This is a genomic window from Halobacteriovorax sp. GB3 (assembly GCF_028649655.1).
Taxonomy (GTDB): domain Bacteria; phylum Bdellovibrionota; class Bacteriovoracia; order Bacteriovoracales; family Bacteriovoracaceae; genus BSW11-IV.
Window position 1 is genome coordinate 685,421 of record NZ_JAQSLN010000001.1, and the last position, 115,343, is coordinate 800,763.

Annotated in this window: 111 protein-coding genes (2 of these 111 running past the window's edge); 78 read left to right on the forward strand and 33 right to left on the reverse strand. The window is 36.4% G+C overall.

Translation table 11 applies throughout. The features are described from left to right. Positions 1-250 carry the 3' end of a hypothetical protein gene (locus tag HBN50_RS03385; RefSeq protein ID WP_273867938.1) on the forward strand. The gene continues 284 nt to the left of window position 1, outside the view, so 250 of the gene's 534 nt are visible here — the last part of the coding sequence; its start codon lies beyond the left edge, outside the window; its stop codon occupies positions 248-250. A gap of 201 nt (positions 251-451) precedes the next feature. Here the strand turns inward: HBN50_RS03385 and HBN50_RS03390 are convergent, their stop codons facing one another. After that, a complete protein-coding gene (locus tag HBN50_RS03390) occupies positions 452-727 on the reverse strand; it encodes a hypothetical protein (RefSeq protein WP_273867940.1) in 276 nt (91 codons plus the stop codon). A 186-nt stretch (positions 728-913) separates the two neighbouring features. On the opposite strand from HBN50_RS03390, the gene HBN50_RS03395 reads away from it, so the two are divergent. Then, entirely contained in the window at positions 914-1,888 is a 975-nt protein-coding gene (locus HBN50_RS03395) for a cupin domain-containing protein (protein WP_273867941.1), read from the forward strand. A 15-nt stretch (positions 1,889-1,903) separates the two neighbouring features. Here HBN50_RS03395 and HBN50_RS03400 read toward each other — a convergent pair whose 3' ends face one another. Next, positions 1,904-2,869 carry a tRNA-dihydrouridine synthase family protein gene (locus HBN50_RS03400; protein WP_273867942.1) on the reverse strand — a complete coding sequence of 322 codons (966 nt, stop codon included), beginning with the start codon at positions 2,867-2,869 and terminating at the stop codon, positions 1,904-1,906. A 7-nt stretch (positions 2,870-2,876) separates the two neighbouring features. Next, a complete protein-coding gene (locus HBN50_RS03405; RefSeq protein WP_273867944.1) occupies positions 2,877-4,046 on the reverse strand; it encodes a trypsin-like serine peptidase in 1,170 nt (389 codons plus the stop codon). Positions 4,047-4,258: 212 nt separating this feature from the next. On the opposite strand from HBN50_RS03405, the gene HBN50_RS03410 reads away from it, so the two are divergent. The 4 genes from HBN50_RS03410 (at position 4,259) to HBN50_RS03425 (ending at position 6,381) form a co-directional block, all read left to right on the forward strand. Next, a complete protein-coding gene (locus HBN50_RS03410) occupies positions 4,259-4,627 on the forward strand; it encodes a hypothetical protein (protein ID WP_273867946.1) in 369 nt (122 codons plus the stop codon). Positions 4,628-4,640: 13 nt separating this feature from the next. Then, the gene (locus tag HBN50_RS03415; RefSeq protein ID WP_273867947.1) at positions 4,641-5,117 is read left to right on the forward strand and encodes a hypothetical protein; all 477 of its coding nucleotides are present in this window, start codon (positions 4,641-4,643) and stop codon (positions 5,115-5,117) included. Between the two features lie 149 nt (positions 5,118-5,266). Continuing rightward, on the forward strand, positions 5,267-5,626 hold the full coding sequence (locus HBN50_RS03420; RefSeq protein WP_273867948.1) for a hypothetical protein: 360 nt from the start codon (positions 5,267-5,269) through the stop codon (positions 5,624-5,626). Between the two features lie 119 nt (positions 5,627-5,745). Further along, positions 5,746-6,381, forward strand: coding sequence for a hypothetical protein (locus tag HBN50_RS03425; RefSeq protein WP_273867950.1), 636 nt, complete (start codon positions 5,746-5,748; stop codon positions 6,379-6,381). A gap of 12 nt (positions 6,382-6,393) precedes the next feature. Here HBN50_RS03425 and HBN50_RS03430 read toward each other — a convergent pair whose 3' ends face one another. After that, positions 6,394-6,858 carry a hypothetical protein gene (locus tag HBN50_RS03430; RefSeq protein WP_273867951.1) on the reverse strand — a complete coding sequence of 155 codons (465 nt, stop codon included), beginning with the start codon at positions 6,856-6,858 and terminating at the stop codon, positions 6,394-6,396. A 189-nt stretch (positions 6,859-7,047) separates the two neighbouring features. On the opposite strand from HBN50_RS03430, the gene HBN50_RS03435 reads away from it, so the two are divergent. The 8 genes from HBN50_RS03435 (at position 7,048) to HBN50_RS03470 (ending at position 11,990) form a co-directional block, all read left to right on the forward strand. Then, positions 7,048-7,683 carry a hypothetical protein gene (locus HBN50_RS03435; protein WP_273867952.1) on the forward strand — a complete coding sequence of 212 codons (636 nt, stop codon included), beginning with the start codon at positions 7,048-7,050 and terminating at the stop codon, positions 7,681-7,683. 201 nt (positions 7,684-7,884) lie between these two features. Next, a complete protein-coding gene (locus HBN50_RS03440; protein ID WP_273867954.1) occupies positions 7,885-8,277 on the forward strand; it encodes a hypothetical protein in 393 nt (130 codons plus the stop codon). Between the two features lie 14 nt (positions 8,278-8,291). Then, positions 8,292-9,167: a hypothetical protein gene (locus HBN50_RS03445; RefSeq protein WP_273867955.1), complete on the forward strand. Its 876-nt coding sequence runs from the start codon at positions 8,292-8,294 to the stop codon at positions 9,165-9,167. A gap of 18 nt (positions 9,168-9,185) precedes the next feature. Then, positions 9,186-9,638 carry a hypothetical protein gene (locus tag HBN50_RS03450; RefSeq protein WP_273867957.1) on the forward strand — a complete coding sequence of 151 codons (453 nt, stop codon included), beginning with the start codon at positions 9,186-9,188 and terminating at the stop codon, positions 9,636-9,638. 9 nt (positions 9,639-9,647) lie between these two features. Then, a complete protein-coding gene (locus HBN50_RS03455) occupies positions 9,648-10,391 on the forward strand; it encodes a hypothetical protein (protein ID WP_273867959.1) in 744 nt (247 codons plus the stop codon). Between the two features lie 145 nt (positions 10,392-10,536). After that, on the forward strand, positions 10,537-10,824 hold the full coding sequence (locus HBN50_RS03460) for a hypothetical protein (protein WP_273867961.1): 288 nt from the start codon (positions 10,537-10,539) through the stop codon (positions 10,822-10,824). Between the two features lie 193 nt (positions 10,825-11,017). Further along, positions 11,018-11,464, forward strand: coding sequence for a hypothetical protein (locus HBN50_RS03465; RefSeq protein WP_273867962.1), 447 nt, complete (start codon positions 11,018-11,020; stop codon positions 11,462-11,464). Positions 11,465-11,480: 16 nt separating this feature from the next. Continuing rightward, the gene (locus tag HBN50_RS03470) at positions 11,481-11,990 is read left to right on the forward strand and encodes a hypothetical protein (protein ID WP_273867963.1); all 510 of its coding nucleotides are present in this window, start codon (positions 11,481-11,483) and stop codon (positions 11,988-11,990) included. 30 nt (positions 11,991-12,020) lie between these two features. Here the strand turns inward: HBN50_RS03470 and HBN50_RS03475 are convergent, their stop codons facing one another. Then, a complete protein-coding gene (locus tag HBN50_RS03475) occupies positions 12,021-12,704 on the reverse strand; it encodes a hypothetical protein (RefSeq protein ID WP_273867965.1) in 684 nt (227 codons plus the stop codon). A gap of 134 nt (positions 12,705-12,838) precedes the next feature. On the opposite strand from HBN50_RS03475, the gene HBN50_RS03480 reads away from it, so the two are divergent. Continuing rightward, positions 12,839-14,017 carry a DEAD/DEAH box helicase gene (locus HBN50_RS03480; protein ID WP_273867966.1) on the forward strand — a complete coding sequence of 393 codons (1,179 nt, stop codon included), beginning with the start codon at positions 12,839-12,841 and terminating at the stop codon, positions 14,015-14,017. A 93-nt stretch (positions 14,018-14,110) separates the two neighbouring features. Then, complete coding sequence (locus tag HBN50_RS03485; RefSeq protein ID WP_273867967.1) at positions 14,111-14,623, forward strand: hypothetical protein; 513 nt, start codon at positions 14,111-14,113, stop codon at positions 14,621-14,623. A 13-nt stretch (positions 14,624-14,636) separates the two neighbouring features. Here HBN50_RS03485 and HBN50_RS03490 read toward each other — a convergent pair whose 3' ends face one another. Both HBN50_RS03490 and HBN50_RS03495 read right to left on the reverse strand, forming a co-directional pair. After that, the gene (locus HBN50_RS03490; protein ID WP_273867968.1) at positions 14,637-15,683 is read right to left on the reverse strand and encodes an NAD(P)-dependent alcohol dehydrogenase; all 1,047 of its coding nucleotides are present in this window, start codon (positions 15,681-15,683) and stop codon (positions 14,637-14,639) included. 141 nt (positions 15,684-15,824) lie between these two features. After that, positions 15,825-16,724 carry a LysR family transcriptional regulator gene (locus HBN50_RS03495; RefSeq protein WP_273867970.1) on the reverse strand — a complete coding sequence of 300 codons (900 nt, stop codon included), beginning with the start codon at positions 16,722-16,724 and terminating at the stop codon, positions 15,825-15,827. A 103-nt stretch (positions 16,725-16,827) separates the two neighbouring features. Between HBN50_RS03495 and HBN50_RS03500 the strand changes: the two genes are divergently transcribed. Both HBN50_RS03500 and HBN50_RS03505 read left to right on the forward strand, forming a co-directional pair. Beyond that, positions 16,828-17,331 (forward strand): (R)-mandelonitrile lyase, encoded by a 504-nt coding sequence (locus HBN50_RS03500; protein ID WP_273867971.1) that lies wholly within the window; start codon positions 16,828-16,830, stop codon positions 17,329-17,331. Between the two features lie 17 nt (positions 17,332-17,348). Then, positions 17,349-17,777 (forward strand): cyclophilin-like fold protein, encoded by a 429-nt coding sequence (locus tag HBN50_RS03505; protein ID WP_273867972.1) that lies wholly within the window; start codon positions 17,349-17,351, stop codon positions 17,775-17,777. Here HBN50_RS03505 and HBN50_RS03510 read toward each other — a convergent pair. The 3 genes from HBN50_RS03510 to HBN50_RS03520 all read right to left on the reverse strand — a co-directional run bounded on the left by HBN50_RS03510 (position 17,753) and on the right by HBN50_RS03520 (position 23,243). Next, positions 17,753-18,688, reverse strand: a complete 936-nt coding sequence (locus tag HBN50_RS03510; protein WP_273867973.1) for a hypothetical protein — start codon at positions 18,686-18,688, stop codon at positions 17,753-17,755. The two genes, HBN50_RS03505 and HBN50_RS03510, sit on opposite strands and share 25 nt — an antisense overlap. 95 nt (positions 18,689-18,783) lie before the next feature. Next, the gene (locus tag HBN50_RS03515) at positions 18,784-20,136 is read right to left on the reverse strand and encodes a TolC family protein (protein WP_273867975.1); all 1,353 of its coding nucleotides are present in this window, start codon (positions 20,134-20,136) and stop codon (positions 18,784-18,786) included. After that, positions 20,121-23,243 (reverse strand): efflux RND transporter permease subunit, encoded by a 3,123-nt coding sequence (locus HBN50_RS03520; protein ID WP_273867977.1) that lies wholly within the window; start codon positions 23,241-23,243, stop codon positions 20,121-20,123. The genes HBN50_RS03515 and HBN50_RS03520 overlap by 16 nt, the downstream gene beginning before the upstream one ends. Before the next feature lie 215 nt (positions 23,244-23,458). On the opposite strand from HBN50_RS03520, the gene HBN50_RS03525 reads away from it, so the two are divergent. The 4 genes from HBN50_RS03525 (at position 23,459) to HBN50_RS03540 (ending at position 28,808) form a co-directional block, all read left to right on the forward strand. Beyond that, on the forward strand, positions 23,459-24,667 hold the full coding sequence (locus HBN50_RS03525) for a hypothetical protein (RefSeq protein WP_273867979.1): 1,209 nt from the start codon (positions 23,459-23,461) through the stop codon (positions 24,665-24,667). Positions 24,668-24,766: 99 nt separating this feature from the next. Further along, positions 24,767-27,172: an ATP-binding protein gene (locus HBN50_RS03530; protein WP_273867981.1), complete on the forward strand. Its 2,406-nt coding sequence runs from the start codon at positions 24,767-24,769 to the stop codon at positions 27,170-27,172. A gap of 68 nt (positions 27,173-27,240) precedes the next feature. Continuing rightward, the gene (locus tag HBN50_RS03535; RefSeq protein ID WP_273867983.1) at positions 27,241-27,720 is read left to right on the forward strand and encodes a hypothetical protein; all 480 of its coding nucleotides are present in this window, start codon (positions 27,241-27,243) and stop codon (positions 27,718-27,720) included. Further along, complete coding sequence (locus HBN50_RS03540) at positions 27,720-28,808, forward strand: putative zinc-binding metallopeptidase (RefSeq protein WP_273867984.1); 1,089 nt, start codon at positions 27,720-27,722, stop codon at positions 28,806-28,808. The genes HBN50_RS03535 and HBN50_RS03540 overlap by 1 nt, the downstream gene beginning before the upstream one ends. 6 nt (positions 28,809-28,814) lie before the next feature. Here HBN50_RS03540 and HBN50_RS03545 read toward each other — a convergent pair whose 3' ends face one another. Then, complete coding sequence (locus HBN50_RS03545) at positions 28,815-29,552, reverse strand: hypothetical protein (protein ID WP_273867986.1); 738 nt, start codon at positions 29,550-29,552, stop codon at positions 28,815-28,817. A gap of 172 nt (positions 29,553-29,724) precedes the next feature. Here HBN50_RS03545 and HBN50_RS03550 point away from each other — a divergent pair, with 172 nt between their 5' ends. From HBN50_RS03550 to HBN50_RS03565, 4 genes are all read left to right on the forward strand, one after another. After that, positions 29,725-30,930 (forward strand): hypothetical protein, encoded by a 1,206-nt coding sequence (locus HBN50_RS03550; protein ID WP_273867989.1) that lies wholly within the window; start codon positions 29,725-29,727, stop codon positions 30,928-30,930. Between the two features lie 21 nt (positions 30,931-30,951). Further along, positions 30,952-31,731, forward strand: coding sequence for a hypothetical protein (locus HBN50_RS03555; protein WP_273867990.1), 780 nt, complete (start codon positions 30,952-30,954; stop codon positions 31,729-31,731). A 116-nt stretch (positions 31,732-31,847) separates the two neighbouring features. Beyond that, positions 31,848-32,282: a hypothetical protein gene (locus HBN50_RS03560; RefSeq protein WP_273867992.1), complete on the forward strand. Its 435-nt coding sequence runs from the start codon at positions 31,848-31,850 to the stop codon at positions 32,280-32,282. Positions 32,283-32,403: 121 nt separating this feature from the next. Next, a complete protein-coding gene (locus HBN50_RS03565; RefSeq protein ID WP_273868347.1) occupies positions 32,404-33,270 on the forward strand; it encodes a M12 family metallopeptidase in 867 nt (288 codons plus the stop codon). Here the strand turns inward: HBN50_RS03565 and HBN50_RS03570 are convergent. From HBN50_RS03570 to HBN50_RS03585, 4 genes are all read right to left on the reverse strand, one after another. After that, complete coding sequence (locus HBN50_RS03570) at positions 33,267-35,207, reverse strand: methyl-accepting chemotaxis protein (RefSeq protein WP_273867995.1); 1,941 nt, start codon at positions 35,205-35,207, stop codon at positions 33,267-33,269. The genes HBN50_RS03565 and HBN50_RS03570 overlap by 4 nt on opposite strands. A 144-nt stretch (positions 35,208-35,351) precedes the next feature. Further along, the gene (locus HBN50_RS03575; RefSeq protein WP_273867996.1) at positions 35,352-37,547 is read right to left on the reverse strand and encodes an OsmC domain/YcaO domain-containing protein; all 2,196 of its coding nucleotides are present in this window, start codon (positions 37,545-37,547) and stop codon (positions 35,352-35,354) included. 98 nt (positions 37,548-37,645) lie between these two features. Further along, the gene (locus tag HBN50_RS03580; protein ID WP_273867999.1) at positions 37,646-38,170 is read right to left on the reverse strand and encodes a TrmH family RNA methyltransferase; all 525 of its coding nucleotides are present in this window, start codon (positions 38,168-38,170) and stop codon (positions 37,646-37,648) included. A gap of 38 nt (positions 38,171-38,208) precedes the next feature. After that, positions 38,209-39,075 carry an ImmA/IrrE family metallo-endopeptidase gene (locus tag HBN50_RS03585; protein WP_273868000.1) on the reverse strand — a complete coding sequence of 289 codons (867 nt, stop codon included), beginning with the start codon at positions 39,073-39,075 and terminating at the stop codon, positions 38,209-38,211. Between the two features lie 268 nt (positions 39,076-39,343). Between HBN50_RS03585 and HBN50_RS03590 the strand changes: the two genes are divergently transcribed. The 8 genes from HBN50_RS03590 (at position 39,344) to HBN50_RS03625 (ending at position 46,728) form a co-directional block, all read left to right on the forward strand. After that, positions 39,344-40,111 carry a hypothetical protein gene (locus tag HBN50_RS03590; protein WP_273868002.1) on the forward strand — a complete coding sequence of 256 codons (768 nt, stop codon included), beginning with the start codon at positions 39,344-39,346 and terminating at the stop codon, positions 40,109-40,111. Positions 40,112-40,136: 25 nt separating this feature from the next. After that, positions 40,137-40,901, forward strand: a complete 765-nt coding sequence (locus HBN50_RS03595; protein ID WP_273868005.1) for a hypothetical protein — start codon at positions 40,137-40,139, stop codon at positions 40,899-40,901. 81 nt (positions 40,902-40,982) lie between these two features. After that, positions 40,983-42,209, forward strand: coding sequence for a hypothetical protein (locus tag HBN50_RS03600; RefSeq protein ID WP_273868006.1), 1,227 nt, complete (start codon positions 40,983-40,985; stop codon positions 42,207-42,209). Positions 42,210-42,212: 3 nt separating this feature from the next. Beyond that, positions 42,213-43,412, forward strand: a complete 1,200-nt coding sequence (locus HBN50_RS03605) for a hypothetical protein (RefSeq protein WP_273868007.1) — start codon at positions 42,213-42,215, stop codon at positions 43,410-43,412. Continuing rightward, the gene (locus HBN50_RS03610; RefSeq protein WP_273868008.1) at positions 43,412-44,869 is read left to right on the forward strand and encodes a hypothetical protein; all 1,458 of its coding nucleotides are present in this window, start codon (positions 43,412-43,414) and stop codon (positions 44,867-44,869) included. Before HBN50_RS03605 ends, HBN50_RS03610 begins: the two co-directional genes overlap by 1 nt. Positions 44,870-44,992: 123 nt before the next feature. Then, entirely contained in the window at positions 44,993-45,547 is a 555-nt protein-coding gene (locus HBN50_RS03615) for a hypothetical protein (protein WP_273868011.1), read from the forward strand. A 12-nt stretch (positions 45,548-45,559) separates the two neighbouring features. After that, positions 45,560-46,237 carry a Fic family protein gene (locus HBN50_RS03620; protein WP_273868013.1) on the forward strand — a complete coding sequence of 226 codons (678 nt, stop codon included), beginning with the start codon at positions 45,560-45,562 and terminating at the stop codon, positions 46,235-46,237. A 95-nt stretch (positions 46,238-46,332) separates the two neighbouring features. Then, a complete protein-coding gene (locus HBN50_RS03625) occupies positions 46,333-46,728 on the forward strand; it encodes a hypothetical protein (protein ID WP_273868016.1) in 396 nt (131 codons plus the stop codon). A gap of 47 nt (positions 46,729-46,775) precedes the next feature. Here HBN50_RS03625 and HBN50_RS03630 read toward each other — a convergent pair whose 3' ends face one another. The 3 genes from HBN50_RS03630 to HBN50_RS03640 are packed head-to-tail and all read right to left on the reverse strand — an operon-like array spanning position 46,776 to position 50,102. Next, positions 46,776-47,888, reverse strand: coding sequence for a hypothetical protein (locus HBN50_RS03630; protein ID WP_273868018.1), 1,113 nt, complete (start codon positions 47,886-47,888; stop codon positions 46,776-46,778). Next, complete coding sequence (locus tag HBN50_RS03635; protein WP_273868019.1) at positions 47,885-48,757, reverse strand: metallophosphoesterase family protein; 873 nt, start codon at positions 48,755-48,757, stop codon at positions 47,885-47,887. The genes HBN50_RS03630 and HBN50_RS03635 overlap by 4 nt, the downstream gene beginning before the upstream one ends. Next, positions 48,744-50,102 carry a hypothetical protein gene (locus tag HBN50_RS03640; protein ID WP_273868020.1) on the reverse strand — a complete coding sequence of 453 codons (1,359 nt, stop codon included), beginning with the start codon at positions 50,100-50,102 and terminating at the stop codon, positions 48,744-48,746. The genes HBN50_RS03635 and HBN50_RS03640 overlap by 14 nt, the downstream gene beginning before the upstream one ends. A 156-nt stretch (positions 50,103-50,258) precedes the next feature. On the opposite strand from HBN50_RS03640, the gene HBN50_RS03645 reads away from it, so the two are divergent. From HBN50_RS03645 to HBN50_RS03655, 3 genes are all read left to right on the forward strand, one after another. After that, on the forward strand, positions 50,259-50,603 hold the full coding sequence (locus HBN50_RS03645) for a hypothetical protein (protein ID WP_273868021.1): 345 nt from the start codon (positions 50,259-50,261) through the stop codon (positions 50,601-50,603). 82 nt (positions 50,604-50,685) lie between these two features. Continuing rightward, a complete protein-coding gene (locus tag HBN50_RS03650) occupies positions 50,686-51,129 on the forward strand; it encodes a hypothetical protein (RefSeq protein ID WP_273868022.1) in 444 nt (147 codons plus the stop codon). Continuing rightward, entirely contained in the window at positions 51,126-52,940 is a 1,815-nt protein-coding gene (locus HBN50_RS03655; RefSeq protein WP_273868023.1) for a hypothetical protein, read from the forward strand. The genes HBN50_RS03650 and HBN50_RS03655 overlap by 4 nt, the downstream gene beginning before the upstream one ends. Before the next feature lie 36 nt (positions 52,941-52,976). On the opposite strand, the gene HBN50_RS03660 is transcribed toward HBN50_RS03655, so the two are convergent. Then, positions 52,977-53,663 carry a hypothetical protein gene (locus tag HBN50_RS03660; RefSeq protein ID WP_273868024.1) on the reverse strand — a complete coding sequence of 229 codons (687 nt, stop codon included), beginning with the start codon at positions 53,661-53,663 and terminating at the stop codon, positions 52,977-52,979. A gap of 173 nt (positions 53,664-53,836) precedes the next feature. On the opposite strand from HBN50_RS03660, the gene HBN50_RS03665 reads away from it, so the two are divergent. Continuing rightward, positions 53,837-54,736 carry an alpha/beta hydrolase gene (locus HBN50_RS03665; protein ID WP_273868025.1) on the forward strand — a complete coding sequence of 300 codons (900 nt, stop codon included), beginning with the start codon at positions 53,837-53,839 and terminating at the stop codon, positions 54,734-54,736. Further along, on the forward strand, positions 54,729-55,337 hold the full coding sequence (locus HBN50_RS03670; RefSeq protein ID WP_273868026.1) for a TetR/AcrR family transcriptional regulator: 609 nt from the start codon (positions 54,729-54,731) through the stop codon (positions 55,335-55,337). The genes HBN50_RS03665 and HBN50_RS03670 overlap by 8 nt, the downstream gene beginning before the upstream one ends. Here HBN50_RS03670 and HBN50_RS03675 read toward each other — a convergent pair. Continuing rightward, a complete protein-coding gene (locus tag HBN50_RS03675) occupies positions 55,306-56,796 on the reverse strand; it encodes a family 14 glycosylhydrolase (RefSeq protein ID WP_273868027.1) in 1,491 nt (496 codons plus the stop codon). The two genes, HBN50_RS03670 and HBN50_RS03675, sit on opposite strands and share 32 nt — an antisense overlap. 354 nt (positions 56,797-57,150) lie before the next feature. Here HBN50_RS03675 and proV point away from each other — a divergent pair, with 354 nt between their 5' ends. From proV to proX, 3 genes are read left to right on the forward strand one after another with little or no spacing between them, the layout of a single operon-like run. Then, complete coding sequence (gene proV / locus HBN50_RS03680; protein ID WP_273868028.1) at positions 57,151-58,359, forward strand: glycine betaine/L-proline ABC transporter ATP-binding protein ProV; 1,209 nt, start codon at positions 57,151-57,153, stop codon at positions 58,357-58,359. After that, entirely contained in the window at positions 58,352-59,416 is a 1,065-nt protein-coding gene (gene proW, locus HBN50_RS03685; RefSeq protein WP_273868030.1) for a glycine betaine/L-proline ABC transporter permease ProW, read from the forward strand. Before proV ends, proW begins: the two co-directional genes overlap by 8 nt. Before the next feature lie 13 nt (positions 59,417-59,429). After that, entirely contained in the window at positions 59,430-60,416 is a 987-nt protein-coding gene (proX, locus tag HBN50_RS03690; protein ID WP_273868031.1) for a glycine betaine/L-proline ABC transporter substrate-binding protein ProX, read from the forward strand. Positions 60,417-60,451: 35 nt separating this feature from the next. Here the strand turns inward: proX and HBN50_RS03695 are convergent, their stop codons facing one another. Beyond that, complete coding sequence (locus tag HBN50_RS03695) at positions 60,452-61,423, reverse strand: CNNM domain-containing protein (RefSeq protein ID WP_273868032.1); 972 nt, start codon at positions 61,421-61,423, stop codon at positions 60,452-60,454. Positions 61,424-61,585: 162 nt separating this feature from the next. Between HBN50_RS03695 and HBN50_RS03700 the strand changes: the two genes are divergently transcribed. From HBN50_RS03700 to HBN50_RS03710, 3 genes are all read left to right on the forward strand, one after another. After that, the gene (locus HBN50_RS03700) at positions 61,586-62,758 is read left to right on the forward strand and encodes a DEAD/DEAH box helicase (protein WP_273868033.1); all 1,173 of its coding nucleotides are present in this window, start codon (positions 61,586-61,588) and stop codon (positions 62,756-62,758) included. Between the two features lie 234 nt (positions 62,759-62,992). Next, a complete protein-coding gene (locus HBN50_RS03705) occupies positions 62,993-64,582 on the forward strand; it encodes a cache domain-containing protein (RefSeq protein WP_273868034.1) in 1,590 nt (529 codons plus the stop codon). A 93-nt stretch (positions 64,583-64,675) separates the two neighbouring features. Beyond that, positions 64,676-67,927 carry a hypothetical protein gene (locus tag HBN50_RS03710; protein ID WP_273868035.1) on the forward strand — a complete coding sequence of 1,084 codons (3,252 nt, stop codon included), beginning with the start codon at positions 64,676-64,678 and terminating at the stop codon, positions 67,925-67,927. A gap of 101 nt (positions 67,928-68,028) precedes the next feature. Here the strand turns inward: HBN50_RS03710 and HBN50_RS03715 are convergent, their stop codons facing one another. The 3 genes from HBN50_RS03715 to ylqF all read right to left on the reverse strand — a co-directional run bounded on the left by HBN50_RS03715 (position 68,029) and on the right by ylqF (position 70,598). Continuing rightward, on the reverse strand, positions 68,029-68,937 hold the full coding sequence (locus HBN50_RS03715; protein WP_273868036.1) for a hypothetical protein: 909 nt from the start codon (positions 68,935-68,937) through the stop codon (positions 68,029-68,031). Positions 68,938-69,185: 248 nt separating this feature from the next. Then, entirely contained in the window at positions 69,186-69,542 is a 357-nt protein-coding gene (locus tag HBN50_RS03720) for a hypothetical protein (RefSeq protein ID WP_273868037.1), read from the reverse strand. A 90-nt stretch (positions 69,543-69,632) separates the two neighbouring features. Continuing rightward, on the reverse strand, positions 69,633-70,598 hold the full coding sequence (gene ylqF / locus HBN50_RS03725; RefSeq protein ID WP_273868038.1) for a ribosome biogenesis GTPase YlqF: 966 nt from the start codon (positions 70,596-70,598) through the stop codon (positions 69,633-69,635). A gap of 111 nt (positions 70,599-70,709) precedes the next feature. Here ylqF and HBN50_RS03730 point away from each other — a divergent pair, with 111 nt between their 5' ends. The 4 genes from HBN50_RS03730 (at position 70,710) to HBN50_RS03745 (ending at position 74,825) form a co-directional block, all read left to right on the forward strand. Then, positions 70,710-71,093 carry a DUF423 domain-containing protein gene (locus tag HBN50_RS03730; RefSeq protein ID WP_273868040.1) on the forward strand — a complete coding sequence of 128 codons (384 nt, stop codon included), beginning with the start codon at positions 70,710-70,712 and terminating at the stop codon, positions 71,091-71,093. Between the two features lie 4 nt (positions 71,094-71,097). Next, a complete protein-coding gene (locus tag HBN50_RS03735; protein ID WP_273868042.1) occupies positions 71,098-71,499 on the forward strand; it encodes a hypothetical protein in 402 nt (133 codons plus the stop codon). Positions 71,500-71,631: 132 nt separating this feature from the next. After that, positions 71,632-73,710: a hypothetical protein gene (locus HBN50_RS03740; RefSeq protein WP_273868044.1), complete on the forward strand. Its 2,079-nt coding sequence runs from the start codon at positions 71,632-71,634 to the stop codon at positions 73,708-73,710. Positions 73,711-73,817: 107 nt separating this feature from the next. Continuing rightward, positions 73,818-74,825: an amino acid ABC transporter substrate-binding protein gene (locus HBN50_RS03745; protein WP_273868045.1), complete on the forward strand. Its 1,008-nt coding sequence runs from the start codon at positions 73,818-73,820 to the stop codon at positions 74,823-74,825. Between the two features lie 28 nt (positions 74,826-74,853). Here HBN50_RS03745 and HBN50_RS03750 read toward each other — a convergent pair whose 3' ends face one another. Next, entirely contained in the window at positions 74,854-75,273 is a 420-nt protein-coding gene (locus HBN50_RS03750) for a hypothetical protein (RefSeq protein WP_273868046.1), read from the reverse strand. Between the two features lie 214 nt (positions 75,274-75,487). Between HBN50_RS03750 and HBN50_RS03755 the strand changes: the two genes are divergently transcribed. The 3 genes from HBN50_RS03755 (at position 75,488) to HBN50_RS03765 (ending at position 77,897) form a co-directional block, all read left to right on the forward strand. Further along, positions 75,488-75,907 carry a VOC family protein gene (locus HBN50_RS03755; protein ID WP_273868047.1) on the forward strand — a complete coding sequence of 140 codons (420 nt, stop codon included), beginning with the start codon at positions 75,488-75,490 and terminating at the stop codon, positions 75,905-75,907. 233 nt (positions 75,908-76,140) lie between these two features. Then, positions 76,141-76,575, forward strand: a complete 435-nt coding sequence (locus HBN50_RS03760; RefSeq protein ID WP_273868051.1) for a hypothetical protein — start codon at positions 76,141-76,143, stop codon at positions 76,573-76,575. Positions 76,576-76,610: 35 nt separating this feature from the next. Then, positions 76,611-77,897, forward strand: coding sequence for a pseudouridine synthase (locus HBN50_RS03765; RefSeq protein ID WP_273868053.1), 1,287 nt, complete (start codon positions 76,611-76,613; stop codon positions 77,895-77,897). On the opposite strand, the gene HBN50_RS03770 is transcribed toward HBN50_RS03765, so the two are convergent. Beyond that, complete coding sequence (locus HBN50_RS03770; protein WP_273868055.1) at positions 77,886-78,716, reverse strand: MBL fold metallo-hydrolase; 831 nt, start codon at positions 78,714-78,716, stop codon at positions 77,886-77,888. The genes HBN50_RS03765 and HBN50_RS03770 overlap by 12 nt on opposite strands. Before the next feature lie 77 nt (positions 78,717-78,793). Here HBN50_RS03770 and HBN50_RS03775 point away from each other — a divergent pair, with 77 nt between their 5' ends. The 6 genes from HBN50_RS03775 to HBN50_RS03800 all read left to right on the forward strand — a co-directional run bounded on the left by HBN50_RS03775 (position 78,794) and on the right by HBN50_RS03800 (position 83,836). After that, the gene (locus HBN50_RS03775) at positions 78,794-80,176 is read left to right on the forward strand and encodes a M16 family metallopeptidase (protein WP_273868057.1); all 1,383 of its coding nucleotides are present in this window, start codon (positions 78,794-78,796) and stop codon (positions 80,174-80,176) included. Between the two features lie 11 nt (positions 80,177-80,187). Continuing rightward, positions 80,188-81,552, forward strand: coding sequence for a M16 family metallopeptidase (locus HBN50_RS03780; protein ID WP_273868059.1), 1,365 nt, complete (start codon positions 80,188-80,190; stop codon positions 81,550-81,552). A gap of 292 nt (positions 81,553-81,844) precedes the next feature. Further along, on the forward strand, positions 81,845-82,291 hold the full coding sequence (locus tag HBN50_RS03785) for a TraR/DksA family transcriptional regulator (protein WP_273868060.1): 447 nt from the start codon (positions 81,845-81,847) through the stop codon (positions 82,289-82,291). Positions 82,292-82,446: 155 nt separating this feature from the next. Beyond that, complete coding sequence (locus HBN50_RS03790; RefSeq protein ID WP_273868062.1) at positions 82,447-82,827, forward strand: hypothetical protein; 381 nt, start codon at positions 82,447-82,449, stop codon at positions 82,825-82,827. 8 nt (positions 82,828-82,835) lie between these two features. Continuing rightward, complete coding sequence (locus HBN50_RS03795; RefSeq protein ID WP_273868063.1) at positions 82,836-83,252, forward strand: hypothetical protein; 417 nt, start codon at positions 82,836-82,838, stop codon at positions 83,250-83,252. 164 nt (positions 83,253-83,416) lie between these two features. Next, positions 83,417-83,836, forward strand: coding sequence for a TraR/DksA family transcriptional regulator (locus HBN50_RS03800; RefSeq protein ID WP_273868066.1), 420 nt, complete (start codon positions 83,417-83,419; stop codon positions 83,834-83,836). A 188-nt stretch (positions 83,837-84,024) separates the two neighbouring features. On the opposite strand, the gene HBN50_RS03805 is transcribed toward HBN50_RS03800, so the two are convergent. Both HBN50_RS03805 and htpG read right to left on the reverse strand, forming a co-directional pair. After that, positions 84,025-84,834: a hypothetical protein gene (locus HBN50_RS03805; RefSeq protein ID WP_273868068.1), complete on the reverse strand. Its 810-nt coding sequence runs from the start codon at positions 84,832-84,834 to the stop codon at positions 84,025-84,027. A gap of 154 nt (positions 84,835-84,988) precedes the next feature. Further along, positions 84,989-86,920, reverse strand: coding sequence for a molecular chaperone HtpG (gene htpG / locus HBN50_RS03810; RefSeq protein ID WP_273868071.1), 1,932 nt, complete (start codon positions 86,918-86,920; stop codon positions 84,989-84,991). Between the two features lie 199 nt (positions 86,921-87,119). Here htpG and HBN50_RS03815 point away from each other — a divergent pair, with 199 nt between their 5' ends. The 7 genes from HBN50_RS03815 (at position 87,120) to HBN50_RS03845 (ending at position 92,192) form a co-directional block, all read left to right on the forward strand. After that, entirely contained in the window at positions 87,120-87,653 is a 534-nt protein-coding gene (locus HBN50_RS03815) for an asparaginase domain-containing protein (RefSeq protein ID WP_273868074.1), read from the forward strand. Positions 87,654-87,664: 11 nt separating this feature from the next. Beyond that, positions 87,665-88,291 (forward strand): hypothetical protein, encoded by a 627-nt coding sequence (locus HBN50_RS03820; RefSeq protein WP_273868075.1) that lies wholly within the window; start codon positions 87,665-87,667, stop codon positions 88,289-88,291. A 208-nt stretch (positions 88,292-88,499) separates the two neighbouring features. Beyond that, positions 88,500-90,446, forward strand: coding sequence for a hypothetical protein (locus HBN50_RS03825; protein WP_273868077.1), 1,947 nt, complete (start codon positions 88,500-88,502; stop codon positions 90,444-90,446). An 11-nt stretch (positions 90,447-90,457) separates the two neighbouring features. Then, positions 90,458-90,763, forward strand: coding sequence for a hypothetical protein (locus HBN50_RS03830; RefSeq protein ID WP_273868078.1), 306 nt, complete (start codon positions 90,458-90,460; stop codon positions 90,761-90,763). Positions 90,764-90,778: 15 nt separating this feature from the next. After that, positions 90,779-91,195 (forward strand): methylmalonyl-CoA epimerase, encoded by a 417-nt coding sequence (gene mce, locus HBN50_RS03835; protein ID WP_273868079.1) that lies wholly within the window; start codon positions 90,779-90,781, stop codon positions 91,193-91,195. Between the two features lie 8 nt (positions 91,196-91,203). Beyond that, positions 91,204-91,935: a rhomboid family intramembrane serine protease gene (locus tag HBN50_RS03840; RefSeq protein WP_273868082.1), complete on the forward strand. Its 732-nt coding sequence runs from the start codon at positions 91,204-91,206 to the stop codon at positions 91,933-91,935. 74 nt (positions 91,936-92,009) lie between these two features. Continuing rightward, complete coding sequence (locus HBN50_RS03845; protein ID WP_273868083.1) at positions 92,010-92,192, forward strand: hypothetical protein; 183 nt, start codon at positions 92,010-92,012, stop codon at positions 92,190-92,192. Positions 92,193-92,259: 67 nt separating this feature from the next. Here the strand turns inward: HBN50_RS03845 and HBN50_RS03850 are convergent, their stop codons facing one another. Beyond that, complete coding sequence (locus HBN50_RS03850; RefSeq protein ID WP_273868085.1) at positions 92,260-92,739, reverse strand: flagellar basal body-associated FliL family protein; 480 nt, start codon at positions 92,737-92,739, stop codon at positions 92,260-92,262. A gap of 109 nt (positions 92,740-92,848) precedes the next feature. On the opposite strand from HBN50_RS03850, the gene HBN50_RS03855 reads away from it, so the two are divergent. From HBN50_RS03855 to HBN50_RS03880, 6 genes are all read left to right on the forward strand, one after another. Further along, complete coding sequence (locus HBN50_RS03855) at positions 92,849-93,745, forward strand: trypsin-like serine peptidase (protein WP_273868086.1); 897 nt, start codon at positions 92,849-92,851, stop codon at positions 93,743-93,745. Then, positions 93,742-94,563, forward strand: coding sequence for a mechanosensitive ion channel family protein (locus HBN50_RS03860; protein ID WP_273868088.1), 822 nt, complete (start codon positions 93,742-93,744; stop codon positions 94,561-94,563). The genes HBN50_RS03855 and HBN50_RS03860 overlap by 4 nt, the downstream gene beginning before the upstream one ends. A 93-nt stretch (positions 94,564-94,656) precedes the next feature. Continuing rightward, on the forward strand, positions 94,657-96,555 hold the full coding sequence (gene acs, locus HBN50_RS03865; RefSeq protein ID WP_273868090.1) for an acetate--CoA ligase: 1,899 nt from the start codon (positions 94,657-94,659) through the stop codon (positions 96,553-96,555). 324 nt (positions 96,556-96,879) lie between these two features. After that, positions 96,880-98,037, forward strand: a complete 1,158-nt coding sequence (locus HBN50_RS03870) for a cation:proton antiporter (protein ID WP_273868092.1) — start codon at positions 96,880-96,882, stop codon at positions 98,035-98,037. A gap of 57 nt (positions 98,038-98,094) precedes the next feature. Next, the gene (locus HBN50_RS03875; RefSeq protein ID WP_273868093.1) at positions 98,095-99,897 is read left to right on the forward strand and encodes a hypothetical protein; all 1,803 of its coding nucleotides are present in this window, start codon (positions 98,095-98,097) and stop codon (positions 99,895-99,897) included. 17 nt (positions 99,898-99,914) lie between these two features. Next, positions 99,915-100,940: a hypothetical protein gene (locus HBN50_RS03880; protein WP_273868094.1), complete on the forward strand. Its 1,026-nt coding sequence runs from the start codon at positions 99,915-99,917 to the stop codon at positions 100,938-100,940. 31 nt (positions 100,941-100,971) lie between these two features. Here the strand turns inward: HBN50_RS03880 and ald are convergent, their stop codons facing one another. From ald to HBN50_RS03895, 3 genes are all read right to left on the reverse strand, one after another. Continuing rightward, positions 100,972-102,078 carry an alanine dehydrogenase gene (ald, locus tag HBN50_RS03885; RefSeq protein WP_273868096.1) on the reverse strand — a complete coding sequence of 369 codons (1,107 nt, stop codon included), beginning with the start codon at positions 102,076-102,078 and terminating at the stop codon, positions 100,972-100,974. Positions 102,079-102,249: 171 nt separating this feature from the next. After that, entirely contained in the window at positions 102,250-103,611 is a 1,362-nt protein-coding gene (locus tag HBN50_RS03890; protein ID WP_273868098.1) for a M14 family metallopeptidase, read from the reverse strand. A gap of 104 nt (positions 103,612-103,715) precedes the next feature. Next, positions 103,716-105,317, reverse strand: coding sequence for a methyl-accepting chemotaxis protein (locus HBN50_RS03895; RefSeq protein ID WP_273868100.1), 1,602 nt, complete (start codon positions 105,315-105,317; stop codon positions 103,716-103,718). Positions 105,318-105,447: 130 nt separating this feature from the next. Between HBN50_RS03895 and HBN50_RS03900 the strand changes: the two genes are divergently transcribed. From HBN50_RS03900 to HBN50_RS03930, 7 genes are all read left to right on the forward strand, one after another. Then, positions 105,448-106,077, forward strand: a complete 630-nt coding sequence (locus HBN50_RS03900; protein ID WP_273868101.1) for a hypothetical protein — start codon at positions 105,448-105,450, stop codon at positions 106,075-106,077. 48 nt (positions 106,078-106,125) lie between these two features. Further along, a complete protein-coding gene (locus HBN50_RS03905) occupies positions 106,126-109,140 on the forward strand; it encodes a hypothetical protein (RefSeq protein WP_273868102.1) in 3,015 nt (1,004 codons plus the stop codon). A 97-nt stretch (positions 109,141-109,237) separates the two neighbouring features. Next, positions 109,238-110,122 (forward strand): hypothetical protein, encoded by an 885-nt coding sequence (locus tag HBN50_RS03910; RefSeq protein WP_273868104.1) that lies wholly within the window; start codon positions 109,238-109,240, stop codon positions 110,120-110,122. Positions 110,123-110,133: 11 nt separating this feature from the next. Then, a complete protein-coding gene (locus HBN50_RS03915; RefSeq protein ID WP_273868106.1) occupies positions 110,134-111,039 on the forward strand; it encodes a hypothetical protein in 906 nt (301 codons plus the stop codon). 8 nt (positions 111,040-111,047) lie between these two features. Further along, positions 111,048-111,926 carry a hypothetical protein gene (locus HBN50_RS03920; RefSeq protein ID WP_273868107.1) on the forward strand — a complete coding sequence of 293 codons (879 nt, stop codon included), beginning with the start codon at positions 111,048-111,050 and terminating at the stop codon, positions 111,924-111,926. A gap of 137 nt (positions 111,927-112,063) precedes the next feature. Further along, positions 112,064-114,457, forward strand: coding sequence for a hypothetical protein (locus HBN50_RS03925; protein ID WP_273868108.1), 2,394 nt, complete (start codon positions 112,064-112,066; stop codon positions 114,455-114,457). A 71-nt stretch (positions 114,458-114,528) separates the two neighbouring features. Further along, on the forward strand, positions 114,529-115,017 hold the full coding sequence (locus tag HBN50_RS03930) for a hypothetical protein (RefSeq protein WP_273868109.1): 489 nt from the start codon (positions 114,529-114,531) through the stop codon (positions 115,015-115,017). 27 nt (positions 115,018-115,044) lie between these two features. Here HBN50_RS03930 and HBN50_RS03935 read toward each other — a convergent pair whose 3' ends face one another. After that, on the reverse strand, positions 115,045-115,343 hold the final stretch of the coding sequence (locus HBN50_RS03935; protein ID WP_273868110.1) for a lipoyl protein ligase domain-containing protein. 430 nt of this gene lie beyond the right edge of the window; 299 of the gene's 729 nt are visible here — the last part of the coding sequence; its start codon lies beyond the right edge, outside the window — the gene reads right to left on this strand; its stop codon occupies positions 115,045-115,047.

Sequence of the window (115,343 nt, forward strand, 5' to 3'; positions counted from 1 at the left end):
GTATAAAGGACACCAAGATGACATCCAAGCATTATTAGATGCTGGCCTTGATCCAAATTGGATTATTGAAGATACTCGTTATCGTAAAATGACGATGGTGGACTACTTGAATATTTTGTATGCAGAAGAAACAAATGATATCTACAAATATTTGATTAGAAAAAAGATACAAACCGTTAGGCGTGCGGGTGGTAGAACATGTGCTCGTTTGAATTATACTACTTGTGAATTTAATAAAAGTTATAAATAATTCAAAAGGGCCAGTATAATGGCCCTTTTTATTGGAATTCAATCTCGTTAATACTTATTGGCAATAAAACCTAACTTTTACTTTTTTCCCACCAAAAATTCTATTTCTGCAATTGTTAAAATCTAATCTAATAGCATTGTTGTAGCCTTTGGTATAACAAAGGTCATTGGCCTTTTCCTTTGTTTTTCTATCTTGTTATGATTAAAATTGGCACTTGGCCGTAGCAACCGCGTAGTATGATCTTGGTGCCCCTATATTGAGTAACCATCCGCTTTTGTAGTTCACATCTAAATCATAATCAAGAATATCGACTGAATGAGCTCCTACATGTGCGCAAACTCTTTTGGCCTCATTGGCCGCCGATTTCTTTGCTAATTTCTTTTTGACACTTTTTGAAGCACAATTTTGGCATTGTGGATCATGTGTGAAAGCCTTCGATCCACCAATTTCAAAAACCTCTCCGTTTTCTGCCAGCATTGTTACATTTGAAAATGAGCTAATAGATCCTAGTAGCAGTAATGCTGTAAAAAAAAATCATAACTTTTTCTCCTTTTTAATATTTTACAAAACTAAAAGAGGTTCTTATTTTTGACTATGAACAATTGTAGATAGGACTCGATTCTTGTAAAATTTAACAGCATAATCTGTATATAGAGGTGAATTTTGAATATTAAAGAGAACTCTCATTCAAGTCCAAGCAATCACTTTGTGAGCACAAGTGATATCCAAGAGCAATGGTTCAATGAATCCTTAAAGGTTGGAGGAGAGAATGCAAATTTTTCAAAACATTTTGGTTTAAAGAAAATCGCTGCCCATTATTTTAAAATCCCTTCAGGTTATAGAACTTCTGAGCCCCATGCGGAGAGTCTTGAAGAAGAATTTGTCTTTGTTATCTCTGGAGAAATTGATCTTTGGTTGAATGGTAAAATAAAAAAAATGACTAAAGGAGACTGTATCGGCTTTCCTGCTGGCACAGGTGTTGGTCATTGCTTTATCAATAATTATAGTGAGCCTTGTGAGATCTTCGTCTCAGGAGATCGAACAAAGTCAGAGAATCAATATCATTTTCACCTTGATCCAAGTTTAGAGAAGGAGTGTGGAAAAAAGTGGTGGAAAGATATGCCAGAGCAAGAACTTAGAGGCCATGATGGATGGCCCGGAGAATTTGATTCATCTTTCATTGATAACAACATAGAGACTATTAATGCCTTTGAAAATATTCCAAACAGTTCTTTTTCGTATCCAAACGATAAGGAAACTTTTTCAAACGGCGTTTGCCTGAGTCGCAGATTTAATATGACGAGTGTTGCTATTTGGTTAGAACAAATCCCTGTAGGGAAGAGAACATCTTGGCCTCATGCACACTCTGTAGAAGAAGAGTTTGTCTTTGTTTTAGAGGGGAGCCCTTTAACAAGTTTAAATGGGATTGAGTATATTACGAAGCCTTTTACTGCAATTGATTTTAAGGCCGGATCTGGTGTAGCTCATACAATGATTAATAGAAGTACTGATTATGTATACTATCTCTGTGTCGGTGAATGTGAACCCGTAAATGATAAAATTTACTATCCAGAGCACCCTGAGCGCAATGAAGAAATGAGAAAGAAAGGAGCTCTTTGGCTAGAGCATTGGCCTTGAAAATTTGAACTTTTTCTAGTCTATGAAATCTGGATTAATGTCTTGTTCAAAAATCCATTCAACAGCATCATTGTAGTGGTCAATTGACTTGGCCTTTTTAATTTTCTTGTAGACCTTATGTTCGTTCACAAAAATGTCTTTAAAATATAACCAATGGCCACGCATTTTTTGTAGATAGTCTGATTTAGCATTTTCCATCGAGAGATATTCTTGGCTTATGAGTTTGTGCATTTGAATGAATTTTGAAAGATAAGTTTGCTCGTTAAATTTTTGACCTTTTATCTGCGCCATGAGGGCAGGATTTGAAAGTCCTGCACGTCCAACCATCCAGCGTTTAACCATGGGAAACCTTGATTTATAGGCCATAATATCTTCTACTGAGTTTATATCACCGTTATAGCAAGGGGGATGATTTAAGAGAGTTAAGCATTGTTCGAAAGCATCGAGATCAACACCACCAACATAGATCTGCTTTCCGTAGCGAGCGTGAATGGTAAAGTCTTTTATGTCTAAATCATTGATCATGGGAATGATCTTTTTTATCTCAGAAACATCTTCACGCCCAAGGCGAATCTTAACAGTGAATTCGATTGGACATTTTTCTTTGATGCCAGTAAGAAGATTTTTTACTTTCTTAGGATGAAGAAGAAGGCCAGATCCTTTTGTTCGATTTGCAACCATCGGATAGGGACAGCCCATGTTTAAATTAACCTTTTTAACTCCTAGTTCTTTATAGATGTTGGCAACATATAGGAATTGATCAACTTCTTTTGTAAGAATTTGAGCCGTTGTAGAAAGAAGGTTTTTCTCAGGAAGAACATCGTGCAGCTGGCGCTTATTTAATTCATTTGTAGCCTTCGTCACAATATAAGGTGCGATGGCGCTATCTGCCCCAGAGAATGTTTGCTCCAAGGCATTGCGATATACGTAATTGGTTACTCCTCGAATAGGTGCGAGGACTAGGTGATCGTTAAAATTCATAGTTTATTTAGTCACAGCTTACTTGTCTGTAATGATCACCCCATCTAACATTTTCATTAGAGCGGCTAATCTGTTTTCTATAAAAATCACGATATTCACCAAAAGCTTTTTTTCTAACTCCGTCTACATTATCTCCCCACCACATTGAGCTTGATTGAGACTTTGCATAGTAATAGTAAATTGAATTTACCGAAGAAGCTATTTCGGTCGATCTCTCATCCTTTGAAATATTATATCTTTCATAAGTGGCCCATGTTTCATCTTCTTTTTGAATACGGATGGCAACTTTAATATCTTCATGACATTTGTTTTGGACATAGATATGAAATGATTTTTTTGTTTTAAAATTAACTTTTTCAAAGAGGATGTTTCTGTGCTCTTCGCCTCTTATAATATTAAGAATTTCATTGGTGATCTCTTCAGTGAATAGTGCCACTTTATTTTCTGTTTTTGACTCAGCCGAAAGAACACCGATGACTTGGCGATACTTCTTTCCTTCAGGTTTTATGGTAATGGCCGATCCACTTGCTCCTGGATAAACATCACAATTTGTTAGCCCAACATTATTGTAAAAACCCTTGAGGTAACAATTTTCGTGCCATAAAGTTCCATCTTTCTTATCTCCCGGATAAGAAGAAATTGAAATATCTAACAACTCTTCGTTCTTCAAACTATCTGGAGCCGATTTCGTTCCATACCAACCGTATAAAGCCCCAACATCATCTTGTTCAAAGTCACTATAGGCCCTTAAAATTGCGATATCATTTTGAATCATTGTATCGTTGATATTACGAAGAGTAGTATTCGGATTAAAAAGCATTTTTCTCAATTCTTTTGTATAGGTCTTTAAAACATGACCTTCTTGAATAAATATTCTACTTGGAGACCTTGTCGATGCATCTATATGTCGTGGAAAGTAAACAGCATTATCATAACGTTTTCCTGTTTTATGATTAATGATACAGTGAGCTGCCGTTACGATATGCTTTTTTGAAATAATCGAAGCTGTACATGTTGAGAATTGGGAATCATTATTATTCCACATTTTAAGTAGGCCAACCTTCTTGGCCCTAGCATCTTTCGGATCATGAACCTGTGTTCTCGATTCACCACGTATAATGATTGCTGAAGCGCTATTACTCATAATTAAGAATACTAAAAGTCCAAGAATCTTCATCTTCTCTCCATATAAATTTATTTATATCTACTTTTTATCCCAGAAATAGAGAAGTTGGAGCTAAATTGAAAGCTTTTCAGTTCTGTATAAAGTTTAGACAGAGTCTAAATACAATAAATTATGGATAATTTTTACAAAGAATCTATTTACACTTCTTTTTGTGAAATATTTTGTGCATCTTGTTGGTAATCAATACAAACAAAGGATAGTGTATGAAAAAAATTATGGCGGCCTGTATTTTAATGATGTCAGTCTCTTCATTTTCAAGTGATATCATCGGTGATCTTCAATACAAATGTATAAGATCAGTAATGAGTTACAATCACGACATCAAACCAATCCTTATTTTTAATGCTTCTACTTATTTTGATAAAAAGAAAGTCATCATTGTCGATGCTGGCTCACTTATTGAAACATCATATAAGAAAATTGAAGGTGGAATGGTTATAACTTATGACGCTGGTTATGAGAACGAAAATGAATTGACAGTATTATTTGGTGATAATTACAAAACACCATCACAACTAGTTCTTGGTGATAGAACTGTAAGAATGAATTGTTCATCTACAACAAGTCTTTAATAGTATGTTTAATATGAAGAAAATTATCTTATGTTTTACTTTTCTTAGCTCATTTTCATCATTAGCTCTAACCGTGAATAGTGGAATGTATGTTTCTAGAGAAGGATGTCGAGTTGAGGTTTTTGAAACAAACGATGGTGAGCATTTCGTAGAATACACTTCTCCAGAAGATAATGAAGTCTATACAAGTAGCTACACTGTATTCACTTCTGACTTCTTAGCAGTTAACAACGGCCCAGGTCTATGTGGTGATGAGGACGGTCTTCCTGTCGCTCAAGTTGAAATCAATGGGAATGAGCTTGAAGCCTCTTGTGGTGGGAAGCTAAGTATTCTTGATGTTTCATTGAAGCTTACAGTTAATGCGAATAATGACCTTTCTACACTTAAGTATAAGTCTAAAGTCGCTCTTCTTTCTGGTATTGGCTGGGGTCTGCCTCAACCAAAGAAAACGAAAGGCGATATGGAGTGTACTGGTTTTGTTAAAGAATAATTAGCTGATCTCTTATAGGTAAGGTCATCCATATGGCCTTAACCTTATTTATTGTAAATTCTTCTCTCTCTCATTAAATCTTATTTGCAAAATTCCTTTCTGTGCTAACTATTTTCAAAGACCAACCAAATCTTTTAAAGGAGTTTCACATGAAGAATCTATTATTTGCGGTTATCTTCTTAAGTTCATTCTCTGCATTTGCTAAATTAAGTCCTTTAGATATTGTAAAAAAACAAATCCAGCATTGTGTTCCACAAAAGGGACTCTATAGTTATATTCCTTCTTCTCATCACGCGACATACTTAGATGAAATTGCAACAAGATCGATGCATGATTTTTTTGAATGTATGTTTGAAGATTATGATCTTTATAAAAAAGATAATACTATGAGTCTTGCTCAGGCAGCAAGGGAGGGATCACATCTTATGATGGTTCATAATGTAAGCCTTGATTCCTTTGCGCGATATATGCAAAAGATTACTGATATTGTACCTAGAGAGACTAAGTAAATTCATACTAAATAATATTTTTCAATATATTAAAAGGGCCATACTTAGGCCCTTTTTCTTTTCTAGTATTACCTTTTCCTGTATCAACATCTTTGTTTTCAACTAACAAAGATTCATTAATGGTTAAAATTTGTCTTCTATTTTTTCTCATTTCCTATTCTATTTCTGCAAGCGAAGATCTTCATTTTGAGCCCTTTGCCATGACGAATAAACTCTTTATGTATGGTGGAACAGAGGGACGTTGTCATCGTTTTATCGACGAAAATGGTGATTATGGGCAGTGGGGTGAATTTGTTGTCGAAAGACTCAGAGATGAAGGCGTCGATTCTCTTTTTTATCGCGATGATCTTTTGGCGATGACATCAGTATGTCCGAATTGGGCAACATTTAATGAGTTTGAAAAAGAGCACTTTTGGGTTTGGGTAATCGCATCTATGGCGTGGGATGAGTCTAAGTGTGGAGAGCAGAGGTGGATGGACCATAGTGGCCTTGTAGGACTTCTCCAGATGGAAAAAGATGTTGAAGATAGAAAGTGGCGTGGTAAGAATTGTCGCGTTTCAGATCTTCTCGATCATAGAAATAATATTCGCTGTAGTTTTGATATTATGGCCGAGCTTCTTAAAGGAAAAGAGGGCATATACAAGTCAAATGGACTTCTCTATCAAAATAAGAACTCTTACTGGGAAAAGTTTCGACGAGAAGATGGGGGAACGATCGGGGCCCGTATGAGGGCCTATGAACGTTGTCACAACTAGAATATTTAGGTTTTAGTTGAAATAGATACAGTATCTTAATTGGTCATTGTGATTAATAAGCCTCGAGACTATGTATTTACCAGATTTACGAAAGATATTCTTTTTACCATCATCATAGGGAATATAGAGATCCTCTTCTATAATTACATCTTTAAAAGAAGTTGCATGAGAATTTAATAATTGAAATTCACTCATTGAATCAAAATATGTTTCATAGTTTGAAATGACTGTTAGCAATTCAAAATTAGCGTATAAGTCTTTTTGGCTAACATAGAGAATCGTGCCTAGCTTTTCATTAACAGCTTCTGGTTGATAACAACGTCCTGGCCACGGCCTATCCTTTATCTCATTTAGTTGGACAATTGTTGTTATGGCCTCGCCGCTATTGAACATTGACTTTACTTTGTCGAAGTCAAAATTTGCACTCACATTGTATGAAGTAAGAAGAGCTACAATAGTGAATAGTTCGATTTTCATTATTTTCTCCATGAATTAACTTTAAACACAAATAGCATATAAACGATGTGAATTTATAAAATTAAAGGAAATTTGCAGTTTTTATAGTTCTTACTTTCTGGTTTTGTAATATTATCCCTTTCTTTCCTATGCTCAATTCATTTGATTTTCTTTGTGATAGAAAATTATTTTTTACATTCAGGAGGTAAAATGAAATCAATTATATTTGGATTACTCTTTCTATCGGCGGGTCCAGCTTTTGCTAAGGTTTCAAAAGTTGTGTATGAGCAAAATTTCGAAGAACTCTCTCAGATCTATGATTATCACGAATCAAATTCGAAGTTAAAGTCTTCGTGGTATCAGTTAAATACAGAGTTGAGTAAAGAAAACACGATACTGACGACATCTTATACAAATAAAGAAGATGAAGTTGTAGAACTAGAGAGAAAGAATGACGGAAAAAAATCGGCCCTTCATCCAGATTTTCTTGGAATGACTGTTAATTCTATGCGCACATCGATGCAGTCGGTAGTTGTTAATTATGACTTCTCATGGCGTAAGTCTTCTGAGACTTTAACATTTCCAAAAAACAGTGGTTTCTCAATTTCTAGAGAGAATATGGAAAGTCTCTTTTTAGAGGCCCTCTTTGAAAAATTGTATCTTCAAGGGGAGAAGTTTTCTCATCAATACGGTTTATCTCGAATTTGTGGAGAGGTTGTCTTTAGTGAAATGGATTGCTTTGCGATGAATGAAAAGACCTTTTTATGTTCGATGGACTTTCTAACGACAAAAGTATTAGCGACAGATAAAAAGAGCTGTCCTAGCGCTATGATGCAATTGAATTAGCTCTATAGGGCCTTTGTTAGGCCCTTTTTTTGTCCATATATATTTACATTTGAACGAAAGTCTTTGTTTTAAGCGTTTTACAGATAATTTCGATCTTGTATTTTTTTCACTTATTTCTTTATTCAACTATCTCAAAAGTGATTCTTGAACAATTATACCAGGAAATAAATTTCATATATAACATTTCAAAGGAGACACCTTATGAAAAAGCTAGTTGTTCTTTTTGCTCTTGTTCTGAGTTCTTTTATATCTGTTCAGGCTAAAACCTACATTGGTCTTGATCGTGAGGGAAACTCTTGTGCTCTAAAAATTGAAAATGAAAAAATCTCTATTGAGACTTCTCACTATAGTGCCATTGTTTCTTCTAAAGAAACGCTAGATGGTCGCTTGATCTATCAATCTGAACAGATTGATTCTCGTCTCAATGTTACTTTTCGTTTCACAGATAGAGTTGAGATTGAGTTAGATGGTAATAAACCAATTCAATATATTGCTTCTCGAAAAACTGAAGCAAAACAAAACACTTGGTATGGTTTCTTCATGGAGACAAATCGTTTTGGTGGAAATCAAGAAATTAGATGTTCAATCAATTAATTTTTGGAGAAAATATGAATCATAGAATCTTCAATACGCTCGTTGTAACAGCGCTTATGTGTAGTTCTTTAACTGCTATTGCTAAAGAGAGAGTTATCCTTTTTGGTGATAATGAAGGCAAAAGTTGTCGCATCTCTTTAAGAGATATTGATTATAATAATAACGATCAAATGCAAGGTTTTGTCGCTTCCTTTGCTGGTAGTATGCCTCGTCAAGTCGGAAGTCGTCTTCCATTTCACTTCTATAATATGGTGAAAAGTGGAAGTGATTACATTTCTAAAGAAATGAGTGATGGTAAGCCTGTTGTAGAAATTAAAGCTTATGATGGTGAGTTTCTATCTTCATCATTTCAAAGTGACGGTGAAGGTTTTTCTTGCTCTGCTTTAACGACAAGAGATCCTAAAGTTGGAAATTGTGATTCATTATTTGAATCCGCCGAGTCAGGAACAAAACTCATTGAATGTCATGAAGTTGTATCAAGTGATGTGAATACATATTATTCAAGTACTGAAGATTTTAATGACTACGTCAATACGGCGAAAGTTTGTATTCGTGAAGATGGAATCAGTTATGATCCTCACACACTAAAGTATTCTGCTTCGATCACTCATAAGAGACAAGGTGTTAGCGCTACGCTCTCTTCATCACAAGTATCTATGAAAGAAAATAAAGAGTTCTTTACTCGTGATTCAGGTGTTGTGAAATTAAAAGAATATGGCAAAGACCCTAACCAAGAGCCTGATGATGCTTGGAGAGTGAAGTATGACAAAGATGAAAAGACTCTAGAGCTTTTTCATGGAACTAATAGCTACCTTAGCTTTGGTGGATTTAAATACGCCGCGCATGTAAAGATCAATTTTAAAAATTGCTCTGAATATACAAAGAACTAATTCCTTTTTGGAGATCTCATGAAAGTAATCACTTTATTGGCCAGTTTAATTTCGCTTTCTTCGATAGCTTCACAGTCGACTTTGACACGAGTGAAGCAATTAGAAGGTTCTTACTCTCTTTCAAGTGGGGATGAATCTTGTCCAATTCAATTAGATATTCATGTAGATAATCATCAAGTCACAACAAGCGTTGATCATACAGGTATTCTAATAAGAGATATCGAAGAGAGTCATTATCAAGTATCTCTTAATCAAGAATTATTAGAAAAATCTTGCTATAGAGCGCAGTTGAGTACGGATAAATTAAAGTTGACTGAAACTAAGGGAATTGGATCAATGACACTTCCCTGTGGTTCTTTTTCAAGATTGGTTAGAGAGTTTAAATATTTTCAAAAGCACAAAAAGTTAAAATATTATCTTGGCGATCAACAAACTCAAGAGAGCATGATCTGTTATTACTTGAAACAATAGGAATTAAAAATGAAATATTTTTTTATTGGCCTCGCTTTTATAGTGCCTTTCGTAACTACGGCCTCGGAATTTGAGAATAATCAAATTAATCTTAGATGTGCTAGTGTTGAAAAACGATCCATTCGAGAGAAAGAGTACTTACAAAAAGAGTTGGAAGAGTGTCTCGCTATAAATAATAATCAAATTTCCATGTGTCGTTATCAGGTAATTGATTTAGAAAATTATAATAAGTCTTATCAACATCTCTTGCCAATATTTTTACTAGATGAAAATGAAGTAACAGTAGCACTTAATATTGACTGTAAAGAGAAAACACTTGTTACTTCTATTTATGATTTTATTTCTCCGTTAATTTTAAAGAGAAATAGTAAAGTTAATTTCAAAGTCGAAGAAAAACGAATTGAATTCAATTTAGATGGGCGAGACGTTGTTATCGATTTGAATGTTCAAGATCTCGAGTTTGAAGAGGATACAAGAGAATATAATACTTACGGTGAAGTTATTGATGGCGAATTGAAAACGTTTGAATACGAGGATAAAGTCGTTTTCTTTCGTGATAATTTTAATGGTGTGTTAAGTATTCATATCGATGGTAAAAGTATTAGAGAAGATAATTATCGCCTTACTCTAAGTGATCTTCTTTATGAACAAGAGGATTATCTAACAAATATGAATGTTTTAAATCATAGAATTACTTATAAGGAACAACTTAGTTATAGAAGTCTGCTTAGCGAAATTAGTAAGATGCAGTAGATCTTGATTTTTTTTCTTAAAGTCTTTTAATGAATGTTATATATTATTAGTTTTTATCCATAAACTTATCTTTAAATTATATTGATAATTAGTTCAAAGTCATTCTATAGTCTCTCATCACTATCTATTTCTGATGAGAGGCTCTATGAAATTTTCAACTTCAATTCTTTTTTTACTTTTGTGTATGCAATCTTTCGCTGATTTTAATTGTCGTGAGACTTTTATTGAATCGAATCAATTAAATGAAATGAGAACTGTTTGTTTTTCGTCAGATAAAGTATGCACTTATTTTAACTTTCATAATACGGCCCCAACATTAACTTATGATTGTTGGTCTAGCTCAAAGAGTGATCCTCACGCATCTAAACGAATTGGTTGTTCTAATAGTGAAAGTGGATGGCCTGATTGCGCTGACGGATTTATTATCGACTAATATATTAATAACCTCTTAAGCCCTTCAATGAAGGGCTTAAAGACCTGTCCAGTATTACTTTGAATTTAGAGATTCATAAACAAAACCCTTCAATAATTACACACCTCCATAAAATTAAAATAATGTGAAACTTTTTGTGATACTACAATATCTCTTTAGAAATATTATTAATCATTCATAGGAGGATGGTGTTATGAAAAAAACATTATCGCTTTTTCTTTTGTGTACTTCAGTTTTATCTATCGCTAGTGAGTCAACAATTGAAGTTATTGCCATTGACCTCGAAACTTCTTCTGATATTACTTTGGAAGTAGAACTTGCTGATAGAACAGGTGTTATTTCTGCGGATAAGGGAGCACATGTTTACTGTGCAACTGATGAGACGACAGGAGTTAACAGAGAACGTATGGGTGGAAGTTTAGGGTTTTTATCGAAATTTCAAGTTGAAGGTAATCAGGAGACTGCTACGGCCCTTTGCAAAGAGATGGGCTATTCATCTGGAAAGACGAAGATCATCAATCATGCACCAAACTCCCTTCGTTATACGAACACTCTTCGTTATAACGAGGATAAAAATGAATTCCAACTCTACGGAGGAATCCAACGTTACCACATGTCTTGTATGCAATGTTTTAATTAAGAACCGGAAGATTAATATGAAAAAAATGTTATTAAGTGTTTTATTAGGTCTAACATTTCAAACACAAGCTGGTCTTGTTGCTGAAGTAGGGTCTTTCTTAAATACTCTTCAAGGTGAAACACTTTACTTTGATGGAAAAGTTCAAGGGACAGATGCGAACTGTCGTGTACTTCTAAAAGAGTACCAGACAGGAAGTATTATGTTTGAAATTGATGTAGAAGATCAAGATTCAGTTCTTGGTTCTGACTTTGAAGGGTCGTATTGTGGAAGTGGCTCTACGATGTGTCTTTGGCTTTTTGATAACGACAAGACAAAATTTAGCTCTGATGATCTAGAAATTAGTGGTGATCAATTAGAAGCAAAGTTTAAAACTTCGACGATGAATTTTGGTCTTAAGACACCATTTGAAATTCTTGCAACGAAATCATCGGCAGGCGAGCTAAGTTCTCTCACTCTTAAAACAAATAGACTTCTTCTTTCGAATGAGTCTGTTACTTGTGAGAATTTAGTACAATTTGAAAAATAAAATAAGGGCCTTTTTTAAGGCCCTTATTTTTTAGAAACGATTATTCCAGTAATCATCACTCCAATTTTTTAAATTTTCTTTAGGTACTTCCGTTTTCCCTTGGGAGCCTGAAACTGATACTTTAATTTTATCATTTGAAAAATCAATTTTGTCTGTAGTTGTGGTACATGAATTACCGCCGCTAGCATCACTGTATATTTCTTTTTTACATCTTAAAATTAAAGTGCGAATCCCTTCGATATTCTCGCCAATCAAGTGTGTTCCACCTCTTCCATAATTAGAAGTTCCGTCAATACTCACGTGGTGTGCAATTGTTTTCATATCATTAAAAAGTTTGTCGATTGTTTCACTGTATTGATTTTCAAGATTAATAATGAGTCCCATCGTGTACAAGTCATATCTTTGACCATTTTTTACAAATTTAAGATCTCTATATTCTGTAATTTTGATGGCATTGTTTTGGAATGTGTCTTTATTATGATTTCCAATATATGTTTCAGTATATCTTTTATATTGAGCGATAAAGAGTCCGTATTGTTTATGAAGATCAAAAACGACTTTTGAAAGCTGGTCTGATTGCTGCTCTTCATACATATGCATGGCCACACCGTTTACTCTCTCTTCTTTGTTAAAAAGATCAAAAAATCCCGCCTGTGTATGGATAGATAAAAGGGAAATTCCAATAGTTAAGCCTACGCTAATCAAATGATTCATATTCTCTCCTTTGTTAAAAAATTCGTATCACGATTGTCCCGCTCTATAGAGAAAACTTAATTGTGCTGAAAAAAATACTTAAATTATCTTTAGATTCGGTTTAGATATAGGGTATTATTTCTATTGAGGTCATCATGTCTAAATTTAAACAATTACAACTTCATAATCTTGTGGATAGTTTTATCCTGAAATCTGGTTATAAAGAGCCTACAGAGATTCAAGCTAATGCTATTCCTCTTCTTTTGGATGGATTGGATATTCTTGGTATTGCTAAAACTGGTTCCGGTAAGACCGCTGCCTTTTTATTTCCTCTTTTGAGTCGTCTATTGAATGATTTTGATCGTGGTGATCAGAGTAAATTACTTATACTTTCACCGACACGAGAGTTGGCCATTCAAACTCACGAAATCATCAATTCTATTCTCGAGTATTCATCTCTTTCTTCTAGCCTTATTATTGGAGGAGTTAGTAAGAGGGCACAGATCGATTCGCTTTCGAGTTATGGTCAAGTTATTGTGGCAACACCTGGACGTTTAGTAGATCTCATTAAAGATGGTCTTGTTAACTTTGATGATCTTTCTTATTTTGTTCTAGATGAAGCTGATATGATGCTTGATATGGGATTTAAAGATGATATCGACTTTATCGTTTCAAAACTACCTGTCAAAAGACAGACTGCTCTTATTTCGGCAACTATGCCAAAGGCGATAGAAAAAATTTCAAGTTCCATACAGATTGATCCTAAGAAAATTGAAATTGAACGAGAATCGACTGTAAACCAGAATATTGATCAGAGTGTTTATTTTTGTCTCGAAGAGAATAAAAATTATCTTCTTTTAAGTCTCCTTGAACAATTCTCTGATATGCAGGTCCTTATTTTCTGTAAGGCAAAATATGGTGTTCGTGAGGTTGTTGATTTATTAAAACGTTCGCAGATTGAAGCCTCAGAAATTCACAGTGATCTCACTCAGGCCCAAAGAAATGAGGCCATTCATTTCTACTCAAATAAAGAGGTGAGAGTTCTCGTTGCAACAGATATCGCCTCTCGTGGTATTGATATAGGTGGTATTGATCTTGTCATTAATTTTAATCTACCTGAGGATGCAACTTACTATGTCCATAGAATAGGTAGAACAGGAAGGGCGAACAACAATGGTCTAGCCCTTTCTCTTTGTAGTGACAAAGATATGCCTTTTCTTCGAAATATCCAAAAGCTCATTGGTGAAAATATCTCAGTTGTCCGTGATCAGCCATTCCATCATGAGTTTCAAATTCCTTCGAAGAAAAAGAAAAATCGAAGAAGAAGGCGCTAATTTATAGTAAATAAAAAGCATGTAAAAATGTAAGTATCTAGGACCCAGAGATAAATATCCCTTATTGTTCAAAATAAGACTTTGAGGAGTATTATGAAGTATTTATTATTACTGTCCTTTATTCTGATTCAAGCAAACTTGGCCCAGGCCAATGAGTACAACTTGCTCTTAGATCGCGTTGAAAGCTCATTTCAAGAACTTAATACTGTCATTATGAATCATGATTCTATTCGAAATACGATGCGTGAAAAAAAAGATTCTTCCAAAAGCTTTAAAAGAATAGAGGAGATAATTCATCTCGATTGCCGCTTGAAGGTATATTATCATTACTTTTTTAAGTCTTATAGTGATCATGGTTTAATTAAAACTGAGAGAACCTATAGCTATGATGAGACAATAGATTTTAAAAAGATAAATTGGAGTGATGTTGCTTTAATTAGAAGAGGTTCTGAAATTGTTCCCATTCATTTGTTTTCTGGGAAAACTCTTTTTTCTCTTGGGCTAGGAAAAGAGAATTTTAATGAAGATGATGCCACTCTTTTTTGGAATTCACTAAGAGAGTTTTCTGAATCTTGTCAGCAATTTAAAAAGGCCCTAGGGAACTAGGGCCAAGATAAATTTATGGATTTAAGCTCTTCATATCGATAACAAAACGGTGTGCTGGGTTACTCTGTTGTAATTTATCCCATGCTTCGTTGATTTGTTCTGGATTGATTATTTCACACTCTGGATGAATTCCATGTTCTGCACAGAAGTCCAGAACTTCTTGTGTTTCTTTAATTCCACCAATCAGTGACCCAGCAATTCTTCTTCTTCCAAAAATGAGAGGAGCAGTAAATGTTTCTTCCATTGGTCCAATTTGACCAACGACAACAAGTGTTCCATCGACATCGAGAAGTGGAGTGTAAGTATTGAAGTCGTGTTTAACTGGTACTGTATCAAGAATTAAATCAAAAGATGACTGTGCTTTGGCCATGGCATCTTGATCAGTTGAAGATAAGATTCCCTTGGCTCCAATTGCTTTTGCCTCTTCTTCTTTACTTGTTGAGCGGCTAATGACTGTAACTTCTGCGCCCATAGCGACAGCTAGTTTTACACCCATATGACCTAATCCACCAAGCCCAATAACACCAACTCTTGTTCCTTTTTTTACGTTCCATGTTTTAAGAGGCGAGAAAGTTGTAATCCCTGCACAAAGAATTGGGGCCGCTTTTGACAGATCGAGTTTATCGGAAACTTTAAGAACGAATTCCTCTCTAACAACAATGTGCTTTGAGTATCCACCTTGAGTTGTCTTTCCCGTTTCTTTTTCAACTCCACCGTATGTTGGTGTAAGACCATTTCTACAGTATTGTTCTTCGTGGTTATGGCATTGGTCACAAGTCTGGCAACTATCAACCATACAGCCGACACCAACACTGTCTCCAACTTTATAATCTTTTACCTTCGCTCCCACATCAATAACTTTTCCAATGATCTCATGACCTGGAATGAGTGGATAGGCCTGATCTCCCCAGTCTCCATGAACAGTGTGAAGGTCTGAGTGGCAGATTCCACTGAAAAGGATTTCAATAGCAACATCGTTATCTTGTAAATTTCTTCTTTCAAAATGAAAGGGTGCAAGTCCTGAGTCCTTAGACTGAGCAGCGTAACCAACAGTTTTCATAAATTCTCCTTTTTATGTGAATCTCATTATAAATGTTAATTGATATTTCGATACCTATGATAACTCAATTTAATTATAAAATTGTTAACTGAGGGTTAATGAATTGATAACTTTTGGTCTTGAGTAAATTTGTCGGAGAAACTACTTTCTTATCTCTTTAATATAATCGATAAAGGCCCTTAGAGTTGGAGAGACCTGTGATCGATTTGGATAGTAGAGAAAGTAACCAGACTCCTGTGCGTGATAATTCTTTAGTATAAGAATCAGCTTTCCTTGTTTAATATCTTTTTCTACATTTCCAAATTCTGTATAGGCAATACCAATACCTTGAAGGCATGCGTGTCGAATTGATTCTGATGTATTGAGAATTGTATTTCCCGATATTGTAACGGCAAATTCTTTTTTCTTGTCTTCAAACTCCCATTTCTCGTAAACACTATTACCACTGCCAAATCGATGCCTGATACAATTGTGTTCTAATAGATCTCTTGGGTGTTTAGGTGTTCCCATCTCTTTCAAGTACTCTGGAGAAGCGACTGTCACAAATTTTACGGGTCCAAAAAGTTTAAATGCCGTAAGGTCTTTAGCGATTATGTCTCCTGTTCTCACCCCTGCATCAAAACCTTTATCAAAAATATCCGAGGCCTGATCATCACTATAGAGGTCAACAGTGACATCGGGGTGCTTTTTCAAAAAACCTGGAATGATCTTTGCTAAGTAATAGGGAAAGAGAACACCTGGCATGTTTATCTTTAAAGTTCCTGAGGCAACTTTTGAAAAACTTTTAGCTCTATTTTGAGCATTCATAATTTGATCTATAGCAGGTCCAACTTCTTCCATAAAAAGTCGTCCAGCTTCAGAGAGACTGACGGTTCTCGTTGTTCTGGTAAAGAGAGTGACACCCATTTTCTTTTCTAGTTGGGAAATCATCTTACTGACTGCTGGAGGTGAGATTTGAAGTTTTTCAGCTGCACTAGTAAAGCTTCTCTCCTCTGAGACAACTTTAAAGGCGATAAGGCCGTCAAATTGGTCTTTATTCATTGTGAACCTCTAGTTAATAGATCTTTAATCATTATGCCATTAATAGAAAAAATGATCTATAGGATAATAGACCTAATCAACAACCAAATACTTAGGGGAGTTTGTGAAAGTAAATATCTTAATTACGACAATCATAGCGATGCAATTAGTTGGATGCTCCAGCTTTGCAGGCAAGAAAGAGTCAAGGAAGATGGTCATAACAAAGCAGTCTAAAGTTGCGCACTTTAATTCTACATCACCAGTATTTACGGGAAGTGTTGCTGTAAAAATGCTTTTTACAGAACAGGGAACTTCTAAACTTACTGGAGCAGATGTTACTTTTTCTAAGAAGGCGAGATCTGCTTGGCACACACATCCAAAAGGACAGCTTCTCGTTGTAACAAAGGGAAGTGGACTGGTTCAGCAGTGGGGCGAAAATGCACGTAAGCTTAAGGCCGGCGATGTTGTCTGGACACCTGCTGGAGTGAAGCACTGGCATGGGGCGGGAGTGAAGCATGAACTTACTCACACTGCTCTTCAAGAAAAAGATAACAATGGCAAAAATGTTAATTGGCTAGAAAAAGTTTCTGATGAACAATACGAAAAAGCTGTAAGCGAAGTAAAATAATTAGAGGGGGAGAGGAAATGAAATTACTTTTGATGAGCTGCTTATTTCTTCTCTCTACCTATGGCCTGTCAATTGAGCAAATGGGTAAAAAAACTATGAAGATTAAAATTTCAAATCAAACACAAGAACTAATCTTAGAATTAGAAATGAATAGCACTTCTAAGAGTCTAATTGAACAGCTTCCTCTTTCTATTGAGATTAAAGATTATGCTTCTATTGAAAAAATCTTTTATCCTCCAAAGAAGCTCTCTTTAAAAGGGGCACCTAACGGATATACTCCTAAAAAAGGGGATATTACTTACTATTCTCCTTGGGGAGATGTTGCTATGTTTTATAAGGACTTTTCCCACTCAGATGGACTGATCTACATGGGAAGAATAGTAAGTGGAAGTGTTGATTTAGATGAACTGAAGAGCGGAACTTATTTAATATCACTTCTCCATTGAGGGTGATTAAAATGAAGTCTGTGATCACAATTTTTACTTGAGACATTTTTAAAGAATTCAATTTTTCCAATTTTTTTGAAAACTTGTTTTTGATTGTGACCATTTTCAAGTTTACCGGCAACTTCAATATCAAAAGTCATGTGATTGTTGGCCTCGATGTAGCTAGCAAACTCATCTCTAAAGTCATAACTCCACAGACCCTTAGAGTTCTTATTTGCTCTTAATCTCATCCACATTGGAGTTTTAATATAATCGTTACCACTTTCTCCTAGTGATGAAATTTGCCATAGCTGGCGAATATTTGGGTTCTCATCGGCCTTTTTAAAAATCTTCGCGACAAATGCTGCCATTCTTAAAAGAAAGATCGATCCAAAATTCAATGAAATATCTGGTTCGTTAGTGAGGGCCGCTTTAGAAAATTGGCTTACTTTAGTACCTGCTAGATCGTCGATAGTAAAAAAGTTTGCCGGAACAAGATTTTCTTCATGATAGAAATCCGCTGTTGGATAGATTTTTCCCGCAAGGCCAAAACTACGATTTTTTCCTGACTCTGTATGAGAGAGAGCACTTGATGCTCTTGCGATAATAAGCCCTTTTGAATCTTTTTTAAAATAACCAGAGTATGCCGTTTCTTGTGTAATTGTCCATTCTCCCAGAAGACAAGTTCCATTAGCATGAACAAGTTTTTCAAAATAGGGAAGAATATCATTTCTATTGTCCAGAGTGCGCCTTGCTGATTGTGCGAGTTTTGATTTTCCCCATTTTGTAAGACGCTTCATATTTACTTTTGTCTGAGGTAGCATTTGATAGGGATTCTCCTCTAGAATGTTCCATACCTCTTCTACTTTAGAACCTGAATAGGATGCATTCGCTATATTGATTGTGAAAGATAAGAGAAGAAAGAATTTCATAGGGCCTCGCATTTGATGAATATGTGAAAATAGCCCTTATGCTAGGTGTTCGTCAATAATTCGTATCGAATTAAGTAAAAATAGGTCCCTTTTTACTAGTCTATAAGACGGTCTGTGGCCGAGAGAAATGTTACGACTAACTTATTGTAGGCCATTTGCTCACTTATATAGGCCTTTTTGTAAGTCGCTCTGTTATTTCTTGTTGTAATGAGCTCTTCTAGGGAGAGCCTTCCATTTTCATAACGTTTTGTATCTTCTTTAACGATACTCTCTGAGAGAATCGATTTTTCTTTTGCTATTTCTAACTTGCGTTTTTTATTGTTTAGTTCAATTTGTAATTGTGAAAGATTTGAAAGGAGTTCATTAATATAATTTTTCTTTTCTATTCTTGCTTTAATGTACTCGTAATTTGCCTTTTGATTGAGCGCTTTTTGGTTTGAGTCACCAAAAGGAATATCAACTCTTAGGCCAATGAGCATTTCTTCATTCTTAACTGTTGTTGAAAATCTCTTTGAGTCATCTAAACTCGCTCCGGCCACGATGCTTGCACTAAGACCACCATTGTTTTTTTCAATGTCTAAGCTTTCTTTGGCATTCTTTGTCGTCATATCCTTGATTTGATATGAGCGATATTCTTTTAATTCTTCTTCTCTAAGAGGGGCCTCTGTTAGACGCTTTGAAAAATCAAACTTAAATTCTGGTATGTCTTTTAATAGTGATTTACCAATATAAGTTGAAAGTGATTGAACTGTTTTTGTGTAGGCGGTTTGGCCTTCTAAGTACTCATCCTCTCTTACAAGCATTTGTAATTTAGCTCTCTTTACATCTGTTGTGCTTGCTATACTCTTTTTTCTCTTATTTAGAACTTCTTGATAGAGTTTTTTTGCTTCTTCAAAAATCTCTTTTGATGATTTTAGCTCAGTGTATAGTTGTCCTAATTCAAAATAAGCACTAAGTCTCTGTTCTATATAGTCTTCATAGCTCTCTTTGATTTGTAGATCGAGTATCTGAACTTCATTTTGAAGGACTTTCTTTTTTGCTCTTGTGTTACTTCCAAAACCGTCATTAATAATTTTTTGTTCAATCTCTACAGAAGAAACCGTTTCTTCTCGATCAGAAAGTTTATTCTGTGATCTTGAAACAGTGATCTCTGTTCCTGATTCAATTAAGGTTCTAGATAGCTCAACAGTTGTTTGATTTGTATTTTCACTGTCATCAAGAGCAAAACCATATTCAGTACTCGCACTTAGAAGAAATTCACGAGAGGGAAGACCCTGATCTACGAGATACTCCTTTTTTAGACGCTCATTAATGATCAATTCAAACTGAGGATCGTTCTTTTTTAGAAGTTCGATATATTCATTTACACCAAGTGTTGGTTTTTGTGCAAAACTTGAAGTGCTAATAACGAGTGTCGTTACTATTGTTCCAATTAGATTCTTTTCCATAACATCCTCAATTGTATGAAATATGAGTACAAGCACGGTACTAATAATAGTGTAATAAACATGGCAAAGAGAAGTCCCCATGCCATAGCAAGCATCATTTCAGCAAGCATCGAATCATAACCTCCAAGGCCATAGGCCGTAGGAAAAAGTCCCGTTACTGTTGTCAGTGTTGTTACAACGACTGCTCTAAGCCTTGTCGATGAGATCCTCGCAATTTGCTCAAAGAGATTTTTCTTGGAGTCGGTTGGTTCGAATTTTTCTTCTAATTTATCGATAAGAACAATGGAGTCGTTAATAACAATACCAATCATTCCCAAGGTCCCAACAACGGCAAAGAAACCAAATTGCATCATCCCATGAGCATAGAAACTGAAGATAACTCCTACCACTCCAAAAGGAATTATCGTTCCAATAAGAAGAGGAGTTAGCATAGAATTGAATAAGAAAATCAAAAGCACATAGATAAGTCCAAGGACGAGAAGAACTGATATTCCAAAGTCAGATTGCGCTTCCCTTGAATCCTCGATTTCTCCTCTAAACTTTAGAATTGTTGAAGGAGAGTGCTCTAATACAGATGGAAAGACTTCCTCTTCTAAAAGATCCGCGATTTCTAAAGGAGTAATTTTTTTTCCCTCAGCGATATCGGCATAGATGAAGTTTGCTCTTTTAAAATTCGTTCTTTGGATATTTGAAGGCTTTTTTCCTTTCACGGCATCAACAAGTTCTCTCAGTGGTACAAGATAATTACCTGAGTTTGAAATCTTCAGATCGAGAATAGTTTCAATGTCGCGCTTGTTTTCTTCTTGAGTTGTCAGTTTGACATCGATTTCTTCGTCACCTTTTCTAAGTGTATAAAGTGTTGATCCTTGAATATAGGCCCTAAGAGAACTTGAGAGCTGCTCGAAATCAACATTGAGCTGAGTGATAGCATCTTTTTTTGGAATCATGAGATACTCATCTTTTAGAAGAGGTCTTTCTATTTCAACGTTACTGAGATAGTCGATTTTTACTAATTTTTCTCTTAATTCGTTGAGTACTTGATTTCTAAGAACATCATCGTTCTCTTGAACTTGAATAGCAATTGGACTACCACTCCCTGAACCAAATCGACTCTTCAGTGCTCTGATCTCTTTATAACCCTTAAATTGATCTGTTTTACTTTTTAGTTCTTTTAAATATTTATTGAGCGAGATCTCTCGCTCAGATGGAGGGACAACCTCTACACGAAGAGTCGCTTCATTTTCTTTAACTTCTCCTCCACGTCGACTCTGTCCAATTGTCGTTCGAATCGAAGTGACGATTTTATAGGGATCATCGAGAATGAGCTTTTCTATTTCAGAAACTTTCTTTGCCATCTCAAGTCTCTTTAGGTTTTCTGTGGCAACAACTTTTAAAGTGAAATCACGTGATTCCTCTCTTGGAAACATAACGTAGCGTAGTTTTTCTTTGTATAAATAGCCAGAGAGCACTAGCATAAGAGCGAATGCACCGAAGATAATTGTTCTCCATGGCAGGAGCTTTATTAGAATTCTTTCAAATTTAATTTCCAAAACATGGATGTATTTTTCTCTGAAGATTGATACGTAGTTCTTTTTAAAGAATTTTTTATAGAGATCTTCTCCTGGAAGTTTATGAATCATGTGTGAAGGTAGAATGAAAGAAGATTCAATTAAACTTGCAAAGAGCATAAGAAAGATAACGGCCGGAATATATTTAACAAAGAGACTAAAGCGTCCTTCGAAAAAATAAAGAGGAACAAAGGCTGCACAAGTTGTTAAGACACTAGCAATAATTGGAAGAATAACTCTTGTTGTACCTTCAACCGCAGATTTTCCTGGGGAGTTTCCGTGGTGTTCTTCTCTTGATATATTTTCAGCAACAATAATGGCATCATCGACAACAATCCCAAGTACGATAATAATCGCTGCGAGGGTCATATTATTGATTGTATAGCCCATTAAGTAACAACTGATAAGCGTAAAGGCCAATGAGAAAGGTATCCCCATTCCTACCCATACACCGGCCCTGAAATCTAAAAAGATAAAGAGAATAATAACAATAAGAATGAAACCGATAATTCCGTTGGCCCCAATCAATTCGAGTCTATTTCTTACATCATAAGATTCGTCATCAATGAGAACTAAACCTACAGGGGATTTTGGATTTTGTTTTTTGTATGTCGCGAGAAATTTAACGATGGCCTTTTGTGCTGAAATGATATCTGAAGAATTACTCTTTTTTACATTGAGCTTAATTCCTTCTCGTCCTTGAATCTTTGTGATGGAATTTGACTTAGCAAAGGCCCTCTCAATAGTGGCGACATCTTTTAGATAAATTTTCTTAGCACTAAAGCTATTACTAATGATGACATTCTCTAAGTCTTCAACAGTATCCAGCTCGGCCTTCAATGTAATCTCTGTTTCAGACTTGTCTTCCATGCTTCCGATTGGGGAGCGAATATGCTGTTTTGAGATCTGTTGCTTCACTTCAGAGAGAGAGATTTCTAATTCTTTTAATTTGTTAGGAAGAATTTTAATGTGAATTTCTGGCTCTCTATAGCCACTTTCATCGACATTGCTGATTTCTGGTAAATTGATCAGTCTATTTTTTATGGCCAGCGCATGTTTTTGCAGTAGGGCCCTCGATTTTACTGTATGTATTTCTGTATCTTTTAAGTACAGACCTATATCGATGATGGCCTTTTCTGAAGTTTTAAATTGACGATAAACTGGTTGCTCTACATCGCTAGGAAGATCAACTTTTTCAACAGCATCTTTTACTTCTTGTACCTTTTCAGCGAGGTTTTCTACTGTAGGTTCAAAAGAAATTGAGAATGTTGCTGATCCATAAGATCCCGTTGCTGTGACTTCATCTAGTCCACTAAGTCCTTTAAGTTCCTCTTCTACTGGGCGAATAATGAAGTGTTCCACATCTTCAGCAGCAGCTCCTGGGTAAGAGATGGAAACTCTAATTGAGTTAAATGTGAACTCTGGCATTTCCTCTTTACCTATGCGAAACCAGAAAAAGACAGAACTGATAACCAGTCCAAACATGAGTATATTGGCATAGAGAGGTCTGTGAGCAAAAAATGAGATTAGTTTTTTCATTGTTCTTCCTTGCTTAATTCAAGCACTCTTGAATTATGGCACAGAGAATAGTTCTAAAGTTCTATAATTACATAAATTTTACAAAACGTTACAAATTGATACAAAAGAAAAGTGACTAGAGTTTAGACATCTTTAGTAGAAAATTCAAAAGGCCTTATTTAGAACAAGCTCTATTGAGATTTTTGATACCTTAAAGGTATCAAGTTAATTTAAACATGGGCACAATGATGAGACACACGACTTACTATGCAATTCTCTTTTCACTTTCTCTGAGTATTTCTCCTATGGCCATGGCCAGTGAGAGTTCGAATTGCACTTCACTATTAAGTAAGTTTCAGTCCTTTGCTAATTTATCTCTAACACATCTAAAAATTAAAAGAAGTTCGATTGCTCGATCAACGAACTTACCTGATCGCGATAGTCGATTTTTTAAGTTCTCTGGTGCAGTTGACCAATTCGGTTGGACAAAGAGAGATGATAAGATTCTCGACACATTTGAAAAGTATCACGCTCAAATGGATATTGATGATGCAATTGAGTTCAGTAAGCTATCTCCAAAATATGGTTATTACTTTCTAGAAAGTTATATTTTAGATAAGAAGCTAAAGGGTGATTTGACGTATTTACAAGCGAAGAAAGTTGCCAATGCCATTGATCGAACTATTCAATTACAAAATCAGTATACATTTCGCTACGCTTTAGAGCTCGAAGATTTTTTCACTGATTATATGCTTAATTTTATGGAATCTTACCAAGTTTCTATGGAGTTACATCACATACAGGACATGCTCTCTAGAACGAGTGATAAAATAGCATGGGCCCGTCTTATGTCTCTTGCAACTGATTATGAAACCGTTGCGATTGAGAATCTTTCACAAAAGAGCATTGATACCTACAAAGAGTTAAAACTTAGTAGTGCTGTTCTAAAGAAGATAGAAGAGATCGAGTTTATTCCTATTTATAAACTGACAAAAACTACGAATGTAAGAAACGATCCATATTTTGGAAAGATCGATGCAAATAAATTAATCTCTTGGACAACTCGTGATGAACTTATTTTGAAATCTCTCTACGATCTAGGGGCAGAGCTTAATGCAAAGGAAATTATCGCTCTTGCGGGAACATCAAGTTCATATGGGAAACGATTTATTGAGGCATATGTGGCCATGTATCGTGATGTACGAAACTTCAGCGAGAGAGAAATTGCCTATCTTGCTAATGCCCTTAATTTCTCAATTCGCCTCAATGGTCATCCGAATGTGAGCCCTCTCATTCGTAGTGATTTTAGCGGGGATAACTTCATTGATCGTTATATTAACGCTGAGGACGTTGAATTGACGAGAGAGGGTCTTTTAGAGCTCTCAAAGTCAGCTAAAAAACAAGGATATAAGCAGATCCTTGTGGAGATGGCCGAGTTATTTTAAACTTTTCTTTAGGTTGAAATTAGCAAATCTTGATAGAATATTTCTTGTTAATAATTTTTTAAGATCTGATTATTTTAGACTTAACGAAAGAATCAAGAAATGAAAGAAGCACCAATTCCTAAGGACGAAAAAGAGCGTATCTTAAAGCTTAAGTCCTACCATATTCTAGATACTGACCAAGAAGCAATTTTCGATGAAATTACTTGTAGTGTTGCGGCCATTTGTGAAGCAAAGATCGCTTTGGTAAGCCTCATTGATACAGATAGGCAATGGTTTAAGTCACGCCATGGATTAGAGGCCAGTGAAACCCCTCGAAATGTTTCTTACTGCGGTCATGCCATTATGTCTGATCAACTTTTTATTGTTCCTGATGCAACAAAAGATGATCGCTTTTGCGACAACCCACTTCTTACTGGAGAGCCTCATGTTCGCTTCTATGCAGGTGCTCCTCTTGTTACCCCGGATGGATTTAAAATTGGTACCCTTTGTGTCATCGACGATAAACCTAAAGAGTTAACTGATGCTCAAAAAATTGCGCTGACATCACTTTCTAAGCAAGTTGTTTGCTATTTAGAAATGCAAAAACTAGCTAAAACTCTTGAAAATCAAAATTATAAATTCAATAAGATTATTAATAATGTCATGGATGGTCTTGTCATCCAAAATGAATCTGGGAAGATGATTGACTTTAATGATAGGGCCCTTGAAATTCTTAATATTAGCGAAGACGAATTACTTGGTAGTGATAATCATGATCCCAAGTGGAAGACAATTAAAGAAAATGGTGAGCCTTTTCAACCAGACGATCATCCATCTAATCGTGTTTTAAAAGAGAAGAAGGCCATTTCTGAAACAGTCATGGGTCTAGAAGTTAATGGTTTAAACCGATGGATTAATATCAATTCCCTTCCTCTTGAAATTGAAGATCAATTTGTTGCCGTCACAACTTTTTCAGATATTACTGATCAGAAAAATTATGAAAAGAAACTTCAAGAAATTAATGAACGCTTAGACCTTGCGCTTGAAGGGGCTGGACTTGGTATTTGGGATTGGGATCTCGTCACAAATGATGTCTGTTTTGATAAGCGATGGGCCGAGATGTTAGGGCTTGATATCGAAACTCTTCCAATGGAGCTTTCTACTTGGCAAGATCGAGTCCACCCAGATGATTTAGAAAATTGTTACACTGATATTAAACGCTACATGGACGGTGAAACTGATCGTTACGAAAATATTCATCGCATGAAACATGTTGATGGTCATTGGGTTTATATCTTAGACCGAGGAAGAATCTCTGGCCGTGATAGTGAGGGAAAGCCGATTCGTTTTACTGGGACACATTTCGATATAACCGATCTTAAAATGGCACAAGAAAAAGCAAAGGCCGCAGAGGTTGCTAAGTCTAACTTTCTTGCCAATATGTCTCACGAAATTAGAACTCCAATGAATGGAATTATTGGAATGATCTCGCTTCTGAATGAAACCGATCTTACCGATGATCAACGTGATATGACGTCTACTGTTAAGTCTTCAGGCGAGACACTTTTAAAAATTATCAACGATATCTTAGATGTCTCTAAGATCGATGCTGGAAAACTTATCTTAGAAGAACATCCTTTTCATTTGCAAAATACACTTGATGAAGTGTCCCATTTGATGGGACAGATTTCGAAAGAAAAAGATATTTCGATTAACACTCATCTTGACAATTCTTTACCGTCTCTTTTTCTTGGAGACGTCATTCGTATTAAACAAGTCATTATGAATTTGCTAAGTAATGCAATTAAGTTCTCTCCAATAAAAGAAAATGTCTACGTCACGATCGATGGTAAAAAATCTAGTGATGATCAATTTCTATTAAAAATCGAAGTTTTAGATCGTGGAATTGGAATTAGTGAGCAAGATCAAAAAGAACTCTTCAAAGACTTTCATCAAGTCGATGCCAGTACGACACGTCAATTTGGTGGTACAGGACTTGGGCTCTCTATTAGCTTAAAGCTTGCTAAAATGATGGGAGGAGATATTTCTGTTAAAAGTGAAAAGGACAAGGGAGCGTGCTTTACTTTTACACTACCATTGAAAGTTCCAGATAAAAGCTCTTTAATTAAAGTCGATACAAAAGAGGAGTTGGAGAATTTTTCAAAGAAATATCCACAATCGATTCTCGTTGTTGAAGACAATCTCATAAACCAAAAACTTGCTAAGAGAATGTTTCATCGTCTGGGTTATGAAGTTGATATGGCCGAAAATGGGCTTGAATCTGTTGAGATGGTTCGAAACAAAGATTACACTCTCGTTTTTATGGATATGCAAATGCCTGTGATGGATGGAATTAGTGCGACAAAAGAAATTTTAAAATTTCGTCGTGATTTAACGATCGTGGCCATGACAGCAAATGTTCTAGAAGAAGATAAGAAGAGGTGTTTAGATGCTGGTATGACCGACTTTATTGGTAAGCCAATTTCTTTAGAAGACTTAGCAGGAATTATAAAGGCATTACTTTAGAATTCTTTATAGGCCCAAGATTTAATCAAGAAATATTTAAAATTGTCGATATTCTCTAGGGAGAATCTATGAAACAATTGCTGCTTGTTATGGTCTTTTTGTCGGGTATTAGTTGTGCCGCCGAAATGTCAGATACATTTTATCAAAATCTTTGGTCTAAACTTCCAGTAAAACTGAGTAAAACTCAAATCATTGAACTCGATCGAGCAAAAGTTCTCAAGCTTCTTGGTCCAGCTGAAAAAGAAAGAGGAAGTATTCACTTCTATCAACTCAGTTGGAAAAAATTTGATACAACAATTTCTTATAAAGATAATTCTCTTGAATACATTCTCTATCATCTTCCTAAAAACACTCTTTTTATGAAAGATATTCGTCAATGGGTGCTAGAGAGTGATTATGAAAAGGCTACTCCTGCTAGTAAGACATCTTCAAATCACGAAATACAACGTTACGTTCTTTCTTATCCAAAAAAAGGCGTAAAGCTTATTTTTACAAAAGGAAAGGTCGGAGTTGTCGAGTCTGTACTTTTTCATAAGGTGAAAAAGTGATGCGCTCTCTTTTAATCATTCTTTTCTTTGTATTGAGCGCTAAGGCCCATGAGACTAGTGGAGATTGTCATAATCTTATCGAAGTGAATTCTCCCATTTCCAAGCTTGCTGAAGTTGGTGAATTGTATTATCTCGTAGCAGGAGATCCTGTTGTTGAAGACTCAATTTGCATTTATCAAGAAGATGATTCATTTTATAATAATTACGTTCAAAATCTCTCAAAATCAAAAGATCGTGTTTCAAAAGAAATTAATGGAATCTCTTTTGTTGATGAAAATCCAAGACTACTCGATGCTTTTTCAAAGCTAACAACTAAAGTAGAGCTCTTTTCAAGTGAAGCTGAGACTTATTCAAGTAAATGTAAGAAAGTCCTTTGCGCTGCCAAAGAAATCTTTGGCGATCAGCTGGCACCTCGTTTAGTTTATATTCTTGATAAGTACGGTCTCAATGGCTCGCATCTTTCATTTAAAAATACATCCCCTTGGACTATTAAAGAGCTTGAACTTGTGATTAATGGACTAAGAGACCTTCCCGATGGAATGTTGCCGATAGAAAAAAACAGAAGTCTTGTTCGCCACTTGCGAGGAACGACTTATGCTATGTATGCCAGTAGAGGGAATTGTGTTGCAGCCAATGCGGAACTTCGCTTTTTTGACTGCTGGGAGAAAATAGGAAAAGACTATAAAAAAGTCGTTACAATGTCTCATGAACTTGGCCATTATATTGGGGATGCTCTTGATGCCGATCGATCTAATGAGTGGAATGAAGTGAGTGGATGGAGTAGCGAGACAACATTTTCATTTGGTCTTGACTTATATAATACAACTTGGTCTCACGGAGAGAATTCTTGTTTTCTTTCTCGCTACGCTCAGAGTAATCCCTTAGAAGACTTTGCAGAAACTTTTGTTTCCTATCGCTATAAGGCCGATATTTTAAAAAAAGAATGCCCGAAAAAGTATACTTATATGAAAGAGCACATCTTTAATGGAATCGAATTTACAAAAGATAAGAATTTCTGTGATAACCGCAAAAACTATATAAAAAATGAAAAACAACGCCGTATGGATAAGCTATTCAAACTCTTTTAATGCCACTTAAAGTGGCATTGTCAGCCCGATCTCAAATTCAATACTAATTTTCAATTCAAATTTATCTTTTGGTGTTTTACCAATTTCAACTTCAGGTTGTAAAAGAATCTCTTTTGTATCTTGAATATGATCAATCAAATTAATCTGATGAACAGGAATATTGATACAATAGAGTCCGCACTCAGTTTGTTCTGCTTCTTTCTTAGAATATTTCTTTTCTAAGAGTTGCACTGAGTTTTGATCTTTATGATTTCTAAGATTAAGTTTAAGTTTCTTTATAAAGTCGAGCTTGGCATTTTTATCAAGAACTTCTAATTTGATATTCTTAATTGTAGCAACCTTTACGACTTCTGGATCAATGTCGCTCACATCCATGGGAATAGGGTCCATTTCAATATCAAAATTTCCACCAATTCTAACAATAATACCTGCAATTAAATTCCCAATTCCTTGAATGAGCTTTGGGCCACCGTTGACGGGTTTATTAACTTCAATCGTATCGAGGTGGTAAGTTCCTCTGATAAAGTAGACCTTGTCATTTTTATTTTGATCTATTTTTTCTTTGGTATCTAAGGTTGTAACATTAAGCCTTTTTTGATCAACTTCACCTTCATTCTTTAGAAGGGTTTCACTTTTTTGTGCTTGCTGTTCAGAGGCAGTTCTAGGGCCATTTTCGACGATAATTTTCTCTTTCGTACAAGAGATGAGATTTGCCAAAAGGACGAGAATTAATAGGTTTTTCATGCTAACTCCTTAGGATTAAATAATTAGCATTGATTGATTTTTTCGCTACTGGATAAGTAGAAATTACACTTGAGTTTGTCTTTAGATATCAGAAACTTAACACCCTTTGTAACTTATTCTTATTGACTCCTTTTTGACTGCTCATTTTTTTAAAGCACGCCAAAATCTCTCTATGAAATCTCTTTTTATAATTCTATTGATGGCCACCTTCAATGTGCTCGCACGCTATGATGAAACCCTTCCTAAGGGTGTGAGATTAGCCGTTGTAAGAGAGGTTCAAAGTAATGAGATCACTCATCTTCTCAACCAGCAAACTGCTCCTGAAAGTTATGGCACTTCTGTTAATATTGATGCCAAGGCCCTTTCAAAAATTGATCGCGCCGATGATGTTTTTCTCTCTGATTTAAAAAAGAATTCTCCGGAAGTTTATGAAAACTTAACGGCGGGGGCCTATGACTTCGATGTTAAAGCGAATGTTAAAGTTACGGGTATCGGGCTTGGTTATGGTCTTTCTTCCAATTTAACTCTCTATAGTATCATTCCTTTTTATCGCGCTTCTATCAATGTAAAAACTAAGAGAACCGCCGCTAATAATTATAAAGAAATGAATGAGATTCAAAATGAAAATGCCAAGGCCACTGGCCTTGTTCTCGATCTTGAAAGTCTTCCCGACCTTGATGAGGGGATCGTGCAATCCGCGATTGTTAATTACTATGGTTACAATCCTTTGGGTGAGTGGCAGGCCTCTGGAATTGGGGATATTGAGCTTGGATTTAAGTATCGATTTTCTTCTTGGAAGCGAGGAGGGGCCCTTGTTTCCAGTGGCCTTATCCTTCCAACAGGAAGAGAGGATGATCCTGATACCATTCAGGATATTGGATTTGGTCAAGGGTTCTTGGGAACTTTCATTGAGTCAGGAGTAGGCCATGAACTTAAAAGAGTAACACTTAATTTTAGAACACGTTTTGATTACTTTTTTAAAGAGACTAAAGAAAAAAGGGCCCAGCGTTCAAGTGGTGATTTAAAAAGAGCAAAGGATAGCTATGAAATACAACCAGGGGTAAAGCTAACAGTGAATCCCTATCTTGAGTATTCGCTAAACTCATGGCTGTCATTTTCAAGTGGATTGAGTTATGTGGCAAAATTTCAAGATGATTACCAGTCACAAAACTCTCTTAATGATCATATTTTAGAAAGTAACTCATCCTACTCTCATACTGTCTTTGATTTAGGGCTAGAACTCTCAAGTGTTAAGGCCTATATGGCAAAGAAATTTAGTGCTCCACTTTCTTTAACGGGACGTTTTGAAAAGGTTTTATCGGGAAAAAATACTCCAAATATTACATTGTATAGTCTCGAGGCGAGAATCTTTTTCTAAAATCAACTATAGTCACTGCATATGTTGAATATCTTTAAGCTGTTTTTATTGTTCCTTCTTTCACTCGCTATTAGTTGTCGAATAACTCTGGCAAGTGATTGTTATGAACTCATGCATGATCTCTTTCGTAAGAGCACGGTTGAGCTTCAAAGCTATCAGTTAAATTCTGATCTTTTTCGCGATATCTATCTTAAACTATTAAAAAACACTCCGACTGAAAGATTGAATGTCATGAATAATGATCTTATCGACAAGGTCTCTAAACTCAATGTGAATCGTGAGTTTTCACGCATTGAACTTTTTTCGTACTTTGAGAAATTTAAAGAATATCCAGTGGTAAAAGACACTCTTCTTCCTGTTAATGAGGGTTTCTATGATCGTCCTTGTTTTTTTGGATTTTGTTTTGGCAGAGCGATGGTTGCAGAGAGGGATCTCATTAAGAATCATCAATTTAAAAAAGATGATTTCTACAAGGCCTGGTTTGTAGGAGAGTTTAATAATGGTAATTGGAATCACCATGTTGTTACGATTGTTAAAAGTGAAGGTGAGTGGTTTGTGCTCGAGCCTTTTTTAGAAGAAGTCATGACTTTAAAGGACTATAAAAAGAACTTTATCGATCCTATTCTAACAAGAGGGGTCTTTATTCCGACACCTTCTGATCGTCTTCTTTATTTAAAAGATCCAAAGTCTGATTTATATCCATCTTCCACTGACGTGCAATGGCTCGAAAAAGTCGAAGATCAGCCAGAGATGGGGATCATGTGGACTTCTTTTTTTAGAGATGCCACTAAAGATCTTTAAGGAAGTAAACATTTTTCATTGTGGAAATGAGTATTTTTTACCCTAGTATAAAGACCACAATCAGAATTCTTGATAAATTCACAAAAACCGAACATTTCATACTTTTAGGAGTTACTATGAAGAAAATGTTTATCGCCATGGCCATTCTTTCATCATTTCAGGCCCTATCTTTAGATGCATCATCACTTATTGGAACTGGTTCTAAATCTGTTCAAACACTTGATGGTGAAGTTGTAGCAACAGGAACTCAATGTGAAGTTCTTTTAGAAGATGACAATCTTGTAATGAAGCACGATGCAAAAATCGACGGTTGGAATGTTGGTGATGTTGAGCAATACTTTGATCTATCAAGAGCAACTGATGAAGGTGATAGTCTTGAAATCGAAGTTGGAAGAGTTTCGCATGGTTATTGTGGAGATAGTCGTTCAGCAAAGCAACTTGTTCGTTATATGAAAAAAGAAGGCAGTAAAGTGATTTTCGGCGAGGAATATCGTTGCTCTCTTTTTGATCTAACTAAAACAGTTAATGAGCATATTTGTTACCTAGACTAGGATCAAGATTATTTTTTATATAAGAATAATTCCTATTATATTCTCGATCATTCTTTGTTCTTCCTGTAGCGATCAGGAAGAACAAAAGAATGAGTTCAAACTGATCGAATCCAATCAAATCATTCAAAAAGAAAGTAAATGGAAATCTTCTGATGAGATTTCTGTTCTCTTTTTAGATGATGATCAAGAGAAGATCGAATTATTTGAAATGGCCATTTCTCAGTGGCAAAAGTATATCAATTTAAAAATAACTCTCTATTATTCAAAGCGTGAGCTTTCGAGCCGAAAGAACGTTATTCGCGTGAGCTTTAATGAAAAAGAGGGGCGAAATTATTCTGCCATTGGAACTGGTTTTAATGACGGATTTTTCGTGAAAAAACGTTTGAATATAGCTGAAGTTAAAGAAAATAAAATCAAATTTTATCAAACTTCTTTACATGAATTTGGGCACGCCCTTGGATTGCTGCATGAGCATCAACACCCTAACGCCTATGACGGTGTTAGTGATGATCAATTAAAAAAGATTTGTTCTATGATGTACTTTATTGATGTCAATGATGAACATGAATTAGGGCGATGTCTTTATAATATTGCACCACTTGAGCATAACAAAAAGAAATATTCAATTTCTGAATATGATGTTTATTCCGTTATGCACTATGAAAATGCTGCGAGAAAATCTGAATTTCCTGAACCAAAGCACGCTATGGGACTTTCTCTTGAGGATAAAACTTTCATTGCTAATGAATACCCTAAAGAGCAACCTCTTGATAACGAAGAAATTGAATTAATGCACAATCAAGATAGGGAAGAGGATCTTCGTTGGATTCTCGAAACGTATCAAAGTGAGAATTGTAAGCTTGAAAGAGTTGATGATAAACTCTATCTTACAAAAGTCTCTTATGAAAAATCAAAGACAGTGAGAATTCCAAGTTTCTCACATCTCGACTCTTGGTTTGATGCCTGTAAAAGGGCGACCTCCAACTAGGAGGCCTTTCCCGATATAATTGAATCTAATTTCTTAACAATTCCACTTAAACCAATTGAGTCATCCTGTACTTTTTGTGCTGCTGTTGATGTTTCTTTTGCCATCATAGAATTCTTCTGAGCATCGGCATCGAGATTATTAATTGCCATGGCCACTTCCGATACTCCAGTTGTCTGTTGTTCAGAAGCATCGACAATCTGATCGACAAGCTTATCAACTTTTTCAGAACTCTCAACAATTGCATCGAGCTTCTTTGTAAACTCTTCTACATTTTCAATACCCGAGTCGACTTTATCAATAGACTCTTTAATAAGAGATTCGATTGCACTTTGATTAGTTGCTATGATTTCTTCTACTTTAGAAGAACTCTTTCCAAGCATTTCTGTAATTTCTAAAGATGCACCACCTGAGATCTCTGCAAGGTTTGCAACTTCTTCTGCTACAATAGCAAATCCCTTTCCATGCTCTCCCGCGCGAGCAGCTTCAACGGAGGCATTAAATGAGAGGAGCTTCGTTTGAAAAACAATATCGTTGATGATTGCTGTCTTTTCTTCAATCTGCTTGATGATTCCAATGATTTCTTGAATTTCTTGGTTTCCCTTGGCCGATTGAGAAGCAATCATTTCTGAAGAGTTCTTTATTTCATTCATTGATCTAACCAGGGTTACCGTACCCTGACGACCTTCATCAGCATAGCGTCTCGATTCACCTGCACTTACTTTTGAATCTTTAGCCGCCTGGTTATTTCGCGTTACCATGGCATTAATCTCATCCATAGCACTCGATGTTTGAACGAGGGAACTGGATTGATTATTAGACATCTCAGCAAGATTTTTACTAAGAGTTAAAAGGTTATCAGAATAACTAGAAAGAGATTTTGCAACTAATTCAACCTGTCTATTCTCATTTGTTAATGGTTTAGAAATCGTTAACGAAATAAAATAGATAACAATAGAAATAAGTATAATACTAACAAGTGAGAGAATGGCCTGCACTGTCGCGAGTGTTTTTGTCGGCGCAAGTATTTTATCAATGGGAACAACAACCTTTAATAGCCATTTATTTCCGGTTTTTCCAACATCGATTGGGATCATGACTTCATAGCGATCATTACTTTCATTCGTTACAATCTCGCCCTTTGTTAGTGCGCTCAGAGTTAGTGTCTCTTCTTTAGGTACGGGCTTATCAATCATCTTCTCATCAGGGTGGGAGATATATTTCTTATCTGCCGAAATCAATTGAGCATAACCTGTTCCGTAGGGTTTAATTTTCGAGACAAGACTTGAAATATCACCAAGAAGAATATCAACTTGAGCAATCCCATAGAATTTTCCATCAATAACAACTGGCGTTGTCGGACTTGTAATCTGAATTTTAGTTCCATCATCAAGTTCATAAACATAAGGCTCAATACTTGATTCTTTCTTTGTCTTTTTTGGAATGAGATACCAATCACCTTGACCAGGAGTTTCCATCGACTCTGAACTACTTGACTCAACAACCGTCTTATCACCATCTCGTCTAACCCATGGGCCATAACGTCCTTCTTCTCCAAATTCCGTTGTACCTTTGAAATTATCATCTTTGCCATCAAGGGCATTTGGTTCGAAATAGACACCTGTACCATAGAGAAATTTTGTATTTTCAAGCATGAGTTTTTGCGCTTCAAGAACACCAAGACGATTCACTTCACCTTTGGATCTCATTCCCTTAAGCGCGTATGCCATGGTTCTTGTCATGGTGAAAGCTTCATCGATTGTGGATTTAATATCTTTTGAAAACTTTAATGACATCTCTTTCGCTCTTTCAAAGGCCTCGGCCTTGATGAGTTCACTTGATTTGTTATAGCTATAAAAAGAGATTGCTACAAAAGAGATAGCAACGACAAAGATAACCGACAAAGATAGTCGCTTTTGAAGACTCATGGACTTTAACATAGTATCAACCTTTCAATTTGTTTTCTTTATTATCGTAGGTTAAGGGCTAAAGATTGGCCTAAATTTAGTTAAATTTTAGGGAGGGGAGAGCTCTTGTAAAGAAGTTCGTAATTATAGATTGTTATAGAGAGCTAGGACATGTGCCTAGCTCTCATTCGCTTGATAGAACTCAGCTCTTTTCTTATGTAGCTTGTGATAACTTTCAATGAGCTTCAAATGTTTGTCATTATTTTTGAAGTTCATATCAGTTTCACTAAGACCGTAGAAGTTATTTTCACCATTAATAAGCTTCACGATTTCATTAACAAGATCTTCTCCATACATACGCACGAGATTCTCTTGGTAATGTTCAAACTCTAGATCGTCATTAATAACAATATCGAGAACTATATTTAAGGCCTGAAAGAATTTTCTTCTAGCAGGAGTGTTATCGTTAAATGATCCAAGAAGTTCGATGAACTCCTTTGCTTGCTCGTAGTCTCCAAGAGCAATGTGAATAAGTGCTTTTAGTTCGGCAAGAACAAGTTGTGCCCATGCTGAACTTTCATCGAAACTAACGCCAATAAGCTCAGTTACTGGCATATAATTATCAAGCTCACTCTCTTCAAGCTTTTCTACAAGACTAGAAAGTTCCTCTTCGTTCAAGCTGTGAAGATTTAGAATTTCTTTTCGATAGAGAAGGGCTTGATTGTTATTATCCCAAATCAGATCTTCTGGTAGATAGATTTCAGAATAATCAGGAACGAGAATACGACATGCACTTGCTCCTAGATCCTCATAATCGGCAATATAAGCTTCCTTACCAAGCTCATCAAGAATGCTCATAAGGTAGTTGAATTCTTCTTGTGTTGTTCCTTTGAAGTCCCATTCAACGAAATCATAATCGGCATCGCTGCTAAAGAACTTCCATGAGACAACACCAGTTGAATCAATAAAGTGATCGACGATATTATTGTGTTCTGTAACGGCAAATTCATTAAACGTTGCCGCTGGAACATCATTCATTCCCTCAAAGCTTCTTCCTTGTAAAAGCTCTGTCAAACTTCTTTCTAGCGCTACTTCAAATTGTGGGTGAGCTCCAAATGAGGCGAAGACTCCACCTGTTTTTGGATTCATCAATGTCACACACATCACTGGAAATCTTCCTCCAAGAGAAGCGTCTTTAACAAGAATAGGGAATCCCTCTTCTTCAAGCTTTTTGATTCCCTCTACAATAGTGGGATACTTTTCTAGAACTTCATTTGGAACTGTCGGCAGTGCCATTTGCTCTGTAATAATTTGATTTTTGACAGCTCTTTCAAATACTTCAGAAAGACACTGAACGCGTGCTTCAAACTTCGTATTTCCTGCACTCATCCCATTACTAACGAAGAGGTTTCCGATGAGATTTGCCGGAATATAGATTTTTTCTTGATCACTGTATCTTGTAAAAGGCAGAGCGCAAATTCCTCTTTCTTCATTTCCTGAGTTTGTATCGATGAGATGATTCGCCTGTAGCTCACCATCATTTCCATAAACTTCAAGAAGATGTTGATCCATCAAGCCTTCGGGAATAGAGTTGTCATTTGGAATCGTAAACCACTGCTCATCTGGGTAGTGCACAAACTCAGCGTTTGAAAGCTCTTCACCAAGGTAGTAATCGTTATAGAAATAATTATTACTAATTCGCTCTAAGTATTCACCAAGGGCCGAACAAAGGGCAGAATCTTTTGTCGCTCCCTTACCATTTGTATAGCACATCGGTGAGTCGGCATCTCTAACATGAACTGACCACACGTGAGGTACTGGATTTCTCCAAGATGCGATCTCAATATTAATACCCAGATCACTAAGAAGCTTTGTCATGACTTCAATCGTCTCTTCGAGCGAGCGGTCTTTTCCTGCAATGAGAGTTTTAACTCCTGGAGCGGATTCACTTTCATAGAGAGGAGTACTTGATGCTCCTGTTAGGTCACGTTGTTCAATGATAAACTTTGGCTCATTTTGAATGACACGCTTAACGGTGCAACGATCCATGGCGCGAAGAATTCCTTCACGGTCTTTTTCGCTTATGGACTCAGGTAGTTCAATTTGAATTTGAAGGTCTTGGTGGTATCGATTCTCTGGATCGACGAGGTTATTTTGTGTGACCTTGATATCTTCTGTAGGGATGTTTCTGGCCTTGCAGTAGACTTTGACAAAGTAGGCCGCGCATAGGGCGGATGAAGCTAGAAAGTAGTCGAAGGGACTGGGTGCCGTGCCATCGCCTTTGTAGCGAACGGGTTGATCGGTGAGTATTTTGAAGTCATCGAAGCTGGCCTCAAGTTTTAAGTTATCTAAGAATCGTACGTTTACTTGCATGGGTTTTTGTAACCCGAATCAAGAATTTTTGCTAACAAAAAACGGTCCTGGATACTTTTCTATATGCGGTGCCGCTAGAAAAGTATCCAGGACCAAAATTAGGAGTGAGTTCTTGTATATTCGTACATCGAAATGGACGCAGCAATCGAGACATTTAGGCTCTCTGTAAGGCCATATTGTTTGATTTTAATGCGTTTGATATCACTATAGGCTTCTTTGTCATACATTGGTCCAAATTCCTCATGGCCAAAGATAAAAGCGCTCTTTTCCGGCAATGTAAAAGATCCAAGATAATCCTCTGATTTAGAATCAAAAGTAAGCGGTGTAAATCCTAGCGACTTAACTCTCTCGTAAGACTCACTAAAATCGTTGTACCAATAAATTTTAACTCGCTTGAGGGCGCCCTTAGCTGGCGTTGGATCGAAGAATTTTGTACCAATAATATGAAGTTCTTTTATTGAATAGATTTCGGCAGTTCTAAGGATTTTTCCTATATTAAAATTGCCTTTGAGGTGATCGAGTACGATGATCAGATCGTGCAGACCTTCTCTAGACTTTTCTTTGTTGATTTCTAGTTCTTTTTCGAATTTTCTTTGAATGAAGGCCCTTGTTTTTTTACTCATATTTCCTCAAAAAAAAGGGCCCGTTAGGGCCCTCATTATTAACGTGATGGCTTGTACCAACATAGAGGTCTAACCCCAATGTCGTATCTTTCTGAACGGTTACAAACACCGACTTTCGCGTCTCTGTCTGAAACTTCTTCATTAAAGTCTTTATCACATAATGCACCATTAAAGTAAGTGTCAAGACGACATTGTCCTTTAGGGTGATTGTGATCAGTCTTAGAAACAACAGTCTTATCTGGAGTTGTAAAAGAAACTTCTCTTCCACCGTTAAGAAGCTTTGCTAGTCCTTTTGATGCTTGAGAAATTCTCTTACACATATCTAAGTCAGCTTTGTTAGACCAAACGGCGTTACACTTCTTTTCAACTTCTGGATCAATGTCCATTGATTCTACGATTTCATCATTGTTGTCTGATTCATAGATTCTTCTGAAACACTTCGCTGCGGCCCAATAGTCTGATTGACCTTCGTTTGAGGCCCAAGTTTTAAAAAGAAACATTTTCTTTTTAGGTGCACCAGCAAGGTGGTGACCAAGTTCGTGACAAAGAACAAGTGCAAATCCATCTGGAGTAACATCTTGGTGTCTAGCTAGACCACCAAACATGAATACAGACCATGTCTTTCCATCTTGTCTTGCATAAGCGTTAACTGTTCCATCAGTCCACTTTCTTTCTACTTTTAGTTTTGCACCTTTTTCGGCAATGATTGGCGTGTAGAATTCGATGGCGCGATCAATGATCTGGTTAAAGCGCGCTTGATCCATACCGTTTGAAGACTTTTCCGATGCACTAATGTACATGTCGTTGTCTGGCATGAAACCTGTTTTTCCTTCGATATCACAAGCTAAACTTGAAATCGAAAGAAGTGATAAAGCAATCCCAACTGCTTTTGTAAAATTAAGCATATCTTCCTCCCTGAAGCTTTAAAAAAAATGACCAGAAAATTAAATCAACTTTATTCGTATATGACAAATATTTGGCGTGAAAAAAAATAGCGATATTTCACAAAAGCGAGGCTTCTTTGTATTTCTAATGAAAACAATGATTTATGGTTATTTGTTAATTTCAATATAGCAAAAGAGTGAATTTGTTAATTACTTTTATGTGGCGCTGTGCGTTTTTTCTCTATAAATACTGTTCAACAAAACAAAGAACGTTTTACTGGAGAGAGTTATGAAACATTTTTTTAGAGCATTACCAATGATTGCCCTTTTATCAATGAGTCCAAACTGCTTTGCCAAGACGATTGATCTTAGCAATGGATATCAAGGACAGTCGAAAAGACATTTCATTAAAACAATTAAAAATGGTCAGAGTATTCGTTTCGAATTTTCTGGTGGAAGAAAGCAATATGTAGAATCAATTCTCATTGCTGCCATTGGAAAACAGAGGGCCTACTCATTTGGAAAAGTTTTTGCTGATGGCGTAGAGGTTGCCACTTTAGGTGTTCCTGGTCGCGATCCTCTTTATCCAATCGTTATTCGCGAGCGCGTTTCAACGATTGAAGTATTTGCTACTGAGGGATCAAAGTTTAAAGTGACTGATTTTCAAATTTTTACAGCTAAGAAAGTTTACGAAAGTTATAGCAAGAGAAGAGTTTATGGATTTGGCCATTACTCTATTGAAGACTGGGGAAGTGAGGTCGTAGAAATTTTTCACCAACTTGATGAAATCTACGCGCTTAGGAGTGCTCCAGAGGTCGGAACTTATCTCGATTTAAAAAAGACAGCAATGAAAGTCTCTGCCAGCGAAAGAGTTCGCGATTCAAGATCACTTAAAACATATAAGAAAGTCATGGCCTTATTGGATGTCCTTGAAGCGGTAGAAGATCTACTTCTTGGAAATGAAAATATGGTCCTTGATTACAAGGGCTCTGTTCTTATTAGAGATCTTTTAACGATTAAAGAGGATATTTTAGAGCGCTACGATCTTGATGCTTAATTTAAAAAATAAAGGAGAATATGAAATGAAAAATATAATGAAAATGATGTGTCTTTTAGTTTTATTACCACTTAGTGCCAAGGCGGCCGTTCACGATCTAAAGGCCCAAGGCTATACGGGACGTTACTGTGTTGGATCGACTCTTTCATACAATGTGGATGGAGAGTATGTAGAGAATATTCTTATCAGTGCTGAAGGGATAAGAAATGATGGTTTTATCAAAGTCTATGCCGATGGTGAGCTTGTTCAAAATATTGGTGTGCCTGGTTATGATCCGGACTATAGTTTTCGCGTTAGAAGGTCAGTTGAAAATATTACGCTGAAATTTGAAAGAACGTGCTCACGTATTTTGGATATGAAGATTTTTACTAAGAATGAAAATAGAAGAAGAGCAAATCACACTTCTTTTGATTCAGGTGATCTCAATCTTGGAATGAGCCTACTACAAATTGTTGAAGAGCTTTCACAGAGTCTTATTTTTCGTTCTGATTATTCAAGTAATGTTTGGAAGAATTTTCTTCTTCCTCTAAAGAAGTTAGGTCTTGCCCATGGAACTCGTGATGCTGTTCGCGATGAGAGATCTCTTGAGACGGCCTATTACGCTCTTCGAATTGCTTTAAAAATTATGAACTCAGAGAAATTCCTCTACACACTTATGGCCGATAGAGAATTAGAGCCACTTGTGTATGAACTCTTTGAAATGAAGCAGACGATTCTAGAGCTTTACGATGTCAAAGAAAAGAACATTTACCGTGAAATCAGTGAGTTAGAGGGTGTCATTCAATTGTAAAACTTACTAGGTGCAAGAGCATATCTTGCGCCTTTTTACAGGCGAATTAAAATTTTACTGTTTAATATTTGGAGAATTTATATGAAAAAATTAATGAGAAAATCACTTCTTCTTATGAGTCTTTTTGGATCTTTGTCTAGTTATGCTACTTATACAGAAGATTTAAATAGTATGCGCGAATCTGTGCTTCCTAAATATGAGGCCCACGAAATGGGTCTCAAAATTAATGTAGCTGCTTTTTGTCCAGAAATTAAAAATGCTGAGATATGTAAAATAAGAGATCGTGGTATTAGTATCGATATTACAAGTAGTCACAAAATGTTCGAGCGTGGTGGAAAACTTATAGGAAACTATTATCAAGACAAAATGTACATTGTTTCAAATTTAAAAGTTGTTGGTATTGATACGGGGAAAAAAGTCGAAAAGGAGTCAACTGATAAGATTTATATGTATGGAGCAAGTTCAAATTCACCAATTAGTTTTCATAAGGGAAAATATGCTTTTACTATTTTACCCGGACACGGTGAGAGCTCAACACTATCTTCAATTATCGTAGAAGCAAGCCATGAAGTGATTTATGCAACCTTACAGTCTTTTACTAATGTTTATGATCAAGCGTTTAAATTAGCTAAGAAAACTGCTCTTTCTTTTCAAGGTGGTATTTCAAAATATGATAGAAGCCACATTGATCGCTACGTCCAAGCACTAGAAGATAGTATTTCTCTTCTTAATGATGAAAATAATTATGCTCTTGTTGACTGGAGAGTGACAGAGGCAGCGAGAAGAGTTGTTACTTTTGGAATGGTGATTTCTGAAGTCTTAGAAAGATATGATGACGTTCCTCATCTTGAAAATCAAATTAGCTCAATTAGAGCATTAACGAATGAACTTAGAGCAAGTTATGGATGGGATAAAGGAATTGCTGGTAATGTTTCAAAGGCATCAGGGGCGCTTTTAGAATTAGTTGAATTTGAATTAACTGAAATTGCAAAAGTTAAAATTTCAGCTGGTTTTTCAAACCTTGGTGTATATTCAGGCTTAATTGCAGAAGTTCAAAGTTTAATGAGTAAGGTTAATGCTTCAGAGTCTGGTGATATGGCCATGCAAAGAGAACTCTTTGATCTTATGGATAAGTGGAACTCTGAAGAATGGCAAGATGAATTACGCTCGCTTGTTGAAGCTAAAGCAGATTTTAAATCTCTTGTGAATAAGAAATTATCGATTCTTCTTATGGCCGTTGAAAGTATTAATGACTTTTCACGCATGAATTTCAAAGTCCCAACTGAAGTTAAATTAGGTAAGGAGTAACAGATGAAGTACTTTTTTAAAATAGCTCTCCTTCTTTCTCTTTGTATTTCAAATTCAGTATTGAGTGCTGATAATTTATTGATGCCACCAAAAAGTGAAGCGCATGAGAGAGGGATTAAAATTAATGTGGCGGCATTTTGTGCTCAAGGTCATAAAGATTGTGTTATTGAATACGATGAAATTAAAATTAAAATTTCATCTGATAGAGTCTTTAGCATAATAAAAGACTGGGCCTATATTGATTCACGTGATTCCACTTTTGTAGATATTGTTTCAAACTTCAAAATAGTGGGGCTGGAGATGAATAACCGTTTTGTTAAACCAGTTCCACATAATAAATTTAAATTCAGATATGATTTTTGTGAATGTGAGCCAGTTATACTCGAAGATGCTCGAAAAGATATAACCATATTTGGAGAAGGTCTTCGCCTGAAATCAATCATTATTGAAGCATCTGAATCTACTTTTAAGCAGAGTCTCTCAACAGGACGTTTAGGTTATTTGAGTTCTTTAAAATCTATTCAAAGAGCTTTAAATGTATTTAAAAGTAATGTTGCTAAGAGCCATCAGTCGCATCTTGATCGCTATACACAGGCCCTTGAGGATGCTCTTTATATTGCTCAAGAAGAAAATCAATTTACAATTGTTAATTGGCGAGTGACAGAGGCATCAAGAAGACTTGTTACTTTTGGAATGGTCGCCTCTGAAATATTAGAAGACTATGATCATGTTACAAATTTAAAACCAAGTATTAAGGCCATTAGAAAATTTACGAGCGAGCTTAAATCAGCCTATGGCTGGGATAGAGGTCTTGTTGGTAATGTCTCCAAAGCATCTGGTGCTCTCATGGAATTAATGGAATTTGAACTTACAGAGCTAATGAAGGTTAAAAGGGCCGCTGGTCAATTAAATCTTAAGCTCTATGGCGAACTCGTTTCTGAAATTCAAATTCTTATGAGTAAAGTCAATGCTTCTGGCTCTGGAGATATGGCGATGCAAAGAGGGATTTTTGATTTCTACGATTTGTGGAACTCTGATTCGTGGCAACAAGAGCTTTCATCAATTATTGAAGTTGAAGCTGATTTTAAAAATCTTGTGACGAAGAAATTGCAAATTATCCTTATGGCCATTGAATCTTTGAAAGAGATGACTGATATGGATTTTAAAATACCGACTGAAGTGAAATTACAGGGTGAAAAATAATGAAAACAATAATTCTTTCAACTCTTTTGCTTTCAAATGCTGTTTTTGCTGCTGATCAATTTGATGTGGATAAATTTAGACAGAGAATGAAGGCCGCAAAGGAAAAAAAGAGTGAGACTAAAGTTTCAAAAGAGAATGTGGTTGAATCGACATATACGACTCTTTTTACAAAAGAGAAGAACTCTAAAAAAGATCCTTCAAGAAAAGATGGGCTAACTCCACTTCAAGTTCGAAGAGATGGAAATATCTTTTTAAGAAAGAGTGGCTTTTCTTCAGGTGGAGGCGGAAATTCCGTTGTATGTTTTGATGAGAGAGATCAGATCTCTGAAATCAATCTACTTGATTATTTTGAAGGGCTTAGAAAAGATAGCCGATCGAATGTGAAGATCGATCTTCCTGGAAATAGTGTTGAAGAGAAGTTAAAACTCGCTTTTAGAAGAATGGAAAAACACTATCCATCACTTGCGAGTAAACTTAGAAACCGCGCTCTTTGGATTCTTGATCGCATGGATTACTATCTCATTAGCACTGATGATGGGAAGTTGAGTCCCATTTATGATATGGACCTTCCTTTTGTACCAAGCAAAAATGAACAAGGGCAAAATTGTGAAATCATCCGATTTGCCGTTCAATTAACAAAGCAAGTTGAAGGGCAAAAGAAGTTTTACTTTGTTAGAGAGCTCTATGATCATCCAAAAACGAGTCTTTCTACAAAGGCCGGAATTATTTTGCATGAAGTTCTCTATGAAGAGGCCATTAAAACGGGTGCTACTGATAGTGATTTCGTTCGTTGGATGACTTATCTTTTAAGTACATCGACATTTGAAACAATGAGTAGTGAAGAAATCCTCGATCTTGAAAACTCACCAGGGGCGGAATTTCTTTCAGGTTTCGGTGTGGAATATAATAACAATCAAAGTCGCACTCAATTTCGTGGTGTGGATGATTTAAGATCAAGAGATGATGTCTTCATTTTAAATAACTACACTATGGTCACGAAAGAGAACTCTTATAAATGTTTTGATCACGGACTCTGTCAGCTTTTTAAAGGTGAGTATCTTGGAAAGGATCGCCGCTCATCGTCTCTATTTCCTAAAGTGACGATTATGCTTGAGAAAACGACGATTAAAGCAACTGAGGATATTAGTTTTAATAAAGTCAAAGGTGAAGTGTGGAATGGCTATGCTTCAAAAGTAGCAACACGCCTAAAAGATAAATGTCATTCCAATGGTGGATGCATTGGTGATCTTGTCGGTGTTTTCATGCAGACGAAATCTAGTGTTGTCTCCTACACGGGAATAATCGCAGGAATTTTTCCTGACGGTGATTTTGCTATTCGTTTAATCGATGGAAGATTTGAGATTTTTGGATCTAATGTTAACCCTTTTGAATTTAGCTCTAGAGATCAGGATATCTATCTCTTTGCTAAGGGTGATACCGTTTCACTCATCGATTAATTCACACAATCTTAAGATATATAACAAATTGTTATAGTAAATATGATCTTAAGTTATTTTATTTATTGATAGGCCAGGGGTATGTTTCTTCTACCAACTTAGAAACTACCCTTGGAGTATCACATGAAAAAAGAAGTAATCCTCAGTTCTTTGATTTTAATGAATCCCGTTTCCATGATGGCCAAGGCCGAAATTCAAACACTCAGACAGCAGATTATTGAAAAGAAATTAGAATTGAATCATCAGTATTTTCTTTCTACGGAGTCCTTTGAGAGTGTTCGTACAGTCTATAATGACAATGGTGAGATGATCTCGATTCCTACTACGTTTCGCATAGAGATACGTTTTAAAACTTATGAAGATGATGTTGAAGTTGATTCTTCGACAACGACTGAGATTGAAAAGATGGAATTTGAAGCCACTGTCTCTTATCTTTATAGTGATGCCCTAGAGCAATCGAGACGAGAATATTCAGGTAGTCAGTATATGATTAACCAAAAAGGTGAGGATCGTTTTGATCTCTATGACTGTGACTCAACTCTGTCTTGTTCACAAAATTATGGGCGATCTAATGTTTCTATTAAAAAAATCAATGGATCGACTTACCTGATGATCAACAATCCTAAAGAAGTCTTCCATGTGGAAAGAGAATCTTTAACTTTCAAGCTTCAGCAGTAAAAAGAATAGACGATGGATTCTAGCGAAGTCCTTAAGTATCTTCAGGCTCCTCTTGATCTTCGTGCTCAAGAGGAGATTGAGGCCCAATATGATTTTATCTCATATCAATGCGAGAAGGTGAGTCGTGCCTATTCCTTAAACTGGAGTAAATTGGCCAAGGCGCGGCTTTTAAGTTCAAATACGCTTGGTAGAGTTAAAGACAGTGATCTTAGAAACTGGGATAGGGCCAATCAATATGTAAATGAGTCGCTCTCTCAAAATGAAGAACTCTCATTATCTCATGTTTATAAACTGAATGCACTCGTTCGAAATGAAGCTTCAAGTATCAGAGAAATTCCAATCTATGGTGGTCACTTAGAATTTATTAAACCTGAGTATATTGAAAAAGCTCTTTCTCTTTTTGAAAAAAAGATTCTAACTAACTTAACTTTATCTCCCTATGAAAAGGCCTTTCATATTTACCAGTGGATTGTAACGATTCACCCATTTCATGATGGTAATGGTCGCACATCTCGCCTGTGCTCGGATTATGTACTCCTTGGAAGTGGTATTTTACCAATTAGTTTTCCTAGCTCTTTCTCATCTCATGTTTGTCAAAATATTAATGAGAAAAGACGTAACAAGGAGGATTGCTATCTCTCCTTTCTAAAGGCAATTTCACATAGTTATGAAATTCTTTTAGGAGAATAGATTTAATCACTGAAGTTGTTCACTTTTGTTCAGAGGAATTTGTTGTTAGTTGTTGCGGAGCGCTGTAGATTCTTCGAAATCTAAAGGGAGGGTTTATGAAATTTATGACACTTATTTTTATGATGTTTTTCTCAATGCAAATTATGGCCAATAACAATAGCTGTGAATACGCTAGAGATGGAATATGTGATGATGGTGGTCCAGGGTCTAGTTACGACGTTTGTGACTATGGAACTGATTTAAGAGACTGTGGCCCACGTAAAGAGAGAAGACGTAGAAAACCACCAAGAAGAGATACGGGAAATCTCGATCGTTGTGTTGGTATTAATATTTATGGAAAATGGGCCCAAGGTGGTGGCTGTAATGTTTATGGTTGCTGGTATAGTGGTGGTGGATGTAATGTCTATGGATGTTGGGAATATGGGGGAAGCTGTAATGTTTATGGCTGTATTAATGAAGCGCCTAAAACATCTATGGCCTGCACAGAATAAATTTATTGAGGGCATCGAGGATATTTTCCTCCATGCCCTTTGTTCTTCTACCAAATACTTCCGGCACTAATAAAGAATTGATCACCACTGTTTCCGCGGGCGTAGGTGATTCTTAGAGGCATCTTTTCACTGACATAGTAGTGAAGAGCGGCACCTGAACTAAAGCGAGAAGAGTTCATAATTTTTTCAAACCGATCTTGTGCTTGACCTAATTCAAAGAAAATCAGTCCATATAGTTTTTCTCCAATGAGCCTTTGTTGAAATTCACTAGAAAGAAGGAGGTTATGTGCTGATTTAAATTCAAACTCTCTAAATGATCTGAGTCCAAAATTTCCTCCAAGAGGTTTTGCTGTTCCGTAGCGATTGTGGGCCTTGATGAATTTATTTGTATCGCTTTCTAATTGCAGGCATCGCTGCTGAAGCTCACTATTTGTAATGAGTTCACAGTCTCCATCAATCTCGTTATCTTTTGTTTGAAATTCACTGGCGACAAAGGCGTGAGAAGACTTCATTCCAAAATTGAGTGCATTATTTGAAGAGAGGGGAATTGCTTTCCAAAGACTTGTGTTTAGAAGAAGCATATCGCTTTGTCCTGTTCTTCCAAAAATATAACCTAAATCAGCACTTGCTTTAAAAAGGTCTGTTTTATAGCTAATCGCTGGCCCTAGGATCGTAGCTTTTTCATCATAGAAGTTTTTAAGGGTGATATCGATTTCTCTTTCATCTAAAGTCTCATAGCCCTTAAATTTTCGTTGAGTCATGGCAATATTGAATTTCACAGTTAATGATTTTGAAAGAAGACGTGAGTAGTTCAATTGAATCGCTTGAAACTCTAGTTTTTGATTTACAAAATCAGTCGTCGTAAGTCCACGACCATAATTTGTTTCATACTTTACATCACTTATATTCAAAAAATTCAAACCTATGCGATCATTGGCCGTTAACTGGTAATTACTAAGACTAAGCCCTGCTCCTTCAAGAGAGCCAAAGCTCGCACCTGCCACAATATCAAACTTCCTCTTTGTTAAACCCTTCATTCCTGCAGCTGCACCATAGAATGGCTCAATTCCATTTAGGCTTAAGTAAAAAGGTGCGACAAAGTAGCTCGAAGCTAGGCTTGCTTGGGTGAGTAGAATAGCTAAAAGTGGCCATAATTTCATTGTTGGTCCTTGTTATTGATAATGAGCTTCCCTTTAAATTCTTTAATAGGAATTGCTGTTTGATCTTTTTCTTTCTCCGGTAGTATATCTAAACTTGGCCATAGCCCTGTTTCTAGAGCTTTGGCGTATTGTTCCGGTAATTGATTTTGGCGCATTAACTCTGCTTCTTTTTCAAAGTCATAGATTAGTGAGCGAAGTTGATAGTGAATAGTGGTGCCCTCTTGGTTTAATTCGACAAACCAAGTTCTATTTGTTCCATCATTTGCCGGCATCCCAAGTGCTCCCGTATTGATCCAAAGCTTCTCATTGATGAAGCGGCAAAATGGGATTCCACTATGACCAGAAATAATGATGTCGATATCGCTAAGTGATTGATCAATTGTTTTTTCAAATTCTTCAGGGCGTGATGAATTGAAAAGGTACTTTGAAATTTGATTGGGAGAACCGTGACAGAGAAGGATATTCGATTGATGGTAGCGAATCTTTATGAGATCACTAAATGTACTTAGATATTCTTTATCTTTTTTATCGATTTGGTTTTTTGCAAATTGATACCACTGATTTGAAAGGGTATCGCAGAGTGAGCCTTCATTGAAATTGCAACCACAGTCAGATTTCTCTTGCACGATTTGTTGTTCAACATTTCCAAGAATTGAATTAATGTCTCTTTCTTTGATTAACTGAATAACTTCTTTTGGTGATGAGCAGTAGGCGAGAAGGTCACCCGAATGGAAGAGCCGATCCATTGAAACTTCTTCATTATCCATTAATTCTAAAAAAGCTTTAAAGGCCTCAGCGTTTGAATAGACTCCACCAAAGAAAATAAGTTTTTTATGGTTTTCAAAGTTAAAAGATCTAATTTTTTTCAATATTCATTCCTTTCTTGTTTGGCATGAGATAGGCAAAAGCGAAAAAGCTTATAAAGCATAGAGTAGTGCCAATGACATTGGCATAGAGGAGCTTACCGTATTTTCCATCTCCGATAGAATCTGGAATAAGACCCAGAGAAAGGAATATTCCAGTCACTAGTCCCACTAGAACACTGCTGTAAAATGATGCCTTAGAGGCCTTTTTCCATGATGAAAGTAGAAAAATAGGAGCTAACCCAATGACCATTGTTCCACTAACGGTTGTTGCACTTAGGATTTCAGGTCCTAAATGAACCATAGCATTTCCAAGTAGAGCGAGAACGATCATTGTGATGCGCGATAGTTTTATCTTATCAAGATGATACTTTTCTAAAAGCTCTAAAGCGACGAGCTTACCTGCTGATGTGTAGGTTGAGTCAATTGTTGAGCTGGCACTTGTCAGCATGATGAGATTCATAATGACAAGCATGGGCAGTCCGAAGTATTTCGCCGTTTCGATGACAGAGTCGCCTCCCAAATTTGCACTTCCATGAAAAATTCCAACAAAGCTGAAAAGAAATATAAAGATGACCCCAAAGATACCTGCTAAGATAAATCCTTTGAGCATCTTTCTTTTCTCTGTAATAAATCCTCGATCAGTCATGACGGGATCGTGAAATGGGTAGCTCCAAATTTGAATGAGAGCAACAAAGATGAGATCAACTCCACCTTTTAAATTCCAATTTCCGGTTTGTATTAATTCAACAGGACCTTTTTCTGGAAAAATATGACCTAAGATAATCGCTATCAAAATCGAAGCGAGGGCCATTTGAATGAGGTCAGTAATAATACTGCTTCGAAGACCCGATTTAAGTGCGTAAGCTAAAACTAAGAACGTTGTTAGCCAGCTAGCAGCGATAAATGAACCCGATCCTTTTTCCCCAAAGAATTGACCGACCACCATTGTGTTTGACCAAATTTCATTCCAAAGCCTAAAGAGAAGAATGAAGGAAAATAGCCAAAGTGCTCCACTACCAAATTTTGACTTTAAGAATTGAGGGATACTTTCAAAACCTTGGTTTCTAAGGCGATAAATAGTAAAGCCTGCGACGATGAAAGAGAGCCAGTAGGTTGCATAGGCCAGCCCCCCTGGTGCTCCAAAGCTACTTCCAAGGCTCGCGGCATTGTAGATTGATTTTGCAAAGATCCACGAAATGAGAAGTGATGAGGTTAAAGTAACAAGGTCGATATCACTTCCATCTTTTCTCTTTGCTCCAAAAAATTGGGAGATACGATTTTCTCTACCAAGAGCAGGTGAGATAAAGAACATGATAAGACTAAATATCGTTAAGATGGCCCAGTTCATAAAGATTCCTTCTTTAGTTTTCTATGGGTGCATTTAAAATCCATTTCGTTACATTTTATTTGATTTTACAATAAATGGTATCGTTTCTATGGGGAGTTGCTACAAATCTCACTTTTTAATATTGTCTATAGGTTAGAAATAAAGCAAAGAAGTTGGATGAAAAAAATTATTCTTACAGTCTCATGTCTTTTCTCTCTCAATCTCTATGCCCTTGAGGCTACGCAATGCTTTAATAGTGCAACTTCAATCGTTGGGCTTGGTCTCAATGCAACGAAGGCACTAGCATTATGTAAGGGTGCTTTAAGCTCTTACGCCGTTATTTCTTGCTTTAACACAGCAAGGGCAACTTTTGGTCCCAATCTTTCTGAAGATCAGGCCATCGAGCTTTGCAAGGGAACAGTTGATAAAATGAGTCCAATAAAGTGCTATCTAAGAGCAGAGCTCGGCCTTAATAAGCCTCTAAGCACAGAAGAAGTTCTTAAATTATGCTCTTATAGGTAAGAGTTTCTCCCAAGTTAGAACTTGGTCCAAGTCAATAATATTCTTTAGTTTTCCTTCCGATAGGCTCTTTAAGGAGAGCCTGATGAAATTTAATTCATTCATTTTTGTCTTTTTTCTTTTATTGCTGCAATCAAGTTGGTCATTTGATGAACTTGATCTCGATTATTTGAAAGAGGATCAAAAGAAATTATTAAAAATCCCTCAGAGAAAAGAAAACAAGGGTGTTTTTAAAATACAGCTTCTCGATAGTCATATTTCAGTTGATGATTTTACAAAAGAGTACGAAGTTGAGACGCCAAAGAGGGAAGAGATCATTAGTATCCAGGCCAGAAATAAGAATCTTCAAGTCTTTGGTCTTTATGATTTATGCCCAAGCGATTGGGATGAACTAGATTTTGATATTTATTATTATAAATTAATAAAAGACGATTTCAATCAGCTTGTAAAAAGATATCCTTTTTTAAAAGATAAAGAGCAGGGTGTTCAGCGATTCAAGTTAGCGAGTGAAGCTAAGGAGAGTCAATGATCTATAAACTTCTCTTTTTAGCTCTCATTCCAACTTTTTCTTTTGCCTTTAATTGTGAACGACCAATTCATGAGAAGGAAACTATTCTCTTTGTTGATGTGAATGCCTCATATCATGAAGTTGAAAGCGCTCAAAAGGCGGCTTGTCAAAGAGGACAACAATTTGTCGTTGTTCCAAAAAATACAATTGAACTCGGTATACAAAGAGAAAAGCTTCATCGAGTGAAAACGAGATTTGTAAATTGTAAAAGCAATTGCACCTCTTTGAAAGAAAAGGTTCTAAAAGAATCAAAGAAGCTAACTGAGATGTCTTATGAAAATGATCGACCAATCATTGAGGAACTCGAAGAAAGGCTATCTGAGATCTCTAAGAATGAAGGAAGTTTGAAATCTTTTATTCTCTCTGGCCACAATGGAGGAGGAAGCTTTTCCTCTGATCGTGAGATAGCTAAGAAGCTTGGAAAAGAGGAGCTCTTTTCCCTTTTTAAAAGCTATCCTAAGCTAGCTAAGGATGTACAAAGTAGCTTGCTTCTTGGTTGTTATACGAGTGTAAAAAAAGAAGTTATCGATTGGAAAGGTCTTTTTCCCAATATTAAAATACTCGCGGGTTATGAAGATCAAGGGCCTTTGAGTATTCGTCCAGCGGCCTCTCAATATGTAGAAGATATTCTTTTTAATGAACAAAAAGCTCTCGATTTAGCAAATGATAGAGCTCTTCAAAAATTAATTAATCACGATATGCCAAGTCTTTATAATGTTCACTCAGGGATTTACTTTAATCTAGGATGTCATGATGGAAAAGACCTTGAGTACTATTACTTATCGCAAGGAACTAACAGTGAGAGAATGGCTAGTTTGAGTGATGAAAATTGTGAGACAATGATCTCAAAAGGCCGCCAATTTGCTGATGTCTATGATTATTACTACGGAATAAAAAAAATACCTACGAATACTAAGGGGACTCATCTTAGAGATGCTTACTCTTTTTCAAGGAAAAATGATTATTGCTATCTCATGGCAAAAGAAGACCGAGAGGACTATTACTCACTGTTAGAGAATCCGTCAGTTATGAGAAACCTTCTCTTTTATCATCCTATCAAAGAGAACTTTGCAAGGGCCTATAAAGATCAATTTAAAAGTGCTCATGAAAAGATCATGAAAACTGATCAAGGGGAGTTACTAAGGAGTTTAGAAAGTTCTTTAAATTCGAAACGAGCTGAACTTAGTACATGGACAAGTTTTCTCGATGACTTTATGGCAAACTCTATTGAAACAGTGGATCACTATAGAAGCTATAGAGACAAAGGGAAAAAAAGTTATGAAAAGGCAATGAAGGATAAGAAGTTGCAAAAAGCTCTCATTCAGTTTAGAGAAAATGGGGGGAAAGGGCGCTACGATCATAAGCAGAGAAAGTACCTAGAGAAAGTGGATAATTTTTTAAAAACTTATGAAGAGGGTCTTTCATTTTTAAAAGAGATTGATGAGCATGGCGTTGATGGTTATATCGAAAAGCAACGAGACTATGTTGTTAGTATCGAAAAGGCCATCATAAGACTTGAAGATGGAACTCAGGCCCTAAGAACGTTTGAAAAAAGTGGAAAAAGACCATGGCCTTTGACTTGGAGAAATTTGCAAAGAAAGTCTAAGGCGGAAATCGATCGCAACATTCACGCAATTTACAGTTATGCCATGTTATCTAATGATGAGGAAGTTCGCGAGTATGCGAAGATTTCGGATGCTATTCTTTCTAAGTTAACTCATGCTCCTCATGAGTGGCACGAAGTTCTCGATCAACCTGATCGACCAATTTAAGCAAATAAAAAAGACTCCTTTTGGAGCCCTTTCTTTTTATCTATTGTAGTAGTAACTACCGTATTTACCGCTAACACAATAGGGAACAGATGTGTGCATATGGTGCTGATGGTTTTTATCTTCCCATCCAATTGATCCCGTTCGCATAATATTGTTTTTGTAGACAGGGCATCCGTTATTTTCATGAACAACTCTTCCCCAACATTTTCTAAAAGTCGTAAAGAATTCTCTGTTTTCCAGTTTTTCATAAACATAAGACTTCTTTGATCCATCAGTAAGATTTAACTCAAAGCTTCTAATGTCTATGGCCCTATTTTCGGCGTGTAAGCTTCGTGGAGAGTGTCTTCGATCTCCTAAAATACCATCGTGAACAATGTGCATCTTTTCAATTGTTCCACCGTCTTGCTCATCGAGGGCCTCTTGAACACAACCTTGCATGTGCTCCATCATATACTCATTGAGAATTTGAGAGACTTGTCTGCGTGAAGCACATTTGTAGCCAGAAAAATTTCCTGTTACCATGTCTTCGCATTCATACCAGCTTCCTTGAGAAAAGCGAAAGTCGAGGATCTCTAATTCACCTTTTTGTAGGGCCTGATTGTAGAATTCTTGTTCTTCTTGTGGGTTAAAAACCTTAGCGTGCTCATGTTGCTCTTCTTGGGCCATAGGGGCATTGGCAAGTACGAGTGACATAGCGGCGAGGACAAGTCCTTTTGCTTTCATATAAACTCCAATTTTTTTACTATTGTTTTTCTTAACGGACTTCGGCAAGATATCTTGAACTTTGGTATAGGGCTCCGTTAAGTATTCGAAATTAAAGACTCATGTTGGGGGTTGATTTAAATAGTACAGTTGTGTTATTTTGTTAATAGAACAACTGTACTATTTGGTGGGTTATGAAAAAGATCTATTTCAATGAAGCTAAGAAAAAAAATAATGCAAGAAGAGGTTTGATTAAATTATCAACTGACTTGCTTACAACACTCTCTCCTGCGTTAAGTAATGGACTATCTTATCGCTTATTTACTAATCCCTACGGAAAAAGGGAGACTCCTTTTCAATCTGTCATTCCCAATGAAAGTTTCTCTTTGAAAACTAAGCGAATGGGTGAAGTTCAGGTTTACTTTTTTAAAGGCGGAAATAAGCATGTCCTTTTAACTCATGGTTGGGCCGATACATCACTTTGTTATAAAAAAATGCTTATCGATCTTCTTAATGAAGGCTACTCCGTTTGGTGTTTTGATCATATTGGGCATGGACTCTCTGATGGGAGAGTCTCTCACATGTTCGCTTTTATCGATGGAATTGAAAGTGTCATTAAAGAGATTGAAAAGAGAGATTATGAGCTTGTCTCATTGGTCGGACACTCAATGGGTGGAGCGGCCCTTCTCAATTTAGACTCAAAGTTACTTAAGAATAGAAAAGTCGTGCTCATTAGTATTCCTATTTTATTTTTTGAAGATATGTTTCAAAAAATGGATAGAGTGGGAGTTTCAAAGAGAATGGTTTTAAGTCTCTTAGAAGATGTTTCAAAAAATTATGAGAGTCATTGGCAAAAATTGAAACCCCTAAATCACCGTGATAAAGTGAATGATCACTTTCTTTTTATCCATGATCGAGAAGATCGCTATTGCCCTAGTGCAGATGTCGAAGAATTTCTTTTTTCTAGCGATAGAGAGAAAGAGAGTGGAGTTGAAGAGTTTCAGTTTTTCCAGACAAGAGGTCTAGGCCATCGCCGTCTTCTTAAGGACTCCGCTGTGATTGGAAAGGTTTTGGAGTTTATTAATCATGGATAAAGGGCAAAAAACAAAAGACAATATTCTCTTAAAGGCCATGGGCTTTGCTAGCTCTTATGGCCTTGAAAATGTAACGATTGGCGAAATAGCCAAACTCGTTGGCATGTCGAGAACGGGAGTTATCTCACACTTTAAAAATAAAGAAGACATGCAGCTGGCCATTTTAGAGTTCAGTGAGAAAGTCTATCGAGAGAATGTGACGGAGAAAATTCAGGGCAAGGATGCTCTTAGTCGACTTGAGTCTTTTTGTGATCTTTGGATTGATTGGGTATCTAAACTTCAATTCAAAAGAAAAGTTAGTTGTCCTTTTGTTAAGGCCGCCTATGAATACCAAGATCGAGAGAACTGCGCCGTTCGAGATAAGATCGTTCGTCAGCAATCAAGACTTTTGGCCTTTATGGCAAGTTTTGTTGATGAGTGTAAGAAGGAAGGCTTTTTTAATGAAAGCGTTGATTCAAAGGAATTTGCCTTCAATATTTATGGTCTCTACCTAAGTTACACACTTTCGAAGAATTTATTAAAAGATAGAGACTCTTCTCAAATGCTCAATAGCTCACTTCGAAGCATGATTAAAAATTCCTTAAGAGAGAAAAGCATTTAGGATACTTTCTCTTTTTAATTTTCTTTGCTTTCAAATCTTTCAAATGGCGATCAAGAGTTTTGATTTCTTGTTGCACTTGTTCATTGTCAGTTAGTGGACCCATTCTAAGAATAGTCAGCCCGCTGTAGTGAGAATAATCGATAGCATCTTTGATATTTTTCCAAGATTGTTTTTGATAGAGAAGACCTTCCAAAGCATTTTCACCTTTTAGTTTTAAATCGTGCTTTTTCGTTTGATTTCCAAACCAGTGAACTAGGCTTTTTGCCATTGAATTGGCCTTCATATCGGCATTGTCATTATTATTCATCTCAAGACAAGTGAAGTGAAGAATAAAAGGTGATTGAAGCTTTCGACGGACTTGTGAAAGGTGAGAGAGAAGACGATCATAGCCAGCGCCCTTTTCTGTAATAAAGAGATTTTCATCATTAGAAGAGATAAGTCCCGCTGTCATCTCACTTAAACGATGTGACCAAGTAAACCCTTCTCCAAGACCATGATCTATACCCATATTCCAGTGAATTCCTGGAACCTTTGAACCAAGTGGAATGGATCTAAAAAGTGTTTGAGATTTTACTTGATCGAGTTCTGTGAGAACGATCTCACCATGTTTAAAAAGAGAAGCTTGGTACCAATCAAAAATATCTTTTCCAAACTCAGTGTTCTGTAGACCATTGTCCATGAGATCACTAAATTCTTCCATAGAGGGAAGCTTATATCTTTTGTTTGTTTGATATTTGATTTGCATGTAATCGTTGAATGAAAACTTTGCAAGATCACTCATTCCTTGAAAACTTCCTCTATTAGGAAAAAGAGCAATTGACTTCTCTTGTCCTTGATCATGAGAATTATAACTAGGGTAGCGAAGTTCTCCGGCCGCACCGAGACTAATATTGATTTCATTAATATCTGATTGATAGTCAGAAAATTCACTTATAAAGTTCTTTAAAAAGTTCTTATAATATTGAACCGTATGTGGGCTCGACCAGACACTTGGATGTTCATTATTTCTCTGGCCTAGCTCACTTAGATATTGGATATCAGTTTCGCTTTGTGTTTGAAATTCATGCTCACTAAAAAGAGATAAGATTTTTTTGTTTTTACTTTTTTCCCAAACCCATTTTGGAATTGGAATATTGCAATCATCTCCAACGTTTCCGCCACATTGATGAAAAGACATAATAGGTGTCCACTTGAGACCAGCATCTTTAATAAGCTTTGCCATTCTCTTGTAAACACTCCAATCGTAGTTGCCATATTCTTTTTCAACAAGCCCCCACCAAACGTCGGTTGAGATCGATTCAACTCCATTTTTTTTAAGACTGATTAGACGTTGCTCGAACTCTTGCCACTTTGATTCTGAATCGATCATAAGTGGGGCCATGACGTTCACATCAGCAAAAGCAAATTTTGAGATGAATAAAATATAAAGTGTAAGTTTAAAGAGAAATGATTTTAGCATGTCCTTGAATATAGACTTTTTCTTATTTAGGGCCAGAGCTTTGGAAATAATTTCTAAGCTGTTTAAAAGTATTGGATGGGATGTTTTTTTGTAATTCTTACATACTTGGCCCACTTAGAGGCCGCACTAGCTGCTTTAGCTAAGCTCCCTAAATTGTTGAAAGCCTTTAAATCTTATTTAGGCTAGTGTTCGTGATTACCGAACGCTGTTTGATCTTAAGCTCGTGCCTTCCGAAAAGAGTGCTATAACTTAATGAATACACTCAATTATTTAACATCTAGTTCACGGTCGTTGTCTTAGTGATCGTGTTCGCCGAATTTAAAGAAAATTGATTAAAAATTCTAGCGAGGTCAAATGAGTAAAGAAGTAAAACTCAAAATTGAAAATGTTTATAAGGTCTTTGGGAACTCGCCCAATAAAGTTTTTAAGCTTATTGAGCAGGGAGTTGAAAAGGATGAGATCTTTCGTCAGACAGGTCAGACAGTTGGAGTGAAAGATGCCAGCTTTGAAATTTATAAAGGTGAGATTTTTGTCATCATGGGGCTTTCTGGTTCAGGTAAGTCGACGATGGTTAGGCTTTTAAATCGTCTCATCGAGCCCACAAGGGGAAGTATTTATATTGATGGAAAAGATGTGACGAAAATGGAGCGCAAGGAACTTCGTAAAACAAGAAGAGAAAAAATCAGTATGGTTTTTCAATCCTTTGCCTTGATGCCTCATCTTAATATTATCGATAACACGGCCCTAGGTCTAGAGTTTGATGGTATGTCTAAAGAAGAGCGCTATGAAAAAGCACGAATCGCTCTCACTCAGGTTGGGTTAAAAGATTATGAGAAGTCTTATCCTGATCAGCTCTCAGGTGGGATGCAGCAGAGAGTGGGGCTTGCTAGAGCGCTTGCCACTGACTCAGATATAATGCTTATGGATGAAGCGTTTTCAGCTCTTGATCCGCTGATTAGAACTGAGATGCAAGATGAGCTTCTCGATCTTCAAGAGTCACTTGGAAAAACGATTGTTTTTATTTCTCATGATTTAGATGAGGCCATGCGAATTGGTGATCGTATCGCGATTATGCAAGGGGGAGAGGTTGTTCAGATTGGAACTCCTGATGATATTATTTCAAATCCAGAAAACGAATATGTTCGCTCATTCTTAAGTGGTGTTGATATTGCTGGTATTTTTACGGCCGGCCATATCGCTACGAAAAAGAATGTTACAGCGATTCAAAAAAGTGAAGGTGGTATCAAGACCACTCTACAACTTCTTCAAGATCACGACAGAGAGTTTGCTTATGTTGTTAATAAGAAACAAGAGTATCTTGGTGTCGTTTCTCTAGATAGTTTAAAAGAACAAAAGAAGGTAAATGGAAATTTGGAAGGGGCGTTTTTAAAAGATATCTCTGCCATTGAAGAAGATGTGCAACTCAATGATCTCCTTGGTCAAGTGGCCCATGCAACTTGTCCACTGCCTGTAATTTCTAAGAGTAAAAAATATCTTGGAACAATTTCTAAGGCCCACTTACTTGATACATTAGATTTTAATATGGAGGAAACAAATGTCTAATCCATGGGGAACAGCTGAGACGACAAAAGAAGTCGCAAAGGAAGCTGTAAAAAATAATCCTTTTGAAGCAGCTCCAGCTGCCGCTAATACATGGAATCCTTCTGCTGATAGTGCTGCAGTTGATGAAGTTCACAATACTCTAATGAAGCCTTTTCAAAAAGAATGGTTTCCATTTGATGATTGGATTGAAGATGGACTGACTTGGATTGTTGATAATTTTAGAGAATTCTTTCAAGCAATTCGTTATCCGATTGATATTACTCTGACAACAATTGAGAATTCTCTTCTAAGTATTCCACCAGTTGTTGTGATCATTTTTATGGCACTTTTAGCCTGGCAAGTTTCTGGTAAGAAATTAAGTATTGGAACACTCATTTCACTCGTTATCATTGGTGCAATTGGCGCTTGGGATCAGGCCATGGTTACCTTGGCCCTCGTTTTTACATCGATGATTTTCTGTGTCTTCATTGGAATACCAATCGGTATTTATATTTCAAAGTCAAAGCGAGCGTCTGCTATTGTTAGACCAGTATTAGATGCTATGCAGACAACTCCTGCTTTTGTTTATCTTATTCCAATTGTTATGCTCTTTGGAATTGGTAACGTTCCTGGCGTTGTTGTAACAATCGTTTTTGCACTACCACCACTCGTTCGACTTACAGACCTTGGTATTAAGCAAGTACCAAGTGATCTCGTGGAAGCAGCGGACTCTTTTGGGGCGAGTCGATGGCAGTTACTCTTTCGTGTTCAATTACCGGTGGCCCTTCCTACTATTATGGCCGGAGTGAATCAGACGCTCATGTTGTCTTTATCTATGGTTGTTTTTGCTTCAATGATTGCCGTAGGTGGTTTAGGGCAAATGGTTCTTAGAGGAATTGGTCGACTGGACATGGGACTGTCTGCTGTTGGTGGTCTTGGGATTGTCTTGTTAGCTGTTGTTTTAGATAGAATGACACAGTCTTTTGCTACCAAGCAGAGAACGACAATCCACACTCATTGGTATGAAACTGGTCCTGCTGGAATTATCTATAAAATAATGAGTAAAGTTAAATCTTAAAGAGGAGATACAGATGAAAAATCTTTTTATTGGAATGCTTCTTGGGCTTTCAAGTTTATCAATGGCACAAGATCTTCCTGGAAAGGGTGTTAAGGTTTATCCTATGCATTCACCGATTGCGGAAGAGAAGTTTCAAACCATGATTTTAATGAAGGCACTTTCTAAACTTGGTTACGATGTTCAACCAATTAAAGAAGTTGCTTACGCCGTTGCTTATAAATCAATTGCGCAAAATAAAGACGATAAGAATATCCACTTTCTCTCAGTCAACTGGGCGCCATTGCATGAAAATATGTATAAAAAGGCCGGTGGGGATAAGGCCTTCTATCGAAAGGGAACTTTCATCGATGGATGTGCTCAAGGTTATCTCATCGATAAGAAAACGGCCGATAAGTATAAAATTCGCTATTTCAATGATCTAAAGAAACCTGAAATCGCTAAACTCTTTGACAGTGATGGAAATGGTAAGGCCGATCTAGCAGGATGTAATCCAGGTTGGGGATGTGAGAAAGTTATTGAACACCAACTTGATGCCTTTAAATTAAGAAAAACTGTCGAGCACAGACAGGGGGAGTACGCTGCGATTATTTCTGAAACGATTGCTAAGTTTGATAAGGGTGAACCTGTTCTATATTACACATACACTCCTTATTGGGTAAGTGGAAAGCTTGTGCCAGGTAAAGACGTAGTCTGGTTGCAGGTAACAGAGTCTAGCCATCCAATTTCAAAGAGTACGCGTCTTCCAAATGGTGATGACTATGGTTTTAATATTAACAACATGAGAATTGTTGCTAATGCGGCCACAGGTAAGCACCATAAAGTTGCAGCAAAATTATTTGAAGTTGCGAAAATGAATGTTAATGATATTTCACTTCAGAATATGCTGATCTCTAAAGGTGAGAATACTGAAAAGCAAATTGAACGACATGCTGATTCATGGATTAAGGCCCATCAAAAGGACTTTGATAGTTGGATTGAGCAAGCAAAAAAAGCGAAATAGGATAATGAAAAAGGAAGCTCTAGGGCTTCCTTTTTTTATGGAGAGTCAAATTCGTCTTCGATTTCTAGACCTAATAAATTTTCAATAATATTTTCTAATGTCACAATCCCTACAAACTTTCCGTAGTCATCAACGACGGCACAAATATGTTCTCGGCGCTCTAAAAGGCGGTAGAAAAGCTTTTTTAACGGGAGGTAAGAGGGAACAATTAACATGGGCTTCATGCACTGATTTAAGTCTATATCAAGGCCTTTGACCATTAATTGGAGAAGATCATTTTTAAGGGCGTAGCCTTTAATGTCATCATGATTTAGGCCAAATATGGGAATACGACTGAAGTTATTTTCTATGATGTGCTCGCGAATACTCTCTGTTGTTTCATCGATGGTCAAGCCTACAACTTGAGATCTTTTCGTCATGACTTCTTTTGATGGAACTTTTTTAAACTCAAGAGAGTTTTTAAGCATGGTGTATTCGCTCTTTTCTAAAGCACCATCACGAAGGCCGATGTCGACAATGGCCTTGATTTCATCTCTTGATGTTTTATCACCGTCGCTCTTGCTAAAGAGTTTTGAGAGAAGTTCACTGATATAAACTAGTGGATAAGTAAGTGCTATCATCGGTGGAAGCACTTTTGCTGCAAATCCTGCTAAGCTCTTAGCGTATTGAGCGCCAATAGATTTTGGAATGATCTCGCTTAGAAAGAGAATTCCAAGAGTCAGAACAACAGAAAACGTTGCGATCCACTCGTTGCCAAAAACCTCAAGTGCCTGAGCTCCAGCTCCGGCCGCTCCTATGGTGTGGGCAAAAGTATTAATCGTTAAAATTGATGCCAGTGGCTTTTCAATATTTGTTCTTAAAGGAAGAAGCTTTTTATATTTTGCAGGCTCCTTGTCTTTTAGTGATTCGAGATAATTGGGCGATATACTCAAAATGACGGCCTCTAATATCGAACATAAAAAAGAGACGCCAATGGCCAATGTTATGTAAATGATCAATAAATTCAAGTTTTCTCCTTTAAATACATAGGCTTATTATAGCAAATCTTCCAAAGGAATTTAAAGAATTATCGAACTGTAATACACAAAGAAATAGTCGAAATAGTCAGTTATGTGCTATATCTGAAGTTCATTTAAGGTTTAATTCTCTAGCGATAATTGGAAAACTCTATGGCAACTTTTGAAGAACTCGGTCTCAGTGAGAGTATTGTTAAGGCCCTTGTAAATAAAGGCTACAAAATCCCAACTGAGGTTCAAGAGAAATCGATTCCAATTCTCTTAGAGGGCGAAGACTTACTCGGTCTCTCGGATACGGGAACGGGAAAAACGGCTGCCTTTTCATTGCCTCTCATTCATCGACTGTCCGCAAATAAAAAGAAGCTAAGGCCCTATCGTATTCGTTCTTTGATTTTAACTCCTACACGTGAACTTGCCGACCAAGTCGAACAGCAAATTAAATTATATGCTAAAGGAAATGCTCTTCGTGTTCTCGCTGTCTATGGTGGTTCGAGAATTAAAGATCAAAAAGAATACTTAATGAAAGGTGTCGATGTTCTTGTCGCAACTCCAGGACGCTTAAAAGAGCTCTTTGATAAAGAGAGTCTTTTTTTTGAAGAGGTTGAATACCTCGTTTTAGATGAAGTTGATAAGATGCTCGATATGGGTTTCTACCCTGATGTAAAAGAGATTCTCTCTCATATGCCTAAAGAGAGACAGAACGTTTTTTATTCGGCAACACTTCCAAAAGAAATAGAAGAATTAGTGACTCTTGAGCTTAAAGAACCAAAAAAGATTGAGGTTGCTCCTGTTGATGATTCTGATGATCAATCAAATCTTCAAGAGTATATTTTTCAAGTTCATAGAGCGAATAAACCTCTTCTCTTAACGAGCTTACTTAAAAAGCATGCTTTAAAGTCTGCGATAATTTTTGTTCGAACTAAAAAGACTTGTGACCGTGTAACAAAAATGCTTAGAGAAGATGGTCATAGTGTTATGGCCTTCCACGGTGGAAAGAATCAAGGGCAGCGAATGCATGCTCTAAAGCTTTTTAAAAAGAAAAAGCTCAAGGCCATTGTCGCTACTGATGTAGCCTCTCGTGGTATTGATGTGGACGATGTTACTCACGTTATTAATTATCAACTTCCTGAAGATAGTGAGTCCTATATCCATCGCGTTGGAAGAACTGCACGAGCTGGTAAGAAGGGAGTTGCTATTACATTTTGTGATGATCTCGAAGTTGACCAAATGAAAGATATTGAAAATGAAATTGGTCGCAAGATCGAAATTGATTCTAATCATCCTTATCATGGTAAAGAGGCAGACTTTAAATCTCAAAAAAAGTAAGCTCTGTTTTTTTTTACGCACTTTTTTTGCCAATTGATTCCTATTCTTAGTGGAACCTAATCATTTATATGATCCAGCTCAGGTTCTACGCTTAAATTCAATAAATACTCTTTTGAAACAAACCTTGGGTTAAGCTAAGGCTGTAAAGATATTGAAATAACATTGGATTTAAAAAGTTAAAAAGAACTTAAGAATTTTAAGTTCTTTGCCGAAATCCCATTTGAGGAGTCAATTATGAATGAAGTATTTATGTCTTTAAAAGAGAAAGTGAAGCATTTTTTTAGTGCCTCATTCTTTTCAATCTGTTCTTCTGCTGTGTTTGTTTTCGTGATTTTTTATATTACGCTACCAGCTTTAGAATCAACTGCTAGAAATGGTAAAAGTGATTCAGTTCGCGTGGCCATTGAAAATGCATACTCTTTAGTGAATCATTCTTATAAGAGGTTTCAAAATGGTGAAATTAGCGAAGAGCAGGCCATGAAAGAGGCCAAGGGAATGCTCCAGGCACTTCGTTACAACACCAAAGATTATTTCTTTGTAAGTGATATGGAATACAATGTCGTCGCGCACGGTGCAGACCCTTATAAAGTCGGTCGTAATATGAAAGATTACACTGATGCTAAAGGCGTTCATCTTTATCAAGAGTTTGTGAAAATAGCTAAAGCCAAAGGCGAAGGACACGTTACATATTTTAGACCAAAAAAAGGTGAGAAAACTGTTTTAGAGAAAACCTCATATATTAAGCTTTTCAAGCCTTGGGGCTGGATACTTGGTACAGGTGTTTATGTTGATGATGTCTTAATCTCTGTTAAAGAGGCCGAACGCTCAACGATCTACGGTCTTATTGGAGCGATTCTCTTTGCTCTTATTCTCTCTATTTCAAGCACTCTCTATCAGTATAAAACTTTTATTGCCCCAGTTAAGCGTGTTATTGGTCGACTTAAAAATGAATATACAGAGTTGAATAAAATTACCAACGTTATTGGCTCTAGTAGTGAATCAATCGTTGTTGCGACAAATCAGCAGGCCATGTCTGTTGAAAATATGGCGGCTGCCATGAGTGAAATTAAAATGATGGTTGATACGACTAAAAATAATGCTAATCGATCGCATGAAGTTGCCAATGTCACGGCGTCTATTTCAAATGATAGTCGAGATAAAATTTCTAATCTCTTAAACTCTTTTCAAGCAATTCAAGATGACAATAAAAGAGTTGTTGAGACGATTAAAAGTAACAGTGAACACTTGCATGATATTTCAAAAACAATTGCAGAAATTCAAGATAAGACAAAAATTATTACGGATATTGTTTTTCAAACAAAACTTCTCTCGTTCAATGCTTCTGTCGAAGCGGCAAGAGCAGGGGAACACGGAAGAGGCTTTAGTGTGGTCGCTGGAGAAATTGGAAACTTAGCTCAAGTTAGTGGATCTTCAGCTGTGGAGATTACTGATATCGTCGAAAAAAGCACTCGAGAAGTTCAAAATCTTTCAGAGCGAACTAAAGCGAGTATCGAATCAATCATTGAAACAACTGAGCTCAATCTTCAAACAGGGCAGGACCTTATGAATGATTGCAAAAACGCTCTAGAAGAACTTGTTGAGCAATCACAACGTTCCAGTGCTATGAGCGATGAGATTCTAAGGGCCTTGAGTGAGCAAGAGCTTGGAATTCACGATATGACTGATTCTGTTACATCGCTCAATGAGACGCAAATCGAGTTTAAGCAGTCTCAACAACAGGCCGCCTCTCAAGTTAAGTTATTGATCAAAAAGAGTGAATCTCTCAAAAAAGCAGTCACAACGCTCGAGAAAATCGCATCTTAGAACATTATCTATAGGGGTGTTAGAATCCTAGCACCCCTATAATAATTGCCTTAGAATCTATTTATCTTTCGTCATTTCAATTACATTAAGTATGTGAAATTAATCTGGAAATTTACATTTATCACTTTCTTTTTTTTGCTTACTTTGAATCAAAGTATTTTAGCGACAGATTGTTTCGACTTATCTAAGCTCTTTCACTCAAAAGAAATTCAAATTGATGAAAAAGATCTCATTGATCTCTATTTAAAAAGACTTTATGGATCAGAAAGTGGTTCTGACTATACCATTGGGAAAATGAAAAACTCGGATGCCGTTTTAGCTATCGATGATTTTTCACCGCTCGTTCGTAAAATTACTTACGGAGAGTTCTATGAACTCTATGAAAGAAACTTCAGTTTAAAAACTTTTAAAAGAAGATTAAATTCACTTGGACTCGATATTAAAAAATTTGATCTTCAAAGCTTTGTTCGTTCTTTTGTTAAAGAGATGTCCCTCGTAGAGACTGATTTTGTTTTTAATGGACCTAGCTATATGCGCCTTGAGCACAAGAAAAAAGAATTCGAGGCCATTCTTCTTAAAAAATCAGGATCTAAAATAAGTTACAAGGCTTTTCTTGGTCAAATTAAAGAGATTGGTGGGAAGAAAAATTGGGAAGAAAACCTCATCTCAATAGGCCTTGTTGATGGAAAAACAAATATTCACCGCTATAAGAAATCTCTCAAACATAGGCTAAATTACAATGAAAGCGAATTTGAAAAAGATTTAAAGTATGAGTTTTGGAAAAATGAGGGGCTTCCCCTCAAAGATGATAAGAAAAATAAAGAGCTATCAAGAAGAATCGTCAATGAGCTTTTAGGAAAAGTGCTGAGTGAAGATGAATTTAGCACAATGGTAAAAAAAGTTTTTCCTACGACATGGCATTATTACGTTAGTGGTACATCTAAATTAACAAAAGATAAGCTGATTGATCTCTTCATGCAGTTAAAAAAGAGACCACTTTCAGAGCGCGATGAATTTATCCTTCTCTTTCAAAATTACAGCGGTAAGTATAAGTCTGATAAGATTCTAGATATACAAGAAGAATTGGTTGGAACGCGCGATGGTGTAGCTAAGATCCTCAATAAAATGAAAGAGGTCTCAGGTCTAGATTCATTTGAAGATCAATTAAAGTATTTTGGCGTTATTGCAAAAAACGAGACATTAAGAAGGCATCATAAGAGAATAAGACTAAATCGTAATTTTAGTTATAAGAGTTTTGAAAAGGCCTTCGCACTTGAATTGAAAGAACATGAGAAACTACCTGTTGATAACTTTCAAGAGAATTATCTCATTGCAAAAGAAGTTGCTGAGCAATTACTTGGAAAGGAAGTCACAAACGCTTTCTTATATCGCTATGTCGATCGTATTTTTCCATCTCAATCATTTAAGTTTCGTGAAAATGTAAACTTAAAAACAAGTCGTCAATTTCTTATTGATCAGTTAAGAAAAGAGAAGTTAGATGATCTCTCTGTACAAGAGCGACATGAAATATCTAAAAAAGTTTTACACAAATATCTTGGTGATAGTGTTTTGAATCTTAATCGTTATTACGAAGTTGTTAAGTTTCTTTATCCTGTCAATTATTACAAATTCTATCAAACAGGTTTCTTAGATAGAGAAGACGTTATTGACTCTCTTATTTTTAATGCTGAAACAGTAGAGGATCTTTTTTCTGAGGCCTCTAATCGTATTGGTCGTTCTTTATCTGAAAGAATGAAAGAAACGCTTAGAAATCAATTACAAAATAGATATCAAAAGATTTCTGGGAGAAGTCTTTCTTATCTCTTTGATTATAGAGATTTAACGAAACGCTCAATCATTAATCTCAAAACCTACGCTCTTAAAATCAAGGGTGATGATACTCATCGCTTTAGTCCAAAGAATTTTAAGTTTATGAGTTATTTAATTTCTAACAACGCTCACTTTAATGGTCATCGTTTAGAGAACTTTGATAAGGCCAAAAAACTCTATGAGGCGTGTTTTTCTGAGAATATTACTCATTCTGACTTAAAAAACTTTCTAATTGGTCTTTACGGTAAAAGTGATGTGAACACTGTCTTTTCAACAAAAAAAGTCATCTCCAAAGATCAGATCGCACTTTTAAAAAAGGAAATGGCCAAGTCGAATCTTCGTAGAAATAAGAGTGAAAATCGTTATCGAGTAAGTCGCTTAATTTTAAAACGATTTGGAATCTTTATTGATAAAAGAGAATTAGATCAGATCTTAAAGTTTATCTATCCTGAGATTGTTTACAATAATTACTTCAGAGTCGAGCTGAGTTTTCAAGAAGCCTATTCTTATTTAAAAAATGAATTCAAGTATAATTTCTTCAAAGAAAATGAAGTCGATTCTAAGCGTTCTATACGCTTTTATTTAAAGTCACGCTTTCATATACAATTGAATAGTCAACAACTTGATAGGCTTTATGTCTATATCATTAAACAGGTAGGTGAGGAGTCTCTTTCTAAGAATGCAAAACTTCTCAATGATGAGTCGATTAAAAGGAAGTTGATTTCTCTTGGTCTACCTCATAAGCTGAACTTTAAAGAAAACTTTAGTGAAGCTAAGAAGGTAATACAGGAGTACTATCCTAGTAAAAAAAGCTATAAGGCCGTTACTGATCTTCTAAGGGAACTTTTTCAAGAGAATCTTGAATACGAGAAATTTCTTTATCAAGACAAAGATGTCGCTGTTAAATATATTGTTGATCTCTATGAACAAACAATTCGCGACAATTCTATTTTTGAAGCTAAGGATTCATTTGGAGCTTTAAAACAAAGTATTCAAATAATACTTGGTGAAGCTAATGAATTTTCTGATAATACAGTTATCTCCTATGCCGTCCTTGGTCATATCAATCACCTTGATATTGGGGTTGCTGAAAAGGCCTATTGGCAAGCTGCTAATAAAGTTATTCAGGGAAGCTCTAAAAAAGATATCAGTTCTTATGGTATTTTTGATGGAAGAGATTATGTTCGTGAATACGATGATGAGGGATTTTATAATATTATCGTCGAGGATTTCGAGTCTAATCCAGAAAATGAAATGATTAAGTTAGAAAAAAATGGCGCTGATGAAACTTCTTTGCAGATTGATTATGCTGAGTTGATTATTGAGAAGCTCGAGTTAGCAGAGGGAGTCGAATCACAAATTATTCGTCTCATGATCAACGAAGGTCACTACAGTGAAACAGAAATCGCCTCGGCCCTCGAGGATGAGTACTCCTCTCGTATAGTAGGACTGGCCTACGAATCACTCATTAAAAATGAAATGTTTTTGAAACTAATTACTTCAATGGGACAATAAAAAATGGCCCAAGTCAGGGCCATTGATCTAATAATTTCAGAGTGAATAATTTGCGTAAAAACCACCACCGTCTGCTTCTCTTAACGATAGACTGGCATTTATTATAATGAGCCTCTATATCTTAAGACTCCTCCGTCTCCTATGATTGTAAAACTAGAACAGTCTTCTTTTGTTCTTCGAAATATCGCTCCATTAGAAATAAAATCCCATTTAGATCGACACTTTTTCATTTCTGTTCCACTATTGTTTCTTTTGCTGATATACGTATACTGAATACGTGATAGTCTTTCTTTAGTGATCTCTTGTACTAATTGTTTACGGAATTCTCTTTCAGATCTGGCGTAATCTTCTCTGTCACTATTGTCATTTTCTCCAATGACAACATCGTTTAAAACGTCTTTAAACTGTGAATTCTTACAGTAATTGAAAATGACTCCTACTTTGTGATCAACTGTTTCAATAAAATCAATGCTCGATACTTTTTGTGAATAGTTATTCCAAGTCATTCTATCTGCTTTATATAAAAAGTTCTCAAATTCAAATCCGTTTTCTTCTTTAATTGCGTTTTCTAGTTCTTTAGTCGTAATTGTCGTGTGTTTAAGTACCTTCGTTTCACTTTTGCATGAACTATTTCTTGGATTTATTTTTAAATGTAGTAGGGAATTATTATTCTTTGATGAGGCCTTGTATTTAAGACATTTATAAAGTAAAACTCCGACTCTATCTTGACCTGTACTAATGTAATCAATCTTTTCGATATTACTTTTAATTGAAAAGGGTAGATTTAGTGTTGCTTCATGTAGCTGAAGAAGGCCTCTTTCATTTTGTACTTTTTCTAAAAAGGTCAGGACGTCTGTTCGGGTATCTCTAAACTCAGTGCGATACTCAAGACATTCACCTTTTAAGGGAGAGCTAAGATCAACTTCTAGTAGAGATGTTGCTGTATTTTTATCTGTTGCATTACTAACTAGTGAAGTCGCTGTCAGTGCCAATAGCATTAGCTTTTTCATTTCATTCTCCTCGTTCTAAGGGCATTGATTTGTGAATATAAGTCTTATTTAGAGATTAAATATGCCATTTAAAGAAATTAAATAAAGGTTGTTCTGTGGGAAATGGTAAAGTTTATATGTCGATTTGAACGGTGTTTTCGAAGATTCTATTGAAGACTTTGGATGTCTTTTAAAACTTCAAAATTTTAAAGAAGAAAAAACCAGAGTCTAATGTCGCTCTGGTTTTTGTTATTCGATTTTTTATTTTCTTATTTACAAGATTCTTTGTGACCTTTTTCATATTGTTCAACTTGGCCAACAATCACATCGTGAAGTTTCTTCTTTTCTTCAATCAATTCCATTCGATTATTTGATCTTGTTTCTAGTAGCTTCAGTAGGGCGATTGCTCTTGGATTAGTAATAGGAGTTTCGAGCTCTTGTCTAAGCATTGTAAGATCAGCAAGAATATGGGATAAATCCTTTTGTTCTTCTTTGATTTCCTTTTCTAGTTTAAGGATTCTTTGTTCCATTAAAGTAATTTCTTTTTTAATGAAGTCGCAATCAGATTGTACTGTTGCCCAAGAGAAACTTGGGATAAGAATTGCTGTTAGTAAAAGCATTTTCATGATTCCATCCTTTTTCATGTTTGTTGAAAAATACCATGAGAAGCTCTGGATGATCTTTAGAATTGTTAATTTTTCACGGGCGTCAAAATTCTAAACAGGTGGGTGTTCAAAAGTGCATGGTCCAAGATCTCCCTTTCTAAAGTCGAGTAGAACGAGCTTGTAGACGCGATCATAGTCGATATGTCCGCCCTTTAAAAGACAGCCGCGGACCTTTCCGATTTCTTCTAGGGCCTTAATATAGTCTCTACTAGAATCCTCTTCTAATTCATAGCGATCAAGAAAAGTTTTTGACTTCTTCTCTAAAAGATAGCGAATAATAAAACAGGCGGCCGTATCAACTCCTACTATATGATCAGGAATAGCATGGATGGCACTCAACCACATTCCTTGATCTTCTGTATCGATTCTTGGATGCATAATTCCTGGAGTATCTAGTAGCTCTAGGTCTTCATCTAGTTTTATCCACTGCTGGGATTGCGTGTGACCTGGCTTATCAGCCGTTCTTGCGGCACTTTTACTCGAGAGGTGGTTGATGATTGTCGATTTTCCAGTGTTTGGAAGACCAATAATCATGGCGCGCATTTTTCCTTTTTTAACGGTAAGACCTTGTTGATTTTCTCTTTTATTTTGAATCGTTTCTTTAATAAGGTTTAAAAGAGATTTAACTTCGGCCTTTTCAAATGTATTCACAAAAATATAAGGAGTTTGATTCCTATCGAGAAACTCCTTCCATTTATTGGTGACAGAGTCTTCGGCCATATTAACTTTGTTAAAGATAATAAGTCTTAGCTTTTGACCGACTTCTTGGACAAGGTATTCATTTCCAGAAGTCATAGGTGCACGTGCATCTCTGATTTCGAGAATAATGTCGACCAATTTAAGCTTTTCTTTGACCTTTTTAATGGCCTTGGCCATGTGACCAGGAAACCAGTTGATGCGAGACATCAGATTTGTATCTTCAGTTAACTCGATATCATCAGAGTTTTTCTTTTTCTTCTTTGTTTTGAAGGTCTGATCTTGCTTTTGTTTTACTTGTTTTGACTTATATTTTTTCATCTTTAATCCAGTGCGGCTATTTTAACCATTTTTACTCAACTAATCTAGAGAAACTGTACTTTCGATAGATTCGTGATTAAAATTTTCTTATCTTTTAACAAGGAAATGATTTTGAAATTAAAATATGGGCACATGCTCTCTCTTGCTTGTTTTATGCTCTTTTTAGCCGTTGCATTAGGTGCTTTTGGTGCTCATGGCCTAAAGGAATTAGTAACTGGAAAGTACTTAGAAACCTATAAAACGGGTGTGACTTATCACTTCTACCATAGTTTCGCTCTTTTAATTCTTCCTATTATTGGCAAAACGTTCAATATCAATGTCAGAGGTTCATTTTACTTCTTTATCGCCGGTATTATACTTTTTAGTTTCAATTGCTATCTCTATGCTATTTTACAAGTTAAAACTTTTGCGATGATCGTACCTCTTGGTGGATTTTCGTTTCTTATTGGTTGGCTTATGCTTGCCTTAACAACTCTTAAAACGAGTGAAGGATAAATTCATGAAATCTCTTTTTATTGGTCTTCTTTTTTTATCACAACTAAGCTTTGCCAACGATTGCAACACCGACTTTAGAAATGGAGCCACTGATCTAAACTTTGGTGAAACCACTTTCAATTTCGCCATTGATCAATACAATAATGCCGTGGAAGAGTCTGAATCGGATAGTCCAAGTATTCAGCTCATCTGTGATTATCTTCATAGCTCAGGAGCTAACTTTCAAGTGGCCTCAGAGAGATTTCAATTTTGTGGTGCCTCGTTTCTTGCGGCCATGAGTTCGTGTCAGGGTGAAGATGTTATCATCGCGAGTCGATACAAGAATACGTGTTTAAAAAATAAAGAAACGGCATTTGCAAATGGTCATCATCTGCAAAATCTCTATGATCAAACTTGTCGTAAATAAGTAAGACTGTCTAAATTTTTTACAGAAAAAAGGCCAACGACTTGTTTGTTAGGCCTTTTTCGCCTCTAATTCGACCCAATCTTGGTATTTAATTTGCATCGTTATTAAATACTTTATGTCATAGGGGCCCATATGAAATCGAAATCTCTCTTTGTTTTTTTTAGTTTAATCTCTTGTGCGAGTGCATTTGAGTTTAATGTCGCCATCTCTAAGATGGCCTATGAAAATCCAAAAGAGAGTGAATTTGAACAGAAAAAAGAAGCGGGTTACTTAAGGGCCGGAAGTTTTCGCATTCAACTTCCTAATGTTAAATTTGTATTGAAACCTAATCAATCACTCGATTCCTCTATTTTTCTCGATGATACATGGCTTTATCTCGATGATCAGATGTTTGAGCTCTCATATCGAAAAGAAGAAATTCCGGGGCTCAATAAAGTCTACCGCGCTGAGCTTGATAACTTCACAATGCTTACCAATGACAATCTCTTGTCGATAGAAGGTGAGTATGGCCAATTGGAATTTGATGAAACAGTTTTTCTTTTTAAAAATATGAATCTCTTGTGCCATTTGAATGAGAGTGTTTTATCGAAGGGAAGTGGTGTAATTGATTCTTGTCTTAATTCATCTAAAATTTCCCAATATAATGACAAAGGATCGCTCTATACAGATATTGAATATGGAAATGAAAAACTAAAAACAAAATTTCTCATTGAAAGTGCTGAAGTTACTGAAGATAGTTTTAATGTCGATACAAATAACTTCTTTGTTGTATCAGATGATTTCGTCGTGGGATCTGAAAAATTAAGTCTAAGTTGTTATAAAGAGCATTATTCAAAAGATATTGATCCAAAGATAGTTGTCGCTAATTGTTTAAAGAGTGCAGATATTCAAACGCCTCTCATTCATTTTTCTGCTCAGAAAAATAAAGTAACAGGGGCCATCTCTGTTGATGATTTTCGCGCTAATGGAAAGCAAGTTCTCTTTAAAGGCCCTGATGTTAATATTCAGACCGAAAATAATCAGATTAGCTTCTCGAATCTCTTTGCCTTTTGTCAATTACCAGCACTTGATGAGGGATTTGAATACTCACATATGGCCAATGGCTGTTATGATCGCTCTTCGATAGGTCTTAAGAGCTTGTCTCTATCGTCTATGAAGGGGAATGTTGATATTGATCAGATGTCATTGAATTTCAATGAGGACAACTTTAAATTTTACACTCCAAATTTTCAGGCCAACTGGGGTAAATCTACTTATAAAGTTAAAGAAATCAGCTACGGTTGCCACAAACTTGAAACAGATAAAGAAATTACTCAAGATCTTATTGTTAATGGTTGTCTCGAATCCTCTAGTGGACTTATAAATAACTTCTTACTCGATAGTGAACAAACGACATTGTCATTTCTAAAAGCAAACCTTGATGTAAAGAAAAATAGACTAAGCTTCTCTAGTCCAATCGTTCAAGTTGTCTCTAAAGAAAATACTTTAAGCCTAGACTTTCTTAATCCTGAGATTTCTTGTCAAAGGGATCGTGATAGCGAGTTGAGTGTGGAAAGTGTTCTACGCGGTTGTTTTGACAGTTCAAAAATTACTGTAGGTTCTGTTCGTTTAAGTCACGACAATATTGATTCAAAAATTCATGTTGATAAAGTATCAGTGGATAAAAATAATCTCTTTTTAAGTAGTCCATCAGGCAAGTACTCACTTAACGGTATGGACAATGTGTATAAGAAATTAAAAATAAGCTGTGGTCTAAACGCTAGTTATGACCTTGCAAAAAATCATGACTGGGAAACAGTTCTTGAAAACTGTCTACACAGTACGACTTTTAGTCTCGACTCTCTTGTCGCTAAGTATAATGGAGATAGTACATTTAGACGTTTTGGTAATTCTCTTAAAAACTTTGGAATTAAGGGAATGAGTGATATTCATTATGACTCGAAGTCTCACTCAAAAGAGAAATTTACCTTAGAAATCGTTCCAAAATTACTTTCCGTCATTCCTGTTAGCGTGACGGTAAAAGGGAATATCTCTTATAATCGCGATCAGAAAATCATTGATATCAAAGTTAATAAAACAAAGTTCTATGGCATTATTCCGGCGCGCTTTCTCGTTCAATTGATTCTCAAGGCCTTTGTCGCCAACGATAGTATGAAAGTGGATGGAAATCGCATTACAATCGATTTAAATGCCAGTGATGATGAAGCCTAATATTGGGCAATTTCAGCAAAATTAAGGTTAAATCAAGCTTAGAATAGGTGACTCCATAAATTGTTAGTTGTTAAAATGGAACTAATCATTTTATGAAAGGGGTCACTATGAAGTCATTATTATTCATCTTGTCGCTCGCTTTATTACCATCGTTGAGTTATTCAAAATCAACTCTCGATGTTGTTAAAGAGAGAGGGTTTATTAAGTGTGGTGTTAACCAAGGTGTCGTTGGATTTTCTTCTCCTGATTCTAAAGGAAAGTGGAAGGGAATTGATGTTGATTTTTGTCGTTGGGTCTCGGCGGCGATCTTTGGTGATGATTCCAAAATTCGCTATATACCATTAAGTGGTCAACAGCGCTTTACGGCCCTTCAGTCTGGAGAGATTGATGTTTTGGCCAGAAATACTACCAATACACTTTCCCGCGACACTTCTCTAGGACTCAATTTTGCTCCAACAACTTATTATGATGGTCAGGGCTTTATGGTCCGCAAGAAAGATGGGATCACTTCGGTAAAAGATCTTAACGGAGCCTCTTTGTGTATTCAGCAGGGAACGACAACAGAGTTGAATGCTTCTGATTATTTTCGCGCTCATAAAATGAAATTCAAGCCAGTGGTTTTTGAAAATGTTGATGAAGTCACACAGGCCTTCTTAAAAAAGAGGTGTGATGTTTTATCTGCAGACGCCTCGGCTTTGGCCTCAGAGCGCTCTAAAGTTAAAAACCCTGATGACTTTATTATTCTTCCTGAAATCATCTCTAAAGAGCCATTAGCACCAGTGGTAAGACATGGCGATGATCGTTGGCTCGATGTCGTCACATGGTCAGTTTATGCAGCGATTAATGCTGAAGAAATAGGACTTGGGCAAAAGAATATCGATAGTTTCAAAAAGAGTAGTGATCCAAGAATTAAGAGATTTCTTGGAATTACTGAAGGAAATGGTAAGGCCTTAGGTCTTGATGAGAGATGGTCTTATCATATTGTTAAATTAGTTGGAAATTATGGTGAGGTTTTTGATCGGAATGTCGGCATGGGCAGTCCACTTAAGCTTGAAAGAGGCCTCAATGGACTTTGGAATAATGGTGGAATCATGTATGCGCCACCAATGAGATAAAAAAAGGGCCTTTAAATAGGCCCTTTTTTTAATTACAATTTGGTACTTCGAATTTTTCAGATTTTACTAATTTCTTTACAACTCTCTGCTTTTGAAGAGTCGTCTCATAAGTCTTTACATTCGCCTGTAGTGGATATTCTCTTTGAACCTCTTTGTAGTTCACACAGCTTCCTTTTGCTCCCGAGACACATTCTAGCTCTGAGTAGGTAAGATCAGTTGTTAGGTATTGTTTCCCAAGATATTCTGTTCCCTTTCTCTTTCCTTCATCCAGCTCTTCGTATTGATCAACTTTGAAAGTGGTTTTCAATTTTCCATCTTTATCAAGACACGTCTTTGTTAGGGGAACAAGTGTTTCATCAAACTTAACCATAGGAACACTTTTGGAAAGTCCTTGAGAGGCGAGTGAGTTTACTGAAATCAGTAAAAAAAGTGGTAAAATGTATTTCATTCTTCTCTCCTTTAAATAAAATTTCTATGTTGAACTTAGGCTAACAAAAAATTTTCATTTACCGAAGGAGAGGAAAAATAATTGAAATATCTACAAAACTGGACAAACTTTAGATAATTCTAACCTCCTGAAAGAAGGATATCTTAACAATTGAATACAAATATTCTAAAGGTTATATTTAGTTTTCATCGTTATCTTTAAAAAGGACTTCAATATGAAATTTCTCCACTCAATGGTACGTGTTAAGAATCTAGATGAGTCTCTTGATTTTTATGTGAATAAATTAGGACTCGTAGAAAATCGCAGAAAAGAATATCCAGACGCTAAGTTTACTTTGGTTTATTTAAGAGATCGCGAAACGCAAGCAGAGGTTGAACTTACATATAACTGGGAGCAAGAAGAAGGCTATACAAATGGAAATAACTTTGGTCACCTTGCTTTTCTTGTCGACGATATTTATCAGATGTGTGAGCAACTCGAAAAAGAGGGCGTTCAAATTCTAAGACCTCCACGCGATGGGTATATGGCCTTTATTAAATCTCCTGATGGAATTTCTATTGAGCTTCTTCAAAAAGATGGGCCTTTGGAAGTAAAAGAGCCATGGAAATCTCGTGAAAGTGTAGGAACTTGGTAGTTCGCCTGCATACCAATTTTGACAGAAGGTCGTCCCAGGTTTCTGTCTAGGCATACGCTTTCCTTTTGCAAATTATATCTCTCTTGTGCCTTAAAATAAGGGCGTGCAATTGTGTTCCTATCTCATCTAGGATGACCTTTAAGTCATAGAAAATAGGACAGAGTTAAGATTTTTACTTGAGTTTTACCCTGAGCATGCCGTTAAATAGATAAAAATAAATGGGGATACTTGAAATGTTTGACAAGGAAATGCTTGAGAGCTTTGTTTGTGAAATTAAGGATATTCGAAAAGAGATGGTCGATTCCATCGATGGTCTCATACAATCGAAGATGGCCAATAAGATTCAATTTGAAGTCTTTGGTCAATTGGTTGATCGAATCTATGGAACAGCGGCAACTCTTGGATTTAGTGAGATTGCCTCCTATACAAAGTCGATTAAAGACGTAAGCTACATGGCCTCTTCAAGTGAGAATGAAAGAGGGTGTAAAAAAACACTTCGCATGCTGATTAAGTATATTGAACTAAGCGATAAGATTTGTGAGTCGATCTTTGATAAAGAAGAGTTGAAGCTTATTAATCACACTTTAAATTTAGAGAAGTCACGAGTTGATCTCTTAAATAGACGTGAATTTTTTAGCGTAGATAAAAAGAGTTGTGATTTCTCATGATTCTCATTTGCACACTTTTCTAGTAAAGTGGTTCCATGAAAAAGATTCGCTTAGGAAGTACAGACATACTCTTTGAGGATGATCACTACATAGCCGTTAATAAAAAAAGAGGTTGGCCAGTTCATAGTACTCTCGATAAGAGTCGATCTAACCTCTTTGATGCTCTAAAGAGCTATTTAAAACATCGCGATTCACAAGATATTTATTTGACCCTTCATCACCGAATTGATCTTCATACTAGTGGAATTGTTATCTTTGCAAAATCTAAGGCCGCCAATCCCATTCTAAGTGATATTTTTAAAGAGCGAAAGGCCAAGAAACTCTATCTTGGACTTTGCTTTGGTGTTCCTGAAAAAAAAGAAGGGACTTTAAGTGACTTCTTTAAGAAGACCAAAATAGGGAAAAAAGAGAAAATGCTCCCTGTGCGTTCTGGTGGTGTAAAAATGATCACTGGTTATCGTGTATTAGAGAGTAATGATCATTTATCTCTTGTGGAGTTTGATCTTATCACAGGAAGAACTCATCAAATTAGGGCCCATAGTGATCACTACGGTTTCCCACTTGTTGGGGACCTTCTCTATGGAGATGAGCAAAAGAATCGTCAATACCAAATAGAGGGTCAGCTTCTTCATGCCCATAAGTTTAGCTTCTTTGATCCCTTGAGTTCAAAAGAGATTTCTATTAGTGCTCCTGCTCCTTTTGATTTATCTCTCACAGACTTTGGTGATGAAATAAAAGAAGAATCTAGGAATACGCGGGATAAGCGCTACGTTCTTTTCAATAAGCCTTACAATGTTCTTTGCCAATTCACTAAGCAAAGTGAAGATGAATCATCCTTGGCCGATTTTGGTCTACCAAAAGAAATCTATCCAGCAGGAAGATTGGATAAAGATAGTGAAGGACTTTTACTTCTTACAAATGATGGAGAGTTTATTAATAAAATTGCTTCTCCTAAATTTCATAAAGAGAAAACATATTGGGTGCAAGTTGAGCGAATTCCCTCTCCAAAGTCTTTAAAAGAGCTCGCCTCAGGTGTTACGATCAAAGGTGGTTATAAGACGCGACCTTGTCGAGTTAAAATTTTAGATGCTCCATCAATTGCAAAGAGAAATCCACCTATTCGCGAACGAAAGAATGTTCCAACATGCTGGTTAGAAATTGTCATTACTGAAGGACGAAATAGACAGGTCAGAAGAATGACGGCCAAGATTGGTCATCCTACCTTGCGATTAATCCGTGTTGGAATTGGAAAGCTTCGCATGGACAGTTCTTTAAAGAGTGGAGAGTTTAAAGAGCTTAAGAAGTCAGAATTAGTATTCTAGAATTTGACCATCAAAAGTTGGAAAGACGGGAAAATCAAAGCTCTCTTTACAGAGATTTTCTAGCCACTTGTGATCAAGATCATGACCCATGTGAATGAGTCCACAGCGCTTAGGTTTTATCTCTCTAATATATTTAAATGCAGTCTCAACCGTCAGGTGGGTATTGTGTTTTTTTGCATTGACGCAATCTAAGATCAGCAGATCGATCTCTCTACTTTTTAACTGTTCAATCACTGACTTAGGAATAGCATTGCAGTCGATGATATAGGCGAATGACTCGTGGATAAAACCAAGAGTCTTTGTGTGGCCATGGGGTAAATTAAAAAAATAAAATAGATCGTTAGCGATTTTATTTTCTTCGTTTAATTTTACGAGATGTTTTTTTAAATGGGCAATACCACCGCCAAGAATTGGCCTATCTTTAAATACATTTTCTCTATCAAGAATATAGTCAAAGCGTTTAGTTAATGATTTGGAGATTTTCTCTTCCATGTACACAGGAAGGTCGTGGTCCATGGCAAAAGTGAAGGCCCTAAGATCATCTATGCCGTTGGCATGATCTGCATGATCATGGGTAATGATGACTCCATCAATCTTTCTTATATCATTAGCAAGGGCCTGTGATCTAAGGTCAGGAGTACAGTCGACTAATAGCGTAAGGTCTCTCTTTGTTTCTAAATAAATACTTGTGCGAAAACGTCGGTTTTTCTCGTTTTTTGAGAGGCAGACCTCACATTGGCACCCAATAATAGGGATGCCCGTGCTTGTGCCGGAACCGAGAATGGTAATCTTATTTAGTTTGTCTTCTTTTTTATCCATAACTTGTCAAAAATGGGAACTCTCTTTAACCTATATACTTATATATTTTGAATTATATCATACTGGAGTTATGGAAGATGATCCAAAGAAAATTGAAAGTCTTCGCTATGCTTGGAACGTTATTTTTTGGAGCAAGTTGTGCTCACAAAGAGATGGACCAATCAATGGCCAAAGATGGATTGAATCTCAACGTTAAAAAGGTTGTACTCGATAATGGTCTTAGAGTTCTTATTTATGAGAATCATAAGTTACCAATCTTTTCTTATTACACTTTCTTCGATGTAGGAGGAAGGTATGAAGAAGGCGGGACAACTGGTGCCACACACTTTTTAGAGCACATGATGTTCAAAGGTGCTAAGAAGTATGGGCCTCGTCAATTTGATACTTTCATTGAAAGTAACGGTGGTTCTACAAATGCCTATACAACATTTGATAATACTGTTTACTACGAAAGTCTTCCTTCCCATGCCATTGAAAAAGTTGTGGATATGGAGGCCGATAGACTTCAGCATTTACTCTTAGAGAAACAATCTTTTGAAAAAGAAAGACAAGTTGTTCTTGAAGAGAGAAAGATGCGCTATGAAAATAGCGATAGAGGTAAGCTCTATCTTTCTATGATGAAAGAAGTTTTTCAGGGAACACCTTATGGTGGCTCTGTCATCGGTGACAAGAAAGATGTTGAGAATCTCAACCGTGATCAAATGAGAGAATTTTTCAAGCGCTTCTATACTCCAGATAATGCGATCATCGTCATTGCTGGAGATGTTGATGCCGACGATACGATTAAAATGATTAAAGATAAATTTGGAGATATCAAAAAGAGTGAAGGTCTAAAAGAATACAAGGCCAAAAAAGATGATCCAAAGAGATATGAATTTAAAACAAAGTTCAATAGAAGTGTTCGCATTAAAGGGCAAAGTAAAGATCCTACATTCTTTGCGGCCTACAAAGGTGTTCCGATTGGATCGAGAAAAGCTTATGCTATGGACATCCTGGCTTCAATTATTGGTCAAGGAGAGAGTAGTTATCTAAATCAAAAGTGGGTTAAGTCTAATAGACCAAAGCTTGCAGGCGTCTATGCTGCTAACTACACACTTAAAAATAATGGTGTTTTCTATATTTGGGGAAAACTTTTAAATAAGGTTAGCCTTCGATCATTCAAAAAAGATCTTTCACGAACGATGAGATCAATTTGTAAGAACTCTATTAGTGAAAGAACGTTACAGAAAACAAAGAACAAATATCTTGTTTATTATTACAACAATGTTCAATCTAATAGTGATGTCGCCTCTTTTCTTGGTGATTTAGAATTCTTTTACGGTGATTATAAACACTATAAAAAGGAATTAGAGATCATCAACTCAATTGAAGTTAATGAAGTTCAAGAGGTTTGTAAGGAAGTTCTTTCTAAGAACGAGAGAATTTTTGTTTCAATTTGGGATAAGCATCCTAAAAGATAATCGAGGATCATATGTTTAAAAAGATATTAATAACGACAGCTCTTTTAGCAACAGGTGCAACGACACTTGCTAAAGATAATATTAAAAAAATGTACTGGGATGGAGTAGAGGTCGTCTGGTTGGAAGATAACCGTTTTCCTACTTATGATATTCAAGTCTATTTCGCAGATGGGGCCTTGAGTGATGGAAATAAAAAGGCCGTAACGGAATCAATGTTCAATTTAATTGATGCTGGAACGAGAAGATTTTCTCAAAAAGATATCGTTGATAATTTAGATTATTACGGTGTTTCATACTCTTCTAATGTAAATCATGAATATTCTAAATTTGTTGTTTCAGGTCTTGTAAAAGATATTGACCCAACGATGAGAAAGATTTGTCATCTTTTTAAAGACTCTGTTTTTCCAAAAAACCAATTAAATATTGCTAAAAAGAGAGCGAAAAACCATTTGATGAATCTTTCAACAGATCATGCTTCTCTTGCGAGTAGGGCCTTTAGAGAGATCTCTCTCTATCCAAGCCCATTCTCTTATCCAACAGGTGGAAAGCTTTCTGATATTAAAAGAATTGGTCAGAAGGACTTAAAAAATAAATTAGAGTATTTCAATAAGACTGTACTTAAAAGAATTTATCTAACAGGTCCTAAGAATGTTCTCTCAATTAAGAGGATCATTAATGAGGATTGTGGATGGTCAGGAAGCGCTCAATTTGTTCGTAAAGTTAATTTTGATAAGCGTAAAGATCACAAAGGCCCACGTATCACGCTCGTTACAGTAGATAAGGCCAATCAAGCTCAAGTGAGATTTGGAAAGCTTCTTTTAAAAGAAGAATATGAAAAAAGAGCTCCACTAACTCTTGCAAGTCACTATCTTGGTGGTGGGTTTACTTCAAGGCTGATGAGAGAACTTCGCTCAAATAGAGGTTTTGTTTACAGTGTTAGTGCCTTTGCCGGTGGTCAAAAAGATTATGGTCGTAGTGTGATTAGCACATTTACAAAAAATGAAAATGTTATTGAGCTGATCAAAGTTGTTAAAGGAATTTTAGCTAATTCTGATGCAAAAACTTTGGATAAGACAAAAGACTTTGCACTGTCTCAGTCATCACTGGCAGGAAGTCACCCTTTCAAATATGAGTCGAACTCATCTTTTCTCTCTGAGCTTATGTTCATGGATCACGTGGGAAGAGAGTATAGTGAGATCTATAACTTTCCAAATGCCATTATGAAGTCGACTCCTCAAGATGTTGCCGACTCTCTTTATGGGGCCTTCAATTGGGATGACATGAATATTGTTATACTAGGAGATAAGGCACTTTTAAAATCTTTGAAAAAAGAATTTAAGAATGTCAGGGCCGTGACCTACAAGAGATATCTATAAAAATCATGCAAGGGGTCATATAGACCCCTTTTTTTTGGTGGCATTTTGTCATCAGTGTCACTTATGGGACCAATTAGATTTAGTTAATTCTTACCAGTCCTACGTCATAATCGTTAGTTACAACTTTTCAAATTTTGGCACAGCGCTTGCTCTATGTCATGGCAACAGGATGGGCCGCTAGGATGGTGGTCTCGATCAGGAAGATCACAGGGTTCATGACAGAACGCGAACATCCGCAGGAGAAACCCTTGTTCATTGAAGAACAAGACCACACAGGAGAAAGGGGTACATTATGGCAATCAATCTTGAGCACTTCAAAAACTTATTCTTAGCAATGAAAGAAGATAACTCTCACTTAGAGACAGAAGCTAAGGGCGAGCTCGATTCGAGGTTATCAGGAGATGATGCTGACCTAGCAATGGCCGAAAGAGATCGCTCTATGGTTTTAAAACTAAATCAAAGAAACGCTTTCTATAATCGTAAAATTGATGAGGCCCTTACAAAAATTGAAGAAGGAGAGTTTGGGTTATGCGAAGAGTGTGGAGATGAGATTTCTGAGAAGCGCTTATTAGCAAGACCAACTGCTTGCCTATGCATCAACTGTAAGGAAGAAAATGAAAGAGGCGAAGGACACTTACTCTACGCTAAAAGAAGCAAAACGAGAGGACAAGAGTTCATCGTTAACGGTGAAAACATCGTTAAGGCCTTTAAAGAAGTTAGCCGCCATCAGGCCGGTTAATCCCTATAATTAACTGGGCTTCTCTTAGGAGAAGCCTTTGCAATTTTTAGATAGATATCTTCTAATCTATATTATTTTGATTCCGCAATTTTTTGTTTATAACTTAGACATAAAAGAAAAGGAGGGTGAAGGTTGCACCCCCAAGGAGGAATCAAATGAAAGCTTTAATACCACTTCTTATCGGCGCTCTCATGGCCGCACCATCACTAGCAAACGATTGCTATGATAAATTCATTGAAGACGGTGCCTATGATAGCCGCTCATTTCAAATTCCTGACTATCAATTAGAAAATGACTTCGAGTCTGAATCGCTTGATCTTTCGAAAGAGGCCGTGGTTCAAGTGGCAAAAAACTTAGGTTGTCACGAAAGTGAACTTGGACTTCACAATAAATCAGCTCAAGTTGCTCGATGCCAAGAAATTGTTCCAGGCAATGAACTCTCTAAAGTTTGTTATCTGGAGTCTGATGTTGGCTACTTTATGATTTCTAAGGATATGCTCAGTAACATTAACATTATTTTTAATCGCTGGGACTAGGAGGAATTATGAAAATATTTCTTGTCCTTTTAATTGCAGTTTTAATTTTTAGCCCGTCATATGCTCAGGATAATGATCTTCTCTATGCTAACGACTCCCTAATCATGGCAAGTGAAGATCTTCCTGTTGGGCAATTTCTTTCATTTCAAAAAAATAAACGACTTCCTGAGAACTGTGAATCAATTGATCAAAGTGAAGTTGAAAAGTTTTATGATGAGGCCGTCGCAAATTATATTGAATTTTACGGCGATGATGAAGGAATTAACTGGCAAAATGCTAGGGCCCAATTAGTGAATCTTTTAGATGAAAATATTGTTGGCTGTCCAATGGATAACTCTGATGATCTTGCATCGGAGAGAGTTTATGAAGTCTATGAAAAAGATTCAGGGCGGTTCCTAATGGGACTGATACAATTAATTCACTAGAGACAATCTTCTTTTGGCCCCATTCTTTGGGGCCTTTTTATCACCAAAACAACCAAGTTCTATTGATTATCAGACGAAAAAATTGGCATCGATTTAGCATAGTATAAGACATCTTCCAGGAGGGAAGACAATAGCTAAAAAGTAGAACGTAAAGAAGGGTGCCAATGGACGATCGTACGTTAGACCATTTTAAAGAATTATTTATTGCGATGAAAAAAAAGCAATTACAGGGAATTTACAATTTAGATAAAGAAGACTGGGGCGATCATGATCAAACTTTAAGGATGAAGTTAGAACAGAAGCGAAGTCATTATCTAAAAAAAATCAACAATGCACTAAAACGAATTGAACAAGGAACGTTTGGTTTATGTACTGAGTGCGACGGTGTCATTGAGGCCGAGAGGATCTTTATGAAGCCAACAACTGAAAGATGTCAGTTGTGTGTTGATAACGATGTCTTAACCGATAGAGAAGTTTCAACAAGAGTAGGAAATGTTTTAGAAAAAATTGTTCCCTTTCCTGTTAATCTCTCTGAAGGCGCAAAGATATTGCCGTTTAGACCAAGAGAAGAAACAACGTTATAAATTTTGACGTTTCAAAATGCAGAAGATAAGATTTTCACAACGCAAGGATGCGTGCACAGACAAGGATGTTAGTGTGAACAAAAATCTTATCATTCTGATTGCACTCATTGTCATCACTATTGAAATGGGACGCATGTAGAAAGAAAAGCCCCTCAAGGTTGCGTGTACTTTTGAGGGGCTTTCTTTTTTTAATGTTGTTGATCACCCTTATTGATTCTGGCCTTAGGTAAAATAACTGAATGTGGCTTCACTGTTACTTTTTCCCCAATAATAACATCACCCATGATCGAGGCCTTCAGTCCTACTGTAGCTCCCTTTTTAACAATGACTGGAGCAAGGATGAGAAAACCACCTTGGGCATAATGGCCAAAGATTGTCGCTGACCCACCAATCGTTACATTATCTTCTAAAGTAATGAGGCAAGGATCAGAGATATTGGATGTGTTGATCATGACACCTTTACCAACTTTCATTCCCATCATTTTATAAAAGAGAACATTGAGTGGGGTTGGAGTGACAAAGTCTAGAAAAGTATAGCGAACCATCTGAGTAAGGGCATTGTGATAATACCAAGGAAGGGCCTCGAGTGAGAACCAGCTTCCACGCCAATTAGATTTGATAAATTTATTCAAAAAGAGAATCTTATTGAAGAAGGGGGCCAAAAATAAAAGGGAAAGACCAAAAATAAAATAACCTAGTCCAATAGAAAATGAACAGAGAAGGGCACGAGCGATAATGCTACTTTCTGCTGTAAATTGATATGACCAAAGAGTTAGTGAAACACCGGGAGTCAATGCAAGGGTAAAGCTTAGGAGATAGATGAAAATCATCGGTGCAATAGCAAAGAGAAAGGCAACGCCACGAAAGCTTCGAATAATTGTTTCAAAGATCCCGAGAAAACCTTTTTTGTCAGACTTTCTGGAGTGCACATCAATTTGTTTTTTCTTTAGACCTTCTTCTAGGTGAGGAGAGTCTTCATAGTTTCTTTTTCTAGTCATATGACTATTATAAACTGACTTGAGTATTATGTCGTGAAGATAAAAAAAAGCCCTCTTCGCGAGAAAGAGGGCCTGTCCTTAGCAATCCTCATGAAGGGATTGAAAAGTGTTGCGTTGAAGAAACCAGAAGAACGCCAAGGACAATAAATTTAACTTATAAGGCCAAGTTTGTGAGCTCTTGCATGAGGTCTTGAGTTCTTGTAATAAACAGATCTTTTTCCTCGGGCTTGAGTCCTTCACTTGAAATCGTTGCCATATCTTCTACATGTTTGCAGATTTTTTCAACCAGGGCCTCATTTTTTCCGGATTGATGAATTTTCAATGCGTTACGAACGAGAGGATTTCCTGGATTGACCACTAATGTTCTCTTTATTGGAAAAGCTGCATTGTTGCCCATAGACATTGCCATCTTTGAGAAGCGCTTCATTTGCTCATCAACTTTAAAGAAGGCGGCCGACTTTGAGTTTTTTATTTTTGCAATTTCAACTTCTCTATCAGAAGGAGACTCTTCTTCACCTTCTTTTTTAGGAGCGAGTACCTTTTCAAAGAGCTCTTTTACTTGAAGATCTTCTTCGTTTGTATTTTCACTTTCAAGGAGGTTCGCAATTTCACTATCAATTGAACTGAATTGAATAGATTCATCACCAACTTTTTTCATCTCCATGTGTTGCATGAGATGTGGGTCGATGTGGTCATCTGTTTCAATGGCATGAATTCCTTGCTCGAGAAGTTCTCTTCTTAATGTGGCATCGGACTTATCTTTTTCAAAGTAGAGTACCTTGTTTTTCATCTTCTCTTTGAAGGCCTCTGGAATTGATTCAGCATATTCAGTCAGAGTTACATTTTTATTTTCACTATTTTTAAAGAGGATTTTATCTCTCATAAGAGAGTCAAATTTCTCATCACTCAAACAACCATATTTAATGAATAGGTGAATATCTTCCCAGATTTGCTCGTAACGTGGGCGATCTTTCATCCAAAGCTTCTTTAAGGCCTCTGCTACTTTTTTTACAATGTAGTTTGAGATCTTTCTTACGTTTGGATCACCTTGTAGTGATGAACGTGAAACGTTAAGTGGTATATCGACAGAGTCAATTGAACCTTTAAGAAGTCCAAGGAACTCTGGAATAATATTTTTAACATCATCAGAAACAAAGACCTGCTTGCAATAAAGTCTAATGGCCCTTTCGTTAACTGGTTTTGTTGGATTAAATTTTGGAAAGAAGAGAACACCATCGAGAGTGAATGGGTGATCAACTTTTAAGTGAATCCAAAAAAGAGGTTCCCCATCCATTGGAAACATCTGACGATAGAACTTCTTATAGTCTTCGTCATTAAGTTCTTTTGGATCTTGTTTCCAGATTGGTTTCGTATTGTTGATGATTGTAGGAGTAACGGCAACAGCAGGTGCGTCTTCGTCAATTGTTCCATCTTCTTTTGTTGGTTTTACTGGTTCTTTGTTCACATCGAGAAGACCAATTGGATAAGGCATAAAATCACAATGGTTTTTCAACGTATTTGAGAGTTTAAACTCGTCCAAAAACTCTTCGCTTTCTTCGTTAATGTGAAGTGTGATCTCTGTTCCAACATTGGTTCTTTTAGATTCGCTAAAAGTGTACTCAGTATCTCCCTCACAAGACCAATGAACTGGAGTTGCTCCCTCGTTCATTGAAAGCGTATCAACTTCAACTTTATTAGAAACCATGAAGGCCGAGTAGAAACCAAGACCAAATTTACCGATAATATCTTGATCCTTTTCACCTTCTTTTTCCATTTTCTTTACAAACTCTTCGGCGCCCGAAAAGGCCAGTTGAGCAATGTACTTTTCAACTTCTTGCTCGCTCATACCAAGACCGTTATCGATGATCTTAATTGTCTTTTGTTTCTTGTCGACACGGACATCAATTCTTCCCTCTGGAAGTTCAACATTCAGTGAACGTGAAAGAGTCTGTCTCTTTGTAATGGCATCAGTCGCATTGGCGATGAGCTCTCTTATGAAAATGTCGTGCTCTGAGTAGAGCCATTTTTTGATAATTGGGAAAATGTCAGCGGTTTGTACCGAAATTTGTCCTTTTCTTTCACTCATTGTGTAAAGCTCCTTCTTTTTTGTTAAACTATATGTGTTTACGTTGTAAATTACATCAAATACCATCTTTAAGATGGGATGGATTTTTCACTCGTCAAGGGTCTAAACGTAGACGAAGGCCATTTTTTTAGTTAAATCTATAGCTTTAAAGAATCATAAGTGTTGCGACACGTTAAGCTTACGAAAAGAGGGGACTTTTATGTTGCCAAAAAATCCTTACCCTAACAAAGATGATGTCATCATTATTACAACGGGTGGAACAATTGAGAAAACTTATGATGAAGTTGAAGGTTCACTATTAAATCGTGAGTCGGTTGTTAAGCAAATGATTCTCTCTCGTTTGAGACTTCCTTATACCCACTTAAATATCTTTTCAATTATTAATAAGGACTCTTTGGATTTTACTGATAAAGATCGTGAGCTCCTCGTTAATACTTTAAAGGTTCAACAAGAGATGGGACTTCCTATTGTTGTGCTTCACGGAACAGATACGATGTCTTTAAGTGCAGAATTTGTTCAAAAAGAAATGGGTATTCCAAAAGTTCCCATCGTTTTCACTGGTGCCATGAGACCTATGGGCTTTGAAAATAGTGATGCGACTCAAAATGTAACGGAAGCGCTTCTTGCTGCGAAATTACTGAGCGAAGGAATTTATATTTCTTTTCACAATAGAATCTTCACTGTTCCAGGTGTTCGAAAGAATAAACTCAATAGGACTTTCGAAACTTTTTAAGGGAGAACATTTTGATTTTAGGCCAAGCAAAGAAGCTCTATACTGAAAGTTTATTACAACTTTCGCCTCTTTATCTTTTGGTTTTTATTCTCAATGTCTGTTTCGGATTCTTTTTTAAAAGCTCTTTAGATGCGCAAAAAGCTCATATCGCTTCATCGTTTACAACGACATTTTTAAGTTTCTTTGTGGCCGCTGTTGTCATTCTCTATCATCGAGAGAATCGAGTCGACCATCTCTTATCAATGATACAAAAAGAGAAGATGTCCATACTTGAGTATTACTTCATTAGTATAAAATTTCTGATTCTCTTTGTTGCTGGTTTTGCACTTTTATTTGTTCCAGCTTTCTATGTTCTCTTCTTTTTGTACTATGCTCCTTTTATTTGTCTGCTTGATAAGAGCGAAATGAATCACTTTAAACGTTCAAAAGAATTTGTGAAAAGTAATTGGAAACTGCAAATCGTTTTAACTATTTTTTATCTCATTTATTGTTTCATGATGGAGGTCTGGCCCTCTGGCCTGCGCTTTCAATCACATCTTGTTAATTCAGTTTTTCTTTTTGTCGATGCTTTTATTCAACCATTCATCATGACCTATATTTTTGTTCTTCTTTCCAATAAATTAAAACCGACTGAATGAGTCGGTAAAGATTGCCTAGAATCAGACGCACTTTTAGAAAGTTAAGTGATGATGGAAATCTACTAAGTTCTTGTTATTAAAAGAGAATACCTTGTTTTTAAAGGAAGCCTTTTCCCTAAGTGTTAATATTACTTAAGGGTTTTAAAAGTTTTAACCCTTTAGCCGATAAGCCTAAGTGAAATAGGCATTGGTTTTAAGGACGAAACAAATGATAAAAACTGTAGTTAAAATTCCATTACTCATCACATTGCTGGTTAGTGCTCTGTTGGCCCAGTCGTGTATGCAAGAAGTTAGCTCAAATAGAGCGAAAACTTTTGCTGGTTCTAAAGATTCTAATACGGGAGATGGAACTGGAATAGGTGGGGATACCGCTGTTTCTGACGATGACTCTCTTGATGATAGTGGTACAGAAGAAATTCTAAAAGTAGATATTACAAATATCTTTGATCCTTTTTCGGGAACGCTAAAATCTAAAGCAACGATTCCAAAAGATTATAATAAGCCTCTCTATATTACGGGTCTTAATATTACTGCGATTAAAGATAAAAGTGAGCTCTTTGTTCGCTTTCGCTTCGGTCGAGAATTGACGACAATCGATGTTCCTGCCGTTGTAGGGATGACGACTGGGATTACTCCTCAGGCCGAAATTGATGTTATCACTTTGAATATGGCCAATTCGCCATTTAAAGATCTTCGATTAAATTATGATCTTTTTGATTACAATGATTATTCTTCTGGTCATGGGTTGGAAGATGATGAACTCTACGTAGAGCCTTGGAATAATAATCTCTATTGTCGAGGACTACTCATTGAACACGACCCAACATTTTCGGGTAACTCAGCTAGTAACCCTGTTTGTAATGAAGCGGGTGAGAAGTGTTACTATGCATACGCAAAGATTGAAGATCAAACTTTTGCAACTGATCAGGTCGTCGATGGTCAAAATGCCATTGTCACAAGCAGACCAACAAAGAGACAAATCAATGTTCTACCGACTGCAAGCTATGCAAATGATCTTCACTCAAATGCAGTACAAAAGTGTTTACCAGATACTAATGCTTACGCTCAGTATAACCTATTACTTGGAACCAACTTTACTTCAGACCTAGCGATGACTGATGTCTTTAATCCTCCTGCGGTTGTTTGGAAAACGGATTATTCTTCGACTTCAAATTATTACTACTCTTCCCCTTACAATACTGTTGGTGTTTTAACTGAACCAACAACGAAAGCAGAGTTCAGTGACTGGGAAATTAGTGGTGATGCTGTCTTTGGATCGACTGGGGTCTTTTCTGATTCCATGCTCGTTGTTAACAGTGAAAAGAGAATCAATGGTGGTTTTGGAGCTTTTCTCTATCCACGATTTGCAAGGCAAAAAATGAATCAAGGTGTTCAGTACGCAGGTTCTGATGATGCCTTTGATTTAAAGTCAATTCTCTCTGTGACTTCGACAGGGCGATCAAAGTTTATGTATGGGTGTAATGAAAGAGTTGCTACGTATAATGAATCAACTTTAGAGTCTGTTTCCTCTTGTAACGTCGCTGCGACAATTTCACTGGTTGTGAAAGATTCCTCTGGAACTGTCACTGAAGTTTTAACGGAGACATCGACATTGAAGCTTCAGATTATTCGCGAGAGCGATGAAGACTTCTACGGTAACGAGACCGTTTATACATCTCTTCGTTCATGTGACTCTAACCGTACATGTGGAAAAGATGAATGTTGTTTCAATAATAAGTGTTGGTCAAAAGATATCGTCTCACAGTGTTATGACACTGATGATCGCGTAGGAGATCAGCTACCAACAGATTCTCAATGTAGCTCTGATCTTCAATGTGCGAGTCTTTGCTGTAATAAATCAACAGGTAAGTGTGCTGATCACATTATCCAAGAGGGGCGCGATCCCGTTTATTGTGGAAAGTCGATTGGTCAATCTTGCTTAACCAGAGAATACTGTGCGCAAGTTGAAGTGACTGTGTATAAGAACATTCGATTTGGTCCAGGGGCCGATGAGTGTAAATTAATGCCTTTCATCAAAAAAGTCTTTGCCGATTGCGATGGATCATGTCGCCAACCTGAAGCGCCAACTGTTCCAACAATCGATCCAGATAATCCATGTGAAGGAGCTATTGAAGGACCGCCTACGGACCTGTAAGATAGTTCTCAGTGAAAACATTATCAATTATCTTTCTATTTTTTCTTATAGGTTCTTCCTGTCTTGCGACGGGAAGAGCTCTTTTTAGTGCTGAAGAAAAGCGCTACCTTGCGAAATTGAAATCAAAGAAAATGACGAATTTAAAAAGGGAAGAAGAGCTCATAGAAAACTCTGAAGTCTTTTTTAATGAACTCATTAAAATGGGTCAGGATCAGCTTATCTTGCAAAACAAAAAGAGCGATGCTTGGAGTGAGATGGAATTTATTGATAATCAACTCATGTGGAAACAACTTTTAAAGAAAGCTGAAACAAATTAATTGAGGAGAGTCATTATGCTAGATAAAGATTGTATATTGGATCACGTTGCTGTTGCCGTGAAAGATTTAGAAAAATCAGTTAAAATTTATGAAGATATGGGCCTGAGCTTTTCAAAAGAAAGAGAAGTCGTCGAGTCTCAAGGGGTGACGACGGCCTTTGCGGCCATGGATGAAAATGCTCACCTTGAACTTCTTTGTCCTTACGGCGAAGATGGACCTATCCATAAATATCTCGCTAAAAAAGGCGAGGGGATTCACCATATGTGTTTTAAAGTTCCAGACGTTGAGAAAAAATGTCAGGAATTGCGCGAAAAAGGTTATGTTCTTCTCTATGAAAAACCAACTGTTGGCGCTGGAAATTGTCTCGTCAATTTCGTACACCCAAAATCAACTGGTGGAGTTCTTTTAGAGATTTCTCAAAAACTTAAATAGGATCGATTATGAATAACGGATCACCACAATTTCAAATGCCACCAATTACAAAGACCAATAAGATTCTTATGATTGGCGTTGTTGCGCTCTTTCTTTTGAATTCACTGTTATTAAAATTTAGTGGTTTTAGTTTGCTTGGAATCTTTGGGCTCTCACCTGTTAAGTTGCTTTCTGGTCACATTTATCAGCTCGTTACTTATCCCTTGGTGAACTCGTCTTTAATGAGTGTCATTTTTGATTGCCTACTTCTATGGTTTCTTGGATGTGAGCTTGAGAGAATGTGGGGGACACGCCGCTATTTGAATTTTATTCTAACGACTATTGTGGGAGCTGGGATTCTTTACACTGTTATCATGAGCCTCTTTTTTTCAGGTAATATGATTGCAATGTATCCATTTTCAGGACTCGGTGGGTTGGCCAGTGCTATGTGTGTGGCCTATGCGGTTCTTTTTCCGACACGCCTATTTAGTTTTATGATGATCTTTCCTATTCAGGCTAAATACTTTTGTTTGATTCTTATTGGAATGTCTCTTTATTCTGGCTTTTTTACTCCTGGTGGAGCGGGGGCCTGGGGTCAATTGGGAGCGATGCTCTGTGGTTTTCTATGGATGATTTTTGTGGCCAATAAAGGCGGTGGGCTGCCAAAGTTTGGAAATAAGAAGAAGTCGAGACCAAAAAGTAGAGCTAATTTGCACATTGTTAAAGATGAGGATGAAAAACCTCCACGCTATTGGCAATAGTGAAAAAGAGATTGGCATATCAGATATTTAGTGGTAAATTTTGGCCCAAATATGTTTTAAAAGAGGTTTTTTAAATGAGACTAAGTAGAGCTTTACAAGATAAAATCATGGATCTTCGTCTTCGTGACAAACTAGTTGCTGAAGGAAAGCTTTCCAAAGCTCAAGTTGATGAGTACCTAACTGCTTTAAATGATGAGACAACTAACGCTGTTTTCACAGACGAAGTTAGCAAAAAATCAACTAGCGACGAAGATTAATTAATCGATTCCATTTCGAAGATATAGACCCCGCAATATGCGGGGTTTTCCAGTTTATGCTTCTTTTTTATTGTACGATGAATTTCGAGAAGTGAATTTCTTTGACAGTCGGTTTTTGAAAATACTTGTTGATGCTCTTCTTTACGCGATTTTCAAAAAGAATTTTACCTGAGATTGAATTGAGTTCTTCAGGAGTCATTTCATTGGCAAGGCGAATGAGCGTGTCATTTATAATGGCCTTGCTGTCTATAATACTTTGTGATTGAGATTGTTTGAAAGTTACAAAGTTCACTTCCACTTCCAAAAAGCGAAGCCTCTTCGTTCTAGATTCTAAGTTGATAATCAATTTATCCATCTTAGTTGTACTAGGGTAGTTGTAACTTTCGCTATCGCTCATGAGCTTTTCTTTCTCAGCTTTCTCAGAAGGAACAGGCGGTGTGTAGATCACTTCCGTGTAGACAAAGAGGCCCATCGTCACAAGGCTTGCGAGTAGAGTGAGAAGAGTAAGAACTTTATCAATTGCATTATTTCCAGTCATAACATTCATATCATAGCATCATATTGATTTCTTAAGAAGTTAGACCGTTTTTTGCCCAAAAAGCTTTGTCAAAGAATTAAAAAAACTGTATTTAAGGGGGCAACAAGAGGAAAAAATTATGCTACGTGTCGCACTACTGTTACTTGTTCTTAATACTCAAGCTTTTTCTATGGATAAAGTTCTCTATGGAGAAGATAATCGCAGAGACTGGTTTGAGCTTTCGATGCAGGAAAAGTTATTAACGAGGAAAGTCGCTGCCATGATTCCTAAGAACTTTCTCAGCGAATTGACCGATGGCACATACACCTATACGGCAAAACTTCCAACGTTACTCGGTAAGAAAAAACTCTGTCGAGACGTTCCTTATTATGATCAAACTTCTCTTTCCGACTGTAGTGGTTTTCTTGTTGCACCTGATCTTTTAATCACTGCTGGCCACTGCGTATCAGAAATTGAAAATTCATGTTCAAATTATTCATGGGTCTTTAGCTACAATCTCTATGGCCCAAATCGTCTCAATTATAATATGCCTCGCCACGATGTTTACCACTGTAAAGAAGTAGTAAAAGCAAAGACGCAAACGAGACTTGATTACGCGCTCATTCGTCTTGATCGCCCAGCAGAACAAAGAAGCCCTATGAAGCTTAATAGAACAGTTAAAGTTCAGCCTGGCATGGAAGTGGCGACGATTGGCCACCCGCTTGGTCTTCCTACTAAGTATGCTGATGATGGAGTTGTTTTAAATAGAAGCTCTGATTATTTGTTTTCAGTGAATCTCGATACGTTTGCAGGAAATTCTGGTTCACCAGTTTTTGATCCTAAAACTGGGGATGTGTTCGGAATTCTCGTACGCGGAAAAATTGATTTCGCCGAAGACTATGATCGTTCTATTGGAGTATGCTACACTTTGAATCGCTGTAACGAACAAGCGAGAAATTGTAGCGAACCTGACCGTCTTTTAGGTGAACAGGTTGTGAATATTAAAAAAGTTCTAGAGGAGATTAGCTTAGAATGAAAGAATTATCACTCGATAAAATTTGGCAACAAGTGAGTGCTAACTTTGCCGAAAGTGCTATTAAAGTTATCACCGCCCTTATTCTTTTCTATATCGGAATTAAGGTCATCAATGTCCTTTTAGTTGGCACTAAGAAATTTTTTGAAAAAAAGAAAATTGAAAAGACGTTGAGTAGTTTCTTTGTCGTTTGTTTTTCTGCAATTCTCAAAGTAGCACTTGTTATTTCACTTCTAGGATATGTTGGCATTGATACAACATCATTTGCTGCACTTCTTGCTTCGGCTGGTCTTGCTATTGGTTTTGCTTTGAAAGGCTCTCTTTCAAGCCTTGCTGGTGGAGTGATGATCGTTGCGTTCAAGCCATTTAAGGTGGGAGAGTTTATTCAGGCTCAAGGTGAAAGTGGAACAGTAAAAGAAATTCTTCTCATGAATACAATGCTAACGACTGCAGATAATAAAACAATCTTTCTTCCAAATGGTCCATTGGCCACGGGGAAAGTTGTAAACTTCTCTCGCCAAGACACTCGTCGAGTCGATCTCGTTTTTGGAATTGGTTATGATGACGATCTTAAAAAAGCAAAAGATCTTCTTCTACAAATTGCTAATGAAGAAGAGAGAGTTTTAAAAGATCAGCCAATCGTTGTTGCTGTAAACGAGCTCGCTGATAGTTCGGTTAATTTCGTCTTTCGCGTCTTTGTAAATAAGGCCGATTATTGGGCGGTTTATTGGGATACAGTAGAGAAGGTTAAGTTAACTTTTGATGCTGAGGGAGTTTCGATTCCTTTCCCACAAAGAGATGTGCACGTTTATAATAAATAACGCCTAGCACACACTCCCTCTAAAGGTTAGTCCTTTACAAAAGGTCATCCTCTTTTGACAATAGAATAGGAAATTGAAAAAAGGGGATGATCCATGGAATGGACAATCAAATCACTGGATCAGTACAACACTGATTATCAACGCTCTTTAAATGATACTGAAAACTACTGGGCTCAAATTGCTAAAACATTTACTTGGCACAAAGAATGGGACTCTGTTTTAAGCGGAGATCTAAGTAACGCCGATGTTCAATGGTTCAAAAATGGGCAGTTGAATATTACTGAAAATTGTCTCGATAGGCATCTTAAAGACAAGGGCGACAAAGTTGCACTTCTCTATGTTGGCAATGACCCATTAGAAAAAGAAGTTCGTTATACTTATAAAGAGTTACATGAAGCAGTTTGTAAGTCGGCCAACATGCTAAAGTCTCTTGGAGTTACTAAAGGCGATAGAGTTTGTCTCTATATGTCGATGGTTCCAGAACTTCTAATCTCTGTTCTCGCTTGTGCTCGAATCGGTGCCATACACTCCGTTGTCTTTGGAGGATTTTCATCTTCCGCTCTTGCAAGTCGTATTGAAGATGCTGACTGTAAGCTTCTTATTACTAATGATGCCGGATTTCGTGGAAATAAAATTATTGAATTAAAAGAAATTGCTGATGAAGCACTAACTCTTGATCAGTGCCAATGCATTGAAAAGGTACTTGTTCATAAGCGTGTTGGAAACGAAGTGCAAATGAAAGAGGGGCGCGATGTGTGGTGGCACGATCTCTATGAGAAGAGCTCATCTGATTGTCCAGCTGAAGTGATGGACTCAGAGGACCCTTTGTTTATTCTCTACACATCAGGTTCTACAGGAAAGCCTAAGGGTGTTAAGCACACTTGTGGTGGTTACATGGTGTGGGCAAGCTATACGTTCGAAAATGTTTTTCAAATGAAAGATGAAGATGTTTATTGGTGTAGCGCTGACATTGGTTGGATCACAGGACATAGTTATATTACATATGGCCCACTTTTAAATGGTGCTACGACAACGATGTTTGAGGGGGTTCCTACTTGGCCAGACGCTGGTCGCTTCTGGGAGATTATTGAAAAGTATAAAATATCTCACTTCTATACGGCCCCGACTGCAATTCGTGCGCTTATGGGTAAAGGAGACGAGTGGGTAAATAAGTATGATCTTTCCTCATTAAAGGTTCTTGGAAGTGTTGGTGAACCAATTAATGAAGAGGCCTGGGAGTGGTATAACGAAGTTGTTGGCAAGAAGAATTGTCCAATTGTTGATACTTGGTGGCAAACTGAAACTGGTGGAATCATGATTACTTCCTTCGCTGGTGTTACTGAGGGCAAACCTTGTTTTGCTACGAGACCAATGCCAGGGATTGAGCCGGTGTTATTAGATGAAAATGGAAAAGAAGTTACTGGAAATCCAGCTGAAGGAAATCTCTGTGTGAAAAAACCGTGGCCTGGAATGCTTCGCTCGGTTTGGGGTGACCACGAAAGATTTAAGCAGACTTATTTATCTGCCTATCCTGGACATTATTTCACTGGAGATGGTGCAAAAAGAGATGAAGAAGGCCTTTATCGAATAACTGGACGTGTTGACGATGTTCTCAACGTTTCTGGTCACCGCATTGGAACAGCTGAAGTTGAAGATGCAATTGATGAGCATCCTGAGGTTATTGAGACAGCGGTTGTTGGCTATCCACACGATGTTAAAGGACAAGGAATTTATGCCTTTCTCATTGTGAGAAGTGAGCAAAACGAAGATGATCTCAGAGAAGAGATTAGGGCCGAGGTCACTAAACACATTGGTCCAATTGCAAAGCCTGATAAAATTCAAATTGTCCAGGGTCTTCCTAAGACACGTTCAGGAAAGATTATGAGACGAATTCTTCGCAAACTTGCTGCGGGGGAGTTTAATAGTCTTGGTGACACATCAACTCTCTTGGATCCAAGTGTTGTTGAAGAAATCAAAAAAGGCCTTCGTTAAGAGGAGGCCTTAACTTAATTTGACGTATGTCGTTATCTCCAAGTGGCGATCATTAAGTAGAAATAAATGTTTCTCCATATTCTTGTCGCCACGCTCCTTGATAGTTTTTGTTGAAGTTGTTGTGGCACATGAAATGATTAAGAGCAGAGGCAGTAATTTAAGTATTTTCATCGTTCATCCTTTAACGTTTAAGTTTATGATGCCAAATTTAGCGTAGAATTTGTCAAATCGGTGTTAGTTTTCGAAGAGTAGTTGGTTAAAAAAAAGGTGACTGTTTAGGTTTTCCCTTAGTAAAATAAGATAAAAAATTAACAAGGGTTACTATTGAAACTACTTTCTTCTGAAGTCCAATACCTGATTTTATTTGTCAGTGTTATTATTTTACCTAAGCTCTTACTCCGATTTAGAATTCCTGTTGGAATTACATGTCTATCCTTAGGTTTTTTTACAACGGCGTTTCTCAATTGGTTTCAAGGCGACCAACTTCTTTTAATGCTCTCTAGACTTGGAATTACTTCTCTTTTTCTCTTTGCAGGGATGGAGATCGAATTAGATGAGCTTAAAAAAGATGGGAAAACCCTTAGTATGGACCTACTAAAGTCTACGGTTCTTCTGTTTGCCATAGCCTATGGACTGACCTTCTTTTTTGATCTCAGTTACCGTGCTGCCATTATTTTATCTTTAGGACTGATGACGCCTTCAACTGGCTTTATCTTAAACTCTCTTAAAAATTATACGTTTTCCGCCGGTGAAGAATATTGGATTCGATCGAAGGCCATTGCTAAAGAGATTGTGGCGATCTTAATTCTCTTTGTTGCGCTTCAGTCGAGCTCTTGGCAAGACTTTCTTGTTTCAAAGGCCGTCTTGGTCTTATTAATTGTCTTTCTACCTCTGTTATTTAAATTTTTCTTACGTATAGTTGCCCCTTATGCTCCCGATACTGAAGTAGGCTTTCTTATTCTAGTCGCTCTTATTAGTGGTGTTGTGACTAAGAAAATTGGGACTTACTATCTTGTTGGAGCCTTTATTGTAGGAATTGTGGCAGGGAATTTTAAACACTTTATCTCTAAAGATAATCACGAAAATATTTTACGATCTCTTAGCGTCTTCTTCTCATTCTTTGTTCCGTTTTATTTCTATAAAGCTGGACTTACAATTACAACAGAGATGTTTTCAATGAAAGGGCTCATAATTGGACTTGTTTTCTTATTGGTCTTTCTTGCAATTCGCGTTCTCTCAGTCTTTGTGACAGTGAAGTACTTTATCCCTGATTTTTGGAAAAATAGATTATCCATATCCATGTCTCTGCTTCCTACATTGATTTTCGGACTTGTAATTGTATCGATTCTAAGAGAGAGATTTGATGTCTCTCCTGAGATTCTATCAGGCCTCATTGTCTATACAGTCGTCTCAAGCTTGATTCCATCCTTTGTGTTTGAGAAAGCTCCACCGGTCTTTCACGATACGAGTATGGGAAGATAAAATTATTTAAAAGTAACTTGATTATTTGCGTCCACTTTCTTGAATTTCTTAGAGAAAATGGACGCTTTTGTTAAGATTTTCTTCTCTTTTGATAAAGTTGACTGTGATCCTAATAAAACGAATTTAATTGTCGATAGGGTGCTTACAAGGAGCACTCTTTTGGATTATCAAAATAGAAACCCATTTAGAAATAATGAACTTGAAGGCGATGACTCTCAAAAAGCATTGAGTTCTTATAGTGATTTATTTGTTGCTATATCTTTTGTTTTTCTCTTTCTCTTTATCGTAGCAAATATTCAAAATAGTTTGCACCAGATTATGGGCTCCATTCAAAGAGAGCAAGAAAAAGAGCTACAAAAGAAAGAAGTCGCAAACCTTGAAGCAAAACAACAAAAGCAACTAACAGAGCTAATCCAAAAGTATGAGAGGATTATAGCAACTTATCAAACTGAAAAAGAGGACTATATCAACAATAGGGCCTCAAAGTCAGAGCTTGCGGTTTATCAACAGGCCCTTTCAAAATTAAAACTCATTGAACAAGAGAAGAAGCAAAAGAAAGAAGAGTATGAAAAACTCTCTAAAAGCTTTGCAACAAAGGAAGCAGAATATCAAAATTTTGCAGAAACACTCAATTCAATTATTAATGCAAATATGGCCATTAAGGGTCAAATCGCTAAGACAGTTCATGAAAAAGAAAAACTAGAGAAGAATCTTAATCAATATAAGCAGTCATTTAAGAAGAAGACCTTGGCCGAATTTGATCAAGATTATAAGACAAGAGTTGCTGATATAGAGAAGAAGCTTAATGCTAAATTTAATCAGGAAACTGAGAATGTTAAAAAGCAATTTAAGAAACGTCTTAAAACGAGTCTTAGCAAAGTTAAAAGTGACCATGTTAAAGAGATCTCTCTTATTCAAAATAAAATTAAGAAAGAAAAACAGAAGATCGTTGCTAGTTACACGGATCAATTGTCTAGCCTTGAAGCTGAAAAAATTAAACTTAAAAAGTCATTTGAAAAACAAGTTAATAGTATCAAAAATCAAAATGAAAGAAAAATTGCTTCTCTAGAGTCTGAGCATTTAGAAGAATACGAAAAGCAAGTGCAAATGACCAATAGTGAGAAAGAAAAGATTGCTAATTTAGAAAAAGAATTTGAGCAAAGGTTTGAAGAATTAAAAGGTCAAAAAGAGGCATTGAAAAAGAAGCAAGAGTTTTTGGTTGCAAAGAACGATCAACAGGCAAAGGAATTTCATGAAGCTCTTGAGTTCTCTAAAGTTGATCAGAAAAAGGCCATTCAAGATATCTCTAAAGTCTTATCTGATGCATTTAAGGCCAATAATATCGATGCTATTGTTGATGGCAAAACGGGTGAAGTAAGTCTTAATTTTGATGAAGCCTACTTTGAGATGGGAAGTCACAAACTTAATAAGGCGATGAAAGATAAAATCAGTAAAGTTATTCCAACATATGCTCGCGCTCTCTTTGACAATCCAGCGATTATCACACGAATTGGTAATTTCGAAATCGTCGGTTTTTCCTCTCCTGTTTTTGGTAAGAAGTTTGTGAATCCAAAAGAACTTTCTGCTAAAAACTACTGGCCACTTAATTACAATATGGATCTAAGTTACAAAAGAGCGAGATCGGTTTTTAAGTATGTTTTCAATCCTTATGAAGTTAAGGATTTTGATAAGAAGCAAGAAATGTTTCAAATGACTAAGGTTTCGGGACGTTCTTATCTTGAGGGACGAGTTCCGGCCCAGTTATCGAAAAAGAAGAAGCTATCATGGAAGAAGTACTGTGAAAAATACAATTGTAAGGGACAACAAAAAGTTGTTATCAAATTTAATTTAAAATATTAGCAAAGTAGGAAAGAATCATGTTATCTGAAATGGTCAACTCACTCTCACTAGGATTAAGTCAGCTAAGTTCGAGCTATCTCATCCCATTTATGGCGGGTGTTTTCGTCATCTTTTTTTGTATGAAGATGCTAATTTATTATATCGCAAAGACTCAACTTAAAATCGTAAAAGAGTTTGAAGTTCGCGTTCACCGTCATATGGAAGGAACATATGAAGAGAGTAAAGCAATGAGCTTTCATCATCTGGCAAAGTTTCTTCTCAATAAAACTTGGAATGATTACTTTCTGATGAGAAAAAAGAATATGAGAAGAAGATTCGATCAGACGACATCTTTTCTTGATAGGATTTTCTTCATTGATTCTGGTGCAATGGCACTTTTTGAAGATACAATTAAGCAAACTCGTTATATCGAAAAGGAGAGTGGTCCAAATTTTAGATCAGTTTCTTCTTTTGCTTTTTCATCGAATGTTTACTTTAATTTTCTTTTTGGAGTTATCCCTGCTAAAACGGCGAACCAATTTTTAAATCTCTTACCTGGTCTGTTTATTGTCGGTGGGATTTTTGGAACATTTCTCGGTATTGTTAAAGGTATTCCAGGACTTAAAGGACTGGATCCGTCAAATGTTGAGAGTGCACAGATGGTGCTTAATCATTTTCTTGATCAGATGGCCTTTTCAATGAATACATCAATCATGGGAATCGCATTTTCTGTTTTCTTTACGATTGTAAATTCACTCTTTTCTCCAACTCGTTTACAGGCAGATGCCTTTGAAGTTTATTCTAATAGTTTAGAATTTCTCTTTAAAAACTCTATTGCGAGCAAATCTTCTCATAGTAGAGAAGAGTCTTCAAAAGAGAGTTCTGATGAGGGGTGGTATGTTGATGATGAGATTGTCGTTCCGCAAATTCCATCAGATGAAATGAAGAGAAAAGAAAGAGAGCATAGGGCCTATAATCGAAGGGCAAAAGATAGTTCTGATCAACATCGCCCAGAGATCATAATATTAAATCAAGAAGTTGAAGTAGAAGATAAAGCGAGTTAAAAAAAAGGCCCTCAATTAGAGGGCCTTTTTATTAGATATTTAATTCTGTATATGGCAGTTCGAGATCTTCAGCAACTTGCTTATAGACAAGTCCACCTTTGTATACGTTGATCCCTTTCTTAAAAGCTGCATCTTTTCTTGCTGCTTCGTCAACACCAAATTTTGCAATCATTCTTGCATAATTTAATGTTACGTTTGTAAGAGCATAAGTTGAAGTTTGAGCAACAGCACCTGGCATATTGGCAACACAGTAGTGAACAACGTCATCTACTAGGAACGTTGGGTTTTGGTGAGTCGTCGGCTTACAAGTTTCAATACATCCACCTTGGTCTACAGCGATATCGACTACAACAGATCCCTTTTCCATTTTCGAGATCATGTCTCTTGTTACAAGCTTAGGAGCTTTGGCACCTGGAATAAGAACCGCACCAATAACGAGGTCAGAATTAATTACTGAACTTTCGATATTTTCTAAGTTTGAATAAAGAGTTGTGATTCTGTTATCAAAGAGGTCATCTAATTCAGCAAGACGTCTTGCTGAAAGATCAATTGCTGTTACATCAGCACCCATTCCCATGGCCATCTTGATCGCATTTGTTCCTGCAACTCCACAACCAATAACGGTTACTTTCGCTCTTCTTGTACCTGGTACACCACCAAGAAGGATTCCTTTTCCTCCGTGATCTTTTTGAAGGTAAGAAGCACCAATTTGTGTGGCCATTCTTCCTGCAACTTCAGACATTGGAGTTAGAAGTGGAAGTGATCCATCTTCTGGTTGAATCGTCTCGTAAGCAATACAAGTTGCTCCAGAGTCCATGAGCCCTTTTGTTTGCTCAGGATCAGCAGCAAGGTGAAGGTATGTGTAAAGAATATGATGAGGCTTAAGGCAAGCGATCTCTCTTGGTTGAGGTTCTTTTACCTTAATGATCATATCTGATTTTTCGAAAACTTCTTCAAGAGAACCAAGAATTGTAGCACCAGCTTTTACATAAGCTTCATCATCAATTCCAATTCCTGAACCAGCATTTGTTTCAACAAATACTTCATTTCCATCCATAACAAGTTGTCTTACTCCACCTGGAACAAGTCCAACTCTATTTTCATTGTTTTTGATTTCCTTAGGAACACCAATTCTCATGGTCTCAACTCCTTAAAAATTTAAGCATTTAACGAGTCGATCATAATCATAATGAAGCTTTTAGGAAAGGAAAAAAAGGAGCTAATATTCGCTGTAATGAATGCGTAGAAAAGTACGTAATTTCAATGTCTTGAAGGCCAATCTCTGTGACCGACCTCCAAGGGTTTTAGGCTAAAAGTTGAGCTGAAAATTGCTTTTAGCTACATTGGCAACTATTGATGCATGTTGTTTTTTATTTGTATGAAGCTCAAAGCGATACTTTCCTTCATTGAGAATAATATGAAAGCTCCCATCGTCGTTTACGCGATAAATCTGCATCAATTGATTCTCGTTATTGTACACATGAATGCGAGCATCTTTTTTGTACTTTGCTGGAACGACTCCTGAAGCGGCCGGTCCATGAAGTCTTTCAAAGAGATACTGCCAAGCTGCACGGTTTCTCTCTACTGTTTTATCGCGCCACTGTTCATAATTAGGCTGGAATCCTTCACGTCTAGAGTTCACTTCCACAACATAAGGGATGACCTGATAGGCATCATGCATCCAATCGATATCTGAACCATCGACTGAGTAGAGGAGCTCCCATGCTGTTCCCGCTTGGTAATCAATGAGTCGACCCATTTCTTTTCCAATTGGTTCAACGATTTCTTTGTTATTGGCCCTCTGTCCTTTACATCCTTGTGGGTAAATCACGATTTCACTATAGGCGTGATAACTGATGTTAAAGACGGGACGAATCTTTTTAACGAGTCCCATGAGGGCCTTTGTTTCAGGCTCTGACTGGGCACTCGGTCCACGATAAGTTTGTGACCATGCTGAACCACTTGAACCTCGGCATTCTCCCCACTTGTAAGGATAGTTTCTATTAATATCTACCCCGTTTGATAGGCGAGTATTCTTTCTCCACATTCGTGAGCCATCCCAAACTTTAGCATTTCCGTCCACGTTGAGCATTGGAACAACCCAGATTTCACTTCTATCTACGTACCCGCGATAAGTTTGGTTAGACTCATATTGAGTGAGAAGTTGATCGATAATATCGAGGCTCACTTCTGGTGACATAACTTCTCTTGCATGGTGCATACTGTTGAAAAGAATGCTTGGTTCATCGATTTCATCTTTTTCTACATGATCTGAAATTTTGAGGGCCAGTATATCTCGATTTTCGAAAGACTTTCCTATTTTGTAGATTTTTGCAATCTTTGGAAATCGCCTAACGTATTCTTTTAATATACTTTCAATTTCTTGGTGTGTTTTATAGCCTTCATCAAGGGCCTTGCGTTCTTTTTTCCAGTCTACTTGATAAACGAATCCTAGTTCTTGAATTTTTTCAATTTGATCCTTTGTTAACAAGAGATCGACTACTTTATTCTTTATATCGACACCGGCGACATCGAAGTCAAGTTTTTGAATTTTCTGCATGTCTGTATGATAGTTTTTTAAATGCACTGTAGTTTTTATGGCATCACTTGGATCGTGAGCAAATGCACTATAGGAAAGTAGTAATGACAAAGTCATTGTCGTAAGCTTCATAGTAAACTCCCAAATTTAAGGTCTTTTAACTATTATCGCTTTGAATATGTTTGAAACAAGTAATGTCATCAAATGATAGGACACTTGATGACATTAGTCGGAAACTATAGTTTAAATTTCGAAATTAAGAGTTTAAGGTTTTCGGCCATTGTTGAGAATTGCTCGCCAACTTCTTCCATCTTTACTGCACTTTGAGATGTTTGATTATTGAGATCCATAATAATTTGTAGATTAGAGTCAATATCATCAGAGGCACTACTTTGTTCACTTGCTGCGATTGAAATGTGAGAGTTGAATTCGTTAACGTTTGAAACTTCCTTAGCAATTGTCATAAGAGCATTTGTTGAGAGAACAACTTGTTCATTACCTTCTTGCGCGACATTCTTTGTTTCTCTCATAATTTCTGCCGTAGAGAGAATAGTATCTTTAAGAGCTTGTGTGATCTCTTGAATCTGGTTTGTTGATTGCTTCGTTTGCTGAGCAAGTTCTCCGATCTCTTCGGCCACGACGACAAAGCCTCTTCCGTGTACTCCCGCTCGAGCAGCTTCGACAGCGGCATTAATTGAGAGGTGTTGAGTTTTAGTTGTAATCTCATTGATCATATCGATGACCTCTGTGATTTTAGAACTTTGCATCTCAAGGTTTTCCATGCGCTTAGTTGTATCTTCAACATAAGAGGTGAGAGTACTAATCTTTGATTGAACTGACTCTGCTTGCTTTGACCCTTGTGTAGCCTGATCATTTGCTGTTTCTGTTGCAATTTTTGCTTCATGAGCATTTGAAGCCACTTGCTTGGCCGTCGTGCTCATTTCTGTCATTGCACTTGCAACTTTATTGGTCTCATCTTGTTGCGAGAAAATCGCTTCTTTCGTATTCTCTGTTAATCTCGCAATCTCTTGGCTTCCACTAATGAGCTCTCTTGTCGCATTTTCTACTTGTCTCATTCCGCTATGAAAACTTTCAATCATTTGGTTAAATGAGATCGCCATTTTTGCTATTTCATCTTTTGACTTTGTATCACTGATTCTTGTCGTAAGGTCAAAGTTCTTACTCATTTGATCCAAAGAAGTTTTAAAGAGGGTAATTCTTTTGATGATGAGAAGACGTAAGATGAAGGCAATGAGAATTAAGGCCATAAAAAAGAGGAAGGCCATTAGTTTTGCTGTATCCATTGTGTTTGAATCAATTTGCGCATCGAGATCATTTAAATTGTAAGAGATTCTAACTGCCCCAAGAACTGTTCCTTCTTTTACCTCATGGCATTCAAGACAATTTGTTCCTCTATAGTTTTTAAGTGCTCTAAAAGGTTTTATAACGGTGAGAACTCTTATTCCTTTTTCATTTTCTTTAATAAAAGAAAAGTCATTCCCTTGGAGTGCTTTTTTATCTAGCTCGTCTTTAGCAAGCTCGTGATCAAATCCTGGACCAAAGACTTTTGAAACCTCGCTACCTCTAATGATACGCGCATCTATAATTTCTTTTCTTTCTAATATTTTATTACGAAGCACTTCACGATCATCCATGGCCCCTGTAATCATTAATGTGTTCACGCTATCAAAGTATTGATCAACGGTATGGTGGGTTTGCTGTTCTACGACGCTTTCAACGAAGGCCTTCTCTCCTTGGTGATTAAGATAGATAATACCACTTGTTAGCGAGATAAAAATAATAACAAGAACAGTTAAAACTTTTGACTGAAGACCCATGATTTTATGCCTTTCTTGAAAAACGTAACAATATGGCATATTTTAAGGAGAAGTTCATGAAATCCTAGGGGGGAAAGAAATTTATTGTGAAAGGATGATAAATATCATGAACAATAAGGGTTCTTAATTTATGAGTAATATCACAAGTATTAATCGCCAGGATGTTCAGCTCGATGCTTATTTTTCAAATGAAATGGGTGAAGGAGAATTACTCTTTATCCATAGTTTAGATAATCAAAAAGAGCAATGGCATCGCGATCTGAGTTGTATGTCACATCGTTATGGTGTGGCGGCTACTTTGCGTTCACAATCTGAAAATGCCTTGGCCGTGAATCATCATATTCAAGACTATCTTAGCGACCTAGTTGAAACATGTAAGCAGACGGGTCTTATTCGCCCTCTTATTGTTGCCTCCGGGGCTTCTGTCTATCTCGCTTGTGAAGCAGTTACTAGGGGCTTAATTCAAGCAAGTGGACTTATCCTTGTGGATAGTGACTTTGAGTTGAAGAAGTTGAGTCAACTTTGTCCAGAAATAGCACAGAAGATAGAAGAATCGTTTAAAGGTGAAGAACCTTTGTGTTATAGGGACCTCACAATTCCTGTTGCTCTGGTTGAAAATTGCCACAATAAACTCGAGCAAAATGCCTTACTTTTTAATTCTAATACCTCCAAGGGACATTATTTTAATGGCCTTGACTACCCGCTAACCCATGAAAATGAGGAAGAATTCTGGGCATTGATGGAGTCTTTTTTTCTCTAAGGATCTGACTAAAATGATCCGATAATAAGAGAAAGGGAGAATTACATCGTGATTCAAAGAGGGAAGCTACTTTCGAAGCTGGATAAGCTCTATGAAAGTCAGCACGTCTTATTCGTATATGGACAGAAAGGACTTGGTAAATCAAGTCTGCTCTCTCATTATCTTGCCAATAGAGATCAGAGTTATCTTTGGATATCTCTTGAGAGACAAACCTCACTTTTAGAAATTCTTTCTTATGAAGTTGAATTTGAAACAGACGGGAAGCAACTAGAGTGGGTTCTTCGTAAGTATTCAAAGGATTGGAAAGGTATTGATGTCATTGTCTGGGATAATATTCACTATATTTCTGACACTGTTAAAGAATTACTTATAAACTTCACGACATCCAGGCCTCAATTTCCAAAGCAAGTTTTTATGAGTGATGAAGTTATCTCTGATGACTTTTATCCTATTTTTTCGCGCTTAAAAACACCTACATTTGATAACGAAGAGGTGGCACTATTTATTGAACAGCATCAATTAAAAATGTCTGTCGATGATCTAATTTCTAAAACATCGGGGATTCCTCTTTTAATGAATTTGTACTCTCTTGGGAACAAGGGGATTCAGCACTTTCTTGATGAGCTTCTCAATAATCTTTCACAAGAGATCATTCGCGGATTGAAAAAATGTGCTTTACTTTCTCGCTCTCTTTCAAAAGACGAATTAACTTCATTGCTAGAGTTAGATGATGAAAGGGAAATTACAAAACTCATTAACTTAGGATTAATTCAATCATTTAATGATGAAGATGATCGATACTTTTTAGCGAAGCATATTGAAGTCTTTCTACTTGATGAACTTGAAGCAAATGAATTGGAGAGTCTTCAAGCTGAATTATTGGAATTCAGTGGAAGAAGTAATAATAGAAGCTTTGAGACACTCATTCTTCATCTCGAGAGAGGTGATGGCAATAAGATAAACTCTTATTTGAAGGAGCTTGATCTCAATCTCGACTTATCTCGTCTTGAATCTTTTTCAAAAGAATTTTTAGAAGAGTTTAAAATAGATATTGAAGCTGTTTTAAAATCAAATGATCTAAATATTGATTCCAAGGTAACGTTGTATCGTTATTTAATGAAAATTTATATTTTAAGAGGTGATAGGGCCGCACTTAAAGAAGCTCTTCATCACTTTGTTCAGCGTTTTATAGACTTTTCTAATCTATCAGCTGCTAAAGAGTGGTTTCTTTATGAATATATCACTTTGTTAAATACATCTTACTTCTTTGATATATCAAAAGATGTCTGCAAAGAAATCTCTAAAGTTGATAACGAAAGACTTAAGATTCTTATAGAAATTGAATCGGGTGTTGCCATTATGCAAGAAGATTTCTCTCTTGCTATTAATAAGTTTAAAACTATTCTGGCAAAGGTTGTTAATAGCGAGTTTGCACAAGATGATAAGATTCTTGGGAACTTACATTTTCAATTGGCCCGCTCATATTATCACTCTAATGATGACTACTTTGCTCTTGAGCACTTTCTAAAGGCCGCGGATATTTTTAAAGAAGGTAAAAATCTTTATTTCCATGCTGTCAGTCGAATGAATGCTGTATGGATTCATTTAAGAAAAGAAGACTGGAATGCAATTAAAGAAACCTACGAGGAACTTTACCCCTATGCTGATCAATTTGGTCACACTCTTGTTAAAGCGGGGCTAAATTTACTTATGGCCAAGCACGAAAGGCATCATCTTAAGCTCGGTGACTCTGTTCAGTTTATTGATCAGGCCTTGTCTTTGATTGGTAAAAACTCACCTTTTTATTCAATGAGAGACATATATTGTGAAAAGATTCGCATTTCGTTAGCGCTAGATCAAAGAATCTTAGCTGAAGAACTTTACGATAAATTATTGCAAAAGAGTATAGAAACAAATCAACAAAATGATTATCAGATTCGATACCTCGAATTAGAGCTACGTTCATATGATATTCCTGTAGATGAATTACTGGAGATGTGGTCTGAAATAGAACATAGAAAGAATGAAGAGGCGTTTGGTCTGCCTTTTCAAATTTTATTTTCCGACAAACTCGATTCAATGATTAAAACTCCTTTTTATGAGCAGTTTAAATTAGAAAGAGAGCTTCGTGAAATGATGAGCTCTGGTGATAAGGCCCTTGTGCTTAAACAAATTCAAAAAATAAGAAAGTTAATTTCACCAGCAGAGCAAAAAACATATCTTAGTTTCATTTTGGATATCTTGGAAATGAGCTATCTTTCAAAACAAGATCCTGATTTTATGTCTCGACTAGATTGTTCTTTGATGGATGAAAGTCTTAAAGATCAATTACGCCATTGGTATAGCTTTTCAAAAGCATCCAGTGATGAGAAGGAGAGCTTTGATTGGAGTTTACTAAGACGTTTTGATCAAAACCGAATTAAAGCTTTTGTAAACAATCTTCAAGTAGAAGGTGAAGAAAGCTATGACCGCTATGAAAATGGTAAACACAGTTTATGTTCTAACATAAAGGAAAATTATAAAAAATCTTTGAAGAAGTATCTCTTTATTAGTGAACTCGGAGAACTTTGGTTTGAAGGAAAAGTTAACGAAGATTTATTAAAGAGAAATCAACTTAAAGAGCTCATCGTCTCTTTCATGAAAAGCTTTCCCGATGAATTAACAAAAGAAGATATTACTACACTTGTTTGGGGTGAGAATTACGATCCTTTGATTCATGATGCTCGTATTTATACGGCCATCCAAAGAACGCGAAGTCTTCTTGATGATGAGGTCATTGTTAAAGGTAAAGAGGGGTATATTTGGAATCATAAAAAGAATTTCATCCTCTACGTAAAAAAACGCTGTCAAAAAACAATGTCAAATAATAGAAATCAGGCCCTCATTATGAAATGCTTTGAGACTTCATTAAAAAATGGAAGTGCAGAGCTTTCAAGGCGTGAGATTGTCGATAAAACGAACCTCTCTGAGAGTTCAATTAAAAGAGAAGTTTCTATTCTTTTGGATCGTGGCGCGCTTATTCGTCTTGGCGCTGGACGTTCTGTCCGTTATAAGTTGTCGTAATTATTTAAAATAAATGGTCCATAATTGTAAGTTTATCTAAGCTTTGAAATTCATTGTTTCCATTAGGATGTCTTCAACAAATCAAAAGGAGACAACAATGAAATTAACAAAAATTATCGGAACACTTGGATTAATGACACTTTCTTTAAACTCAATGCCAGCTCTTTCTGCTGGACAGTGTCCACTTAAAAAAACAATTTCTTTTTCACAGGCGATGAGTATTCATTCTCAAAGTATGAGTGAAAATGATTCTCTTGAATTTTTTGATCAATGTATTGAAGTTCTTGCTGAAATTAAAGCACAGAGAAATATGGCCGTTGATGAATGGAGATATGGAAAGAAAAATGAAGCGGTTCAACGTCTACATTCAGTTCTTGCTGAAGCATCGAGATTAAATCCTTATATGAGTACAGAGCTTCCACCTCTTAGTGCGCAGACGATACAAAACGCGAATTCAGTTGCTCAAGTTCTTAAGAAAACGATTTCTGAGAATATTAAGAATAAATACATCGGTATTCAAGTTGAGTTCATGATGCTTAATAAGCTAATTGATCTTGCTCTTTGGACATACGATGAGATCGATAGCCGTTACTATACAAACCTCGTTGATAGATATTACGGAGTATCATTTTTTAACTCTAACATCATTAAAGATCATTTTGAAAAGGTAAAAACTCTTTCAAAGAAGTATCTTGATCTCTTTGATGAAGTTTCATTGGCCCTTGCCAGTAATGAAGTTGAGCTAGATATGGCCTATGCCATGGTTGCTTCTACTAAAACGCTTTTTTCTAATAGTGTTTATAGAAGAAATCTTTGTGAAGTAAATGCAAATATCGAAGCAATCCTAAATCTTATTGTCGATTATAGATGTGATCAGATTCGAGTTCCATCAAATCGTAAAGTTAAAGTGGTAAGAGCTGAACTAAAGCAACTGAGACAAACAATCAACAATGTATATGTAAGTAAAGATACTTGTTTCTAAGAGGAGTAGTGATGAAAACGACAACAAAAGCAATAGCGTTAAGTTTATTATTTGCCATTCAACCAATGAGTTATGCTCAAAAAATTGAATCATACTCGCTCGACGAGGTCTTTCAAGAAGTAAAAGAAACGACAGCTAAAAGAAAGTTACAGATTGAAAGTGGTTACTATGAAGCTGAAGGAATGAATTATTCGAAAAAATATGAAGTTCTCGTAGAAGAAGATGTTAACGATAAAGAGAGAAAGTTTTTTCTTTTTATTGATAAGAAAACCGTTGCTGGAAAGACTTCGAGTATTGGAAGAATCTATCACTCAAGAGCAACAAAAAATGGAAAGAATATCATGCTGAGCCCTCTTAGCGTAACGAATAGTGGTAATGTTCAAATTGATTCGGAGGATAATCCTCGCTCGAAAGTTGTTCTTATCTCTAAGTACAATGGTAATAAGGGATTTAGCTACTTACTGAAAGGTCAAAATGGTGCCTTCGAAGGTGAAATTTTCAAGATGAAAAGAAAAAGCAAGAAAACTCGTAACCCAAAACTAAGTGCACGCTCTAAGCATGGCTTTTTCGCGAGTGGTTCTTCAAGAAAAGGATTACAGTTGATGGTTGTCGGCGATGAAATCTCTTTTTATGGAAAAAATGAATTACAAAATACATACAATCTTATTGACCTCAATGCTGATGGTATCTTTTCAGGACTCGTTGTTAGTGAGTTTAATGCTATGAGTGCGAGTGCTGTTAGTTATGAGAGAATTCAATCTTTAGCTGTCTTTTTTGAAAGCTATAAAGGTCAGAGTGAGAGTGTGCTTGTTGCAACTCCAACTTTTGAACCAGGTGAATTTAGAATGTCTGTGTATAAAAACGGTTCTCCAAGCTTTTTAAAGAAGATTTGGATGAACATTAAGGATCAATTTTAGGAGTTAACATGAAAAATATAAGATTATTTTTAACATTAATTTTAGTTATAAACGCAAGCGCTATGGCCATTGAACCAAAGGATCTAAGTGATCTCGATGATCAATCACTATCAAGCAAGGTAGATCAAACGTTTATCAATGACCTTGGTGATATGAATGATCAATTAGATTATGAAGGTTTAGATGATAGTGAAATCGAAGAGATTGTTGCGGATGCCTATACATCGAAAGAAATGATTAAAAAGTGTCTCGATAGAAGAGTGGATTTTAATCTTTCAGATAGACTTAAATATTTAGATCACAGTGCAGGTGAAATTATTGCTAATTCAAATAATAATGAAGATGAACTTTATTTGAGAAAGACACTTAAAAGAACAAGAGATATGGTTCGCTCAGTTATTTCAATATCAGGTGCTAATCACGATGAAACGGTAAGATCACTTACAACATTTTATGTGGGTGGAATGAACCTTGCCTATGCAGTTGTTAATAACAACACAGAAATCCATGGTGCGCTTGATGATCTTCCTGGAGAGTACACAGATTATTTAAACCGTAATACATTTCATATCTCTAGTGCTGAATTTGGAAGAATGCATGCTCTTAGAATGTGGAGTCACTCTCAAGGTTTAAAAAGTGATGCTTCAAAAGGTGTTTTTCTTATTAAGCTTGTTCAATATCTTGTTGACGACCTCGCTAGCGATACGCGCGTTCGTAAGAATGTTATCAAAAGTGTTTTAAAAGATGCCTATGGCCTAACGAAAAACCCTTATTACGTAAACGTACTTTCTTCTTTAAAAAATAGAGAAGTACCTAAGAGAGTTCAACTCGATGGACTGAGAATTGAAGTATATCGTCTGATCAGGGCTCTTAATGTCGCTCTTTAAAGAATTGGCACTAGAATTGCTTAATATTAATAAGAAAATTATTTATAGCGATAACAGTTGGTTGAGATAGGAATTTTTTAAAAAAGTGTTCAAATTTTAGACACCTGTCTCAACCCTTGAAATCGATACGGAAACTTATGAAAACTTTTATCCTTATACTAACAACATTTTTTCTTGGTCTTGCTAACGCTCATGCAGCGGTATCAGATGAGCTGCCAATCGAATTAGTAGAACAACTTGTTCAAAAAAATATGTGGCCTACTGATCTTGAAAGAGAAGGCTCACAATTAGAAAGAGAAATTAGTGCTTTTGTTAGAGATCTTAAATCCGAACAACTTTCTAAAGAAGATTTTGTTGCTAGGATTTTTGAATCGACTAAGTATAAAAACTCTTTCACTGTCACTTATCCAATTAAAGTCGCTATCCTAAGATATTATGCTGATTTTCGCTCAACTTCATATAATAAAGAGCTTCGTAAACACTGGGTCAAAAACTATGTGTTAACGGCTTTGTCTTTAATCAAGGTTGTTGGTGATGATTCTATCCAACAGACTGCCCGTCAATTTGAAAGACTCGTTGTTAGAGGTGAGATTGAAGTAGAGGATCTCGGTCTTAAAAAGAGAAAAGAACTTTCAGGTCATCATGATCAGCATACTCATGATCTTATGAAAAAAGATGATTTTGGAAACTTCTTAGTAACAGGTGCTTTTAACAGGGATAAGAATATCTTTTTAATCGACCTTGCAAGAAGAAGTATCGAAGAGACTCTTGTTACTTTTGTACATGAAATGATTCATGCCACTGATAAAGGAGTTAAACGATCTCGTGATTATGTTCTAGCAAATTTTGATGACTTTCTCTCTCGTGTCAGTCGTTATCATAAGGGTGATAAAACTCAGTTGATTTTGAATTTAAAAAATCTAGAAGGTTACTTCTATGAAAAAGATTTTGGCCAGCTTGAGGATAAGATCCTTGCAAAGAAAGACCGTAATTCTAAAGTTGAAATGACTCTTCTAGACTCTGATAGAGCTAAAATTAAGTCCTTTCTAAGTGAGCTCATTAATATGAGTGTTATGAACGAATACCACGCTTATGGACGTTCATTGAAATTTCTTTACCAATTATCAAATAATCATGATCTAGTCTTTTCAAGTCTAGACCATTATAAAGATCTTCTTCAGAGTTTTCGTGGTGGAGATAGTGCTTTTATTTTTGGTCAAGGTTACTTGCTTAATCCATTTTCAAATTTAAAAGTAAATCTCTTACGTGGAAGTATGACTGGTGCAGAGAAGGTAAAACTAGGTCGAATTATCTCTAAACTTGAATCTATTTACTTAGAGATTTTAAGTGAGAAAAAAGAAGAAACAAAGAATTATTCTTTCTTTATTAAAAAGATTAATCTCAAAGGACAAGATCGTCGTCTTCCTGAATGGGTTGATGATCTTTCTATTCCAACGAATCCATATCAAATATTACCAGCAAAAGTTACAACTGCTAGAGTTGCTCAATTTAAAAAAGATATTAAGCATATCAATGAATTTCTTTCTACTCAAGCGATGAAGCTCTATTCTTTAAAACTTGGAGTTCTCGATTTGAGTGATGTTAATCAAGGGGAGCTAAAGCTTCTTGGTATTCAGTGGGAGGAAAGCCGCTTTCAAAATGTGGATTCAAGTTTGAAAGATAAATTTAGAATGGATCTCAATTTGATCAATGAAGAAGTAAAAGAGCATTTTAAACTTTATCAATGGTCGCCAAAGAATGTTAATGATCAAAGCAATAAGTATATCGAGTCCGAAAAAGTTATTCAGAACTTAATTAAGCTTAAGCTCTTAAAAACATCAATTTGGATTGATCGAAATCTCTATGCTTGGAAAATGACTCTTATGAGTTCGAGAACTTTCGTAGAGAAATTAAGAAGTGGCCTTTATGTAAATCCACTTGAAATCTCCGATGAACGTTCTGTTGAACTTGAAGAAGAGCTAATTGAAAACTTAAAGAAGGCCAGTGATGGACATGATTCTATATTGGAGTTAAAGGCACTCTTTAATCATTTGGCAGGTCTTTATAGCATGACCTTAGATGAAGACTGGGCAAGCTTATCTCAAGCAACCCATAATAAAATTCAACTTGTTCAACGAGTTTTAGATGGCCTTAATGTTTATAGCTCCTACGAAGTTGATGCAAGTGAGCACATCGATCAAATTCAAGAGTCTTACGTCTCTCAGCTTAGACCTTATGTCGATTACTGCGCTAAAACTGATGATTTTATTAATTTGAAAGCTCGTGGACAATTTAAATCTAGTGAATATTTCAACTTTAAGGGGCATCAATTTTCGCTCATGTTGAGTTGTTTCAATGGGAAATTACACGCTGTCAGACAGCCTGGGGATTTCACTCGTTATATGACTCTTATTAGAACTTTAGATGGTAAAAATATTAAGGCCAAGATCTTTAGAGGTTCAAGAAATGTCCTTCTTAGCCCGGTTAAGATCAATATTAAAAAGCGAAAAAAGTTCTTAGGGATATTTTAGGGTCAAAATTGTTAGATTTAGTTAGAGATTAAAAAATTAGACTTAGATATTTTAGAATGACTGGAGATTATATGAATAAATTAAAAATGATGATTCTTTCTTTACTATTACTTACTGTTTCTTCAAGTTTTGCTGATGGCCTAAAGAAACTTGATATCGACTTTTTAAAAGGTACAGATCAAACGATCATCCTGAATGATTTAGAGTCGAAGCAAGTCTTTAATCAATTTTTGGATGAAAATAGCTATCAAATTATCCTTAATTCTACGAAAAGTATTCTAAAAAAGAAGTGCAAATCTTCTGATATTTCTTGTAAGAAGAAGGGATTACAAGAAATTAAAAGACATCTACAGGGAAATCTCTACGGCACAATGAATGCTGAAATTGGTTCAGATCAGGGGACTGGTGGATGGAATTTTGAAGGTAAGATTCTTTCTGATTCGCTCTATGATATGGAAGTTGTTTTATTAGATGTTCTACTAATTAATTCTTCTCTTTTAAATGAAGATCCAAATGCTGTTATGGACATTCTTTTTACGGGAATCGAAAACGATCTTTAATATTAAAATGGGCCTTTGATAGGCCCTCTATATTTGATGTAAGATTGAAGCTTTGATTGTATCAAAATATTGATCACTGTTTTTATTTTCTATCAATTGATCAATGGACTTGTATATACTGCCTGGAAGACCACAGGGAAAGACTTGTTTAAGAGCATCATTCATCTTTTGATCGTTAATGAGATTTAAGGCCAAACCATGGTAACTAACAAATCTCTTTGCTGAGAGACCAATCGATGCAATTTTGTTCTCTTTATGCCAAAGTCCTAAAAGCTCTCTATCACATTCAAGATCATTTAGTGAGTACAATTGTTCCAAACTATACT

Excerpts from the sequence above, each read along its gene's own strand:
- HBN50_RS03530 (WP_273867981.1), top strand. The coding sequence starts at position 24,767 with ATGAAAGAAGCACCAATTCCTAAGGACGAAAAAGAGCGTATCTTAAAG.
- HBN50_RS03775 (WP_273868057.1), top strand. The coding sequence starts at position 78,794 with ATGATCCAAAGAAAATTGAAAGTCTTCGCTATGCTTGGAACGTTATTT.
- HBN50_RS03505 (WP_273867972.1), top strand. The coding sequence starts at position 17,349 with ATGAAATTACTTTTGATGAGCTGCTTATTTCTTCTCTCTACCTATGGC.
- HBN50_RS03495 (WP_273867970.1), bottom strand. The coding sequence starts at position 16,724 with ATGAATAAAGACCAATTTGACGGCCTTATCGCCTTTAAAGTTGTCTCA.
- acs (WP_273868090.1), top strand. The coding sequence starts at position 94,657 with ATGGAATGGACAATCAAATCACTGGATCAGTACAACACTGATTATCAA.
- HBN50_RS03455 (WP_273867959.1), top strand. The coding sequence starts at position 9,648 with ATGAAATATTTTTTTATTGGCCTCGCTTTTATAGTGCCTTTCGTAACT.
- HBN50_RS03825 (WP_273868077.1), top strand. The coding sequence starts at position 88,500 with ATGATAAAAACTGTAGTTAAAATTCCATTACTCATCACATTGCTGGTT.
- HBN50_RS03780 (WP_273868059.1), top strand. The coding sequence starts at position 80,188 with ATGTTTAAAAAGATATTAATAACGACAGCTCTTTTAGCAACAGGTGCA.
- HBN50_RS03700 (WP_273868033.1), top strand. The coding sequence starts at position 61,586 with ATGGCAACTTTTGAAGAACTCGGTCTCAGTGAGAGTATTGTTAAGGCC.
- HBN50_RS03470 (WP_273867963.1), top strand. The coding sequence starts at position 11,481 with ATGAAAAAAATGTTATTAAGTGTTTTATTAGGTCTAACATTTCAAACA.
- HBN50_RS03510 (WP_273867973.1), bottom strand. The coding sequence starts at position 18,688 with ATGAAATTCTTTCTTCTCTTATCTTTCACAATCAATATAGCGAATGCA.
- HBN50_RS03490 (WP_273867968.1), bottom strand. The coding sequence starts at position 15,683 with ATGAAAACTGTTGGTTACGCTGCTCAGTCTAAGGACTCAGGACTTGCA.
- HBN50_RS03560 (WP_273867992.1), top strand. The coding sequence starts at position 31,848 with ATGAAGAAAATGTTTATCGCCATGGCCATTCTTTCATCATTTCAGGCC.
- HBN50_RS03580 (WP_273867999.1), bottom strand. The coding sequence starts at position 38,170 with ATGAGTAAAAAAACAAGGGCCTTCATTCAAAGAAAATTCGAAAAAGAA.
- HBN50_RS03860 (WP_273868088.1), top strand. The coding sequence starts at position 93,742 with ATGAAAGAATTATCACTCGATAAAATTTGGCAACAAGTGAGTGCTAAC.
- HBN50_RS03910 (WP_273868104.1), top strand. The coding sequence starts at position 109,238 with ATGAAATTAACAAAAATTATCGGAACACTTGGATTAATGACACTTTCT.
- HBN50_RS03600 (WP_273868006.1), top strand. The coding sequence starts at position 40,983 with ATGAAAAAATTAATGAGAAAATCACTTCTTCTTATGAGTCTTTTTGGA.
- HBN50_RS03650 (WP_273868022.1), top strand. The coding sequence starts at position 50,686 with ATGAAATTTAATTCATTCATTTTTGTCTTTTTTCTTTTATTGCTGCAA.
- HBN50_RS03785 (WP_273868060.1), top strand. The coding sequence starts at position 81,845 with ATGGCAATCAATCTTGAGCACTTCAAAAACTTATTCTTAGCAATGAAA.
- HBN50_RS03875 (WP_273868093.1), top strand. The coding sequence starts at position 98,095 with ATGGACGCTTTTGTTAAGATTTTCTTCTCTTTTGATAAAGTTGACTGT.
- HBN50_RS03895 (WP_273868100.1), bottom strand. The coding sequence starts at position 105,317 with ATGGGTCTTCAGTCAAAAGTTTTAACTGTTCTTGTTATTATTTTTATC.
- proX (WP_273868031.1), top strand. The coding sequence starts at position 59,430 with ATGAAAAATCTTTTTATTGGAATGCTTCTTGGGCTTTCAAGTTTATCA.
- HBN50_RS03665 (WP_273868025.1), top strand. The coding sequence starts at position 53,837 with ATGAAAAAGATCTATTTCAATGAAGCTAAGAAAAAAAATAATGCAAGA.
- HBN50_RS03840 (WP_273868082.1), top strand. The coding sequence starts at position 91,204 with ATGAATAACGGATCACCACAATTTCAAATGCCACCAATTACAAAGACC.
- HBN50_RS03550 (WP_273867989.1), top strand. The coding sequence starts at position 29,725 with ATGAAATCTCTTTTTATAATTCTATTGATGGCCACCTTCAATGTGCTC.
- HBN50_RS03435 (WP_273867952.1), top strand. The coding sequence starts at position 7,048 with ATGAAATCAATTATATTTGGATTACTCTTTCTATCGGCGGGTCCAGCT.
- HBN50_RS03750 (WP_273868046.1), bottom strand. The coding sequence starts at position 75,273 with ATGAAATACATTTTACCACTTTTTTTACTGATTTCAGTAAACTCACTC.
- HBN50_RS03620 (WP_273868013.1), top strand. The coding sequence starts at position 45,560 with ATGGATTCTAGCGAAGTCCTTAAGTATCTTCAGGCTCCTCTTGATCTT.
- HBN50_RS03420 (WP_273867948.1), top strand. The coding sequence starts at position 5,267 with ATGAAGAATCTATTATTTGCGGTTATCTTCTTAAGTTCATTCTCTGCA.
- HBN50_RS03930 (WP_273868109.1), top strand. The coding sequence starts at position 114,529 with ATGAATAAATTAAAAATGATGATTCTTTCTTTACTATTACTTACTGTT.
- HBN50_RS03605 (WP_273868007.1), top strand. The coding sequence starts at position 42,213 with ATGAAGTACTTTTTTAAAATAGCTCTCCTTCTTTCTCTTTGTATTTCA.
- proV (WP_273868028.1), top strand. The coding sequence starts at position 57,151 with ATGAGTAAAGAAGTAAAACTCAAAATTGAAAATGTTTATAAGGTCTTT.
- HBN50_RS03525 (WP_273867979.1), top strand. The coding sequence starts at position 23,459 with ATGGGCACAATGATGAGACACACGACTTACTATGCAATTCTCTTTTCA.
- HBN50_RS03755 (WP_273868047.1), top strand. The coding sequence starts at position 75,488 with ATGAAATTTCTCCACTCAATGGTACGTGTTAAGAATCTAGATGAGTCT.
- htpG (WP_273868071.1), bottom strand. The coding sequence starts at position 86,920 with ATGAGTGAAAGAAAAGGACAAATTTCGGTACAAACCGCTGACATTTTC.
- HBN50_RS03515 (WP_273867975.1), bottom strand. The coding sequence starts at position 20,136 with ATGGAAAAGAATCTAATTGGAACAATAGTAACGACACTCGTTATTAGC.
- HBN50_RS03460 (WP_273867961.1), top strand. The coding sequence starts at position 10,537 with ATGAAATTTTCAACTTCAATTCTTTTTTTACTTTTGTGTATGCAATCT.
- HBN50_RS03415 (WP_273867947.1), top strand. The coding sequence starts at position 4,641 with ATGAAGAAAATTATCTTATGTTTTACTTTTCTTAGCTCATTTTCATCA.
- HBN50_RS03480 (WP_273867966.1), top strand. The coding sequence starts at position 12,839 with ATGTCTAAATTTAAACAATTACAACTTCATAATCTTGTGGATAGTTTT.
- HBN50_RS03535 (WP_273867983.1), top strand. The coding sequence starts at position 27,241 with ATGAAACAATTGCTGCTTGTTATGGTCTTTTTGTCGGGTATTAGTTGT.
- HBN50_RS03920 (WP_273868107.1), top strand. The coding sequence starts at position 111,048 with ATGAAAAATATAAGATTATTTTTAACATTAATTTTAGTTATAAACGCA.
- HBN50_RS03655 (WP_273868023.1), top strand. The coding sequence starts at position 51,126 with ATGATCTATAAACTTCTCTTTTTAGCTCTCATTCCAACTTTTTCTTTT.
- HBN50_RS03400 (WP_273867942.1), bottom strand. The coding sequence starts at position 2,869 with ATGAATTTTAACGATCACCTAGTCCTCGCACCTATTCGAGGAGTAACC.
- HBN50_RS03390 (WP_273867940.1), bottom strand. The coding sequence starts at position 727 with ATGCTGGCAGAAAACGGAGAGGTTTTTGAAATTGGTGGATCGAAGGCT.
- HBN50_RS03465 (WP_273867962.1), top strand. The coding sequence starts at position 11,018 with ATGAAAAAAACATTATCGCTTTTTCTTTTGTGTACTTCAGTTTTATCT.
- HBN50_RS03450 (WP_273867957.1), top strand. The coding sequence starts at position 9,186 with ATGAAAGTAATCACTTTATTGGCCAGTTTAATTTCGCTTTCTTCGATA.
- HBN50_RS03770 (WP_273868055.1), bottom strand. The coding sequence starts at position 78,716 with ATGGATAAAAAAGAAGACAAACTAAATAAGATTACCATTCTCGGTTCC.
- HBN50_RS03740 (WP_273868044.1), top strand. The coding sequence starts at position 71,632 with ATGAAATCGAAATCTCTCTTTGTTTTTTTTAGTTTAATCTCTTGTGCG.
- HBN50_RS03540 (WP_273867984.1), top strand. The coding sequence starts at position 27,720 with ATGCGCTCTCTTTTAATCATTCTTTTCTTTGTATTGAGCGCTAAGGCC.
- HBN50_RS03545 (WP_273867986.1), bottom strand. The coding sequence starts at position 29,552 with ATGAAAAACCTATTAATTCTCGTCCTTTTGGCAAATCTCATCTCTTGT.
- HBN50_RS03735 (WP_273868042.1), top strand. The coding sequence starts at position 71,098 with ATGAAATCTCTTTTTATTGGTCTTCTTTTTTTATCACAACTAAGCTTT.
- ylqF (WP_273868038.1), bottom strand. The coding sequence starts at position 70,598 with ATGAAAAAATATAAGTCAAAACAAGTAAAACAAAAGCAAGATCAGACC.
- HBN50_RS03590 (WP_273868002.1), top strand. The coding sequence starts at position 39,344 with ATGAAACATTTTTTTAGAGCATTACCAATGATTGCCCTTTTATCAATG.
- HBN50_RS03425 (WP_273867950.1), top strand. The coding sequence starts at position 5,746 with ATGGTTAAAATTTGTCTTCTATTTTTTCTCATTTCCTATTCTATTTCT.
- HBN50_RS03405 (WP_273867944.1), bottom strand. The coding sequence starts at position 4,046 with ATGAAGATTCTTGGACTTTTAGTATTCTTAATTATGAGTAATAGCGCT.
- HBN50_RS03630 (WP_273868018.1), bottom strand. The coding sequence starts at position 47,888 with ATGAAATTATGGCCACTTTTAGCTATTCTACTCACCCAAGCAAGCCTA.
- HBN50_RS03705 (WP_273868034.1), top strand. The coding sequence starts at position 62,993 with ATGAATGAAGTATTTATGTCTTTAAAAGAGAAAGTGAAGCATTTTTTT.
- HBN50_RS03715 (WP_273868036.1), bottom strand. The coding sequence starts at position 68,937 with ATGAAAAAGCTAATGCTATTGGCACTGACAGCGACTTCACTAGTTAGT.
- HBN50_RS03610 (WP_273868008.1), top strand. The coding sequence starts at position 43,412 with ATGAAAACAATAATTCTTTCAACTCTTTTGCTTTCAAATGCTGTTTTT.
- HBN50_RS03615 (WP_273868011.1), top strand. The coding sequence starts at position 44,993 with ATGAAAAAAGAAGTAATCCTCAGTTCTTTGATTTTAATGAATCCCGTT.
- HBN50_RS03410 (WP_273867946.1), top strand. The coding sequence starts at position 4,259 with ATGAAAAAAATTATGGCGGCCTGTATTTTAATGATGTCAGTCTCTTCA.
- HBN50_RS03795 (WP_273868063.1), top strand. The coding sequence starts at position 82,836 with ATGAAAATATTTCTTGTCCTTTTAATTGCAGTTTTAATTTTTAGCCCG.
- HBN50_RS03845 (WP_273868083.1), top strand. The coding sequence starts at position 92,010 with ATGAGACTAAGTAGAGCTTTACAAGATAAAATCATGGATCTTCGTCTT.
- HBN50_RS03855 (WP_273868086.1), top strand. The coding sequence starts at position 92,849 with ATGCTACGTGTCGCACTACTGTTACTTGTTCTTAATACTCAAGCTTTT.
- HBN50_RS03900 (WP_273868101.1), top strand. The coding sequence starts at position 105,448 with ATGAGTAATATCACAAGTATTAATCGCCAGGATGTTCAGCTCGATGCT.
- HBN50_RS03760 (WP_273868051.1), top strand. The coding sequence starts at position 76,141 with ATGTTTGACAAGGAAATGCTTGAGAGCTTTGTTTGTGAAATTAAGGAT.
- HBN50_RS03555 (WP_273867990.1), top strand. The coding sequence starts at position 30,952 with ATGTTGAATATCTTTAAGCTGTTTTTATTGTTCCTTCTTTCACTCGCT.
- HBN50_RS03445 (WP_273867955.1), top strand. The coding sequence starts at position 8,292 with ATGAATCATAGAATCTTCAATACGCTCGTTGTAACAGCGCTTATGTGT.
- HBN50_RS03765 (WP_273868053.1), top strand. The coding sequence starts at position 76,611 with ATGAAAAAGATTCGCTTAGGAAGTACAGACATACTCTTTGAGGATGAT.
- HBN50_RS03790 (WP_273868062.1), top strand. The coding sequence starts at position 82,447 with ATGAAAGCTTTAATACCACTTCTTATCGGCGCTCTCATGGCCGCACCA.
- HBN50_RS03570 (WP_273867995.1), bottom strand. The coding sequence starts at position 35,207 with ATGTTAAAGTCCATGAGTCTTCAAAAGCGACTATCTTTGTCGGTTATC.
- HBN50_RS03660 (WP_273868024.1), bottom strand. The coding sequence starts at position 53,663 with ATGAAAGCAAAAGGACTTGTCCTCGCCGCTATGTCACTCGTACTTGCC.
- HBN50_RS03575 (WP_273867996.1), bottom strand. The coding sequence starts at position 37,547 with ATGCAAGTAAACGTACGATTCTTAGATAACTTAAAACTTGAGGCCAGC.
- HBN50_RS03890 (WP_273868098.1), bottom strand. The coding sequence starts at position 103,611 with ATGAAGCTTACGACAATGACTTTGTCATTACTACTTTCCTATAGTGCA.
- HBN50_RS03625 (WP_273868016.1), top strand. The coding sequence starts at position 46,333 with ATGAAATTTATGACACTTATTTTTATGATGTTTTTCTCAATGCAAATT.
- HBN50_RS03585 (WP_273868000.1), bottom strand. The coding sequence starts at position 39,075 with ATGCTTAATTTTACAAAAGCAGTTGGGATTGCTTTATCACTTCTTTCG.
- HBN50_RS03440 (WP_273867954.1), top strand. The coding sequence starts at position 7,885 with ATGAAAAAGCTAGTTGTTCTTTTTGCTCTTGTTCTGAGTTCTTTTATA.
- HBN50_RS03520 (WP_273867977.1), bottom strand. The coding sequence starts at position 23,243 with ATGAAAAAACTAATCTCATTTTTTGCTCACAGACCTCTCTATGCCAAT.
- HBN50_RS03720 (WP_273868037.1), bottom strand. The coding sequence starts at position 69,542 with ATGAAAATGCTTTTACTAACAGCAATTCTTATCCCAAGTTTCTCTTGG.
- HBN50_RS03880 (WP_273868094.1), top strand. The coding sequence starts at position 99,915 with ATGTTATCTGAAATGGTCAACTCACTCTCACTAGGATTAAGTCAGCTA.
- HBN50_RS03850 (WP_273868085.1), bottom strand. The coding sequence starts at position 92,739 with ATGAATGTTATGACTGGAAATAATGCAATTGATAAAGTTCTTACTCTT.
- HBN50_RS03475 (WP_273867965.1), bottom strand. The coding sequence starts at position 12,704 with ATGAATCATTTGATTAGCGTAGGCTTAACTATTGGAATTTCCCTTTTA.
- HBN50_RS03670 (WP_273868026.1), top strand. The coding sequence starts at position 54,729 with ATGGATAAAGGGCAAAAAACAAAAGACAATATTCTCTTAAAGGCCATG.
- HBN50_RS03805 (WP_273868068.1), bottom strand. The coding sequence starts at position 84,834 with ATGACTAGAAAAAGAAACTATGAAGACTCTCCTCACCTAGAAGAAGGT.
- HBN50_RS03485 (WP_273867967.1), top strand. The coding sequence starts at position 14,111 with ATGAAGTATTTATTATTACTGTCCTTTATTCTGATTCAAGCAAACTTG.
- HBN50_RS03645 (WP_273868021.1), top strand. The coding sequence starts at position 50,259 with ATGAAAAAAATTATTCTTACAGTCTCATGTCTTTTCTCTCTCAATCTC.
- ald (WP_273868096.1), bottom strand. The coding sequence starts at position 102,078 with ATGAGAATTGGTGTTCCTAAGGAAATCAAAAACAATGAAAATAGAGTT.
- HBN50_RS03800 (WP_273868066.1), top strand. The coding sequence starts at position 83,417 with ATGGACGATCGTACGTTAGACCATTTTAAAGAATTATTTATTGCGATG.
- HBN50_RS03745 (WP_273868045.1), top strand. The coding sequence starts at position 73,818 with ATGAAGTCATTATTATTCATCTTGTCGCTCGCTTTATTACCATCGTTG.
- mce (WP_273868079.1), top strand. The coding sequence starts at position 90,779 with ATGCTAGATAAAGATTGTATATTGGATCACGTTGCTGTTGCCGTGAAA.
- HBN50_RS03595 (WP_273868005.1), top strand. The coding sequence starts at position 40,137 with ATGAAAAATATAATGAAAATGATGTGTCTTTTAGTTTTATTACCACTT.
- HBN50_RS03915 (WP_273868106.1), top strand. The coding sequence starts at position 110,134 with ATGAAAACGACAACAAAAGCAATAGCGTTAAGTTTATTATTTGCCATT.
- HBN50_RS03675 (WP_273868027.1), bottom strand. The coding sequence starts at position 56,796 with ATGCTAAAATCATTTCTCTTTAAACTTACACTTTATATTTTATTCATC.
- HBN50_RS03640 (WP_273868020.1), bottom strand. The coding sequence starts at position 50,102 with ATGAACTGGGCCATCTTAACGATATTTAGTCTTATCATGTTCTTTATC.
- HBN50_RS03925 (WP_273868108.1), top strand. The coding sequence starts at position 112,064 with ATGAAAACTTTTATCCTTATACTAACAACATTTTTTCTTGGTCTTGCT.
- HBN50_RS03430 (WP_273867951.1), bottom strand. The coding sequence starts at position 6,858 with ATGAAAATCGAACTATTCACTATTGTAGCTCTTCTTACTTCATACAAT.
- proW (WP_273868030.1), top strand. The coding sequence starts at position 58,352 with ATGTCTAATCCATGGGGAACAGCTGAGACGACAAAAGAAGTCGCAAAG.
- HBN50_RS03815 (WP_273868074.1), top strand. The coding sequence starts at position 87,120 with ATGTTGCCAAAAAATCCTTACCCTAACAAAGATGATGTCATCATTATT.